The organism is Bradyrhizobium iriomotense (assembly GCF_018130765.1).
Lineage (GTDB): Bacteria > Pseudomonadota > Alphaproteobacteria > Rhizobiales > Xanthobacteraceae > Bradyrhizobium > Bradyrhizobium iriomotense_A.
Genome location: NZ_JAFCJZ010000020.1, coordinates 1 through 115343, shown reverse-complemented (window position 1 = coordinate 115343; position 115343 = coordinate 1). Strand labels below are relative to the sequence as shown.

Here is a 115343-nt window from a genome sequence, read left to right as displayed (position 1 = left end):
GGCGACCACCATCAGCCCTGTCGTGTCCTTGTCCAGACGGTGCACGATGCCGGGCCGGCGCACCCCGCCGATGCCTGACAGCGAAGCTCCGCAATGGGCGATCAGCGCGTTGACCAGCGTGCCGGTCTCGTGGCCGGCCGCGGGGTGGACGACGAGGCCCTTGGGCTTGTTGATGACGATGATGTCGTCGTCCTCGAACACGATATCGAGGGCGATATCCTCGCCTTTCGGCTCGGCCGGGGCGGCCTCCGGCACGTCGATTATGATCGTATCGCCGGATGCGACGTGATAAGCGGGGTCGCGGACAGCGGAAGCCTTCAGGCTCACCGCGCCCGCCAAAATCAGGGCTTTCAGCCGCGATCGCGACAGGTCGGTGAGGTGCGCCGCCAGCACGCGGTCGAGCCGGGGCGAGCCCTCGTCGCCGGCGACGACAACCTCCAACCTTTGCGCTGACCCAGAGTTTTCCATGACGACGTCTGATACCGCTGTTCCCGAACCGACCCCCGAGCAGGCCGCGCTGTTCGCGCGGGTGCGGCGGATGATGCTGATCGCGGGGTTGACCACGGCGCTGGCGATCTGCGCCGTTCTGATCGCGGTGGGCTACCGCCTTTTCAAGTCGGAGGGAAGGGCGGTCGAAACCGCCGGCGACGTCACCGCCACCCTGCCGAAGGGCGCCAAGATCGTCTCGACCGGCGTCGCCGGCGACCGCCTCGTGGTCACGCTCGATGTGGGCGGGGTCATAGAGATCCGCACTTTTGATGCCCACACGTTGAAGCCGGCAGGAAAGCTGAAATTTGCCAATGAGCCGTGAGGCGGCCCGGGAAACTCACCCCCGCCGTCGTCCTGGCGAAAGCCAGGACCCATAACCACAGGCGGGTATGATTACGGGGACTCGGCGTTAACTCTGCACGCAACAATTGCGACTTGGGGCAATGGGTCCTGGCCTTCGCCAGGACGACAGCTGAGAGAAACCCCGATCGAGGCTTGCCGCCGGCAAAATTCGCGGCTATGTCGTACGCCTCACGCTCCCTTCGTCTAGCGGTTAGGACGCGGCCCTCTCAAGGCTGAAACAGGGGTTCGATTCCCCTAGGGAGCGCCAGACAAATCCTAAGCCATTGAAAAGCTGCACACTCTAGGCAACCATGTGAGCCTGGAGAGACCGCTCTGCTACGCACGTAGCCTCACAAGGTGGTCTGCAATGGCGCTCGCGGTCGTAACATGGCCATACTGATCCCCAGTCTCGGCTTCGCACGCTTTGACAGTCGTGGGGAGCTACGACTGGCGGAACGGCTCAAGGACTTCCTCGAAGAGAACGCTGTCGTTTGGCACAATCTCCCTGTCGGCCCTCACAACCGGCATCCGGATTTCATTATCGTTCACCCCGCGAACGGCCTGCTCGTGCTCGAGGTGAAAGACTGGCGCCTGGAGACGATTGTTTCGGCGGACAAGACAAAGGTCGAGTTGCTTACCAATCGTGGTGTCGTACGGGAGAGCAATCCCCTCGAGCAGGCTCGCAGGTACACGCTCGAGGTCGTGCGCACGCTGGAGCGCGATGGACAATTGTTGTTTCCGCCTGGTCATCGCTTTGTGGGCCGGTCCATTGTCCCGTTCGGCTTCGGGGCCGTCTTCACGAACATCACGCTCAAGCAGTTCGATCAGACCAATCTCAAGGAGGTGCTGGCCGGGCATCTGTGTCTTTTCAAGGATGAAATGACGGAGACCGCGGATCCCGAAGAATTCCGCACCAGATTGTGGAACATGGTTCATCCGCGTCCCGAAGAGCCGCTGTCCATGCCGCAATTCGACCGCCTGCGGGCGCTGCTCTTTCCGGAAATCCGCATACGACAGATTGCCCTGCCCTTGGACGACGCCCCTGCCGCCGATCCTTCGGACCGGACGCTTGCAGTCATGGACCTGCATCAGGAGCAGTTCGCGCGCAGTCTGGGAGAGGGGCATCGAATTATTCGCGGCGTCGCCGGATCGGGCAAGACCCTGATCCTTGCCTTTCGAGCCGAGTATCTGGCGCGTGCGGCGGCCAAGCCGGTGCTCATCCTGTGCTACGCCAATGGCATCGCCGGGCGACTTGAGGATGCCATGCAGAGCAGAGGCGTGGAGAACCGCGTTCAGGTCCTCACCTTTCATTCCTGGTGTTACCGGATGCTGCGGACTTATGGGGTCCCCGCCCCATCCGAGCGAGATTATCCGGACTACGCAAAGCGGCTGGCTGCGAGCGTTTCAGAGGTGATGAAGGCGGTAGATCAAGGCCATATCCCGACGGAGCAGTACGACGCTGTCCTGATCGACGAGGCACACGACTTCGAGCCGCAATGGCTCGCGCTCGCGGCCAAGATGGTGAACCCGCACACGAAGGCGCTGATGGTCGTCTACGACGACATCCAGGCCATCTACAAGGGGCGTGAACGCCCGGTATGGAGCCAGCTCGGAATTGAGGCCAAGGGCAGAACGAGCGTATTGAAAGTCAACTACCGCAACACTGCGCAAATCGTTGCCTTCGCGAAACGCTTCGCTGCAGACGTCATTGGCGCTCCGGGCATCACGGCCGACGATGAGCACGCCATCCTGTTGCCCGAAGATGCGGGCCGGCAGGGCGTGGAGCCGGCCGTGCGGCGATGCGTGAGCATCGACGCAGAAGCTCACTGCGTCGCCGAGTGGTTTCTCGATAGGAAAAAGGCCGGGTACGAGTGGTCGCAGATGGCGTGTCTCTACCCCGAGCACTGGATCGGCGGGCGGGTCGAGCAGATACTCGCCAGGCATGATGTGCCGATCGATATGGCCAAGGACAATCGCAACAGAATTTCGATCAAGCGGGTGGCCGTGCGGTTCTTGAGCATGCACACCGCGAAAGGGCTGGAGTTTCCCTGCGTCGCGATTGCCGGCTTGGGCTTGCTCGGCCGCCACGGCGAGACCGTCGAGGAGTGTGTCCGGCTGACCTATGTTGGGATTACCCGGGCGACTCACGAGGCGCTCCTGACGTACTCGAGTGAGTCGGAATTGGTGCAGCGTTTGATCGCGTAGGCGCAAAATCAACCACATCGCGCGGTCGCTTCTGCGCGGCGTGATGGTTGCTGACGAGCGCATGGCTCGGGCTCCCCTCAACGCCTGTTCGAGTGGCGATCACGAGAGGAGCCCTGCCATATGTCCTGGCCGCAAGTTCAATGATGCGCCGAAACGCTCCTGACGGTCTCGGTCAGCATATCACCCGACGTGGAATGGCTGACGTCACCCAGGCTGATGATGCCGACCATCCGCTTGCTCTTGTTGATCACCGGCAGCCTGCGGACCTGCAGCTTCTCCATATGATGCATCGCCTTGGCGAGGTCATCGTCCTCGCGGCAGCAATGGATGCCCTCGGTCATCACGTCACGCGCCTTCGCGCGGCCGGCATCGAAGCTGTGGCTCGCAAGCCCTTTGCAGACGATATCGCGGTCGGTCACCATTCCGACCAGCTTGTCGTCCTCGCCAATCGGAATGCAGCCGATGTCATGCGCCCGCATCAGTTTGGCAAGCTCGGTGATTGGGGTGTCGGGGCTGACCCAGTCGACACCCTTGTGCATCACGTCTTTGACTTTCATGGCGAGCCTCCGTTCGTGGGTTTCAAGTGCGTTGATGCAATGCAGCGGCACCCCCATCTTCCGAACTCCGACCAGACAAATGCAGACACTCTCGCCGCCACCCTGCTGACCAGTATGACGGCGACCTCGCGGCCAGAGTTCCCGCCCAGGACCGCAAAGGCAATGGGCGGTATACAAGATCCTCAGTCATGCGCGCTGAAGCGCCCGTGCGGTGCGTCGGCCGTCAGGCGCGCAAACTGCGCGTGACCCATATGAAGCAGCGTCTCATGATCGCCGGCTTCCATATAGATGTCCGGCTGTGCCTCGATGCTGTCGTCGACGATGACATCCAATCCGTAGCATTTGCCGACGGCAGGAACTGCACCGTGTGCACAGTCGCTGAACAGCCGATTGATCTCGGTTTCATCGGCCATGTGGACATTGTCGCCGAGGCTTGTCCTCAGGTCCGACAGGCGGAGGTGATGCGATGCGGGCAAGACGGCCAGCATGTATCCGCCGTCGCGCCGCAACACGATGCCCTTGGCGAGGCGGTCGCCCGAGATATGGCATGCCTCGGCCGTTCGAGCGGACGTCATGCTGAGTTCGTGCGGGATCACCTCGTACTGGATGTTCTCAGCGGCTAGGTATTTCTGGAGCGTGGGAGCAATGGCCATGACATCACCTCCGATGCTGAATGGAAACCATCCACCGTGAGGTCGATCCTGCAGACACTCGCCATACGATGGGCGGCTGCCTGATTATAGACCCGGGATCGTCGGGATACGAGTGCTGTCGGCGGTAGAGTAGGCGAGCGCCGCCCGACCGTAAAATCGAGGGGCGGGCGTCCCTCATTTCCGCTATGATCAAGCCATGACGATCGGGATCACCGGACCCGAACGGAAGGTACCAAGGCAGAGTGCCGTGGTCGGGCTCATTGTTGCGGCCGCTGTCATTGGGATTTGCCTGATCCCGCTCTGGCTCGCGAGCGACTTCCTGGTCGACTGGCTGTGGTTTTCCTCGATCGGCTATCTGCAGGTTTTTTGGACGACAATCGGCGCCAAAGCCGTCGTCTTTCTTGCGGTCTGGACGGGAACCGCCGTCATCCTTTGGTTGAACGGATGGCTCGCACTGCGCTTTGCCCGGCGGCGGTCGACACAGCTAGTCCCCGCTTCGGTGTGGAGCGCCGCGGGCAACGCGCCGCCGGATCTGCTTGCCCTTGTGCGCGACCGGTTACCGTGGCCCCGGTTGATCGCAGGGGGCGCAGCTTTGCTCGCTCTGCTTGTCGCATCGGCCGAAGTCGGCAATTGGGGCGTCTTCCTGCGGTTTGTCTATCAGCTGCCATACGGCGCAGACGATCCGCTCTACAACAAGGACATCGGGTTCTATCTCTTTTCACTGCCCGCCTATATCCTCATCAAGAACTGGATGATGCTCGCGCTCGTTCTGAGCGCGCTTTTCGCCGCAGCGATCTACTGGGTGCACGGCGATATCGAATACGACATTCATCGCCGATCAATGTCGCCGACGGTGATTGCCCACGGCTCGGCACTGCTCGGTCTGCTCTTTGCGGTGAAGGCCTGGTCCCATTTTCTCGATCGCTATCTGCTGCTCTATGGCGATAACGGCGTGGTCGTCGGTGCAAGTTACACCGATGTTCACGTGGGGCTGCCGGCCTTGTGGCTGATGATCGGACTTTCGGTCATCGCGGCTCTCGCCGCGTGGGCAAACCTGCGGGTGCGCAACTACCGGCTTCCTGCCGCCGCGTTCCTGCTTGTCGTGATCGGGTCTTTCGTGCTGTCCGGCGTGGTTCCCGTGCTGTTCCGGCAGTTCTTCGTCAAGCCAAGCGAATTGGAGCTGGAAAGGCCCTATATCGAACGCAACATCGCGCTCACCCGGCAGGCATACAATCTCGATCGGATCGTAGCCAAGCCGTTTGCTGCCGAACAGAAGCTTAGCTTCAAGACGCTCGACGCCAACAAGGCGACAATCGACAATATAAGGCTGTGGGACTGGCAGCCCTTGTCGGACACCTACGCGCAACTCCAGGAGATCCGCACCTACTACAAATTCCATCACCTTGACGTTGATCGCTATTGGCTCGATGGCGCCTACCAAAGCGTCATGATCTCGGCCCGCGAACTGGGGGCCTCCCTGCTGCCGCCGAATGCCCAGACATGGGTCAACCGCCACGTGCTGTTCACTCACGGCAATGGCGCGGTGATGAGCCCGGTCACGCGCAAGAGCACCGAGGGACTGCCGCTACTCTATTTGCGGGATATCCCTCCGGTCGCGGATGGAGGCCCCAAGATCCACGAGCCGCGCATCTACTACGGCGAACGAAGCGACGACTACGTCATCGTCAAGGGGAGCACGCCGGAGTTCGACTATCCGAAGGGAAAGGACAATGTTTACGCGGCCTATGACGGTACCGGCGGCGTTCCGATAGGAGCGATGGTGTGGAGAGGCCTGTTCGCTTACTACTTCAACGACCCGAACCTGCTGCTCTCAAGCTACGTCACGGCCGACAGCCGGATCATGATCCGTCGCAATATCGGGGAAAGGGTGCAAACGATCGCTCCGTTCCTCAGGCTCGATCACGATCCATATCTGGTCGTCAGTAACGGGCGGATGTTCTGGATGCAGGACGCCTACACGGTGAGTTCCTACTTCCCCTCCGCGCAGCCGGCGCAAGACCAGGATCTCAACTACATCCGCAATTCGGTGAAGGTCACCGTCGATGCCTATAACGGAACCGTCGACTTCTATCTGATGGACACCGGCGATCCCATCGCCGCGACCTGGCGGCGGATCTTTCCGGACTTGTTCAAGCCATTCTCGGTCATGCCGGCCGATCTGCAGAGGCACATTCGCTATCCGGAGGACCTGTTCCTGATTCAGGCGCAGCTCTATCAGAGCTATCACATGGAGGCCGCCGACGTTTTCTATAACCGCGAGGATCTCTGGCAGTTTCCGCGCCAGCCGGGCGGCGGCGGCGTTGCAACGATGGCCCCATATTACATCATCATGCGGCTGCCCGGTGAGCCGCAGGCCGAGTTCTTCCTCATGCTTCCCATGGTGCCCAGCCGCCGCGACAATATGATCGCGTGGCTGGCCGCACGCTGCGACGAGCCCGACTACGGCAAGCTGATTGTCTACGAGTTTCCCAAGGAGAAGCTCGTCTACGGGCCGTTCCAGATCGAGGCGCGGATCAATCAGAGCACCGAGATATCGCAACAGATCACGCTCTGGAATCAGATGGGCTCGCGGGTGATTCGCGGTGCGAACCTGCTTGTGATCCCGATCGAGAACTCGATCCTCTATGTCACGCCACTCTATTTGCGAGCGGAGCACGGACACCTGCCGGAGCTGAAACGCGTGATCGCAGCCTACGGTGAACACGTGGTGATGAAGGAGACGCTCGACGAGGCCTTGTCAGCCCTGTTCACCGAGCCCGGCGCGGTGCAGCCGGTCGCGAGCACGAAGGAGGAAATGCCTGTCACACGCCCGTCGGAGAGTCAGGCACGGGAGGCGCTCGATCGTTACAATCAGGCGGTGGAGCGCTTGAAATCCGGCGACTGGAAGGGTTTTGGCACGCAGTTCGACGCAATGCGAGAGCTTTTGGAGGAGATGAACCGGCGCTCCACCGGCCATTAGCGCGCCGGCTCCTCAAGTCTGGCGCGGCCTCCGATCCGCACGAAGCACGACGTCACGATTGCGCAGGCGCTTCTGTATGGCTTGGCGCAGGGCGCTCTCTCACGCCGTCGTGCCGTCGATCGCGCGGCGGATCGCCCGCTGCACTTCCGCATTCGACAGAAACAGATCGTGGTTGATGATGCCCCAGCCTTCCTGGGAGGCATCGAGCACGCGCACACCGAGCCGCGCGATGGCGGCCTTCTCGGCGGCGCCGACCCTGGTCATGCCACCGGCGATCTGGCCCGACAGCGCGAGTGCACGATCGTTGGTCGCGGCGATCACGGTGATCTTGCCGGCGAGCGGACCGATGCGCTGGATTGCCGATGAGAACACGTCCATGTCGATATCGGGCGCGGCAAACACCACCGCGCCAATCTTGCTCGTAACCGTGTCGCCGTATCGCGCATAGAGCTGACGCAGGCTTTCGAGGGTCAGCATGGTTCCCATGCTGTGCGCAACGATGTGCACGCGGCCGCCGCTTGGCGCCGACACGAGCGCAGAGAGCACGCGCTCGAAATCGTCGCGAGACCACATCGCGCTGTCGCGGTCATAGGCATAGTCGAACAGTCCTGCCTTGGAGGGCCAGGAGAATACCATGGTCCGGCCGCGGAACTTGATTCCATCGGAGAGATGGGCGGCATCCAGCACCGCCGTCTCGAAGGTCTGCTTGAAGCCGTGCACGTAGACCAGCACGTCCCCTCCGCCGGCCTGCGCAGCGAGATCGCCGGCGTCGGCCGACACCGGTTCGATCCGATCAAGACGCCAATCGCCGAGTCCAACCGAAGCGAGAGAAAGACGACTCTCGTCCGGGGCCACCAGCCTGGCCCGCGTGACCGTCATGCTCGTCGCGCGCTCCGGCCCAAACCAGGGTTTGGTGCGGCCGCCGTTGACGGGTTTGCGCGTGGTGGTGACAAGCAGCGTGGGATCCCCGGAGAGGGACGACGCGTCGAAGCGCGCGCCGGTCGCGCCCAAGCCGGCACATCCGCCGAGCGCGAGGGCACTCCCTGCCGACACAAGTCCGCCGAGGAGAGCGCGGCGCGAAACAGAATGACGGCAGTCGCGTTGCAGAAGACGTCGGACGATCACACGGAACCCTCGGGAACTTGCCCACCGTAACGCCGCCCCGCTTGGCTCACTGAATGACAATGGGGGCGAGAAGACGGCGGAGCAGCTTCGCGGCCGGTTCCGTCGACATGGCGTCCGAAAAGGCACCAGATCAGTCGATGATTTCAATCGAATGTAGCGCGCACCGATCGCGCAATGCCTTCTCTTGGCTCATGCCGCGAAGGCAAGGCGGTTGCCTGGAGGCGAGTTCTGGGCCTCGAGAAGGTCGATATCGAGCGTGGGCACGCCGCTCAGCCCGACCGACGCCATTCATCCGCCGTCATGAGTTCCAGCTGGGCGAAATAAGCCTCATTCGGGTCCTGATTGGGCTTCGCATCGACGTTGTCATCGCCTGAATTGGTCTCGCGCATCAGCTCGTTCATGTGTCCTGCAAGCACCGAGCCGATCGCATGGATGGCTTCGTGACGATCGAGTCCTTCGGACATCAGCCGCTGCGCCGTGCTTCGCACCGGCAGCTTGGGATCGGCAATTTGGCTCTCGACGATCGCATGAAAGACAGCGTGCACTTTCTCCCGCGGAAGGCGGATTCCGGCGCGCCGATGGTACGCCATCACGAGATCGATCCGTTCCTCCTCGTCCAACGCAACCCACAGATCCGGGTCTGGCTCTATCAATGGATCATACGCCAGGGTCGCTTCTTGGTCCTGAAGCGCCGACCGGGCAACGTCCGGTGTCCGCATAATTTGGGACAAACCGGATGACGGCTTGTCCAGCCTTTGCGAGTCGAGGCAACACTTCTTGAACTTCTTGCCGCTGCCGCAGGGGCAGGGGTCGTTTCGTCCCACCTTGTGCGAATTTACCATTGCGAGCACCAGCGACAGAACTTGATTGGGGGCACAATACACCAAGAGCAGCTCGGCCTAACGAAGCGATGCCGCAATGTCGGCGATCGATCTGAAGAGAACGAGTGGATCGTCCTTTGACGGAAGGAATCCTCGTCGCTTCCAGAACGCGGCAGCTTCGTCATCGACTGCGTTGACGATCAGTGCGCGCCCTCCGATCAGGCCAGCGGCCGTGACGCAGCGCTGGAGTGCATGCTTGACCAGGCCTGTGCCAATTCCTTTGCCGCTCCAATTCTCATCGGTCGCGAGCTGTCCCAGCAGCAGACAGGGCACAGGGTCGGGCGGCTGCCCGGTCCGTATGGACCGCGGCAGAGACGAGGGGATGATTGCCGTCGGCGCGAGACCATAATAGCCGACCACCCGGTTCATCTCGTGAACCACCATGACGGCGGTAAAGCCCTTCTCTTGGTTGGACAGCGCTCGCGTCTTCAGCCATCGGTCGAGCGATGGCTTGCCGCAAGAGAACTCGTCGAGATGGTGAGCTGGCGTCAGCGGTTCAGGGGCGGAGATCGCCAAGTCTCAGCGCCTCTTGCCGGGGCGGATTTCTCGGTTTGACACGTCTTGCTTACGCGAGCCGGCGTCTACTTCGCTTGAGGACGCCTTGCTCTCCCATGGCGCCGCGCGCTGGAAGAGTTCGACTATTTCCGGCACCGGGGCAGCCGGTCCGGACAGCGTCGCCATGAAAGCCTTGAAGCCGGACGGACTCATGCGAATGGGCGCGGCCTCCATCAGCACGTCCTCAGCCGCACGCACTGCCGCGTCACGCACGAAGTCCGTGCGTGATCGCCCGCGCAGCGCCGCCGCCCGGTCGATGATGGCAATGTCGGTTTCCGGCAGCCGCATCGAGAGCGGATGCTCCTTGCGTTCAACGCTTCGCGGCATGGTGAACCTCCACAGCAACCAATGTAAAGGCTTGTAGCGCATTTTGCAATACAGTTTGGTCTGGAGATAATCGTGCCGCCGGGCAAAACAGCCCGTGTTTACTGTCAACCCCTTTTCCCAAAAATATTCCACTTTACCGAAATTCGGATTTATCGTATGTGTCGCCCATCCCAGCCCACCAAAGGGGCGGTCGTACGTCGTTTCGAGCGCGGGCTGGGTTGCGGTGGACGCGGGCGGCGTTAAAGGCGGAGCTTGCGCGTGCAGGGCGAGATGAACCTCGTGAGCATGGCGCGGATCGCGAAGACGGACGGCGCTCAAGTCTCGTGATGCCTCTGGCGAAGCGGGAGTGTCCGCGTACGGCGAAACCGTGTGGTCCTGGCCGTCGTTGCTACGGTCAAGCCTTGGCGAAGGCGTCATCGCGTCAACCGGCGCGGTGGCGTGACTTTCGCGGAGGCGAGGGAGGCCAGAAGGAACTCGGCTCCCGGGAGAGCGCGGCATAGGCCGTCAGACCATCGCGCAGGGAAGGCCTGGTTTCGGCTGCCCTGTGTCTCCCCTGTGCATTGCGCGTGCATTCGTTCAGCGCAGGGGTCTTATGGGTGCCAGCTGGCGCCCGGTCTTCCCTGCGCCCTTTTCCGAGAGAGGGTATGAAGCGGAGCATAGCTCGGGCAAATCCTGCCGCGAGAACGAGAGCGCGTGTGGGCTGCAATGGACTTCTGTTGGCACCATTTCAACTCACAGCGCTTCGAGCGCCTCGCGCGACGGCGTCATCGGCAGCCAGTCCGGGATGCGGCGCTTGGCGAGCCAGTACGGCCGCCACAGCGACAGCCAGCTTTCGCGGTCGAGCGGCGTCGCTCCCCAGTCGCGTTGCCTCATGTCGATTTGCGACAAATCGTGCTTGTGCAACCATTGACGTGCCGCCCACCACAGCTCGCGCGATGCCGTCGCATTACCGGGACCTTCGAGCTCGACGATGCTCGGCAGCGGATCGCGGTAGCGGCGTGCGATCCGCAACGTTGCGACCCGTTCACCGTCCTTTCGTATGCTCCAGAGCCGCGATCGATTGTGTGCGAGGGCGCCCCCATACGAATTGAGGCAATTCCGCATCGCCTTTGCCTCCGCGGTGATGGCGGAAATCGAATCCAGGGGCATGAATTCGTAGCCCGCCATCCGGCCGGGCCGCAGCCACATGTCGGCGATCGGCAGGCGGCCGAGATTCGCATGCAGGGCAACGACCGTTCGCCAATCGTTTGCGGCCGAACGTGCGGCATCGATCCGCATGTCGGGTGTCCACGGCCTCTCGATCAGATCGTGCCCCAAGGTCGCGGGCTGAGAGGAAAACCACGCCCAGAGGCCGATGAGCCGCAACCGCGCAGTCCTCACGCGCTGCGGCTCGCGGACGAGCTCACGCGCGATCCACGCGGCCATCGGCTCATGCGCGAGCTCGGCGGTGTCGGCCACGAGTTGAAGCCATGTCGGCGCCAGCTTGGGCGAGCGCGGAAGGTGGTTCGCGATCTGCCGGCGGAACATCTCACCGTCGGGCAATCGCGGCATCGGACGCACAAATGCCTCGGGTGGCAGCTTGCGCAGCCACAAGGGCAGGTCGGCAAGTGCGGCGACTTGCGCCAGGGCGGCGCCATCGATCACGTGCGCAATGGCGCGTGCGTGATCGAGCTCTGCCCGCGGAACAGCCAGCGCGAAGAGAAGCGCGGGAAAGCTCGCGGCGAGGTCGGCCAAGCGCGGGTGCCGCGCGGCCAGGGCGCGCACCGGTTCCTGGAAACGCGGATGATATCGCCGAAGCCTGCGTTCGAGCAGGTCGGAACGCCCGGTCACCCGACAAGGGGCCGGCAGGAGATTGGATGTCATGACAATAGATCAGCGATCGCGGCGAACAGGCCGCGGCAGATTCGATTTGATTGGAAGTGTTGTGATCTCACCCGGGACTCAATCCCGGGCGGGGCGCGTCAAATATCGCGCGTCGAACCCGGGAAGCGTGCAGTCGTAGACATGGTCGCCTCCAAAACAAGAAATTGCGCGCATCCAATAGCGTGAGCCTCGCCGGGATGCAACCCGAGACTGCATCCCGCTGTGCGATCCGGGCGAGAGCCGTGCGGCGATATGCATGCTGCGTCGGCATCAGTGGTGGTGGTCGTTCTCCCCAAAATCTGCACTATGCGCGCCGACGTGCCTCCGGAGCTGCTGCCGGATCTTTGGAGGTGTTGGCAATGGCTTTTCGGAGTGACGAGATGAGCGGTTTGGTGATCAGCGGCGGCCGGGTGGTGGATCCCGCGAGCGGGATGGATGCCGTCGGCGACGTGGCGGTGGTGGACGGCAAGATCGCGGCTGTCGGCACGGGCCTCGGCGGCGCCGAGCGGGTAATCGACGCCACCGGCCTCGTGGTCGCGCCCGGCTTCATCGATCTGCACGCGCATGGCCAGTCGCTCCCGGCCGACCGCATGCAGGCTTTTGACGGTGTCACGACGACGCTCGATCTCGAGGCCGGCGTGCTGCCGGTCGGGTCCTGGTATGAGCGCCAGGCGAGGAAAGGCCGCGTGCTGAACTACGGCGCCGCCACCAACTGGGCCTTTGCCCGCATCGGCGCGATGACGGGCTCCAATGCGGAGAGCTCGCTGGAGGCGTTCGGCAACGCCATGCGCGACCGCCGCTGGATCGACAATGTCGCAACCGATGCGGAGGTCGCCGGCATCCTCGAGCGTCTTTCGCGCGGCCTCAACGAAGGCGGCATCGGCATCGGCATCCTCAATGCCTATGCGCCGGGCGCCGGCGTGCAGGAGCTGACCGCAGTCTGCCAGCTCGCGGCGAAGCAGGACGTGCCGACCTTCACCCACGTCGCCTTCATGTCGCGCATCGACCCTGAGAGCGCGGTGGAAGCCTATATCCGCCTGATCGGCTATGCCGGCGCCACCGGCGCGCACATGCACATCTGCCATTTCAACTCGTCGAGCAAGACCGACATCGCGCGCTGCCGTGTGCTGGTCGAGAAGGCGCAGGCGCAGGGCCTGCCGATCACGGTCGAGGCCTATCCTTACGGCACCGGCTCGACCGTGCTGGCCGCCGCCTTCTTCAGCGATCCCCAATTCGTCGAGCGCAACGGCACCGGCTATGATTCCGTGCAGCGCGTGACCGACGGCTACCGCTTCCACGACCGCGAGGAACTGCTCAAGGCGCAGGCCGAGGAGCCGTCCTCGCTGGTGCTCTGGCACATCCTCGACACCGAGCACAATGCGCATCACCGCGACCTGCTCGACATGTCGGTGCTCTATCCCGGCGGCGCGATTGCCTCCGACGCGATGCCGTGGACGACGTCGGATGGCAAGACCTACACCGGCGACGCCTGGCCGTTGCCCGATGATGCGACCTCGCATCCGCGTTCGGCCGGCTGCTTCACGAAATTCATCCGCGAATGGGTGCGCGAGCGCAAAGCGGTGTCGCTGCTCGAAGGTGTGCGCAAATGCGCGCTGATCCCGGCGGAAATCCTGTCGCAGAGCACGCCCGCGATGCGCGCCAAGGGCCGGCTCACCAAGGACGCCGACGCCGACATCGTCGTGTTCGACTACGAGAAGCTGTCGGACCGCGCGACCTTCACGGCAATGAACCGTCCCTCTGAAGGCGTGCGGCATCTCGTCGTCAGCGGCCAGCCGCTGATCACCGACGGCATTCTGGACGTCACCGCACGGCCGGGAAAACCCGTGCGGCGCCCCGTCGTGGAGAGCTGACCCATGCCGGTCCCGGTTCTCCTGGTGACGGGTTTCCTCGGGGCCGGCAAGACCACGGTCGTGAACCATCTGCTGGCGCATGCGGACGGACGGCGTATCGCCGCCGTCGTCAACGATTTCGGCGCCATCAACATCGATGCCGAGCTGATCGCGGGCGCGAGCGACGGAGTGGTCAGCCTTGCCAATGGCTGCATCTGCTGCTCGCTCGAGGGCGATCTCCTGCGCACGCTCTCGACGCTGCTGCGGCGCGATCCGAAGCCTGAGTACATCGTCATCGAGACCAGCGGCATCGCCGATCCCGCCGACATCGTGCGCAATCTGATGGACCCGGTGATCCTGCGCGAGGCGCCGCTGGAAACGGTGCTCTGCGTGATCGACGCGGGGACACCGCCAGCGGCCCTGGATGACGCGCTGTTGCGCTCGCAGTTGCGCGTCGCCGATATCGTCGCGCTGAGCAAGCTGGATCTGGCGGACGAGGGCGCTGGCGTCCGGATGCGCGAAGCCATCCGCGCGCTGCGCGTCCCCGCCGTCGTGGTCGAGGCGAGCCACGGCGAGATTCCGTCCGCGCTCTTGTTTCCCGCGACCTCCGACCGCGCGCCCGCGCCGCGCGAGCCGGGACCGAAACGGCCGGCAGAGGAACGCTTCGAGACACTGAGCTGGACCTCTGACCGGCCGATCTCGCTGCCGCGCCTGCAGCAGGCCATCGGCCGGCTCGCACCAAAGCTAGCGCGCGCCAAGGGTCTGTTCGAGACCGTGGAGCAACCGGGACGCCAGATGGTGTTCCAGTTCGCCGGCGGCCGCGCCACGCTGGCGCCGGGCGAGGCGCCGCCGCCAGGCGTGCCGCGGACACGGATCGTCTTCATCGCCGAGCTCGGCGTGCTCTCGCAGGCCGAGCTCGACGGGATCATGGAGGGGTGTGTTGCGGGCGGCTGAGGCGAGGCGGTAGGGTCAGCCGCTTCCGCCGTCAGCCGCCGCCCTCCTCTTACCGAGTCGATCCGAGACCGAACAATGCCTTCAAATATCCCACCCGCTCCCGCTGATGCCGCCTCGCGCCGCGCTGCCAAGCCGGCCATCGTCTATCCGGCCGGGACGATGCCCGAGCCGGATATGGCCACGCTCGAAGCAGCCCGCCGTGCGCTGGTCAAGACGCACGAGCTCATCGTGCCGCCACGCGATGCCCGTGCCTTTCGCGTGGCGCGCGGCCAGTTCTTCCGCATCGTCAGCGTCGAAGGCCCTCAGGTCGGCGACCTCAATCTCTGGAACGCGGACGATCTCTCCGAGCGCTTCTTCAGCGGCAAGACGCGGGCGCTCCATGGCACGCATGTCGGCATCGGTGACCGGCTCTGGAGCAATATGCCCTATCTTCGGCCGATGGCGACCATCAGTCACGATACGCTCGGCTGGTACGGCTTCGACGCGGACGGCGCCGGCATTCACGATGTGATCGGCACGCGCTGCGACCCCTATACAAATCTCCTGCTGAACGGCACGACTTACGATTTTTGCTGCCACTCCAACCTGTCGCGTGCGCTGGCGACCGAGGTGAAGGCCGATCCGGCCGCAGTGGAGCATCATGTCCACGACGTGCTCAACGTCTTCATGTGCACCGGCTTCACCAAGGACACCCACCAGTATTTCATGAAGGCAAGTCCGGTCCGCCCCGGCGACTTCATCGAGTTTTTCGCGGAGATCGACCTGCTCGGCGCGTTGTCGGCCTGTCCCGGTGGAGACTGCAGCGCAACCCATTCCAGCGATGCCGCGGCGTGCCATCCGCTCAAGATCGAAATCTTCGAGCCGGATCGAACGGCACTGAAGGGCTGGACCTGGCCCTCGCCGAGTGCCTATCACCGTCGCCACGGGGCGCATGCGGGAAGCTGAATCTCAGTCCTCGACCGGCAATCCGTCGCCGTGCACATACCACGCCGCGCGCGATGCCCACTGCACGTGCCGGTCGGGTGTCGTCCCCAGCGGCTCGTCGAACGCGCCGGCATGGACAATCGCCTCGCGTCCGCTGCGCGTGAGGTGCGGCATCGGGCTGCCGCAAATCCTGCAGAATGCGGTCGCAAAGCTCCGCGCATTGGGCAGATCGAAGCGCGTGACGGATGTTTCCCCGCGCAGCCAGCGCAGAGCCTCTGCCTTCACGATCACCTCGCAGGCATGCGCGGTCCCGGTCGCCTTGCGGCAGCGCGAGCAGTGGCAGTTGAGGAAACGATCGAACGGACCCTCGACCTCGAAGGCGACGGCGCCGCACAGGCAGCTTCCGCGGAAGGTGGCCATCTCATTCTCCCTCCGGCTCGGCCGGTTTCTCGGCCGCCTCCTCGGTGTGCACCGGAGGCCCGCCATGCGCGCCGCGCAGCCGGATCATGGTGTCGATCACATCCACGTCGATCTTCAGCATGTCGAGATCGCGCGTCATCTCGCGCACCTCCTGGCCCTTGCGCGCCAGCTCCTCGGAGACGTCGACCGCCATCTTGCGCTCGGTCACGTTGCCCTGTGTGTTGACGAACAGCTTTGCGCGCATCCATTCCAGCCGCGCCCGCTGGGTGTCGCGCTCGAACTTCTTCTCGGCATAGCGGCGCCGCGCCTCGGCATAGGCGCCGATCAGCGCGGTCTCCGGCAGGCTCCACAATTGCTCGACCGACATGGTCATGCCGTTCAGGTCCCGGGTTCGGCTCGGCGGAGGCTTGCTCCGCACCCCATCAGACCCTTCCGGCCGGAAATTCTCAAGAGGGCGCCGGCGATTCCGCGCCCGGCAAGTTCACGCGAATTGCGCGATGCCGTGGCCGACGGACCAGTTCTCCGCGGGGGCATCGAGCACGTTCACGAACACGTCCTCGGGCCGGATGCCCGGACTCACGCCGAGCAGCTCCGCGATCCGCCGGTACAGCGCCTTCTTCTGCTCCGGGGTGCGCGAGGCGAACACGGTGATCTGGATCAGCACGGCGTCCTCGCTGCGGCTGACGCCGTAGGCATTGCCGCAGCGGAAGTTCGCGGGCGAAAGCTCGCTGATGGTCATGAACTCGTCGCCATCAGGGACGTTCAGCGCCTCGCGCATGGCGCGGTAGAGACTGTCGAGGATCGCGCGGCGATAGGCTTCCGGCTTTCCGGCGCGCATCGAGATGTGGAGGAGAGGCATCGTAGGTCCCTCTGCATGCGGGCCCGATCGGCCAGGCGCATCATCCGCGCCGGCCGTCGGCTTATTGACGAAACGGGATATCAATCCCACTTTGTTTTTGACACGATGTCGAGAAACCATGTTCTTGACGTTGTGTCAAATACTATTGGAGGAGCAGCATTTGAGGCCGCGCGAGTTCGACCATGACGATGTCCTGCGCATCGCGTTCGACCAGTTCTGGCGCAAGGGCGTCCGCGGCACCTCGCTGTCGGACATCGCGCGCGACGCCGGTGTCCAGCGCGGCAGCCTCTATAACGCCTTCGGCAGCAAGGAAGCGCTGTTCCTGCAGGCCTATGAGCGTTACGCGGGCGACTATCTGCTCGGCCTGCAAAAGGCGCTCGGGACGGGGTCTTTGCGCAAACGCCTCACCACGTTCTTCGAGCTGACGATCGCCAATTTCCGTTCCGGCTCGCCGCCGCGGGGATGTCCGACCACGCGCGGCTTGATGGAGCTCGGCGCGGCGGAAGGCGAAGGGCTGGATGAAGAGGCGCGCCAAGTCTTTGCGAGCCTCGTCTCCCGCATCACCGCGCTGGTTCAGGACACGTTGTCGGCGGGCGCCAGGCGCGGCGAGTTCAACGGCAATCCCGCAGTCGCAGCGCTGCATATCATTACGGTGACGCGCGGCCTTGCCGTGCTCGAACGCGCCTACGGCGACGAAGCCCAGCTGCGCAAGATCGCCGCGCACACGATCGATCTCGTGCTCGACAAGAAGGGTGGTTAGGTGTCAGCAGATTGCAAGCGCGTTGACTGCTCGCGTTGTCGCAATCTCGTTCTCGTTGCCGACGAACTGGCTGACGACCGATTCAAGTTCGCCAGGCTGCTTGCTGCGGGCGATCGCCAGCAGTCGCATCAACTCTGCCTCGTCCTTCGACAGGCGCTTGCAGGATGGCGGCATGAGGCACAGCTCGCACGGCCGGCCGCTGCGCAGGATCCTGACCAGCGCAGCCGCGCGTGCGACCAGCAGCGGGCTGTCGGCAATGCCGGGCGCCTCGTCCGCAAAGCGATAGGCCGCTTCCCAGCAATCTGATGCGCCGGTCGCATAGGCAGCTCCAATGAAGCGGAACAGCGACAGCGCGACGCGGGAAAACTGGTCGTAGCTTTCGACGTTCGGACGGTTCGCAAGCGCGGCTTGAAGTGGACAGAGCCGCGGCTGGTCCGCGTCCGGATCCGGCGCAGAATCGCAAATGGCCTGCATCATGAACGATCTCGTCAATGCAATGTGGGGCTGCCCACGAACCAGCTCTTCATCGCCATCATGCGGTCATGGCCGCGTGAGGCGACGTGCCGGTCAGGCAGGATGAGGCCGGCCATGCGGAAGATCGTCGCGAGGCCCCGCACCGGCGCCAGCGCCCAATCCGCGCCCACCGGCGGCAGCCAGTACTCGAACTGCTCACGCGCGACATCGTCGCGCTCTTTCTGCGCGGCGGCGATTGCCCGCAGGATGCCGCACTCGCTCTCCGACATGCGCGGACAGGTGGGGCAGTGCACCTCGATCGCGGTATGCGCCGTGCAGGCGAAGATCTCGATGATGGATTCCAGCGACGGCACGGCGTCGCCGACGCGAAAATGGTCGTACACCTGCTGGATGTCGGCCGCCGTCGGAACGGCGCTGCCGCTTCGCGCCTTGGCACGAAATCCCCAGACGAAGAGCCGCTCCGCCGCGGTCAGTGCGGGCAGCTCGAGGGGCCTTGCGTATGTCGATTGATGCATTGAGTTCTGGCCTTTGGCGGCGCGCAGCGCTTTCTGCTGGCGCTGATGATCTGTGCCGATCGTTCGGCCAGAGGCTTCGCCAAGTCAACGCACGGAGGGCCGATATCGAGGTCTTCTAGATTTGAAAAGCTTGGATTTCCGCACGGCCAGCCTGGCAAGCCCGCAGCATGCCGCCGGCCGTCCCACGCAATCCTGCGGGCGTTCGGGACCCGAATGCTTAAAGCTTTGCTAAGGAGAGCAGGATAATCTCGCATATCACCATTGCCAATTCTTGCGAGCCCTGATGATTTTCTCCCGTATCAGTTTCAAGCTGGTCCTCATTGTCGGCATCAGCCTTCTCGGCATGATCGCGCTGGCGCCGATCGCGCTTTCGACCTTGCGCGCGCAGATGATCGCCGATCGCGAGGCCAAGACGCAGCACATGGTCGACGTCGGCTACGGCATCCTGGCCCATTTCCAGAAGCTCGAGAGCGACGGAAAACTGTCGCGCGAGCAGGCGCAGGCCGCCGCGATCGCGCAAATCAAGAGCCTGCGTTACGACAAGGTCGAGTATTTCTGGATCAACGACATGACCCCCAAGATGGTCATGCACCCGATCAAGCCCGAGCTCGACGGCAAGGATCTCTCCGGGATGAAGGATCCCGCGGGCAACGCGCTGTTCATGGGTTTCGTTGACGTCGTCAACAAGCAGGGCGCGGGCTTCTATGGTTACCTCTGGCCGAAGCCCGGCTTCGACCAGCCGGTCGGAAAAATCTCCTATGTGAAGGGCTTTGCGCCCTGGGGCTGGATCATCGGCACCGGCATCTATCTCGACGACGTCGACGCCGTGTTCCGTCAGAACGCGATGACGTTTGCGCTGGTGTGTCTTATCGTGCTCGTGGTTGTGCTCGGCGCCTCGTTCGTGATCGGCCGCAGTGTCACGAAGCCGCTCGCGAAGATCACCGCGCTGACTGAACGCCTTGCCGCCGGCGACAGTGCGTTCGAGGTGCCCTACACCGATCGTCGCGACGAGGTCGGCGGGCTCGCCAAGGCGCTCGCCGTGTTCAAGGACAATGCGTCGGCGGTGCAGCAGATGCATGCCGAGCAGAACGAGCTGAAGCGCAAGGCGGATGACGAGAAGCGTCGGACGATGGCCGATCTCGCCGGAAAGTTCGAGGCGAGCGTGCAGGCCGTGGTCCGCGACGTCTTCAACGAAGCGCGCGAGATGCAGCAGGCCGCGCAGGGCATGTCGGAGACCGCGAACAAGGCGACCGACCGTGCGAGCTTCGTCGCGACCGCCTGCCAGCAGGCCTCGGCCAACGTGCAGACGGTGGCGTCCGCCGCTGGCCAGCTGTCGTCCTCGATCACCGAGATCAGCCAGCGCGTCGCGCAGGCCGCATCAGTGGCCGACAAGGCCGCCGCCGACGGCCAGCGCACCAACGATACCGTGCAGGGGCTGGCTGCTGCCGCGCACAAGATCGGCGAGGTCATCGACCTCATCAACCAGATCGCCTCGCAGACCAATTTGCTCGCACTCAACGCCACCATCGAGGCGGCGCGTGCGGGCGAAGCCGGCAAGGGCTTTGCGGTGGTCGCCAGCGAAGTCAAATCGCTGGCGAGCCAGACCGCGAAGGCGACCGACGAGATCGGTGCGCAGATCACCGCGATCCAGGCCGAGACCAACCAGGTTGTCGGCAACATCGACAGCATCCGCAAGACCATCATGGAGGTCAACGAGATCTCCTCGTCGATCGCGGCTGCAGTCGAGGAGCAGGGCGCCGCGACGCAGGCGATCGCGCACAGCGTGCAGGAGGCGGCCTCCGGCACCGACCAGGTCTCGCAAAACATCTCCGGCGTTACTGATGCGACCGCCGAGACCGGCCAGGCCGCCGGCCTCGTGCTGCAATCGAGCGGCAGGCTGTCGCAGAAGCTGCAATCGCTCCAGGACGAGGTCAGCACCTTCGTTGCGGGCGTGCGGGCGGCCTAGTATAGCGGGAGGATGGGCCAAAACTCCGATCGGCGCGCGCGCATCCTCCTGATCAATCCGAACAGCAATGAGGCGACCACCGCGATGATGGTGGCGATCGCCAGGTCCGCTGCCGCCGATGGTTTCGACATCGTCGGCGCCACGGCAACGCGTGCGCCCAGGATGATCGTCTCGGCGGCTGCGCTGGAGGCGGCTGCGTCAGAGGTCGAGGAAATCGCGCGTGCCAACAGCTCTGCGTGCGACGGCATCATCGTGTCGGCATTCGGCGATCCCGGTCTCGCCGGGATCAGGGCGGCGATGACGCTGCCTGCCGTGGGCATCGGCGAGTCCGCGATGCTGGAAGCCGGAGAGAACGGTCGCCGGTTTGGCGTGGCGACCACGACGCCGCTGCTGAAAGCGAAGATCGACGCATTGCCTGATACGCTGGGCTTGCGTGCGCTCTACACCGGCACGCGCTTTGCCGACGGCGATCCCGAGGCGCTGATGCGCGATCCGGCGCGGCTGCGGGCGGCGCTGGCCGGCGAGGTCGAGGCCTGCATCGCGCAGGACGGGGCTGAAGCGGTCATCATCGGCGGCGGGCCGCTGGGTGAAGCGGCGCGCGAGCTTCAGCCGATGTTCGCCGTGCCGGTCATCGCGCCGATCCCGTCTGCCGTGCGGCGGATCATTGGTCTCGTCACCGCGTAACGTCTGGTTTTTCCGCGACGCGGCATCGGCCGTACCACGGAAAACTGTTTTCCTTGACATGAACTCTGCCGTGCTCGACCTGTAACGAGGTCGAGCGATGGCGCGTTGCGTCCCTCGCGATAAGAAAAGCAGCACGGGAAAAGACGCCATGAGTGCAGGCCTCAACGAGAAGGATTACCTCGCCACCTTGCGGGGCCTGTGGGACAAGGCCTGGCCGAAGGGCATGCCGCGTTCGCCGAACTATCTGCACGGCGAAGTTCCTCTGACGGAATATCTGCGCGCCTGGGCGAAGCGCAGTCCGGCGCGACCTGCCGTGATCTTCTACGGGCATGTCACCACCTATGCCGATCTGGATCAGCAGAGCGATCGCTTTGCAGCGCTGCTGCAGGCGAAGGGCGTGCGCAAGGGCGACCGCGTCGCCGTCTTCCTGCCGAACTGCCCGCAATTCCATATCGTGTTCTTCGGCATCTTGAAGCTCGGTGCGGTCCACGTCCCCGTCAGCCCGCTGTCGCGCGCGTTCGAATTGTCCTACGAGCTCAACGACACCCAGGCCGAGGTGATTGTGGCGCTGGACCAGCTCATCCCCGTGGTCGAACAGGTGAGGGGCGAGGTGCGGCTGCGCGAGATCATCGTCACCAGCTTCGCCGATGTGGTGCCGGCCGCGCCGGCTTTTCCTGCACCGGATTCGATCCGCACGCCACGCGTCGCCGTCCCAGGCGCAACCGATCTGCTGCCGGCGCTCGCCACGATGTCAGCGCCCACGCCGCTGCCGCCGACCGGCCTCGATGACGTCGCTGCGCTCAACTACACCGGCGGCACCACCGGCATGCCCAAGGGCTGCGTCCATACCCATCGCGACATGGTCTATACGGCGGCCGCCAATTCCGGCATCTCGGTGCTGTCGGATGAGAGCAGCGTGTTCCTGTCGTTCTTCCCCGAATTCTGGATTGCCGGTGAAAACTTCGGCCTGATCTTCCCGCTGTTCTCCGGCGCGACACTGGTCCTGCTCGCGCGCTGGGATGCCGTCGGCGCGATGGCCGCCATCGACAAGTACAAGGTCACGATCACGGCGATGCCGGTCGACGGCGCGGTCGAGCTGATGGACCATCCGCGTTGGCGCGAGTTCGACCTCTCGTCGTTGAAGCAGGTGCGCGTCGTCTCCTTCGTCAAGAAACTCAACGCCGACTACCGCAGGCGCTGGAAGGATCTCACCGGCACGATCCTGATGGAGGCGGCCTGGGGCATGACCGAGACCCACACCTCCAACACCTTCACATCAGGCTTCCAGGACGACGATTTCGATCTCAACAACCAGCCGATCTTCGTTGGCCTGCCGGTCCCCGGCGCCGAGTTCAAGATTACCGATTTCGAGACCGGCGCGCTGTTGCCGCTCGGCGCCGAAGGCGAGATCCGCGTGCGCACGCCGTCGCTGCTCAAGAGCTACTGGAACAAGCCGGAGGCGACCGCGGAATCGCTGATCGACGGCTGGCTGCGTACCGGCGATATCGGCACCATCGACAAGGACGGTTTTCTGCATTTCCTCGGCCGCCGCAAGGAAATGCTCAAGGTCAAGGGTATGAGCGTATTCCCGCCGGAGATCGAGGCGCTGCTCGGGCAGCATCCCAAGGTGCTGGGCTCGGGTGTGGTCGGGCGCGACGATCCTGATAAGGGCCAGGTGCCGGTCGCCTATATCCAGCTCAAGCCGGAGGCGGTCGGCACCATCTCCGCAGAGGACCTGCGCGCCTGGTGTGCCGAGCGCATGGCCGTCTACAAGGTCCCGGAAGTGCGTATTATCGAAGCCCTGCCGCTCACGGCGACGGGCAAGGTGAAGAAGCAGGACCTCGATCCGAATCTTCCTGCTGCTGTCTGAATGAGAGATACGATGTCGTTCAAGAAGCTCCTGATCGCCAACCGCGGCGAGATCGCCATCCGCATCGCACGCGCAGCGGCCGATGCCGGCATCGCGACGGTCGCGATCCATCCGGCTGACGATGCGCTGTCGCTGCACGTGCGCGTTGCCGACGAGGCGGTCGAAATTCCCGGCCGCGGCGCGCGGGCCTATCTCGATATCGAGGCCGTGGTGAAGGTCGCAAAGGCCGCCGGCTGCGATGCCGTGCATCCCGGCTACGGCTTCCTCAGCGAGAACGCGGCGTTCGCAAAGGCCTGCGCGGATGCAGGCATTACTTTTGTTGGGCCGAAGGCGACAGCGCTCGAACTGTTCGGCGACAAGGTCGCGGCCCGGCAACTAGCAAAGCGCTGCGGCGTGCCGATCATCGCCGGCACCAGCGGTCCCTCGAGCCTCGAGGAAATCACTGCGTTCTTCACCTCGCTCGGCAGCAATGCTGCGATCGTGATCAAGGCGATGGCCGGCGGCGGCGGCCGCGGCATGCGGGTGGTGGAGAATGCGTCCGATCTTGCGGAGGCCTATGCACGCTGCCAGTCCGAGGCCAAGGCTGCGTTCGGCTATGACGGCGTCTATGCCGAGCGGCTGATCCGGCAGGCCCGTCATATCGAGGTGCAGATCATCGGCGACCGCCATGGCGCCATCTCCCATCTCTGGGAGCGCGAATGCACCATCCAGCGCCGGCACCAGAAGCTGGTCGAGGTTGCGCCGAGCCCGTCGCTGAGCGATCCCCTGCGCGGCCGCATCATCGAGGCGGCGAAGCAGCTTGCGACAACGGCGGCTTACGACAATCTTGGCACCTTCGAATTCCTGGTCGACGGCACCGCCGAGGACAGCTTTGCCTTCATCGAGGCCAATCCGCGGCTCCAGGTCGAGCACACCGTGACGGAAGAGGTGCTCGGCCTCGATCTTGTCCGCGCCCAGCTCGCGGTTGCCGCGGGCGCTTCGCTGGCGTCCCTCGATCTCGCGCAAGGATCGATCCCGAAGCCGCGTGGCTATGCCATGCAGCTTCGCGTCAACATGGAGACGCTGGACGAGACGGGCGCGACGCATCCCACCGGCGGTGTGCTGGCCGTGTTCGAGCCGCCGTCGGGGCCGGGCGTGCGTGTCGATAGCTTTGGCTATGCCGGCTACAAGACCAGCGCCGCCTTCGACTCGCTGCTGGCCAAGGTGATCGTGCATACGCCGGGTGAAGCCTGGCACGACGTGGTCGCAAAAGCCTCGCGTGCCCTGCGCGAATTCCGGATTGACGGCGTCGTCACCAACATCGCCTTCCTGCAGGCTGTGCTGGCGCATCCCGATTTCAGGACCAACCGCATCGCGACCGATTTCATCGACCGCAACATTGCAAAGCTCGTCGAGGCGGCCGATGGCGCGGCCAAGCCGCTCTACTTTGCGGCGACGGAACACGTCGGTGCCCACGGTTCGGAGACGCACGTTGCCCAAGCGGTGCCCGAAGGCGCGGTGATGGTCGCGGCACCCCTGCAGGGCACCATCGTCACGATCCAGGTGAAGCAAGGCGAGATCGTCCGCCCCGGCCAGCAACTCGCCGTGATCGAGTCCATGAAGATGGAGCATCTGGTCATGGCCGAGCAGGGCGGCCGCGTCATGAATCTCATCGCCGGTGACGGCGTCACGCTGATGCATGGCGAGCCGATCATGTATCTGGAGCCGCTCGACGTCGCGGCCGATAGCACGGCGGCGGAAGCCGATGTCGATCTCGACCACATCCGCCCCGACCTCGCCGAGCTGATTGCGCGCCAGGCCAACACGCTCGACGAAAATCGCCCCGCCTCGGTCGAGCGCCGGCGCAACACCAATCAGCGCACCGCGCGCGAGAACGTCGCCCAGCTCGTCGACGACGGCTCGTTCATGGAATACGGGAGCCTCGCCATCGCGGCGCAGCGGCGCCGGCGCAAGCTCGACGACCTCATCAAGAACACGCCGGCCGATGGCCTCGTCATGGGCGTCGCCACGGTCAACGCCGAGAAGTTCGGCGGAGAAGCTGCGCGCTGCATCGTCGTGGCCTATGACTACACCGTGCTTGCGGGCACGCAGGGCCACATGAACCACAAGAAGATCGACCGCATGCTGACCTTGGCGGAAGACTGGCGCGTGCCGCTGGTGTTTTACGCCGAAGGCGGCGGCGGCCGGCCCGGCGACACCGACCGGCTCGGCATGACCGGCCTTGACGGCCCGTCCTTCGTGCAATTCGCGAGGCTCTCCGGCCTCGTGCCCGTGATCGGCGTCGTCTCCGGCTATTGCTTTGCCGGCAATGCCGCGATGCTCGGCTGCTGCGACGTCATCATCGCCACCAAGAACGCCTCGATTGGCATGGGCGGCCCCGCCATGATCGAGGGCGGTGGGCTCGGCGTCTATCATCCGGCCGAGGTCGGTCCTGTTACGTTCCAGTCGCCGAACGGCGTCATCGACATCCTCGTCGAGGACGAGGAGGAGGCGACATCCGTCGCGCAGAAGTACCTGTCCTATTTCCAGGGCGCAGTGACGGATTGGGAGGCGGCCGACCAGCGCCTGCTCCGCCGCGCCATCCCCGAGAACCGCCTGCGCGTCTACGACATCCGCAGCGTGATCGACCTCGTCGCAGACAAGGATTCGGTGCTGGAGCTGCGCCGCGACTATGGCGTCGGCATGATCACCGCGCTGATCCGCATCGAAGGAAAACCGTTCGGTCTGATCGCCAACAATCCGCGCCATCTCGGCGGCGCGATCGACGCCGATGCCGGCGACAAGGCCGCGCGCTTCCTCCAGCTCTGCGACGCCTTCGATCTGCCGATCGTCTCGCTGTGCGACACGCCCGGTTTCATGGTCGGCCCCGAAGCCGAAAAGACCGCGATCGTGCGGCACGTCTCGCGCATGTTCGTAACAGGCGCGAGCCTCACCGTGCCGCTGTTCGGCATCGTGCTGCGCAAGGGCTATGGCTTGGGCGCCCAGTCGATGATCGGCGGCGGCTTCCACGCCTCGTTCTTCACCGCGGCCTGGCCGACCGGCGAGTTTGGCGGCATGGGCCTGGAGGGCTATGTCCGCCTCGGCTTCCGCAAGGAGATGGAGGCGATCGCCGACGCTGGGGAGCGCGAGACCTATTACCGCAACAAGGTCGCCGAGCTCTACGCCAACGGTAAGGCGGTCTCGATCGCCTCGGTGTTCGAGATCGACAACGTCATCGACCCCGCCGAGACGCGGCGCTGGATCATGGCGGGGCTGCGGTCCGTGCCGAAGCCGCCGGCAAGGACGGCGAAGAAGCGGCCGTGCATCGACACTTGGTGAGGGCGGTGCAGCAATAGTTGCGTTCCCGGTTCCCGATTGACATCCCCGCCTGTGGTGCCAGACTTTGCACAATAATACAGGGTGGAGACGTCCGCGATGGCCAGCCTTTCGGCCTCGAACCATGTCGCCCGTGTCTTGTCCGTCGCCAATCATGTGGCCGACGTCGATGCCTCTTCGCGGATCGCCAATTCCTGGCGGCGCTGCCTGATCGGCCACAAGCTCGATCCCGCCCGCCAGGGCCCGCCGCAGACGCTGACCGAGGCCGAGATCCGGCACGTCGCCGAACCCATGGAGGAGACGATCAGGCTCGCGACGCCCGAGCTCGACGACCTCGCACGCGTGCTGCGCGACGCCGGTTATTGCGTCAATCTCGCGGATGCGAACGCGACCATGCTGTTCAGCCGCCTGCCGGGCGAAGCCGATGCAAGGATGTTTCTGGACTGGAAGATCTACACCGGCTCCAACTTCGCCGAGACGTTCGAGGGCACCAACGGGCTCGGCACCGCGCTCGCCGAGGAGAAGCCGATCCTGGTGCATCGCGACGAGCATTTTCGCGCGCAGTGGCACATGTTCTCCTGCGCCGTGGCGCCGCTGTTCGACCAGGCCGGGCGGCTCGCCGGTGCCATCAACATCACGTCCTGCCGCGAGGACCTTGAGCGCGCCGCGCATCAGCTCGCGCTGGCGGTGACGATGGAGGCGACGCGGCGAATGGAGGGCGCGATCTTCCGCGGCCATTTCCGCAACGCCTGGATCGCGACCCTGCCCGGAGACGGCGGCAGCGGCCTCATCGCCTATGACGACGATCGCCGTATCGTCGGCGCCTGCCGCTCGGCGCGTGCGCTGCTCGGCCTCACCGATGGCCTGATCGCCTCCGGCATCGACCTGTCGCGCTACATCAGGTTCGATCACCACGGCGCGCGTGGCACGGACGAGGCCGTCGAGCTGCGCCGCCCCGATGGCAGTCCGCTGGGTCAGGGACATGTCGCGCCGCCGCTGCGTGCGAGATCGCATGCGCCGCGCCGCGATGCGCCCGCGGACCGCTTCGATGCCCTGCATCGGCTCGCCGGCCGCGATCCGGGTTTGGTCAAAAGCGTGAAGCGGCTCCGAAGCATCGGCGATCACAACCTGCCGGTGCTGCTGCATGGCGAGACCGGCGTCGGCAAGGACGTGTTCGCGCGGGCCATCCACGCTGCCAGCAACCGCGCGCGCAACAACTATGTCGCGCTGAACTGCGCGGCGATGCCGGAAAGCCTGATCGATGCCGAGCTGTTCGGCTACGAGGCCGGCGCCTTCACCGGCGCGCGGCGTGACGGCTCCAAGGGCCTGATCGTGCAGGCCGACGGCGGCACGCTGTTCCTCGACGAGATCGGCGACATGCCGATCGCGCTGCAGACGCGCCTGCTGCGCGTCCTGGAAAATCGTGAAGTCTGGCCCCTCGGCGCGCTGAAGCCCGTGCCGGTCGACATCCGCCTGATCAGCGCGACCCACCGCGATCTCAGTCGCATGGCGGAAGAGGGGGCCTTCCGCGCCGACCTCTATTTCCGCCTGCGCGGCATGGAGGTGCACCTGCCGGCGTTGCGGGAGCGTGCCGACCGCGACGACATCATCCGCCAGATCGCGCGCGAGGAGGCGCCGAATTGCCGGCTCTCGGACGAAGCCTGGGCGCTGCTGGCGGCCTATTCGTATCCCGGCAACATGCGCCAGCTCCGCCATGTGCTGCGGCTCGCCGGCTGCACGGCGGAGAACGGCGTCATCACGGATGCCGATCTCGATCTGCCGCCGTTTGGTGGAAGGACGGAGCCGGATCTCGCGGCGGCCGAGCGTGCGACGATCGTCGAGGCCTTGCGCCAGCATGGCGGCCGCGTGACTGAGGCAGCGCGTGCGCTGAAGCTGAGCCGGGCGACGCTGTATCGCAAGATCAAGCAGCTGAAGATCGAGACGGCGCAGTGACGCTCTTTCTTCCCCTCTCCCCTTGTGGGAGAGGGTGGCTCGCCGCGCAGCGGCGAGACGGGTGAGGGGTTCTCTCCGCGAGCACATCTTTCATCGGAATTCGCGGAGAGAACCCCTCATCCGGCGCTTCGCGCCACCTTCTCCCACAAGGGGAGAAGGAAGGACACCGCGCTTGGAGCGCCGCAATCTTACGAAAAATCCGTCCAGCTCAAATGCCGTGCATCGAGGTCGCCGAGGCCGACCGTCTCGCGCATCTCCTGCGGCGTGTGAAAATGGCCGCGCAGATAGACCAGGGGCTTGGCGGCATCCGCATGCGAGACGCCGCGCACTTCGCCGACGAAGATCGAATGCGTTGTCGTCTCGAACTCCTGCGCCAGCACGCAGTCGAATGCTGCCACCGCATCGGTCAGCACCGGTGCGCCGGTTGCGCCGCGCGTCCATTGCCCGAACGCGAACCGATCGTCGCCATTGACGCCTTTCTGGCCGCTGAAGGTGAGCGCCAGCATCGCGTGATCCTCGTGCAGGAAGTTGATCGCGAAGGCGCCTTCCTCGCGGATGCGCGCGTGCGCACTGGCGTTGCGGTTGACGCAGACGATCAGCGAGGGCGGTGAGTCCGACAGCGAGCAGGCCGACGTCACCGTCAGGCCCGTGCGCTTGCCGTGCTCGGCGCCGACCGTGACCAGCGCCACGGCGCCGGTGCATTGGCGCATCGCCTGCTTGAAATCCTTTGCGTCGATCGTCACGCCATGATCTCCGAAATGGATGCGGGTGCGGCACGATCGCGCCGCACCCGTATCGGGTCAAGCCGCCTTCTTCGCGGAGCCGAGATGCGTCAGGCGCGGCATCACCTCGTTCTTCAGCAGCGAGAGCGAGTGGTGCCAGGCTTCGGCCTTATGCTTGTAGTCGAAGCCGAACACCAGCAGCACGCCGAAGCCGCCGACCTCGTCGTAGATCTTCTCGATCTTCTCGGCGACCGTCGCGGGCGAGCCAACGATCCAGTTCCGCTTGGCGCAATATTCGACGGTGACGTCGCTGTCAGGCACATCAGGGGCGTGCTTCAGATAATCCTTGAAGCCGAAATGGCCGAGCAGCGGCAGGAAGTACTCATGCATCATCCGGCCCATCATGTCGCCGGTCGAGAGCCTCCAGGCCTCCTCGTCGGTGTCGGCGACGAACACCTCGCGCACCAGCCGCCAGTCCTGCCGGTTCGGCTTGCGCCCGGTCTTGGCCGCGCCAATCTCGACCGAGTCCCAATGGCTGCCGACATAGGCCGGATTAAGGTTGAGGCTCATCGGGATGAAGCCGCGCTCGCCGGCGAGCTTCAGGGTGTCCGAGTTCTTCGAGAGGCCCGCAACGCCGATCGGCGGATGCGGCGCCTGCAGTGGCTTGATATGGGGTTTCAGGAAGTCGAACATCGTGTCCGGCTTGGTCACCGTCCAGAACTTGCCCTTGTAGGTGAAGGGCGCGGGATCGGACCAGAGCTTCAGGATGATCTCCAGCGCCTCGCGGGTCATGTCGCGGTTCTGCCCGCTCATGCCGTCGACGTTGAACATGGCCCAGTCGCTCGGCAGCCCCGACGCGGCGACGCCGAAATTGAGCCGGCCCTCGGACATGTGGTCGAGCATCGCGACGCGGTTGGCGAGCTCGGCCGGGTGGTGATAGGGCAAGAGGAAGCCGCCCGGCCCGATGCGAAGCTTTTTGGTCTGCATCAGCGCCTGAGCGATCAGGAGGTCGGGCGTGGGATTGGGTTCCCAGGGCGCGGTGTGGTGCTCGCCGACCCAGGCCTCCTGATAGCCGAGCTCGTCGAGCCAGCGCATCACCTGCAGGTCCCAGTCGTTTCCTTCCTTCAGGCCGCACTCCGGCGGATGCGAAGGCATCGTGAAATAGCCGATCTCCATGGGTTTCCTCTCCATAATTGACGCGTCTTGCTGCGCGGTTCACGGATGTGAGTGGAGACGCTTCAGCAAGCGGTGTGCCACCGCGGTTGCGCCTCAGACCTGCGAGAAAAGGCTGGTTTGCGGCCGCAATAGCCGATATCCCGGGGCGAATTTGCGGGACCCGTCTCATTGTCGCGAGACGGCGTCTTGCCCGTGAGACGAGGATGAGATGACCGAACCCGCTTATGTCGCGGTGGACTGGGGCACCAGCAGTTTTCGCCTGTGGCTGGTCGATCGCGCCGGCCAGGTTCTGGCGGAGCGCCGCAGCGGCGAGGGCATGCTGGTTGCGGCCAAGACCGGCTTCGCTGCCGTGCTGCAATCGCATCTTGCCGCGGTCGAGGCGCCCGCGCATCTGCCGGTTCTCGTCTGCGGCATGGCCGGCGCCAAGACTGGCTGGGTCGAGGCCGGTTATGTCGACACGCCGGCGCCGCTCGCTTCCATCTTGAAGCAAGCTGCGCGCGTGCCGGGCGAGGCGCGCGACATCCGCATCCTGCCCGGCATCGCGCAGCGCGACGCCAGCGCGCCGGACGTGATGCGTGGCGAGGAGACGCAACTGCTCGGCGCGCTTGGCCTCAGTGCTGCCGGCGAGGCGCTGGTCTGCATGCCCGGCACGCATTCGAAATGGGTGCGGGTGAAGGACGGCACCGTCGCGAACTTTTCCACTTTCATGACCGGCGAGCTCTTCAGCGTCGTCTCGCGCGAGACGATCCTCTCGCTCGCGGTCGCCGGCGCAGACGACGCCGAGGATCTTTCGAGCTTCAAGACGGCAGTGAAAGCTGCGTATGAAGCACCGGCCTTCGCCGCCAATCTCCTCTTCGGCGCGCGGGCGCGGCAGCTGCTGTTCGGTGGCACGCCGGCTGCGGCACGCGAAACGCTGTCGGGCACGTTGATCGGTGCCGAGTTGGCGGCGGGGCTCTCCGGCGCTGTGCCGAAAGCCGGTATCACGCTGATTGCCTCGGGTCGCCTGGCAACGCTGTACCGGCACGCCTTCGACGCCCTGTCGGTCACCGTGCAGCCGATCGATGCGGATGAAGCGGTCCGCCGTGGCCTGTCGATGGCGGCTGCGGCGATCTGGACGAAATAGAAGGACTTTTGAGATGAGCATTCCCTTTCCGTCGATGCAGCGCCCGCTGGTCGCGATCCTCCGCGGCGTCAAGCCCGAGGAGACCGAAGCGATCGTCGGCGTGCTGATCGAGGCCGGCATGACCGCGATCGAGATCCCCTTGAATTCGCCCGATCCGTTCCGCTCCATCGCAACCGCCGTGAAGCTCGCGCCCGCCGGCGTGCTGATCGGCGCCGGCACGGTGCTGACCGCCGAAGATGTCGATCGTCTCAACGATGTCGGCGGCAGGCTGATGGTCTCGCCCAATGTCGACACCGAGGTGCTGGCGCTAGCGCATCACCACGGCATGGTGACGTTGCCGGGCGTATTCTCGCCGACCGAGGCGCTGCTCGCGGTGCGCTCCGGCGCATCGGGCCTGAAATTCTTTCCGGCGAGTGTGCTCGGCGCGTCCGGCATCGCCGCGATCCGCGCCGTGCTGCCGGCCGGCGTGATGATCGCCGCCGTCGGCGGCGTCTCCGACCAGAATTTTGCCGAGTACATCAAGGGTGGCGTGACGGCGTTCGGTCTCGGCTCCAGCCTCTACAAGCCCGGCATGGGTGCAGCCGATGTCGCAGCGCGCGCCAAGGCGACGGTCACCGCCTACGATCGGGCGATTGCGAAAGGCTGAAGCCGCAATGAACTAGCCGTGATCCTGCCATAGCTTATTGTGCCGCATTGTGTCGCGATGCTGATGTTCTGGCATCGCAGACATCCGACCGGCGCAGCAGGAGACCGACATGGCGATCAACAACGTGGCCGATCTGTTCGTGGCAACGCTCGAACAGGCCGGTGTCAAGCGCATCTATGGCATTGTCGGAGACAGCCTGAACGCCCTCACCGAGGCGCTGCGTCGCCGCGGCACCATTGAATGGGTCCATGTTCGCCACGAGGAGGTCGCAGCCTTCGCGGCCGCCGGCGAAGCCGAGATGACCGGGAGCCTTGCGGTGTGCGCGGGCTCCTGCGGCCCCGGCAATCTGCATCTGATCAATGGCCTGTTCGACGCGCATCGCAGTCGTGTTCCCGTGCTTGCGATCGCGGCCCAGATTCCCACCGCCGAGATCGGGGGCGGCTATTTCCAGGAAACCCATCCGCAGAACCTGTTCCGCGAATGCAGCCATTATTGCGAGCTGGTCTCGGACCCGAGCCAGCTGCCTTACGTGCTGGAGAACGCCATCCGCGCGGCCGTGGGCCTGCGTGGCGTCGCCGTCGTCGCCATGCCCGGCGACGTCGCGTTCCGCAGCCCGCCCAAGCGCGCGCTGTCGACGGCGCGCGGGCTTGCGCTGGCGGCACCGAAAGTCGTGCCACCGGCAGATGAGCTGAAGGCGCTGGCGGATCTCCTGAACGGCGCCGAGCGCATCACCCTGTTCTGCGGCCGCGGCTGTGCCGGCGCACATGCGCCGCTGATGCAGTTGGCCGAAGCGTTGAAGAGCCCGATCGTGCATGCGCTCGGCGGCAAGGAGCATGTCGAATACGACAACCCCTACGACGTCGGCATGACCGGCTTCATCGGCTTCTCCTCGGGCTACGCCGCCATGCATGCCTGCGACGCGCTGGTGATGCTCGGCACCGATTTCCCCTACAAGCAGTTCTTCCCGACCGATGCGCAGATCGCGCAGATTGACATCCGTCCGGAGAATCTCGGGCGGCGCTGCAAGATCGATCTCGGCCTCGTCGGCGACATCAAGCTGACCATCGAGGCGCTGCTGCCGCTGCTCAAGACCAAGACGCAGCGCAGGCATCTCGACGATGCCATCGCCCATTACAGGAAGGCGCGCGAAGGCCTCGATTCGCTCGCCAAGGGCACGCCGGGCAGCAAGCCGATCCATCCGCAATATCTGGCAAAAATCATCAGCGACCACGCGTCCGACGATGCCGTGTTCACCGCCGATGTCGGCACGCCGACGGTGTGGGCGGCGCGCTATCTCGACATGAACGGGCGGCGGCGGCTGATCGGCTCCTTCGTGCACGGCTCGATGGCCAATGCGATGCCGCAGGCGATCGGCGCGCAAGCCGCCCAGCCCGGCCGTCAGGTGATCTCGCTCTCCGGCGACGGCGGCTTCACCATGCTGATGGGCGACCTCATCACGCTGACGCAGATGAAGCTGCCGGTGAAGGTGGTCGTCTTCAACAACGGCGTGCTCGGCTTCGTCGCGCTGGAGATGAAGGCGGCCGGCTTCGTCGACACTAATGTCGATCTGGAGAACCCCGACTTCGCGGCGATGGCGCGCGCGATGGGCATCTTTGCCAAGCGCGTTGAGGATCCCGGCGAGCTGCCGGGCGCGATGAAGGAGATGCTCGCGCACAACGGCCCGGCGCTGCTCGACGTCGTCACGGCCAAGCAGGAGCTGTCGATGCCGCCGACCATCACGCCTGAGCAGATCAAGGGCTTCAGCCTCTGGGTGCTGCGCGCGGTGATGAACGGCCGCGGCGACGAGGTGCTTGACCTCGCGAAGACGAATTTGCTGCCGCGCTAAGGCATGATCCGGAAAAGTGCGAAGCGGTTTTCCGAAAAGATCATGCGTGAACAACAACCTAAAGCGCGATGACGAAGCATCCAGATTTCATCGCGCTTTAGCCCCGCTTCGCCGACGGCACCGGCAACCGCTCGTGGCGGCGCTGGAAGCGCTGCCAGTGCAGCACGATGCCGATCAGCAGGGCCGGCACGAAGCCGAGCGCGATCAGGAAATGCGGCAGCTCCTTCGGCGAGATGAAGGCGATGGCGATGTCCGAGATCAGCCAGAGTGCCGCGAACATCACTGCGAAATCCGTGCGCGGGCAGCGCAGATAGTAAAACACGGCGGTGATGACGATGGCGGGCCCGATCGCGATGGCGATCATGATCGCCGTCAGCTCCTTCGGCGTCAGCGCGTCGAGCACCATCGAGGCGAGCAGCCAGATCGCAGCGAACATGGCGACGATGTCGATCGGATGCCGCAACCCAATACCTCTCGCAGGAACCGCACTATCGTTGTGGCCCGGCGCCCCCTCCGTCAAGGGAAAATACGGCTATTCCTCGTCACTTCCGGGCGTTGGCCGCAGCATGAAATGACCGAAGGCGGTGGCGATCGGCTTGTCCGCATCGTCCTGCCAGGCGCGCGCCTCGAAGGCGACGATGCGGCGGCCCTGCTTCACGATCGAGACGTTGGCAAACGTATCGAGCGCGCGGCCGGAGCGTAGGTAGTTGACAGTGAGTCCGATCGGCTTGGGCAGCGCGGCTGCGCCGAGCTCGCGGCCCACCCCGATGACGGCGGTGGTCTCGAGGAACGCACCGGTCATGCCGCCATGGATCGCGGGCAGGATCGGATTGCCGATGATCTTTGGCGAGAACGGCATGGTCAGCGTGCCGTCGTCGTTGACGCGGATGCCGAGAGCGCGCGCGAACGGGCTGCGCGCGAACGGACCATCGGGATCCTCAGGCGCCTCCAGCGTCGGGATGCTGCGCGTATCCATCCGGTGGTCGGCGAGCATGTTGGTGCGATTGGCGCCGATCATGAAGCAGGCGGTCGCGGTCGCGACCGGATCGTCCTCGGACTCCTGGTAGGCGGTGGAGCGCACGAAGGCGATCGAGCGCGTGGTGCGGTAGCAGACCGAATGCGCCTTGATGTCGAGGCCGGGCGTCGCCGGCTTCTGGTAGTCGATCCGCAGGTCGAGGGTTGCGATCGCGCGCGTGCCGTCGAGCGCAAGCTGGACCGCCATGCCGCAGCTCTCGTCCAACATCGCGGTGACGACGCCGCCATGCAGCACACCGGTCTCGGTGTCGCCGACGAAGACGGGACGGTAGGGCAGGCTGGACCAGGCCTCGCCTGGTGCGAAGCGGTCGAGCTGGAGCCCGCTGATATGGCCGTAGTCGGAGCGGCGCCCCTGGATGGCCTCGGCGAGTTCCTCGAACGGGAGTGTGACAGGTACAGTGGACATGGCGATGTTCTAGACCAGTGCCGGCTGTCGCGCAAAACCTGAGAATGCGCCTTGCCCAGGGACGCCTGCCGGGGTCGGTTTGGCCTCGACAGGGCGAGCCAAAGCAACGATGGTGGGCGCTTCGTTCGTCCAATGCCCGCAAGGAGCGCCCATGACCGACCCCGAAACACCCGGCACCACCCAGGGGCCCGTCACCATTTCGACCTCGAGCTCGGAGCGGGCGCCGATCATCTATTTCGACGGCGCGTCCTGCTTCGGCCATCACAACGGCGCGATCCAGATCGAGCTCGCCGCGAACCTGTTGATGCCGGTCGGCGCCGCCGTCAGGGTCGACGTGGTTCAGACCGCGCACTTACGTTGCAGCGTGGCCGCGGCATTGGCCTTACGCGAAGCACTCGACAAGGCATTGGCGATGTACAAGCAGGGCCAGCAGCAGCCGGCCGAGGTGATCCCGGCGGTGAAGAATTGAGGCGGCAATTGACTCGGCGCTCTCTTTACGCCAATTTTCGCGCAGGTTGATACGACCTGCCGGTTGCCCCCTCCGTGGAATGGTGAACGTATCGAGCCCTTGATCGGCCCCCTTTGCCCGAGCGACCGGGTCAGCAACGCAACCACCTGACAGATCTGGTTCGCTCCTGCAGAGGATCTACCGATGCGCGATTTTCGCGATGCCAAGGCTATGGCGCAGACGCTGCGCCAATCTCTGACCACCACCAAGGATGTCACCATCAGCCACAGCGAGAGCCTGGAGCTGGTGTCGAAAATGCTGGGCGTGGCCGACTGGAACACGTTGTCGGCGATGCTTCAGGCCGATCGCCGCAACATCATCGCGCCAGCGCGGCTCAAGACGACGACGGCGCTCTATCCGGCTATTCCGTTGCGCGATCTCGTTCCATTTCCGAACGCGACCTATCCGCTGTTCGTCGGGCGCGACAGTACAGTCAAGGCCTTGAACCAGGCGTTCGACGGCGGACGGGAGGTGGTGGTGGCGATCCAGCGAGAGGCGGGCGTCGATGAGCCGCGACTTGCGGATGTCTACGAGATCGGCATCCTGGCCCAACTGCTCGAATTCGAACCGCTCGCCGATGGCACGTTCAGGGTGCTCACGCGGGGACTGAAGCGTGTCGCGTTACGTAGCTTCGCCGTTGAATCGGCCGCGTACCGGGCTGAGGTGGCCGACGTCAGCGAGGGAGCGGCCCGCGACGCGAGGGATTTAATTCGGAGAATCTATCAGCGCTTCCAGGATTACACGACGGCTCACGGAATTCTTGTGCCGGACATCTGGCTGTTCTTCGATCAAACCCGTGATCCCGGACAGATCGCCGATACCGTCGCGACGCACCGGCGGAAGACGTAATCCGCGACAGGACTCGAGGAGAAGAGGTGGGTTAGGCTTCGCTAACCCACCCTACGAGCTGGCGTTGCTTCAGCTGGCGAGATTCGCGTTCAGGCAGCACTTCTTGAATTTCTTGCCACTGCCGCAAGGGCAGGGGTCGTTGCGGCCCACCTTCGCAAATGGATTGGCTCGTGCGTCGGATAACGATGGGGTTAGGAGACGCTTTTGCCGTGCCCGATATTCTGGATCGAACGCGGCCCATGTTGATAGTTCTCGAATCGTATCCTCGAACAAGGTCAGTTTGTCACCCGGGTGAGGCGGAGCCTCGCCTGGATGATCGATCGCATAGCGAAGGTCTTTCTCGAAATCACTGAATGAAAGCCAGGTCGTGTCGATCAATCCCCGAGCGAAGGCCTCCTGCACCAGTGGCTTCAAGTCGATCAATCCGAGCCACGCGATCGATTGCTGCCAGCCGCACCAGGCGTAGCAGTCCGCCTGTGGTTCGATCAGGTCATAGCACTCGCGAAGAAATTGCGCGGTCCATGTGCGCGGGAGCAGGCCGCTCAGGGTGAGGAGCGCGGTCGCCTCGATCATGCGTGAACGGATGTACTCGTCGGCTGCCGGCGTGTAGACGATCTCTCGCAGAGGTTCGGGGTCACCGTCGAACACCGCCGCCATGACCCGATGGGTCGTTGCAGTGACTGCGTCGCCCAATATCCGATCCACAGCGTTGCCGGGCATCCGCAGGAATTGCGCGAGGATGCGGTAAGCACTTTTCGCGCGCCATTCTCCGAGCAGGTGGAATGCGAAGAAGAGACCGGGATCAGTTGGTGCTGGGCCTGACGACACAAAATGGTCGAAGGCCTTGATGAACACCGGGATCATCTCCTCCTGGTTGGCGCGCGCCGCCAGGATCGCCTCGGTGGGAAGTCCCTCCGAAGCGCTCAATCGTTCGAGAATCTCATGGGCATCCATTCGCGTGCTCGCCGTCGGGGAACCGGAAGCCTCCAGAATGACGCGACACGGGTCTCAGGTCGAGCGATATCGATTGCTAGCTCACATGCACCTTCGGCTTCTTGCCGCCGTTCCACTTGCCGTCGAGTGCGCGCTCGATCTGGGCGGCGAGCTGCAGCAGGAGGCCGTCATTGGCCTGCTTGGCGATCGCCTGGATGCCGAGCGGCAGGCCGTGATCCTGCGCTGCCATCGGCATCGAGATCGCGGGCATGCCGCAGAGATTGGCGAGCGGCGTGAAGGCGAAGAAGCGCCAGAGATTGCCGAACCAGTCGAGGACATCAGGGTTGTCGGAGATGGTGAGATATTCCCTGGTGCCGACCTTCGGCGTCGGCAGCGCGGTGATCGGCGTCAGGATCACGTCCCACTGCTCGAAGAACGCGCCGAAGCCGCGTGACGTCGTGTTGAACACGGCTTGCATCTTCGCCCGCTCGGCGAAGCTGGTGTGGCGCCCGGCTTCCCAGATCCGGATGTTCATGGGCTCGATCAGATCTTCCGGCGGCTTCTCCAGCCCGCGCGCGGCGAGCATGTTGGAGATCACCACGGCGAAATTCGAGATGTAGCAGGTCGTCTGCGCCGCGAAGGCCGCGCGGAAGTCGAGCTCCGGCAGTGCATAATCGACGTGATGGCCGAGGCCCTCGAGGAAGCGGCCGGTCTTCTCCAGCTCGGCTGCGATCTCGGGCGTCGCCGTGTAATCGCCCCATGTATGCGACAGCGCGATGCGAAGTTTTGTCGGATCGCGCTTGATCATTTCCGAATATGGCTGCGCCGTGGTCCAGAACGGCATGAACTCGCCGGGCGCAGGCCCGCGGGCGTGATCGACGAAGGCGGCGGTATCGCGCACCGAGCGCGACTGGCAGCCCTGGATCGAGACGAGACCGGTGAGGTCGGACATGTGCGGGGCCAGCGAGAAGACGCCGCGCGAGACCTTCAATCCGATATTGCCGTTGACGCCGGCGGGAATGCGGATCGAGCCGCCGCCGTCGGTCGCATGCGCGATCGGCACCACGCCGGCCGCCACCATCGCCGCGCTGCCGGCCGACGAGCCGCAGGTGGTGTAGTCGGTATTCCAGGGATTGCGGGTGACATAGACAGCCGGATTGTCGGCCGAAGAGCACACGCCGAATTCCGGCGTCGTGGTGCGCCCGATCAGGTTGAGCCCCGCCTGGCGGAATTTACCGGTCAGGAACGTGTCGGCGGTCGCGCGATTGCCGCGCATCAGCAACGAGCCCATCTCCTGGAGCCGGCCCTTCATGGTCGGTCCCAGATCCTTCATCAGGAAGGGCAGGCCGGCGAAGGGACCTGCGAGATTGGCGCCGTCCTTGGCGGGATCGGCGATCACGTCCTCGAACAGCTCGACCACGCCCGACAGGGCCGGATTGACCTTGGCGACGCCTGCGGCGGCCTGGCGCGCCAATTCCTTCGCCGTCAGCTCGCCCTTGCGGACGCGGGCCGCCAGCGCCACGCCATCGTGCTGCGCCCATTCATTCCAGCTCATCGGCAACGTCATGCAGTCAAAATCCCCTTAAGGTGCGGCGCCACCTTTTTCGCAATGGCCCGCGTGAATCAACTGAGCCGGCGCGAGGGGCAGGGTTGCGCCGGGCGGAGAGGTCGGATGATGCCGGCTCTATCAATCCGACAGTCGTGCGATCGCTGCAACCGGGCCGCCGCCAGCCGGCCCCTGATGCTCGGCACCGCCTGAGACGTAGACCGCGCCGGTGCCGGCAAGGCCCGCGATCAGGCCGCCGACCGCAGCGCGGGCGTGGCGTGTCGAGCTGATGTCGGTATCCTCGAGCATGGTGTGGCGAAAGCCGCGCACACTGCCGTCAGGCGAGGCTTCCGCCTTGGCGAAGATGTTGACGAGCGCGCGGCCCGCGGTGCTCTGCGGCGCCACGCCAAGCCCGACGCTGTTCAACGCCGATACCACCGCCGGTGCGTCGATGGCATCCTCCATCACGGCGTGCCCGATCTCGAACGCGCTCGCTGACGACGCCGAATTGCCGAGCACGATGACGACATTGTGCATCAGCTCGATCCCGGACGAGGTGGACGCGACGTTCGAGAACAGATCGTAGCGCCGCAGCACGTCCTCATCCCGGACCTCGGGGCCGATCTCGCCGAGCGCGACGGCAACCCCGAGCCCCGAGGCACCGCGCGAATAGGCCATCGAGCTGTAGGAGCTTGTCGTCACCACCTTGTTGCCGCGTGCAGCTGCCGCCGCGACACGCTCGCTGGTGAGCAGCGGGCACTTGATCTGCACGAAATGCACGTCGGCGGGCTCAACGATGCCGGCGTCCGCCATCGCGGCCTTCACAGCCTTGGCCGTCTCCGTGATCTGCGCGGAGCGTCCAAGCTCTTCGGGCAGGAAATCCCGCGTATGCGCCATGCCGATGCTCAGGCGCTTGCCTGACAGGCCCGCCGTCCGCTCGGCCTCGCGGCGCGTGAACACCGTGATATGCGGGCTCAGCACGCCCTCGGTGCCGCCGGACATCACGAAGGCGATGCGCTGCTCGACCTCGTGCGCGGTGAGACCGAGTTGCGGCGCCAGCGCCGTGCACAGCGCAGCGACGGCGTACTCCCGGGTAAAGTCGTTGACGCCGCCATTGCCCTCGGTCTTGCCGAGAATGGCAAGGATCGATTTCGGATCGATCGCGCCGGAGCCGATCATGGCCATCAGGCCGGAAACGTCGCCGGGGCCCGTGGTGGCGATTTTGAAGACGCCGACCGATGTGGTGCGCATGAATGGTCCTTGGAGTTCGGTGGCCCGGCAGTGCAAACAGCCTGGGTAATGGGGCGGCTGTCAAGATATCCAGGCCATGTGCGCCATTCTCGGTGTCGTCCTGGCGAAAGCCAGGACCCATTACCCCAGGGAGTGGTTTGGCGAAGGCTCACTGTCGGTACTCAGATCGTCAGCAATCGATGGATTCCGCGGTGGGTCCTGGCTTTCGCCAGGACGACAGCGAAGTATGCGCGCCGCCCTCGCCATCCCCACGATTGTGGCGAGATCGCATCGGTTCAACAAAAAAATCCTCTGTCGACGGTTGCGCGCCGCACCTTGATGAATCAACCTTGGTTGGTCCATAAGCGGCGTCCCGCGGCCGGATTTCGGTTTGCGTCGCGTGCTTGGATAGAGGGATTCTCGCGTGGCAAATATCAACCAGAAAATTGCGCAGGAGCTTGGGGTTCGGGCGGAGCAGGTCGAGGCGGCGGTGACGCTGCTCGACGGCGGCGCAACGGTTCCCTTCATCGCCCGCTACCGCAAGGAAGCGACCGGTGCGCTCGACGACGCGCAACTGCGCACCCTGGAGGAGCGCCTGGTCTATCTGCGCGAGCTCGAAGACCGCCGCAAGGCCATCCTCGAATCGGTCCGTGAGCAGGGCAAGCTCGACGCCGCGCTGGAAGCCTCCATCATGGCCGCCGACAGCAAGGCGCGCCTCGAAGACATCTATCTGCCGTTCAAGCCGAAGCGCCGCACCAAGGCCGAGATCGCCAAGGAAGCCGGCCTCGAGCCGCTCGCCAATCGGCTCATCGCCGAGTCCGGCAACGATCCGAAGGTCGTGGCCGAAGGCTTCATCAACGCCGAGAAGGGCGTTGCCGACGCCGCGGCCGCGCTCGACGGCGCCCGCGCCATCCTGGTCGAGCGCTTCGACGAGGACGCCGATTTGATCGGTGCGTTGCGCGAGGACGTGTGGACCAATGCGCGCATGGCCTCCAAGGTGCGCGACGGCAAGAAGACCGAGGGCGAAAAGTTCGCCGACTATTTCGATTTCTCCGAGCCGCTGACCAGGCTGCCCTCGCATCGCATCCTCGCGATGTTCCGCGGCGAAAAGGAAGAAATCCTCGACCTCCAGATCCAGGCCGAGGAAGCGCCGCTGGCTGGCGTGCCGGGCGCCTATGAGCTGAAGATCATGAAGCGCTTCGGCATCGCCGACCTCAAGCGTGCCGGCGACCGCTGGCTGATCGACACCGTGCGCTGGGCCTGGCGCACCAAGATCCAGGTGCATCTCAACATCGACCTGCGGATGCGGCTGTGGAATGCGGCCGAGACCGAAGCCGTGCGCGTGTTCGCCTCCAATCTGCGCGACCTGCTGCTGGCGGCACCGGCCGGCACCCGCGCCACCATGGGTCTCGATCCCGGCTACCGTACCGGCGTCAAGGTCGCTGTTACCGATGCGACCGGCAAGGTGGTCGATACTGCCGTGATCTATCCGCACGAGCCGCAGCGGCAGTGGAACGAGTCGCTCGCGATCCTCGGCAAGCTTGCGCTGAAGCATCGCGTCGAGCTGATCGCGATCGGCAACGGCACCGCCTCCCGCGAAACCGACAAGCTCGCAGGCGATCTCGTCAAGGGCCTGGCTGAGCTGAAGATGAACAAGATCGTCGTATCGGAAGCCGGCGCGTCGGTCTATTCGGCCTCGGCTTTCGCCTCGGAGGAGCTGCCCGGCCTCGACGTCACCCTGCGTGGCGCGGTTTCGATCGCGCGACGCCTGCAGGATCCGCTCGCCGAGCTCGTCAAGATCGAGCCGAAGGCGATCGGCGTCGGACAGTACCAGCACGACCTCGGCCAGGCCAAGCTCGCCAAATCGCTCGATGCCGTGGTCGAGGACTGCGTGAATGCCGTCGGCGTCGACGTCAATACCGCCTCCGCGCCGCTGCTCGCGCGCGTGTCGGGCGTCGGCTCCGGCCTTGCCGCGAGCATCGTCGCGCATCGCGACGCCAACGGCCCGTTCAAGTCGCGCAAGGCGCTCAAGGACGTGCCGCGGCTTGGGCCCAAGGCGTTCGAGCAGTGCGCGGGCTTCCTGCGCATCCTTGGCGGCGAGGACCCGCTCGACGCCTCCGGCGTGCATCCGGAAGCCTATCCGGTGGTGCGGCGGATTCTCGAAGCGACCAAGAGCGACATCAAGGCGCTGATCGGCAGCAGCGAGATCGTGCGCACCCTGAAGCCGAAGGATTTTGTCGACGAGACCTTCGGTCTGCCGACCGTCACCGACATCCTGCGCGAATTGGAAAAGCCCGGCCGCGACCCGCGTCCGGCGTTCAAGGCCGCGGTGTTCAAGGAAGGCGTCGAGGAGATCAAGGATCTCAAGAAGGGCATGATCCTCGAGGGCACGGTGACCAACGTCGCCGCGTTCGGCGCTTTCGTCGACATCGGCGTGCACCAGGATGGCCTCGTCCACATCTCGGCGATGTCGAAGAACTTTATCAAGGATCCGCGCGAGGTGGTGAAGCCCGGCGACATCGTCAAGGTGAAGGTGCTGGACTTCGAGGTCGCCCGCAAGCGCATCTCGCTGACGCTGCGGCTCGACGACGAGGTCGGCGCCAAGAAGGATGCTCCCGGCATGCAGCGCGACAACGGCCAGCGCAACGCCAGCCGCATGACCTCGTCCGCGCCGCGCAAGCAGGAATCCTCCGGCGGCGGCGCCCTCGCGGAAGCCATGCGCCGCGCCGCCGAGAAGAGCGGCAAGCGGGCGTGATGCCTTTAACCTCTCCCCGCCCTTTGCGGGGAGAGGTCGGATCGCGTCAGCGATCCGGGTGAGGGGTAGGGCACCGTGCGGGCCAGACCACAGATGCTGCCGACTCCTAAGCTGCGCGTCCTCAACTCAAATCACATTCGCGGAAGCGCCCCTCACCCCACCCTCTCCCCGTAAGAACGGGGAGAGGGAGTGAGAGAGCGTGCCCTCCCTAACACCGGCGTCAGAATCTGGCGCATTTGTAAGTTGAACGCACCTGTCCATTCTCCTCATCTGATCGTCCTCGTGCGGCGCGCTGATCGCCGCACTGCAAGGAGGATGCTTCGATGGACAACAGGCTTCTCAAAGGCATCACTGCGGTGACGGTCGCCGCGGTGATGGCGCTCGCTTCACCAGTGCTCGCCCGTGGCGGCATGGGTGGCGGAGGTCACGGCGGCTTCGGCGGTGGTGGCCATGGCGGCTTTGGCGGCGGTGGCCACTTCGGTGGTGGCGGCATGCATGTCGGTGGTGGCGGCATGGGTGGCGGGGCCATGCGATCTGGCGGGATGGGCGGCCCTCATTTCGGTGGTGCCCGCTTCGTCGGTTCGCCAATGGCCGCCCACGCCGCCATCGGACCCCGCTTTGCCGCTGCTCCGCTGGCGACCCGCGCCGCCTTTGGACCGCGGTTTGCCGGCACGGGCTGGCACGGCAGGCCCTTCATCGGCCGCCATGCCTTCTTCCACCGTCATCACTTCCACCGGTTCGCCTTCGTCGGCGCGCCGTTCATCTATGCCAACTACTACGACGATGGCTGCTGGCGCAGGAGCTGGACGCCGTATGGCTGGCAATGGGTCAATGTGTGCGGAGACTATTGGTAGTCGCATCGCCGTACCGCACCATTGTCGCGATCGCCATCGGGCAGTTCCGCTCAGCCCCGGAACGGGATAGTCTGGTGGCGATCGTCGCGCGGAGTTTTGCATGATCGGAGGTCACCGCCGCATCCTGGTCGTCGAGGACGATCCGGAAACCGCAGGCCAGCTCGTCGAGGAGCTGACGACCTCGGGCTATGACGTTGATCTCGCCGCCACCGGGCGCGAGGCCCTCAGCCACGGCGTCGCGCGCGACTATGCCGTGATCACCATCGATCGCATGCTGCCCGACATCGACGGCATCACCGTGATGCGCCAATTGCGCGACGACGGCATCGCTGCGCCCTTCCTGATTATCTCGGCGCTCGGCGAGGTCGACGATCGCGTCCGGGGCTTGCGCGCCGGCGGCGACGACTATCTGGTCAAGCCGTTCTCCTTCGTCGAGCTGTTGGCGCGCCTGGAAGCGCTCGGACGCCGCAGCGACACCGTCGCCAAGGAGACGGTCTTGCGAGTCGGCGACCTCGCCATCGACCTGATCGCGCGCAGTGCCAGCCGCCGCGGCCGCAAGATTCCGCTGCTGCCGCGTGAATTCCAGCTGCTCGAATATCTGGTCCGCAATGAGGGCCGCGTCGTCTCCCGCGCGATGCTGCTCCAGCACGTCTGGGACCTGCATTTCGATCCCTCGACCAACATCATCGACGTCTATGTCGGCCGCGTCCGCCGCAAGGTCGACGACGCCCAGGCCTATCCGCTGATCCATACCATTCGCGGCATCGGATATTGCCTCCGTGCTCCTGGCTAAGACGCTCCGCTCCTCGACCTTCCGCCTGGCGCTGATGGCGATCGCGGCATTCGGGCTGATCGTCGCGGCGATCATGGCCTACGTCTATGTCGGAACGCTCGCTTATGTGGAGCGCCGGCTAGGCGCTGCCGTCGATCACGATGGCTTCACCACTATGATCGAGCTCGCGATGGTCGCGGTCGCCGTGCTGCTCCTCGTCCTCGCCGGACTTGCGGCGGTGCTGGTGACGCGGCGCACGGTCGGCCGGATCGAGGAGATCAACGCGACCAGCCGCGCCATCATGCTGTCCGGCCTCGACCGGCGCATCCCCTTGCGCGGCAGTCACGACGAGTGGGACCGCGTCGCCGAAAACCTCAACCAGATGCTCGACCGCATCGAGACGCTGATGGGCGAGGTCAAGCAGGTCAGCGACAATGTCGCCCACGATCTGCGCACGCCGCTGACGCGCATGCGCGGCCGGCTGGAGAAGGCCTATCATACCCCGCGCAACAGCGAGGCCGATGCGGCGCTGATCGGCGACACCATCGCCGATCTCGACGCCGTGCTCGGCATGTTCGCCTCCATCACGCGGATTTCGGAGATCGAGACCCGCGCGCGCCGGAGTGCCTTTCGCACGCTGAACCTGACCGAAATCGCCGGTGAGGTCGTCGAGCTCTACGACGCCGCCGCCGAAGAGGTCACAACCCGCCTCAGTCTCGATGGCGACCGCGAGGTGCCGATCACCGGCGACCGCGACCTGCTGTTCGACGCCGTCGCCAATCTCGTCGATAACGCGATCAAGCACGGCCGCAAAGGCGGACAGGTGACGGTGACCTGCCGCAGCGCCGGTGGCGGCGCAGTGATTGCGATCACCGACGACGGACCGGGCATTCCCACCGAGGCGCGCGATCACGTCTTCAAGCGCTTCTACCGGCTCGAGCAGAGCCGCTACACGCCGGGCAACGGCCTCGGCCTCAGCCTCGTCGCCGCGGTCGCGCGCCTTCATGGCGCCGAGATTGCGCTGCATGACAATGCGCCGGGCCTGACGGTCCAGCTCCGGTTTCCGCATACCGGCACCCAACTTGCATGATCGCCCTGGTATCGAGTGGAAGTCCTGCAATGTCCCGCCTGCCAGACCTCGTCATCACCAACGCCCGCACGCGCAGCCGCGAGATCGTGGACATCGGGATCACCGATGGCGTGATCACCGCAATCGGCAGCCGGCTGGAGACCGGCGCAAAATCCTTCATCGATGCCAAAGGCGGTCTGGTGACGGCCGCTTTCGTCAATCCGCATTTGCATCTCTGCAAGGTCTGGACCCTGCCGATGATGTCGGAGGCGGCACTGGAGGCCTATCAAGGCGGCGGCATGAGCGAGGCGGCGAAGGCGGTCGAGCTCGCCGCGGTGGTCAAGAACAATTACGACGCATCCTGGATCGTCCCGAACGCGCGGCGCGCGGTGGCGCTCGCCGCGCTCCACGGCAATCTCCACATCCGCGCCTTCGCCGATGTCGACACCAAGGCCAGGCTCGAAGGTGTCAAGGCACTGCTCGCCATCCGCGAGGAGTTTCGCGGCATCGTCGAGATCCAGGTCGTGGCGTTCCCGCAGGACGGCCTGTTTCGCGAGCCCGGCGCAGACGACCTGATGCGCAAGGCGATGGCGCTCGGGGCCGATGTCGTCGGCGGCATTCCCTGGATCGAGGCCGATGAAGAGGACATGCGCCGCCATGTCGCGTTCTGCTTCGATCTCGCGGCCGAGCACGGGGCCGACGTTTCGATGCTGCTGGACGATGTCGGCGACGCCAATATGCGCACGCTCGACATAATGGCGCGCGCGGTGATCGCCCGCGGCGTGGAGGGCCGGGCGCTGGCGCATCACTGCCGGGCGATGGCGCTCTATCCCGACAACTATTTCCGTGAATTGACGGCGCTGCTCGGGAGCGCCCGCGTCAGTGTCGTCAGCAACCCGCACACCGGCCCGCTACATGCGCGCGTGAAGGAGCTCCTGGCCGCCGACATCAATGTCTGCCTCGGCCAGGACGATATCTCCGACGCCTATTATCCGCTCGGCCGCAACAACATGCTGGAGGTGGCGTTCCTCGCCTCGCATCTGCTCTGGATGACCGGCAAGAGCGAGTTCGAAACGCTCTACGACATGATCACCACGCGCGCAGCGACGGCGATGAATCTGGAGCGTTACGGTCTCGGGCTCGGCTGCGTGGCCAATCTCGTCATCCTCGAGCAGGGCGACATCACCGAGGCCCTGCGTTTCCACAGCCCCCCGCGCGTCGTCATCAGCCACGGCCGCGTCGTCGACACCGGCCGCATGCGCGCGCTGGCGCAGCTTGCCGGCGGCGATTGATCCACACCGCTCAGAGCTCGATCACGCCGCGGCGCGCCGCATGCGCCACCGCGTCGGTGCGGCCGGTGGCATCCAGCTTGTCGAGCAGCGAGCCGACATGGAACTTCACGGTGTGCACGGAGATGCCGAGTTGACGCGCGATCATCTTGTTGGAAGCGCCCTCGGCCATCAGCGCCAGCACGTCGAGCTCGCGCTGCGTCAGCGCGATGTCCTCAGGCATGCCGCGCGGATCACGGGCGACGACCGTCGCGGCAGCCCGCTCGCCGGGTGCGGCGAGGCGAATCCCGCTGACATTGCAGAGCAGTGCCGTCAGCCGATCGGCCAGCCCGGGATCGTCGATCTCCAGCGACAATACAATCTCGGCCGACTTGTCCGCGCTCACGTCTCCGGCCTCTCGCCAACCGTGACCTTGAAGCTGACCGGCTCGCCGCCGCGGCGCACCGCGACATCGACCACGGCGCCGACGCTGGTAGGACCGAGCGTCCGCGACAGCGCGCGCACGCCTGACAGTTTCTGGTCGTTGACCGCGACGATCACATCGCCCTGTCGGATGCCGGCCGCGGCCGAAGGACCGGCCTTGTCGACATTCATCACCATCGCGCCGATGCCGTCGTCGAGCCGCACCGGCTGGAGCCCGAGGCCGAGATATCCGCGCGCGATGCGGCCGCGTGCCTCGAGCTGCGGCGCGATGCGCTCGATCGTCGCCGCCGGTATCACCAGCACCCGCCGCGGCCCGAGCACGGCCATGCCGAAGGCTACGCCCGATGCATCGAGCGCCAGGCCGCCCTGTTGGCTTTCGCGCAGACGAACGTCGAGCTCGATCCGGGCATCGATGTCGCCGCCGCGCAGGGAACGCCAGCTCTTGCCGGACGCCGATACCATTGCGAGCGCGGCGCTCGGCGTCTCGCGATGGGTGGCGACCACGATCGCCAACGCGCCGAGCGGCGGGACTGTGGCAGCGAGCTTGACCGGCGCGAGCGCGGTGTCGGCGCGCAGCAGCGCGATGTCGGTGGTGTGGTCGCGGCCGGCGATCGTGGCGGCGACCCGGCTGCCGTCGGCGAGGCCGATCTCGACCTCACCCTCGTCGGCCAGTGCCTCGTCGGCGGTGACGATCAGGCCGGTCTTCCAGACGAAGCCGGTTGAGCGGGAGCGATGCGAATGCACGGAGACGACGGAAGGCGCGGTGCGCGCCACCAATTCCGCGAGCGCGGAGGACAGTGAAGACAGGGGGCTGGAATCGGTCATGGCGGGCTCCTGTAAGTTGTCCTCAATCTGGGATGCCGCGGGCGATTGCGAAACTGGCCGGGTGGCCAGGACAAGAACAGGCGGCAGGGCGGACCTCCGTAGGACCACGGCCGACGAACATGTGATTGGGAGCGCCTCACGGGAACGTGTAGCAATCCGACAATTGCGCCCTATGGCCTCACGGATTTCCAGCGAGCCCTGACTGATGACCATCGATCTCACCCGCCGCACCCTGCTTCAACTCGCCGGCGCCACCTCGCTTGCGATGGCGGCCGCAGCTGCGGCACGTGCCGAGGGCAACCCGCAGGGCGGCGGGCCGACCTATGCCAGCCGCACGCCGATGCGGGTCGGCATGGTCACGCTCCGGGTCAAGAATCTCGACAAGGTCGCCGACTACTACCGCGACGTGATCGGGCTCACCGTGATGGAGCGCTCGGCGACTGGCGCAAGGCTGGGCACGGGCGGCATCACGCTGCTGGTGCTGGAGGCCCGTCCCGATGCCGCGATTGAATCGCGCAGCGCCGCCGGCCTCTACCACACCGCCTTCCTGATGCCGACCCGCAAGGACCTCGCGCGCTGGCTGGTAGCAGCGGCCTCGCATCGCGTTCCGCTGTCGGGCTTTGCCGATCATCTCGTCAGCGAATCCGTCTATCTCGACGATCCCGAAGGCAACGGCATCGAGGTCTATGCCGACCGCGATCCCTCGCAATGGCAGTGGAGCGAGGGCAGCGTGAAGATGGCAACCGACGAGCTCAACATCCCCGACCTGCTGTCGCTGACCAACACGCGCGTTCCTGATTATGCCAAGGCGCCGGACGGAATGCGCGTCGGCCACATGCATCTGCGTGTCGGCGACCTCGCGCAGGCCGAGAGCTTCTATCACGGCACGGTCGGCCTCGACCCGACCCGCAAGCGCAACGGGGCCGCGTTCCTGTCGTCCGGCCGCTACCACCACCACCTCGGCATGAATGTCTGGCAGAGCCAGGGCGCCGGCCAGCGCGATGATTCGACAACCGGCCTCGCCTGGTTCTCGCTGGTGACGGCGAAGCAGGAGCTGCTCGCCGCCCAGGAGGAGCGTCTGCGCAAGGGCGGCGTGAACGTCACGACGATAAGCAACGGTGTGGAGGCCATCGATCCCTGGGGCACGCGGGTACGCCTGCTCAAGGTTTGATCGCCGGGACGGGCATTGCTAATACCTCTGGGGTGCCAGCTTCCGGAGCCCCCGACATGTCCGAATTCCACGGCGTCTTCCCCTATCTCGTCTCCCCCGTTGATGCCGACGGCACGGTGCGGACGAACGTGCTCGCAAAGCTCTGCGACGATTTGATTGGCGCGGGCGTGCATGGGCTGACGCCGCTGGGTTCGACCGGCGAGTTCGCCTATCTCAATGCCGCCCAGCGCACCGCGGTCGTGCAGACCACGATCGAGGCCGCGAGGGGCCGCGTGCCGGTCGTGGCTGGCGTCGCCTCCACCTCGACCGCGGATGCGGTGGCGCAGGCACGGGCGTATCAGAAGCTCGGCGCCGACGGCATCCTCGCGATCCTGGAAGCCTATTTCCCGCTCGCTGATGCCCAGGTCGAATCCTATTTTCGCGCCATCGCGGATGCCGTGGACATTCCCGTCGTCATCTACACCAATCCGCAATTCCAGCGCTCCGATCTGACCCTCGACACCATCGCGCGCCTCGCCGAGCATCCGCGCATCGGCTACATCAAGGACGCCTCGACCAACACCGGCCGGCTGCTCTCGATCATGAACCGCTGCGGCAATGGCCTGCGCGTGTTCTCGGCCTCGGCCCATATCCCGGCCGCGGTGATGCTGATCGGGGGGCTCGGCTGGATGGCGGGCCCGGCCTGCATCATCCCGCGCCAGAGCGTTATGCTCTACGACCTCTGCAAGGCCGGCCGCTGGGACGAGGCCATGGCGCTCCAGCGCCGGCTGTGGCGCATCAACGAGGCCTTTGCCCGCTTCAACCTCGCCGCCTGCATCAAGGCCGGCCTTGCGATCCAGGGCTACGACGTCGGCGATCCCGTCCCGCCACAGGCCCCGCTGACGGCCGATGCGCGCAAGATCGTGGAAGCGGCGCTGCGGGAGCTGGCGTAGCGAGCAGTCATCCCCACGATCAGTGCCGTAGGGTGGGCAAAGCGTAGCGTGCCCACCGTTTGCCGTTGTTGAGAGTGGTGGGCACGGCGCGCGAAGAGCGCGCCTTTGCCCACCCTACGGAATCGCAGATTTACGGGACGACATGCCGAAATCGTGGATATCCCGCCCAAAACCGCGGCTGGCATGCCCGTGATCGATCCGCTAAAAGGCAGCCCGCAATTTCGAAAAGACCCTGAGGACCCCACGGAATGAACATTCTTCCCGGCAATTTGCGTTTCGGAGCGGGCCAGCCCGTCAAGCGTTTGGAAGACCAGCGGCTGCTGACCGGGAAGGGGCAATTCATCGACGACAAGCCGGAAGACGGCGCGCTGTGGTTGCACGTGCTGCGCTCGCCGCATGCGCACGCGAAGATCGTCTCGATCGACACCAGCGCCGCCGCTGCGATGCCCGGTGTCACCGCGGTCTACACTGGTGCCGATCTGGTCAAGGACGACATCGGCGCCATTCCGACCTTGAGCATCTTCAAGCGCCCCGACGGCAAGCCGATGACGGTGCCGCCGCGCCGCCTGCTCGCCCATGAGATCGTGCGCTATGCCGGCGAAGCGGTGGCGGCCGTGGTTGCCTCCTCGCGTACCGAGGCGCAGAGCGCGGCCGAAGCGATCATCGTCGAATACGATGTGCAGCCCGCGGTGGTCGATCCGGTCGAAGCCGTAAAACCCGGCGCGCCCGTGGTGTGGCCGGAGGCGCCCGACAACATCGTCGGCGCGATGGCCTACGGCGATGCCGCCAAGGTCGACGAGGCTTTTGCCAGGGCCGCGCACACCGTCGAGCTCGATCTCGCCAGCCAGCGCCTCGTGCCCTCCGCGATGGAGCCGCGCTCGACCATTGCCGAGATCGACAAGAAGACCGGTCGTCTCCTCCTGCACGTGCAGTCGCAGACCCCAGCCTCGACCCGCGACGTGCTCGCGGAAGCCGTGCTCAAGCGTCCGAAGGAAAGCGTGCGGGTGCTGGTCGGCGACATTGGCGGCGGCTTCGGCCAGAAGACCAACCTCTATCCGGAGGACGGCATCGTCGCCTATGCCGCGACCAAGCTGAGCAAGAAGATCCGCTGGCGCGGCGATCGCACCGACGAGTTCGTCGGCGGTACCCACGGCCGCGATCTGACCTCGACGGCATCCTTCGCGCTGGATGAGAAGGGCAAGGTGCTGGCCTATCGCGTCAAGTCGATCGGCTGCACCGGCGCGTACTCATCGGGTGCGGCCAACATCATTCCTCTGGTGCTTGGCCCGTTCGTGCAGACCGGTGTCTACGACCTGCCGCTGGTGCATTTCGAGGTGCAGTCGGTGATGACCCACACCGCGCCCGTCGGCGCCTATCGCGGTGCCGGCCGTCCCGAGGCGGTCTTCATCGTCGAGCGTCTGTTCGACGCCGCCGCCCGAAAGATCGGCATGGATCCGCGCGCGATCCGCAAAGCCAACTACATCAAGCCGGCGCAGCTGCCCTACACCAACGCGGCCGGCCAGGTTTACGATTCGGGCGCCTTCGCCCACATGCTCGACCGCGCCGTGAAGCTCGCCGACTGGGACGGCTTTGCCGCGCGCAAGAAGGCGGCCAAGAAGAAGGGTCTGCTCTACGGCCGCGGGCTCACCTCCTACATCGAATGGACCGGCGGCCGCGCCCACACCGAGAAGGTCAGCCTGCACGCGACCTCGCAAGGGCGCGTCGTGCTGCATTCCGGCACCATGGCGATGGGGCAGGGGCTGCAGACTACCTACACCCAGATGATCTCCGACTCGCTCGGCATTCCCCTCGACAAGATCGACGTCGTTCAGGGCGACACTGATCTCGCCATGGGCTTTGGCAGCGTCGGCTCGCGCTCGCTGTTCGTCGGCGGCACGGCGGTCGCGGTCTCCTCCAGTGATCTGATCCGGAAGGCGCGCGAGAAGGCGGCCAGCGTGCTGGAGACCTCGGTCGAGGACATCGAGTATCAGGGCGGCATGCTGACCGTGGTCGGCACCGACCGCCGCATCAGCCTGTTCGATCTCGCCGAGAAGGAAAGCGGCGCCAAGCTCAGCGTCGATTCCGAAGGCGAGGTGGACGGTCCGAGCTGGCCGAACGGCACCCATATCTGCGAGGTCGAGATCGACCCCGAGACCGGCGTGTCCAAGGTCGTGCGCTACACCACCGTCGACGACGTCGGCGTTGCCGTCAACCCGATGCTGGTGACAGGTCAGATCCATGGCGGCGTCGCGCAAGGAATCGGCCAGGCGCTGTATGAGGGCGTTTCCTACGATCCCGACGGCCAGCTCCTCACCGCGAGCTACCAGGACTACTGCATCCCGCGCGCCGATGACGTGCCGCCGATCGTGGTGACGCTCGACGACGCCGCGCCCTGCCGCACCAATCCGCTCGGCGCCAAGGGCTGCGGCGAATCCGGCGCCATCGGCGGCCCTCCTTGCGTCACCAACGGCGTGATGGACGCGCTCGCCGAGCTCGGCATCACGCAGCTGAATACGCCGCTGACGCCGCAGAAGATCTGGCAGGCGATCAGGGACGCGAAGGTGGGTTAACTCTCCCCGTCGTCCCAAACTCCGCTGTCGTCCCGGACAAGCGCGCCATAAGCGCGCGCCGATCCGGGACCCATAACCACAGGGAGTGGTTGTTGTGCAAAGCCTGTAGCTCCGAGTCCCCGTAACCACATCTTCCTGTGGTTATGGGTCCCGGATCTGCGCTTGCGCTTGTCCGGGACGACGGCGGAGAATGCCGCGCTCGCTCGCCCGTCAAATCCCCAGCATCATCTTCGCAATAATGTCGCGCTGGATCTCCGACGTCCCGCCGAAGATCGTATAGGCGCGGCCGTTGAGATATTCCGGCACCACCGTCAGCATATCCTCCGGGATCGCCGGCTCGTGGTTGAGCCTGTAGAGCGGGCGCATCGGCTCGACGGCGAGCGCGTCATGGCCGATCACGTCGACGCCGAGCCGCGTCACGGCCTGGCGGATCTCGCTGTTGCGCAGCTTCAGGATCGACGACACCGCGCCGGGATTCTGTCCGGTCTGCAGCGCCGAGAGCACGCGCAGCTCCGTCATCTCCAGCGCGTCGATGTCGACTTCGACCTCCGAGATGCGGGTGGCGATGTCAGGGCTATCGATCGCGCGCCCGGTCAAATCAGATGCAGCAAGATCCGCAATCGCCTTCAGCCCCTCGCGCAGCTTGGCCGAGGCGATGCCGGAGCCGCGCTCGAACTCCAGCAGATATTTGCCGTAGGTCCAGCCCTTGCCCTCCTCGCCGACGCGGTTGACCACGGGCACGCGGACGTCGTCGAAGAACACCTGGTTCACTTCGTGATCGCCGCCGATGGTGAGGATCGGGCGCGTCGTGATGCCCGGCGTCTTCATGTCGATCAGGATGAAGCTGATGCCGTCCTGCTGGCGCGGCCCGTCGCTGGTGCGCACCAGCGCGAACATGCGGTTGGCGTGATGGGCATGCGTGGTCCAGATCTTGGTGCCGTTGATGATGTAGTCGTCGCCGTCGCGCACCGCGCGCGTCTTCAGCGAGGAGAGGTCGGAGCCGGAGCCAGGCTCTGAGTAACCCTGGCACCAATAGTCTTCACCTGAAAGGATTCGCGGCAGGTAGAAATTCTTCTGCTCCGGCGAGCCGAAGCCGATGATGACGGGCCCGACCATCTTCACGCCCATCACATTGACATTGGGCACGCCGGCGCGTGCGGATTCGGTCTCGAAAATCCAGCGCTGCGCCGGCGTCCAGTTCGGCCCGCCATATTCGACCGGCCAGCCCGGGGCGCCCCAGCCTTGCCTGTGCAGCGCGCGCTGCCAGGCTATGCCGATGTCGGGGTCGGAGAACACTGACGGCGTCAGCGCGGTGGCGCGCTTCATCTCGTCGGTGAGATTCTTGGCGATGAAGCCGCGCACCTCGCTCTGGAAGGCGCGCTCCTCGGCATTGAACGTGAGGTCCATGATGCGCTCCTTGTGTCAGGCCGAGCGGCCGAGCTGCGCGTGGCGGCTATAATGATGCGCGCTGCCGCCGAACAGCGTGTCGAAGGCGACCAGCCGCTTGAAATAGGCGCCGACCTCGAGCTCCTCGGTGACGCCCATGCCGCCGTGAAGCTGGATCGACTGCTCGCCGACGAAGCGCGCACATTTGCCGATCTTCGCCTTCGCACCCGAGGCGGCTCGCGCCCGTTCGACCGGCGGGCTATCTGCCTTCAACGAAGCCCGCAGTGCCATCGAGCGCGACTCGTCGACCTGCATCGCCATGTCGGCGAGGCGATGGCGGATCACCTGATTGGCCGAGAGCGGCCGACCGAATTGTTTGCGGATCTTGGTGTATTCCAGCGTGGTGTCGAGCAGCGTCTGCATGATGCCAACGGCTTCCGCCCCTAACGCGGCCATGGCGCGATCGACGGCCCATTCGATCGCAGGCAGTGCGTCGTGTCCATCGCCGAGCAGGGCGTCCTCTGGCAGATGCACGTCCGATAGTTCGATGTTGCAGGCGCGCCCGCCGCCAAGGCGGGGATAGTCGGAGATGACAAGGCCTGGCTCCGTTGCTCGCACCAGGAACAGCCCGATCCGTCCCGAAGGGCCGTGATGATCATGGATCAGCGCGGAGACGATGATCTCGTCGGCGGCGTGGCCGTCGAGCACGGCAATCTTGCTGCCGGCAAGGCGCCAGCCTTGCGACGTCTTGTTGGCGGTGGCCGTGACCTTGGCGAGATCGAACCGTGCCGCGCGTTCGGAATGCGCAAACGCGAGCTTCAGTGAGCCGTCCGCAATCTTGGGCAGGCTCGCCTGCTTCTGCGCGGCGTTGCCGCATCGATCGATCAGCGCCGCGCCCAACACGACCGTTGCGACATAGGGCTCGGACACCAGCCCGCGGCCGAAGGTTTCCATCAAAATGCCGATCTCGACCGCGCCGCCGCCGAGCCCGCCGAATTCCTCGGGAATCGGCAGCGCCAGCCAGCCGAGCTCGGCGAACTGCTTCCAGACATCGGGGCTGTAGCCGAGCGGATCGTTCGTCATCTTGCGGCGGTGATCGGCATCGTAGCTTTCGGCCACAAAGCGTTCCGCGCTTTCGCGCAGCAGCCGCTGCTCGTCACTGAGGTTCAGGTCCATCGCATCTACTCCGCGGCCGTCGGCGGCTTGCGCACGGAGGGATGCAGGCCGGATGGATCGACGATCATGCCGAACTCATGGAGGTTATGGGCGTGACAGAGCTGATGCAGCGCAAAGGCCTGGTCGATCGCGGCGGGCTGGCCCATCACGTCGACTGAGCGGTTCACGGCTTCCTTGGTCAGCTTCAATGCGAAGGACGGCTTTGCTGCGATCCGCCGCGCCAGCTCCAGCACGCGCGATGACAGTTCGGCACGCGGCACCACCTGGTTGACCATACCGAGCTGGTGCGCCTCCTCGGCGCTCCAGCTGTCGGCGGTGAACAGGAATTCCTTGGCCTTGCGCGGCCCGAGCTCCCAGGGATGCACGAACCATTCGACGCCGCAGACGCCCATGGTGACCACGGGATCGCAGAACTGCGCATCGTCGCTGGCGACGATGAGGTCGCAGGCCCAGGCCAGCATCAAGCCGCCGGCGATGCATTTGCCGTGCACCTCGGCAATGGTCGGTTTGGCCAGATTGCGCCAGCGCCGCGTGATCTGGAGATAGATTTCCTGCTCGCGCGCGAAGCGGCCATGGGCATTGGACTCGGCGAAGCCGCCCCAATTTCCGATCGGCGGGAAATCGATGCCCGCGGTGTTCTTGCCGCCGGGACGTAGATCGTGGCCGGACGAGAAGTGCGGGCCGCTGCCAGCGAGAATGATGACCTTGACTGCATCGTCCTGCACCGCCGCATCGAAGGCGGCGTTGAGCTCGTAGGTCATCTGTAGGTTCTGTGCGTTGCGCGCCTCGGGCCGGTTCATCACGACCCGGGTGATCGCCGGCTCCGGCCGTTCCACGAGGATGGTCTCGAACGAGGACATCGTGTTTCCCCTGGCGTTTTTCGTTTTGTTGCCGAGAGTTGACTATGTCGTCCGGGGATAGGCAAGAGGCTTGCGTCAGTCGGCTGCTTTTCGCGTCTCCAAGAGGTCTGGCGTCTCGCGCGCTCAATCTGGTAGTTTGCGCCAGATTCCACCGGGAGAAATTTAATGCGCAAGATCCTGACCGTGCTGGCGGCGCTGGCTTCGCTGAGCCTGACCGATTGCGGCTACAACGCGATCCAGAGCGAGGACGAGCAGATCAAGGCCAACTGGTCCGAGGTCGTGAACCAGTATCAGCGCCGCGCCGATCTCGTGCCCAACCTCGTCAACTCGGTGAAGGGCTTTGCCCAGCAGGAGAAGGACGTGCTGCTCGGGGTCACCAATGCCCGCGCCAAGGTCGGCAGCATCCAGGCAACGCCGGAGGTGCTGAACGACCCCGCCGCGTTCCAGAAATTCCAGGCCGCCCAGGGCGAGCTCTCCAGCGCGCTCTCGCGCCTCCTGGTCGTTACCGAGAACTACCCGCAGCTGAAGTCGGATGCCCTGTTCAAGGATCTGATGTCCCAGCTCGAGGGCACCGAGAACCGCATCACGGTGGCGCGCAATCGCTACATCAAGGCGGTGCAGGACTATAACGTCACCATCCGCTCGTTCCCGAGCAACCTCACCGCGATGGCGTTCGGCTACAAGGAGAAGCCGAATTTTTCGGTCGAGAACGAGAAGGAGATCTCAACCGCGCCGAAGGTGGATTTCAACCCGGCGCCTGCGCCGTCGAAGTAAGCACGCGTCGTTTTGCGAATGCGCTTCGCCCCACCCACCGCCGTCATTCCCCGCGAAAGCGGGGAATCCAGTACGCCGCGGCCTCTCGGTTTAAACACTGCGACCTCTGGAATACTGGATCGCCCGCCTACGCGGGCGATGACAGCGAGGTTGTGGCGGGCTTGTTCGGCCGCATCGTCGCGTATCGTCCTCGTCGTCGCCCTCGTCCTGGCCTTAGCCGTCCCCGCCTCCGCCGACGTCGCCGTCCCCCAGCTCACGGGGCGCGTCGTCGACCAGACCGGCACGCTCTCCAGCGGCGACATCGCCAAGCTCACGCAAAAGCTGCGCGACTTCGAGACGCGCAAGGGTAGCCAGGTTGCCGTGCTGATCGTGCCGACCACGCAGCCCGAGACGATCGAGCAGTTCTCGATCCGTGTCGCCGAGGCCTGGAAGATCGGCCGCAAGAAGATCGACGACGGTGCGATCCTCATCGTCGCCAAGAACGACCGGCATCTGCGCATCGAGGTCGGCTACGGCCTCGAAGGTGCGCTCACCGACGTCACTGCGCGGCGGATCATCGACGAGATCATCACGCCGAAATTCAGGACCGGCGATTTCGCCAGCGGCATCTCCGACGGTGTCGACCGCATGACCCGCGTCATCGACGGCGAGCCGCTGCCGGTGCCTTCGCCTACCGTGAATTTCGGCAATCTGGACGATCTCGCACCGCTGTTCATCGTGACGCTGTTCGTCTCGATCGGGATCGGCGGGGTTTTTCGGGCCATGCTGGGGCGGCTGGTCGGATCATTGGCGACCGGCGGCATCATCGCCGTGCTGACCTGGCTCATTCTCGGCTCCGTTGCGCTGGCCATGGGTCTCGGTGCGCTCGGCTTCATCATTGGCTTCATCGCTGATCTGTTTTCGGCGATCACGCCGGGCACGGGCCGCTCGCGCGGCGGCTCCTGGTCGAGCGGCTCCTCGTCCGGCGGCTGGAGCAGCGGATCATCGTCAAGCGACAGCGGGAGCTTCAGCGGCGGGGGCGGCAGCTTTGGCGGCGGCGGCGCCTCGGGGAGCTGGTAGCGGTCATGAGCATCAAGCGCATTGCCAGGCATCTCGTGCAGCACCATTGGCGGGCAAGGCAGATCTTCCCGCCAGCCACGCTCGACCGCATCGAACAGGCCATCCGGCGCGGCGAGAGCACCCATTCCGGCCAGGTCCGCTTCGTGGTCGAAGGTGCGCTCGATGGTCGTCCCCTGTTCCGCAACCAGCCGGCACGCGAGCGCGCGCTCGACCTGTTCTCGCACCTGCGCATCTGGGACACCGCACACAACAACGGCGTCCTCATCTATCTGCTGCTCGCCGACCGCGACGTCGAGATCATCGCCGACCGCGGCATCGACGCGAAGGTGGGCGCGGCGGGCTGGGAGACCATTTGCCGCGCCATGGAGTCCGACTTCAGGTCCGGTCAGTTCGAGCGCGGCGTGATCGCCGGCATCGCGGCGGTGTCGCGCGAGCTGGCAAGGCACTTCCCGCCGGGCGGCCCGCATGCGAACGAACTGCCGGATGCGCCGGTGGTGATGTGAACGCCGGCTGTCGCTCCGTACGCCGTCATTGCGAGCGCAGCGAAGCAATCCAGACTGTCCCCGCGGAGGGATACTGGATTGCTTCGCTGCGCTCGCAATGATGATGTGGAGGCAGCCGTTGCGCCGCCGTTCATCTTGCCGGTTACAAACTGTTTCACGCCCGCCACACCGGTTCCACTTTCCCGGCCCAATTCGGCCCCGGATGAGTTCCTAAAATTTCGGTAAGCGGGTCCGAAGGTAAGGATTTCGCAAGCAATGAAAGTTACCAAAAGGTCAATCCAGACTGGAGTATTTGAGCCGTGAGCGAACCAATGCCCGAGCAGGCTGCCCAGGAAAACGGCGTCGTTGAAGCGACCGCGCCGCAGGCCGTCGAGGCTGCCGGGATCGAGGCCCCCTCGATCGCCCCCGACCACGAGGCGCCGCCCAAGCCCGACCTGATCAAGGTCGAACCGCCGAAGATCGAGGTGCCGAAGGTCGAGGCCAAGGCGGAGCCGAAGGCTGAAGCCAAGCCCGAACCGAAGCTCGGCAAGCTCATCGTCATGCCGCCTGCCGACCGGGCCTGGGAACGCGAGGAGTTTGCCCCGCATGTGAAGGCGGATGAGCCGCGCGAGACCGGCAGCAAGCGTCGCCTCTCGGCCATGGCCGCCGTGGTGGCGATCGCCGCCAGCGTCGGCGCGATCAGCGGCGCGTTGGCAACGGCCGGCATGATGCATTTCGCCGCCCCGGCCCAGGCGCCGGCGCAGGTCGTCGACACCAGTGCGCTGGATGCGTCCGTCGCGCGGATCGATGCCGATCTCGTCGCGCTCAAGGCGAATGTCGAGCACAGCTCCAAGACCGGCCTCAGCCAGTTCAACCGGGCCAATGACCGTCTCGACAAGCTCGAGAAGGCACAGGCCGAGCCGATGGCCAAGCTCGCAAAACTGTCCGAGACCGTCGACAAGCTCCGCGCCACGCCGCTTGCCGCTCCCGCGCAGGCCGCTGCTGCCCCCGCCAAGGAGACCACCGGTTCGATCGCTCCGGCCCAGGTTGCGACCGCGGCTGCCGCACCCGCCGCGCCCAAGACCGAGGTCGGCCGCCTGCCGACGCTCGAAGGCTGGAGGCTGCGCGACGTCGCCAATGGCGGCGCGCTGATCGAGGGCCGCGACGGCCTCTACGAGGTCTATGCCGGCGATCCCATCCCCGGCGTCGGCCGCGTCGACGCGATCCGCCGCCAGGACGGTCGCTGGGTGGTCGTCACCAGCAAGGGCCTGATCGTCGCACGCTAAGCGTTCGATATCCGACTTTCGAAAAGGCGCTTCACCTCCATGTGAAGCGCCTTTTTGCTTGAATAGGCCCGCCCGCGCGGTGTTACTGAAGGCATGAGCCGCGCGTTGCGAATTCTCGTTGCTGTCGTCGTGTTGTTCGGCGGCGTTATGTCGCTCTCAGCGGCTGAGAACGCGCAGCTCACGCGCGGCACGGCGGTCACCGATCCCGATCTCCTGCGCAAGCTCGATCAGGACGACGTGCTGACGATCTCGCGGCTGCTATGGCCGGAGCGCAATGCGAATTTTCCGCTGACGAACGATCTGCTGTTCTCGTGGCTGCCGCAGCTGAAGGACATTCCGCCCGCGATCGACGCGGAGTTCGACCGCTACATCGCGCAGCAGAAAGCGACCTGGCCGACCGAGACCATCGGCGTCGGCGAAGGCTTTGACGTGCAGCTGTTCGACCGGGCGGTGCTGAAATCTCCCAACATGCGTTTCGTGCTGGCCGGTATCGTCAACCGCATGGACCGCGCCTATGTGTCGGAGGAGTCCTGCGGCGAGATCCGCCTGATCTATCGGCTGGCGCGCTTCGACGCCGGGCCTGACGGGGCCAAGACGGCGACGCGCCTGCCGATGACGTTCAATCTGGTAATGAAGGCGCGCGATGCGCGCCAGACGGATGGGAGCGGCAAGCCGGTCAGTTGCGCCGAGGTCGCGCGGCGCTGGCTCGACAATGGCGACTGGCGGGGTCTGATCGGCGGCGGCTTCCATCCTCATGATGCGATGCTCGACCGCATCGAGACCAACATCCAGATCTCGATCGCACCGAAATCGGCGCTGCACGATTTCCGCTCGGACTATCTGCTGAAGGTGTTCAAGTACAACGCCGCAACGAAGACGTTCGAGGAATCGACGCTGGAGAACCAGATCGACCGCGACAGGATTCTTGCCGACAATGATCTCCGGCGCGAATTCAAGTCCTGGCTGCTCGCGCCCGAGAATCTTCGCGAGTTCGATCGCGGCACGGTGCTGATCCCCGAGAGATTCCTGGCCAGGGCTGCGGTCGTGCCGACGCCGGCGGGTCTCGATGCGTCCGCGCTGCAGCCGGAATTCGGCATGATGCAAGGGGAGGGAAAAGGGGAGGGCAAGGAGGCGCCGGTATTCAGTGACAACGACGTGGTCGGCGCGCTGAAGCAGGCTGCTGCGCGCGGTGACCTGCAGAACATCCGCTCGGTCGCGGGCTTCCAGCGCCGCCTCAACGACGTCACCTGCGCCGGCTGCCACCAGACCCGCGGCATCGGCGGCTTCCACTTTCCGGGTGTCGACTGGCTCGCCGACAAGCCGTCCAACTCCACCATCGTGCCGGCCTCGCCGCATTTTGTCGGCGACCAGGTACGCCGCCGCGACATCCTGACTGCGTTTGCCGCGGACAGACGTCCTGATTTCTCACGCGGATTTGCCAGCCGGCCGCAAACCCGCGGCAGCGCCGAGCTCGCCGGCACCGAATATCAGGACGGCTGGGGCGCGCATTGTTCCCTGCAAGATGCGGGATCGGGAACGCGGGACAAGAGTTTTACGTCATGGAGCTGTGCTACAGGCTTGACCTGTCAGGCTGCCGCGGCCTCGCGCCGCATCGGCATGTGCTTCATCAAGACGCGTTAGCGCGAGAGGGAGAAGAAAGAATCCTCACTTCGCGTAATTCGTCATTCGTTTGCCCGGCAGCAACTCATAGGCCGACTTCCAGCCGGGTAGCGCCGCCATGCGGCCGAGCCAGGCGTGGATCGCGGGATGGCTCTGCGCGAAGTCGAAGCCGTGCTCGTCGCTGGGATAATGCAGATAGGCCATCATCGAGATGTCGGCGACCGTCGGCTTCGCCCCGATCGCGAAGGCGTTGTGCTGGAGATGCCCGTCGAGTATGCCGAGGAAATCGTCGAGCCGCCGGCGAAAATGCTTCAGCACCTGCGGATCGTTCTTCTCGGTGAAGGCGCGCATGAAGCGATAGGTCGCCATGTAGCCGGTGAGCTTGTGGTTGTCCCAGAACAGCCAGCGCAGCAGCTCGAACTTTTCCTCCTCGGTCTCGGCGCCGAAGCGGCCGTATTGTTCAGCAAGCTTCAAGAGGAGCGGTGCGGTCTGCGTCATCTTCACGCCGTCGATTTCGAGCACGGGAATCTCGCCCATCTCGTTCACGCTCCGGCGCCACTCCGCCGTGCGCGTGACGCCGCCACCAAAGTCGGTCCACACCGGCTCGAACGTCTCGCCGCAAAGCGTCAGCATCAACGCCAGCTTGTAGCTGTTGCCGGATTCGGGGAAGTAGTGCAGGCGGTAGCTAGGCATGGGACCTCGCCAGGCAGATGTTGGCGGCGAAGCTACATTGTCCCATGCCGGGATAGCGAGCGCAGCGAAGCAATCCAGCAATGCATCTGCGCGTGCGACCTATCTCCCCATCGTCGTCCCGGACAAGCGGAGCGCAGATCCGGGACCCATAACCACAGGGAGACGTTTGGCGAAGGCTCGGAGTGACCAGTCGTACGCGACAACCACTCCCTGTGGTTATGGGTCCCGGGTTCGCGCGATGCGCGCCCCGGGACGACGGCGGAGTTTGAGGCGCGCAGCCTTACCCCACCGCCCCCGACCCCCGCAGCTGCTTGATCGCCGCCTCGTCGTATCCCGCGTCACGCAAAATCTCGTCACTGTGCTCGCCCACAGCGGGCGGCTTGCGCGGCTGAACTTTTTTGGCGCCGTCGATCCAGATCGGGCTGTTGATGGTGAGCATGGTGTCGTTCTCGAACGGCACCAGCACCTCGTTATCGAGCATCTGCTTGTCGTTCGGGATGTCGTCCAAAATGGCGACGACGCCGAAGACGAGGCCATTGCCGTCGAGGATCTTGCGCCATTCGGCGAGATCCCTGGTGGCGAAGGTCTCGTCCAAAATCCTGATCAGCTCGACCGAACGGGCGTGGCGGTCGGCCTTGGTGGCGAAGCGTGGATCATTGATCAGGTCTTCGCGCCCGAGGCACTTGGCCAGCGTCGGAAACTGCTTTTCCTCGTTCAGCAGCGACAGGATCAGCCAGCGGCCGTCCTTGCACTGGTAGTGGTTGGCGACCGCATTCAGCGCACGTTCGCGCGGGCGCCGCTCGCCGAACTTGGCGCCGCAGAGCTTTGCCTGCGCCAACACGCTCGCGGCCCATATCCCGTTCGCCATCAAATTGGAGGCGACATGCGAGCCCTTGCCGGTCTTCTCGCGCTGATAGAGCGCGGTGACGATCGCGCCGTAGAACGCCATGGCGCAGGGGTGGTCGCCCATGCCGGCGACCGAGCGCGCCGGCGTGGTATCGATGTCGGCGCGGACGAGGTCCATCAGGCCGGAGCGCGCCCAATAGGCGTTGCTGTCGAAGCCGGGCTTGTTGGCCTCCTCGCCCTTCTCGCCATAGCCGGTGAAGGAGGCGTAGATCAGCCGGTCGTTGAGATGGGCGAGATGGTCATAGGTGATGCCGAGCTTGGTGCGCACCGGCGGCGGCATGTTGGTGATGAAGACGTCGGCCTCTTCCACCAGCTTGTAGAGCACGGCCTGCGCCTCGGGCTTTGCGAGGTCGAGCGCGATGCTCTTCTTGTTGCGGGCCTCCAGCAGCCAGGCGAAATTGTGCTCGCCGGTCGGATAGCCCGGCAGATTGGGCAGATTGCGGTAGGGATCGCCAGCGCCGGGCGGCTCGATCTTGATGACGTCCGCGCCGAAATCCGACAGCACGGTCGCGGCCGCGGGCGCTGCGATGAAGCTCGCGCAGTCCAGAACCTTCAGCCCCGCAAAAATGCCCTTGTCCATCGCGGCGTTGCTCCCTCGCTCTTGTTGTTTCCGTTGGCTGGAACTCATAATCCCTGACGGCACAACCATTTGACCGATGTTTTGGCGGGATGCAACGCCTCCGGCCCGGCGCTTTCCCGGGGGCGGCATGCCAGACGGTTATGGCAATCCACTCGTCCCGGTTGTACAGCTTCTCTGTTTGCTTGCGCGTCCCCGAGCCGGCGCGTCTTCGTTCTCGAAGGATCAACCATGTCGATCCCGTTCGTCCACCTGACCGCAGCAGCCGCATTCATGATCGTTTGTGGCGTGCCCGGTTCCGTTTGGGCGGGCGACGTCGAAGATTGCAACGGCCCGCTGCCTGCGAAGATCGAGCCGGCCTGCACCGCCATCATCAACGACCAGTCGCGTCCCGCCGATGAGCGGCTGCGCGCCTATGTGAGCAGGTCGCGCCTGCTCATGAGCCGGTCCAATCTCGACGCCGGTCTGGCGGATGCGGATGCGGCCGTGCAGTTCGACCCAAAATCCGTGCCGGCCCTGGTGGCGCGCGGCTTTGCGCGGCAGCGCAAGGGAAACTTCGATGGCGCGCAGGCCGACCTGAATCTGGCGATCGAGCTCGATCCCAGGAGCCCGAACGCCTATGCGGCGCGAGGTGGGCTGAAGCTCGATCAGAAGCAATGGAGCGATGCGGCCGCGGATTTCAACCAGGCGATCAGCCTGCGGCAGGACTACGCGATGGCCTATGTCGGGCGCGCGCGAGCCTCCCTCGAGACCTCGCAGCTCGAGCCGGCCATGACCGACCTCAACACCGCGATCTCATTGAATGCGAGCCTGCCCGGCGCCTTCTTCTGGCGTGGCCAGGTCTACCGCCGCAAGGGTGACGTCGACCACGCCATCGAGGACTTTTCGCGCGCGATCGCGCAGTCGCCGCAACCCAATCGTGGCGCCTATTTCTCGCGCGGGCAGAGCTTCAGCGCCAAGGGCGATTATGCGCGCGCGATCGCGGATTTCGACAAGGTGCTGTCGATCGCCCCGAACGACCAGATGGCCCAGCAGCAACGGCAGGCTGCGGTTGCGATGCAGGCTGAGCTTGCGAAGATGCAGGGCGAAGCGACGCCCGCGCCGGCCGCGCCCAAGCAGGCGGCCGTCGCTGCCCTGCCGCCCGCGGTCGCGCCGTCGCCTTCGGTCCCGCCGCCCGCGGTGCCGATGGCGATCATACCGCAGGGGACCTTCCCGAGACCGACAAGTTCGGTCCTCCCGGCCCTGAACGAGGCGTCGCAGCTGCTGCAGCAGAAGAAATATGCTGACGCCGTTTCGCGCCTCAACACCGTGCTCGCGCTCGATCCTCGCAACGAGACTGCGCTCAGGCTGCGCATGTCCGCGTACCTGTCATCGTCCCGCTTCGCCGATGCGCGGACCGATATCGACGCCCTGCTCAAGCTGAAGCCGAACGACTCGCAATTGCTGGCCTCGCGTTCGGTGGCGTCGATCGGCATGAAGCAACTCGACCAGGGCATGATCGACGCCAATCAGGCGCTCAAGGCCAATCCGAACAATGCGGTGGCTTACGTGTGCCGCGGCATGGCCAATCGGCTGGCCGGAAAATTCCAGGACGCCATTGCCGATTTCGACCGCGCGATCTCGCTCAACGACAAGGATTACATGGCCTATTCCGAACGCGGCCAGGCCCATATGGGACTGAACCAGAACGACAAGGCCGTCGTCGATTTCGACCGTTCGCTGGTGCTCAACCCCGACAATGACACGGCGCGCGCTTCGCGTGGCCTGGTGCTGCTGCTGAAGGGGAATAGCGCGGAAGGCCTCGTCGACGTCAAGAACGCGCTCGACCGCAATCCCAACAACCAGGCCGCCGAGCTCGGCCAGGGATTGGCGATGCTGATTTCCGGGCAATACGACCGTGCGATCGTGGCGCTGGACCAGCTCGTCGGCAAGACGCCCGCCTCCGATGCCTTCGTGCGCACGCTCCGCGCACGCGCCTATCTCGGCAAGAAGGATGTCGCCGGTGCCATGACCGACCTCAACCTGGTTCTGGGGACGCAGCCGAACGATCCGGATGCGCTCGGCCTGCGCGGCATCGCCTTCACCTCGATGAAGCAATACGACAAGGCGCTGGATGATCTCGGCAAGGCGATCGCGCAGCAGCCGACGATCGAGCGCTATGTTGCGCGTGCCAGTGCCTTTGAGGCCAAGGGCAATCTGGATCGGGCCACGAGCGATTATCGTAGCGCGACGCAAATGGCGCCGCAGAGCGTGTTCGACATCGTCGCCCAGGCCCAGTCGAGAGCGAAGATCCAGCAGCTCTCGAAGCGCATCCCCTGTGGCGATTCCGGACGCGGCGGCGGGGACGACACCTGTCTGTAGACTATTCCTCGCCCGCGAGCAGCGCGGCATTGCCGCCGGCCGCCGCGGTGTTGATCGTCACCGTCTGCTCGGTCGCAAAGCGCGCAAGGTAATGCGGGCCGCCGGCTTTCGGGCCGGTTCCGGACAGGCCGTTGCCGCCGAACGGCTGCACGCCGACCACGGCGCCGATCATGTTGCGGTTGACATAGATGTTGCCGACCTGGACGCGGTCGATGATCGCCTCGACCGTGTCGTCGATGCGGGAATGGACGCCGAGCGTGAGCCCGTAGCCGGTGCGTTCGATGGCCTGCAGCACGCGTTCGAGGTTTTCGGCGCGATAGCGCACGACATGCAGGATCGGGCCGAACACCTCCTCGGTCAGTTGCCCGGCCTCCCTGAGCTCGAAGATGTGCGGCGCGACGAAGCAGCCTTTTGGCGCGGCGCCGGCAAAGTGCAGCCGTGCATCGGTCGTCATCCGCGCAATATGCGCATCGAGACGCTGCTTGGCTTCAGTATCGATCACCGGACCGACATGGGTCGCGACATCGGCGGGATCGCCGATTCTGAGCTCGCGCGCCGCGCCCGCGATCATCTCGATCATGCGATCGGCGACGTCCTCCTGCACGAACAGCAGGCGCAGCGCCGAGCAGCGCTGGCCGGCGGAACGGAATGCGGAGGTGACGACGTCGTCGGCGACCTGCTCGGGCAGCGCGGTCGCATCCGCGATCATGGCATTGATGCCGCCGGTCTCCGCGATCAGCGGCACGATCGGCCCGTCCTTGGCGGCCAGCGTCCGGTTGATGCTGCGCGCGACCTCGGTCGAGCCGGTGAAAACGACACCGGCGATATCCTGGTGCGCGGTGAGCAGCGCGCCGATGCGGCCGTCGCCGGTGACGAGATGCAGCGCGCTCTCGGGAATGCCGGCCTCATGCAGCAGGGCGACCGCCTCGCGTGCGATGCGCGGTGTCTGCTCGGCGGGTTTTGCGACGACGCTGTTGCCGGCCATCAGCGCGGCCGTGACTTGACCGAGGAAAATGGCCAGCGGAAAATTCCAGGGCGAGATCGCCACGAACACGCCGCGGCCGCGCAGGCCAAGCGCATTGCTCTCGCCGGTCGGGCCCGGCATGGCGGCATCGACGCCGAACAGCTTGCGGCCCTGCGCGGCATAATAGCGGCAGAAGTCGGCGGCCTCGCGTAGCTCCGACAGCGCGTCGTCGAGCGTCTTGCCGCCCTCGCTCTGCAACAGCGCGATGAAATGCGCGCTGCGACTCTCGAGGAGATGCGCGGCCTGCTCCAGGGCAGCCGCACGTGTGCCCGCAGGGGTCCGGCTCCAGGCGGCAAAGCCGGCGCGGCTTGCTGCGACCGCTGCATTGGCCTGCTCCGGCGTGGTGTCAGCGATCGGCTTGAGGTCGGCGGCCTCGGCCTTCACGTCCGCCAGCAACTGAGCGAGCGCGGCACGCGCGCCGAACTCGACGCCGCGTGAATTGCGCCGCTCCGGCGCGAACAGATCACCCGGCAACGGAATCCTGGGATGCGCGGCTGCTTGCGGCCGGATGATGGCATCCGCCGGCCGCTGCAACAGCGCCGGGACCGGCACGCGATAATCTGCGGCCTGCGCCACGAAGGATGAGTTCGCGCCGTTCTCCAAAAGCCGCCGCACCAGATAGGCGAGCAGGTCGCGATGGCTGCCGACCGGCGCATAGGTGCGGTAGGCGATATCAGGGTGGTCCTTGGCAAGCTGCTCGTAGAGCGCTTCGCCCATGCCGTGCAGGCGCTGGAATTCGAAGTCGCCGCTGCCAGCGGCGAGCTCCAGCACGGTCGCGACCGTCAGTGCGTTGTGGGTGGCAAATTGCGGGAAGATGCGCGGCCGCAAGGCCAGAAGCTTCGTCGCGCAGGCGACGTAGTTCAGATCCGTCATCGCCTTGCGCGTGAACACGGGATAGCCGTCGAGCCCGCGCTCCTGCGCGCGCTTGATCTCGGTGTCCCAATAGGCGCCCTTGACGAGGCGCACCATCAGCTTGCGGTCATGCGCGCGGGCGAGCGCATCGACATAGTCGATCACGGCGCTGGCGCGCTTCTGATAGGCCTGGATCGCGAGGCCAAATCCGTCCCAGCCTCTCAGCGAGGGATCGGCGAGCGTCGCCGCGATCACGTCGAGCGACAGCTCCAGCCGGTCGGCTTCCTCGGCATCGACGGTGAAGTTCAGATCATGCGCCTTGGCGCGCTGCGCGAGATCCAGCAATTGCGGCACCAACTCGCGCATCACGCGGTCGCGGCTGATCGCCTCGAAGCGCGGATGCAGCGCCGAGAGCTTGACGGAGATACCGGGTCGGTCGGGCAGGGGATGGGGGCCGGCAGCCTTGCCGATGGTCTCGATCGCGCTGGCATAGGCGTCGAAATAGCGCCTGGCGTCGGCGGCGGTGCGTGCGCCTTCGCCGAGCATGTCGAAGGAATAGCGCGGCTTCTGGCCGGAGCGCGGCTTCCCCCGCTCCAGCGCCTGCTCGATGGTCTCGCCCAGCACGAAATGATTGCCCATCAGCCGCATCGCCTGGCGCGTCGCGGTGCGCACCGCCGGCGCGCCGAGCCGCTTCACGAGACGGCCGATGGTGCCGTCGGGCGTTTCGCCGGGCTGGATCACCCGCGCCGACAGGCCGAGCGCCCAGGCCGAGGCGTTGACCAGGAACGCCGTGGACTTGGTCTCGTGGTGGATGAAGTCGCCCTCGCCGAGCTTGTCCTCGATGAACTGGTCGGCGGTGCGCGCGTCGGGCACGCGCAGCAGCGCCTCGGCCAGCACCATCAGCGCGAGGCCCTCCTTGGTCGACAGCGCGAACTCCCGCAGCATGTCCTCGACGCCGCCGAGCCGGTCGTCGCGCTTGCGGATCGCCTCGATCAGCCGCGTCGCGGTGCGGTCGATCCGCGCCTCCTGCGGCGGGGCCAGATGCGAGGCCGGCAACAGGCGCGCGGCGATCTCGGCATCGTCGGGGGCGTAGACGGCGGTGAAGGGCGGCGGAATGTTCGGCATGGCGTGTCCTGTGGCTGAAACTCAGGATAAAGCCCGCATGACCGTAGTTCGATAGACAATCTAGCCAATTTGCCTTAGAAAATGAAGATTAGATGCAAGTTGGCCTTATAAGATATGGAACTCGATCGAATCGACCGGAAAATCCTCTCGATTTTGCAGGAAGACGGGCGGATCGCCAATGTCGAGCTCGCCGAACGCATCGGCCTGTCGCCGACCTCGATCGGCGAGCGGCTGAAGCGCCTGCAGCGGGAGGGTTTTGTCGAGGGCTACGGCGCCAGGCTCAATCCGCACCGGCTCGGCCTTGGGCTCCTGGTCTTCGTCGAGGTGCTGCTCGACAAGACCACGCCGGACAATTTCGAGCGCTTTGCGCGCGCGGTGAAGCTCGCGCCTGAAGTGCTGGAGTGTCACATGGTTGCCGGCGGCTTCGACTATCTGGTGAAGGCGCGGCTTGCGGACATGACCGCCTATCGACGCTTCCTCGGCGAGACCCTGCTGTCGATGCCGGGCGTGCGCGAGACGCGGACTTATGCGGTGATGGAGGAGATCAAGCGCGACGCACCGTTGCCGGTGGGTTAGCGAAGTGCCGCCGCGATTGTCGTTGCCGTGGCGTTGAACGGGCGGTCTGCCCGGGAAAAATAGCTATCCTCGTGCAATCGCAACGCCTGTCGTCGAATGCACTGACCGTCTTCTGAAATTTTCTTGGCCTCGCTCCCGGAGGTGATCCGGGAGGCAGCAAATGCTGGCGGGCTTATACTTTGAGGTTTTCTGCGGAGGTCTTGCCCCGGTTTGCGATCTCTTCGTATTCCACCGTCTGTCCCTCGTTGAGGGTGGACAGACCGGCTTTCTGGACTGCCGAGATATGCACGAACACATCCTTGCCCCCCGACGCAGGCTGGATAAATCCATAACCCTTCGTCGGGTTGAACCACTTGACCGTACCTTTAGCCATCACGACTTCTCCGCGGGTCTTCCTCCAAGATCGCGAACCGCCAGTCCCCGCCAACCGGCCGGTTCGGTCCTAACAGGATACGCGGAATGTGGCAGGCTTGGTAGCTCAAACCACATCAGCCTTTTGCCGAATTCCGCTCAACTTCGCGGCGTTTTTGCCGGTTTTGCCCGTTTCGCGGTCAATCGGCCCGTGCGCCGCGTGACGTCCGTCAATAAGTCGCGGACAGATAATCGACGATCTTGCCGACGTCGGCGTCGTCGATCGGGGCGCCATAGACCTTGATCATCTTGGTCACCTCGGCCTGCCAGAAGGCCTTCTTGTCCTTCATCGGCGGCTGGGTGTTGATGTAGTCGGACGAGTGGCAGGCGGTGCAATTGCCCTGCACCACTTCGAGATTTGGCCCGGGCTTGAACGCGGCGACCTCGTCGGGGGTCTTGTAGTTGACCGGCGCTGCAAGCGCCGAACCCACCACGGCGGCGAGGGCGAGCGTGACGGAGATGAGAACGGTGCGCTGCATGATCATTCTCCCCCTCAGGCCACGCTGACGCGGACGGTTTCGACGACGTTGCGCAAATAACCCGCCGGGTTCCAGCGCGGCGTATCCGGCTGGATCTCGCCGCCATTGCCGGTGGCGCGGACCTTGAGCTCAACGGTGCCGGCCGCGAGCTTCACCGGCAGCTTCCATTCGCGGAACGCGTATTTGCCGAGATCCTTGCCGAGCTTCGTGCTCGCCCAGGTCTTGCCGCCGTCGGTGGAGACCTGGACCTCCTTGATGCCCTTGCCGCCGTCGAAGGCGATGCCGCGCAGGGTTGTCGCTCCCGCCTTCAGCTTGGCGCCATCAGGCACGCTGGTGATGAAGGAGCGGATGGTGAAGCGGTTGATCGGGATCGTCGCCTTCGGCGTGGTGCCCGGCTCGATGGCGTTGTTCGGCGTATCGGGAATGCGATAGGCCGACTTCATCCAGAAGCCGTCATAGACGCTGTCGATGACGGTGATCTCGTTGAGGTGCTTGACCCAGTAGGTGCCGTAATAGCCGGGCACGACCAGGCGCAGCGGAAAGCCGTTGAGGAACGGCAGATCTTCGCCGTTCATGCCGTAAGCCAGCATCACCTCGCCGTCGGTGGCGTGATCGAGATCGAGCGCCTTGATGAAGTCAGGCGTCTTGTCGCTGACTGGGCCATCCATGCCGTTGAAGGTGACCTGCTTGGCGCCGCTCTGCACGCCCGCCATCTCCAGCACGGCCTTCAGCGGCACGCCGCGCCAGCGTGCGCAGCCCATCGCGCCATTGGCGAGCTGGCCGCCGGCGACGCGCGGCTCGAAGAAGCCGCGGCTGTTGCCGGAGCACTGATTGACGGCGACGATCTCGGTCGCCTTCATCTTCCGGATGTCTTTCAGCGACAGTTTCAGCGGCTTGTCGACCTTGCCCTTGACCTCCAGCGTGAACTTGTCGGGGTCGAGATTGTAGGGCAGGTCGGAGAGGTGATAGCGCACGAAGAAGGCGTTGTTCGGCGTCAGCGGGCCGTCGTTGAACACAGCGAACGGCGTCTCGAGCTGCGGCGGCCGACTGGTGAGCCCGATCATCGGCCGCTTCTGCGGATATTTCACCAGCGGCCGTTCGCCATTGGCGAAGGGCAGGGTGACGGTGTCGAGGGCCAGCGCCTTGGTGGCGCCAAATCCTGCCGCCAACGCGGCAAGGCCTGCTCCCTTGAGCAGGTCGCGTCTGTCGATCATGTGTCTCCTCCCGGAGCTTTTTCGTTGGGTCGCGGTCATCACCGCGAAACCTGCGCTCATCTGTTGCACCGATTTGCATGAAGTCAATTCGTGCTTTCGCAGCAGGTCCATGCCGCTGCGTCGCAGCAAGCCGGTGTTACGTTTGTAAGCAAGCGGGAGAGGGAGCGCACCTTCCGCGTAGCTCGCGCCTTACGCCGCCACGCGTGCGCTGCGATCGACCAGCCCCGCCAGCTCCCTCGCATCCGCGACCACGCGCACGGCCATCGGCTCGTCGCGGCCGCGGATCGCGACCTCCTGCTGCGGTAGGGCGTCGTCCGCAAGGCCGGCGGTGCGGCGCACTTCCTCGGAGACGATCGCCTCGCAGGCGAGCGTCTTGGTCATGTCCTGGAGGCGGGCGGCGACGTTGACGGCATCGCCGAGGGCCGTGAAGACGATGTGATCGCGATAGCCGATGTCGCCGATGATGACCTCGCCGCCGTGTATGCCGATGCCGAAGCGGATCGGCTGGCGCAGATCGTGGCTGAGGAGCTGATTCAACTCGTCGATATTCGCAGCGAGGCTGCTGGCAGCTTTCAGCGCCTGCCGGCAGGCCTCTTGCGGATCCGCCGACAGCCCGAACAGCGCCAACATACCGTCGCCGACGAACTGGTTGGGCTGGCCGCCATTCGCGATCACGGCCTGCGACACCGCGCCGAGGAAACGGTTGACGATGAAGACGGTGTCGAACGGCAGCCGCTTCTCGGCGAGCTGCGTCGAGCCGCGCATGTCCACGAACAGGCTGACGAGATAGCGCTCCTGGCCGATGCGCGCTGGCGTCGTGGCCTGCCCGTCCGTCGCATGGGTGTGGGGCGTGAAGAGCTGGAAGAAGGAGAGGTCGCAGTCCGGACGCAGCTGGCACGCCAGCCGGATCGAGGGATCGGCGGTGCCGACACGGGCCAGCACGAAGGCCTCGCGCTGCGACGGCTGGGGCAGGGCGCCATGGTCGCCGATGATGCGGATGCGGCAGGTCGAGCAGCGGGCGCGGCCGCCGCAGACGCTGGCATGCGGGACGTTGTGGCGCAGGCTCGCTTCCAGCACGGAGAGGCCCTTTGGCACGCGCACCGTCTTGCCGTTGCCGTAGGACAGCGCGATCATGCCGCCGCGCCGCTCGCGCCAGGCCCGCACGCCGCGCGCCGCCAGCGCCAGTCCCAGCAACCCGAAATAGCCGGCGGTGAGGCCGCCGGTGATGCGGTCGAGCGTATTGGCTTCGGCGATCGAGCCAAGCTGACGGCGCGTGAGGTTGTGCGTACGCCATTCCCCGTCGTCGGCGTCGATCTCAACACTGCGGCCGCCCTGGTAGATTCCGAGCAGCGACAGGGTCGGCACCAGCACGGCAGCCGCGAGCAGATAGGGCGCCGCGCGCGTGAAGAACGGCTTCAGGCGAAGCCAGAAATAGATGCCGATGCAGCCGTGCACCCAGGCGATCAGCAGCAGGATCGTCATCTGCCAGAGCCGGCCGGGCGCGCCGATGAAGAACAGATAGAGCTCCTGCGGATAGAGTTTTTGGTGTCCGTACAGCGTCTGGCCCAGTCGCACGCCGATCACATGCGCCATGACGAGGGCCGGGATGCTCAGCCCCAGCACGAGCTGCAGCGGCTCGATGGTCTTCCAGCGGAACTGCCGGCGCTGATACAGCGCGTAGATGCCGAGCCCCATATGGGTCAGCGCCGCGGTGTAGAACACGATCGCGACGGGCAGGAACTGCCAGAACAGCATGTGGTAGTGGACACCGGCCTCCATGGCGTCGACCGAGATGTTGCCGAGCGCATGGTTGAGGAAATGGCTGACCACATAAGAGAACAGGATGATGCCGCAGACGAGCCGCACCTGCCGCACGCTGGTCGCGCGGACGAGTTCGGGCATGTGGACGGGAGCGGTGGCCATGATTCGGTTGTATCAGTTCATGGAGGAGAACAGCCAGCCTAGCGTTTAATTCCCGCCGCGGACAGCTGGGCGGATCACATGCGCGGCAAGGTTACGAAATCGTAGGGTAGGCAAAGGCGCGCTGCCGCGGTCACACTCCGCTGTCGTCCCGGACAAGCGCGCCCAAAGCGCGCGCTGATCCGGGACCCATAACCACAGGGAGTAGTTCTGGCGCGGGATGGCAACTCCGAATCTTCGTCAAACCTCTGCCTGGGAGTATGGGTCCCGGATCTGCGCTCCGCTTTGCTGCGCTTGTCCGGGACGACGGGGAGAGGGCCTACCCTACATTGACTCCCCCTCCCAAGTCGGGGAAAAGCGCGGCCGTGACGATCGCTCCCGACATCTCCGAGAAGCCAGACGGCGCCGAGCGCCGTCTCATCCTTGTTGCCGTGCTGATCATCGCGGCGATGACGCTGCTCCGCATCATCTATGCCTCCGTGATCGAGCTGCGCACGGATGAGGCCTATTACTGGACCTGGTCGAAGGAGGCCGCGCTCAGCTTCCTCGATCATCCCCCCGGCATCGCCTGGCTGATCCGTTTCGGAACCGCGATCTTCGGCGACACTCCGCTCGGGGTGCGCTTCGGCGGCATCGTCGCGATGCTGGTGACGCAGCTGCTGCTCGCCGACATCGTCCGGCGCCTCACGCATGACGCGCGGGCGGTCGTGTTCGCCGTGCTGATGCCGGAGGCCGCGCTCTATTACGGCCTGCTAGTGGCCAAGGTCGCGCCTGATGTCGCCATGATCCCGCTCGCGGTGGCGATGATATGGTCCCTGGTGCGGCTCGCGCAGGGCGGCGACGGCCGCTGGTGGCTGGCGGCCGGCCTGTTCGCTGGCCTCGCGATGCTGTCGAAATTCACCGTGGTCCTGTTCGCGCCGGCGGTCGCCGCCTTTCTGTTGGTGCCGGACTGGCGCTGGCGCTGGTTGCGCAGCCCTTTCCCTTATCTCGCCGTGCTGGTTGCGCTCGTGGTGTTCTCGCCGGTCTTGATCTGGAACGTGCAGCACGACTGGGCGTCGATTCGCTTCCAGGGCGTGCGCGCCACCACCAATTACGGCATCTCGCTGCGGACGGTCGGCGACTACATCGGTCTGCAATTCGGCCTCGTCGGTTTCGTCATGCTGCCGGTGGTGCTGTCGGCCCTGGTGACGACCGCATGGCGCGGCTATCGCACGCGCGAGCCGGTCGCGATCCTGCTGTCGACTGCGGTGCTGGTGCCGTTTCTCTATTTCCTGGTGAAATCGCTGACGCTCCGGGTCGGCGACACCTGGCCGATGTTCATGTGGCCGGTCGGTTTTGCCGCTGCGGCGGTGAACCTCGTCATGCTGCCGCGGGAAAAATGGTCCGCGCGGATGATCCGGTCGAGCCTGTTCTGGATGAAGACGGCGATCGTCTCGGGCATCGCCTTCGTCGTGATCGTGTTCCTCTATTACGTCGCGGCGCCCTGGAATCTGCTCGGCAAGATCGATCCGATCGGCGCCGAGGCCGGCTATGAGCAGGTCGCGGCGCGCGCGCAGGCCGCACTGGATGAAACAGGCGCGACCTGGATCGCGACCACGGACTACCGCACCTACGCCATGATGCGCTGGCTGTTCCGGGGCCGCGTGCCCGTCATCGAGATCAACGAGCGCGGCCGCTTCCAGGATTTCCGCGATCCCGGCATGGATAAGATCAAGGGACACGCCGGTATCTATGTCGGCCGTGTGCCGGACAATCGTTCGTCGCAGTGGGAGAATATCCCGGCGAAGCGCGAGCAGCTCGGCGAAGTCGAGCGCCGCTGGCGCGGTGTTGTGACGGATACCTACGTGATCGAAAAGCTCTCCGGCTGGACCCCGGAGCTCTCGCCGCCAAAGGACTCGCCGCTGTTCCAATGGCGCGTGCTGGCGGGGGAATTCGAAAAACGTTCGGTCGGATAGAGCGGCAAGCTCGGACCTCTTCCCTTCTCCCCTTGTGGGAGAAGGTGGCGCGAAGCGCCGGATGAGGGGTATCTATCCACACGGCAGAGGCTGCCTGCGCGGATAGAGACCCCTCACCCGTCTCGCCGCTACGCGGCGAGCCACCCTCTCCCACAAGGGGAGAGGGGAAGAGGCCGCTACTCCTCGTCATCCTTCTTCCGCAACAGATCCGTCGCCAGGTCCGACAGCTTCGGCTGCGGCAGCGCCGCGAACGGCAGCGGCCTCGTCACGTCGATCGCAGCCAATCCCAGCCGCGCCGTCAGCAGGCCGTTCAGCACGCCTTCGCCCAGCCGCTGCGACAGCTTTGCCGCGATGCCGTGGCCGAGCATTTGCTGCACCAGGCTGTCGCTCGCGGCCATGCCGCCGGTGATGGCGAGATGGGCGATGACATGGCGGAGCAGGCGGATCATGCCGAGTGCGCCGGGACGGCCGCCATAGAGATAGGCGAGCTGGCGGATCAGGCGCAGCGCGGCGACGAACACGAACAGCACGTCGATCGCGGCGCGGGGCGAGACCGCGGTGACGATCGAGACCTTTTGCGCGGCCGACGACACCAGCCGGCGCGCCTCGGCATCCAGCGGCGACATCAACTCGCGCTCGGCAAGTCGGATCATGTCCGCGCCGTCGATGATCTCACCGGCGTGGCTTTCCAGCGTGGCGCGTGCGCGCGCGAGCTGCGGGTTCTGGTGAGCGATTTTGAGCAGGTCCTGCACGATGACGCGGCTTTCCTTGCGGTCGTCGCTTGCAAGGACGGCAGCAGCGCGCGCATGCAGCTTCTCGATGGTTGCGAGGCGCGCGAGGCCAAAGGCCTCGCGCCCGATCACGACGGCGAGCGCCAACGCGGTGACGAAAGCGAAGCCGAGCCCGACGAAGCCGAGGCTCTCGCTGCGCGCAAACAGGTCCTCGATCAGGCGGACCACGCCGAGCCCGGTGCCGAGCAGCGTCAATCCCGCAAGCCCCGACCAGAACAGCGTGCCCCAGGGGAAACCGCGCCGCGCCGGCAGCGCGGCTTGAACCGGTACCGGCAATGTCGATGGATCGGGCTCCGGCGTGATCTGGATCGTCGCGCGGGCGAGGCGGCTGGTCTCGTCGGCTTCGGTAACGACGACGCCGGGATCGTCGAGCCGGAACGTTGCCGGCCGCCGTGGCTTCGATCGATCGTTCATGCGAGCTTGTCTCCGATCAGGAACTGCAAGGCACGGTCGAGGCGGATATGTGGCAGCGCGGGCTCGTCCGTTCCCTCGCGTTCGAGCTTTGGCGGGCGGAAGCGCAGGAAACGGAAGTCGCTCTTCTCGGCGGCTTGCGTGGAAAGGCCTTGGAACGCGTCTTTGCCGTTGAACAGCGGCTCGGGATCCAGCGGCAAATCGCCCGGGAAGGTCGCGACCTCCGTGCTGCCGTCGAAGAATTCGCCGCCGGCGCTCTCGCCCGCGGTCGGCGTTCCCAGGATCGACGGCAATTTGTCGCGGCCATGGGCGACCTGCGCCTCGCGCGTGGCGCGTACCGCGGCGAGCGCCACGACGTCGATCGCCGCGCCGGTATTTTCCGCGCGCGCGACGGCGCGGGTGACCGCGCGGCGCAGCACGGCCTCGAGCCGGTCGTGACTGGAATGATGCAGATGGTCCGCCTTGGTCGCCGCGAACAGGATGCGATCGATGCGCGGCCGGAACAGGCTGGAGAGGATCGTGCTGCGGCCGATGTTGAAGCAATCGAGAATGCCGGCAAGCGCGGCCTCGAGATCGTGCAGCGCCTCCGGGCCGGAGTTGAACGCAGCGAGCGCATCGGCCAGCACGATCTGGCGATCGAGCCGCGCAAAATGATCCCGGAAGAACGGTCGCACCACGACGTCCTTGTAGGCCTCGTAGCGTCGCACCATCATGGCCCATAGCGATCCCTCGGGCGCCTGTCCGCCCGCGGGCACGTCGAGCGGCGCAAAGGTCAGCGCGGGGGAGCCTGCGAGATTGCCGGGCATCAGGAAGCGGCCGGGCGGCAGCAGGCTCATGGCGAAACGTTCGTCGCGGCAGGCGCGCAAATAATCCGTGAAGAGCCTTGCGGCCGCGAGCGTCGCCTGCTCGTCCTCGCGCGCATCGGGTTTGAGTGTTGCGAGATGCACGTGCCATTCGCTGGCAAGATGCGCGCGCGGCGCCTCGCGCGACAGCGCCAGGCTCTCCATGGACCATTGCTCGTAGCTTTTCTGCAGCAGCGGCAGGTCGAGCAGCCATTCGCCGGGATAGTCAACGATGTCGAGCGTCAAGGTGCGGTCGGCGCCGTTCGGGCGCTGGTAGTCGATGACGAGCCTGAGCTCGCTGATGTCGACGGTGGAGTTCGGCCAGCGCCGCTCCTCGACCAGCGAGCGCAGATGGTTCTCATAGGCAAAGCGCGGCACGGCATCATCAGGCTGCGGCGCCAGATGCGCCCGCGCGATCCGGCCCGAGGCATAGGCCTCGAACACCGGAAACCGGCCGCCACGCGTCAGTCCATGGATCAGCGCGGTGATGAATACGGTCTTACCGGCGCGCGACAGACCGGTGACACCAAGCCGCACCGTCGGGTTGAAGAAATGCTCGCCATAGTCGATCAGCGCCCGGGCTGACAGCCGCGCCTCCTCGACCATATCCTGGAAACTGAATGCCATATGAACGTGAGGGGGCTCGGGCGAGGGGTACGCAAAATGGATTAGTCACAAAAGTGGCAACTGGTTGAGGAAAATCAAGCTTTCATACTTCCACCGCCTTTGTCGGTAATTCAGCCGTTTGAACGACGCGCCGGTCCCGAAACACCCATAGAAGAGGGCATTGCCTTAGCCTTTCCCGGATTGCCATGACCGTCTTCCAGCTGAAACAGTTTGCATCCTCCTCCGTCCACGCCGCGGCCGACGTGATCGGCTGGGACTACGATCGTGCCGAGCTGATCGCCGATGGCGTCATCCACGCGATCGGCGTTCTCGCCGGCCTCATCGCCGCGACCGTGCTGGTGGTGCTGACGGCGGTCTATGCGACGGCGACCGACATCGTCGGGGTCTCGATCTACGTCGCCGGCCTGCTCTCGATGCTGGTGCTGTCGGCGACCTATAATCTCTGGCCGGTGTCGCCGGCGAAATGGCTGCTGCGGCGGTTCGATCATTCCGCGATCTATCTGCTGATCGCGGCGACCTACACGCCGTTCATCCTGGAGCTGAAGAACAGCGTGTTCGCGCTGGTGCTGCTCGCCGGCGTCTGGTGCGTCGCCATTCTCGGCATCGTGCTGAAGCTCTTCTACCCCGGCCGGTTCGACCGCGTCTCGGTCGGCATCTATCTCGCCATGGGCTGGAGCGGGGTGATGCTCTATGGTCCCGTGGTTGAGGCGCTGCCTGCGCTGGTGCTTGGCTTCATCCTTGCGGGCGGCCTGCTCTACAGCTTTGGCGTGATCTTCCACGCCTGGCGGCGGCTGCGCTTCCAGAATGCGATCTGGCACGGCTTTGTCTTGGCCGGCGCGGCATGCCATTATACCGCGGTGCTCGACCTCGTGTTGAGCTGAGCAGGACCCGCGACGCGGAATAAGCGGCGCGGTATAAAGCGGTACAAGACAATAAGACAATACAAGACAAGAGGAGACGTCGCATGCAGGTGACCGGCAAGGTTGTGGTCGTCACGGGCGGCGCAAACGGCATCGGCAGGGCGCTGTGCGAGGCCTTTCACAGGGCGGGCGCCGCCAAGGTCGTCGTCGCGGACATGGACGCCGCCAATGCGCGGGCGGTCGCCGCCATGGTCGATGGCGCGGCGTTCAAATGCGATGTCGCGCAGGAAAAGGATATCGCCCACGTCATCGAGGAGACCGAACGGCAGTTCGGCCCGATCGAATTGTTCTGCTCCAATGCCGGCATCGGCGGTGGCTTCGATCCGATGTCGGTCAATGCCGGTGGCGCCTCCGACGAGCCCTGGCAGCGCAGCTGGGCGATCCACGTCATGGCCCATGTCTATGCCGCGCGGCATCTCATCCCCCGCATGAAGGCGCGCGGCGGCGGCTATTTCCTCAACACCATCTCGGCCGCGGGCCTGTTGTCGCAGGTCGGCAGCCCCGCTTATTCGACCACGAAGCATGCCGCCGTGGGTTTTGCCGAGAACCTCGCGATCTCGCACAAGGCCCACAACATCAAGGTCTCGATCCTCTGCCCCCAGGGCGTCGACACCAACATGCTGCGCTCGATCCCGAAGGGCCCGCAATCCGGCGACGGCGACCTGACGCCCGAGCAGGTCGCCAACGACGTGATCGCCGGCCTCGAGCAGGAGACGTTCCTGATCCTGCCGCACCCCCAGGTGCTCGGCTACATGCGCAAGAAGACCGAGAACTACGACCGCTGGATCGGCGGCATGGCCAAGATCCAGGCGAAGATGCGGGAAGAGTTCGGGAAGTGACCGTCAGGACATCCCGGGGCGATGCGAGGCATTGAACCCGGGATCTCGAGATTCCGGGCCTCGCATTGCGAGCCACCGCTCGCGCCAAACAATTGGTGTCGTCCCGGCGAAGGCCGGGACCCATACCGCGAGGTCCATCGACCTTGCCGTGGTCGCAATACCGGACGACAAGTCTTCGCCAAACTACTCCCTGGGGTAATGGGTCCTGGCTTTCGCCAGGACGACACCTTTGATTAGGCGGTCGATTGCGTTTCCTCCACCCGGCTCTGCCTGAGCGCCCGCGCATAGAGCATCATCCCCTCGCGCACCGTGCGCTGCTCGTCCGCCGTCAATGCCGCCAGCGCGCCGCGTACCTGCTGGCGGCCGAACGCATGCAGCGCCTCCAGCGTGCGCCGTCCCTTCGCCGTCAGCGACAACAGCTTGCTGCGCGCGTCAAGTTCGTCCGGCGTCTCCCGCAGCTCGCCGCAATCGATCAGCTTGCGCACCAGGCGGCTGACGCTGGATTTCTCCAGTCGCAGGAAATCGCCGAGCTCGCCCGACGTCATGGGACCGCGGATGCCGATCTCCAGGATCGTGTGCACGGCCGAGGGCGGATAGTCCGACGCCGCCACCGTCGCATCCATGAAGCCGAGCTCGCGCACCATCAGCCGCGAGGCGGCGCGGATGTCGTCGATCAGCGCAAGCTCGGCCATCTTGACTCCCGGCATATAGTTGTACGATACAACTATATGCGCAAAGTGGCGCATGCAAGCGTTTTGGAGTGGGCCATGACCGGAACTTTGCCAACCGGGATGCGGATGACGGGCAAGGTCTGCCTCGTCACTGGTGGCGGCAGCGGCATCGGACGCGCCACGGCCTTGCGGATGGCGTCCGAGGGCGCGGAAGCGGTCATCATTGCCGGCCGGCGCGAAGCCGAGATCGAGGCGACCGCCTTAGGCTGCCGCGAGCTCGGTGCGGAAGCAATTGCGCTCAAGACCGACATCACGCACGAGGACGAGGTCGCGCGCCTCGTCGGCACCGCCGTCAAGCGTTGCGGCCGGCTCGACGTCGCCTTCAACAATGCCGGCTTTCAGGAGCGCCGCGCGCCGCTGGAGGAGCAGGGCACTGACATCTACGATAGCGTGTTCGACACCAATGTCCGCGCGCTGTTCCTCTGCCTGCGGCATCAATTGCCGGCGATGCTCGCGCAGGGGCGCGGCAGCATCGTCGTCAATGCCTCCGTCAGCGGCATGCGCAATCCCAATCCCGGCTTCTCGCTGTATTCGGCCTCCAAGGCTGCCGCGATCTCGCTGACGCGTTCGGCTGCGATGGAGAACGCCCCGCGCGGAATCCGCATCAATGCGATTGCGCCCGGCCGCGTCGTCACCGACATGATGCTGCGCGCCGGCGTTGGCGATGTCGCAACGGTGAGCGCCGGCCTGCCGCTGCGGCGGATGGGCAGCCCGGAGGAGGTGGCGGAAGCCGTGGTGTGGCTGTCGTCGGATGCGTCGTCGTATGTGGTCGGCCACGTGCTCGCGGCGGATGGGGGATTTCTCGCTTCGTAGGCCGGATGAGCGAAGCGACATCCGGGATCTTTATTGCAGCACCCCGGATATCGCTGCGCTCATCCGGGCTACGGTACTGCGCGCCCCTAATGCTTCTGCCCGTACAGCACCGGCACGGCCGAATCCACGACGACCTCAACGAGGCTGGTGCCTTCATGCGCCATCCCGCGCTTCAACGCCTCGCCGAGCTCCGCCGCCTTGCTCACCCGTACGGCATGACAGCCCATGCCCTCGGCGAGCCGGACGAAGTCGATCCCCGGCAGCTCCAGCCCGGGCACGTTCCGCACCTGCATCACCTGGCTGAACGAGCGCATCGCGCCGTAGCCGGAGTTGTTGATGACGACCACGGTCAGCGGCAGCTTGCGTTGCGCAGCCGTCCACAGCGCCTGGATCGAATACATCGCCGAGCCGTCGCCGATCAGGCACACGGTACGCTGCTTCGGCTTGCCCAGCGACATGCCGACGGCGGCGGGCAGGGAATAGCCGAGGCCGCCGCTCGCCATGGTGTAAAAGCTGTCCTGGCCGCGCATCGGCAGGAATTTTTGCATCGCCGGCCGATGTGACGGGACTTCCTCGACCAGCGAGGCGCCATCGGGCATCGCCTGCGACAGCGAATGGAGCAGGAATTCGACCGGCAGCGGATCGGCGGCCTGCGGCGCCGGCGGCAGCGTGCGGCCTTTTGGCGTGGCGCGCTTGCTGTCGGGCAGCATGTCTAGCAATAGGCTCAACGCCGGCTTCATCGTCGCGACGATGCTGGTGCCGACCGGCGTCACCGCGGCCGCATCTGCATCATCCGTGATCTGGAAGATCGTCGCGCCGCCATCAAAAATCGCGGCATGGCCCTCGACGTGGAAGGTGAACACGGGCGCGCCGATGACGACGACGAGATCGTGCTCGCGCAGCGCGTCGGAGAGTTGGGCCGGCGAAGCGTGCAAAAAGCCTGCGAATTGCGGATGACGTTCCGGAAACGAGCAGCGTGCCGAGAACGGGCTGACCCAGACGCTGGCCTTGGCCTTCTCGGCCACACGCACCATCAGGTCCACCGCGCCAGCGCGGTCAACGCCGGGACCGACGACGAGGGCGGGGTGCTTTGCCGAGCCGAGCGCTTCGACCAGCGCTTTCATCGCTTCCGGCTCTGGCCCGATCTCGCGGCTGACCTTGCGCGCTTCGATCGGCGCTGTCGCGTGCGTCCAGTCGTCGATCGGGATCGATACGAAGGTCGGACCGCACGGCGGCTGCATCGCGGTGTAGTAGGCCCGCGCGATGGCGGCGGGCACGTCCTCGGGCCGCGCCGGCTCGACGCTGTATTTGACGTAGGGCCGCGGAAACTCCGACGCACGCTCGGCATAGAGGAACGCTTGCAAGGGCAGGATCGAGCGCGCTTGCTGGCCCGCGGTGATCACCAGCGGGGTCTGGTTGCGATGCGCAGTGTAGATGTTGCCGAGCGCGTTGCCGACGCCGGCCGCCGAATGCAGATTGACGAAGCCGGCATTGCGCGTCGCCTGCGCATAGCCGTCGGCCATGCCGACGGCGCTCGCCTCCTGCAGCGCCAGCACATAGTCGATGTCGCCGGGCCAGTCGCTCAGGAACGGCAGCTCGGTTGAACCAGGGTTGCCGAATACCCTGTCGATGCCGAAGGCGCGCAGCAGGTCGAGCGTCGCCTGCTTGACGGTGACGGACTTGCTGCCGGTCTTGCCGTTCTTGGCCATGGTTTCCGTCCCCGCGTGCTTATTGTTATGGTGTCATTCCGGGGCGCGAAGCGAACCCGGAATCTCGAGATTCCGGGTCCGGTCCTGCGGACCGTCCCGGAATGACGGGAAGTCTATCACCACACCGCCGTCCCCTTCATCGTCGGCTGTCCCTCCGCGTTCGCGGTCCACAGCTCCATGCTCTCGCCGCTGTCATTGGCATTGACGGAGAACTCGGTGCCCTCGAACAGCGGCTGAAGCCCGCGATAGGTGAACTTCTTCGGCGCCTTGCCGCCGCGCAGCTTCGCCGCCATCTCCACGATCAGCGCCGCCTGCAACGGGCCGTGGAAGATCAGGCCCGGATAGCCTTCGACCTTGGTCACGTAGTCGCGGTCGTAATGGATGCGGTGGCCGTTGAAGGTCAGCGCGGAATAACGGAACAACAGCACGGGATCGGAGACGTGGGTCTCGCGGTGCTGCGCGTTCGGCGGCGGAGGCGGCGCCTTGCCGCCAGCCGGCGCACTGCTCGTCATCTCGCGATAGACGATGTCCTGCCGCTCGCGGATCGCGACGCCGCGTGGGCAAGAGATGCTGTGCTCGACCGAGACGAAGCACAGCGTGCCGGTCGATCCTGTCTTCACCTGCACATCGGCAATGCGCGACGTCCGGGTCGACTCATCGCCGACGCAAAGCGGCTGCAAAAACTCGATCTCGCCGCCGGCCCACATCCGGCGCGGCAGCGGCACCGGCGGCAGGAAGCCACCGCGGGTCGGGTGGCCGTCGGGTCCGAGCATCGACATCGGAAACACCGGCTGCGCCAGGCACCAATGCACCGTGAACGGTGCGGCATCGCCCTTTTTGGGCTCGCCGACTTCCTGGAACAGCGTCGCGCGCAGGCCCATGACGAGCTGTGCGGTAACGATGTCGGTCGCCTCCGTGCTGCGGCCGATCCACTGCCGCAAGTGATCGATGTCGAGCTTCTCGGTCATGACGCCTCGCTCTGTTACTTCTTGGATTGGGGCTTTTCGCCGATCGCGGGCACGGCACCATAGCTGCGCGTCTCGCCGACGATGATCGGCGCCGGCGCGGGATAGCTGACGCGTCCGTTCGGCGTGTCGACCTCGATGCGGCGCAGATGCGGATGGTTGGTGAGGTCGGCCATGGTATTGACCTCGGCAAAGGCGATGTCGGCATCCGACAGCCGCTTCAAGAGCTCGTCGCGCGTCATCTTGCCGAAGATGTCGGCGACGGTCTTGTCGGTGAAGTCGCGGTTGCGCACGCGCTCGACCATGTTGGCGACGCGCGGATCGCTGGGCAGATCGGGCTGATCCAGCACCTTCGCGCACAGCGTCTTCCACTCCCGCTCGCTCTGGATCGAGATCAGGATGTCCTTGCCGTCCTTCGAGGTGAACACGCCATAGGGCGCGATCGAGGGATGGCGCAGGCCCATGCGCTTGGGCGGATTGCCGGCTTCGGAATTGAGCAGCGGCACGGTGCACCAGTCCGCCATCACGTCGAACATCGAGATGCGGATGTCGGCACCCTTGCCGGTGCGGCTACGCCCGATCAGCGCCTCCAGGATCGCCGCATGCGCGGTGGCCCCGGTCGCAACATCCACGATCGACATGCCGACGCGCGAGGCGCCATCAGGGTTGCCGGTGATCGAGGCAAGCCCGCTCTCGGCCTGGATCAGGAGGTCATAGGCCTTGCGATGCGCGTAGGGGCCCTCGTCGCCATAGCCGGTGATGGTGCACGAGATCAGCTTTGGATAGTCTCTCAGTAAGCGCTCGCGGGAGAAGCCGAGCTTGTCCATCGAGCCCGGCTTGAGGTTTTGAATGAGCACGTCGGCGCTGGCGATCAGCTTCTCCAGCTCGGCGCAACCTTCTTTCGTCGCGAGATCGACGATCGCCGATTGCTTGCCGCGGTTGAGCCACACAAAATAGCTGCTCTGGCCCTTGGCCGCTGCGTCATAGCCGCGGGCGAAATCGCCTTCGGGCCGCTCGATCTTGATCACCTCTGCGCCGGCATCCGCCAGGCGCGAGGAGCAGAACGGCGCCGCCACCGCCTGCTCAACCGCAATCACCCTGATCCCGTCAAGTGCTCCCATGGCGTAACCTCAGTACGAGCGCGGCATGCCGAGCACATGCTCGGCGACGTAGGACAGCACGAGGTTGGTGGAGATCGGTGCCACCTGGTAGAGCCGCGTCTCGCGGAATTTGCGCTCGACGTCGTATTCCTCGGCAAAGCCGAAGCCGCCATGGGTCTGGATGCAGGCATTGGCCGCCTCCCACGACGCATCCGCCGCGAGCATCTTGGCCATGTTGGCCTCCGCGCCGCAGTCGAGGCCGGCCTCGTATTTGCGCGTGGCCTCCTTCACCATCAGCTCGGCCGCGCGCATCGAGGCGTAGGCCTTGGCGATCGGGAACTGGATGCCCTGGTTCTGGCCAATGGGACGGCCGAAAACGCTGCGCTCCTTGGCGTAGTTCGTCGCCTTGGCGATGAACCATTTTGCGTCGCCGACGCATTCGGCCGCGATCAAAATGCGCTCGGCATTCATGCCGGAGAGGATGTAGCGAAAACCCTTGCCTTCCTCGCCGATCAAATTCTCCGCCGGTACCTTCATGTCGGTAAAGAACACTTCGGTGGTGGCGTGGTTCATCATGGTGCGGATCGGGCGGATCTCGAGGCCATTGTTCTTGGCCTCGCGCATGTCGACGATGAACACCGAAAGGCCGTCAGTGCGCTTCTTGGCCTGCTCCTTCGGCGTGGTGCGCGCCAGCAGCACCATCAAATCGGAATGCTCGGCGCGGCTGGTCCAGATCTTCTGGCCGTTGACGATGTAGCTGTCGTTGCCTTCCTTGCGCGCAAAGGTCTTCAGCGACGAGGTGTCGGTGCCGCTGGTCGGCTCGGTGACGCCGAAGGCCTGCAGGCGCAATTCGCCGCTCGCGATCTTCGGCAGGTATTTTGCCTTCTGCTCGGCATTGCCGTGCCGCAGCACCGTGCCCATCGTGTACATCTGGGCGTGGCAGCCGCCGCCGTTACAGCCGGCGCGCTGAATCTCTTCGAGGATCGCAGCGGCAGCCGAAAGCTTCAGCCCCGCGCCGCCATACTCTTCCGGGATCAGCACCGAGAGGTAACCCGCCTGCGTCAGCGCATCGACGAAGGCCTTCGGGTAGGCCATCTCGCGATCGAGCTTGCGCCAGTATTCGCCGGGAAACTGCGCGCAGAGCTTTGCGACGGCCTCGCGGATGTCGGCGTGATCTTCGGTGTGGTGTTCTTCACTCATGGCGTTTCCCAATTGTAGCGGCAGTTAAGATAACGCCGGCCCATCCTCTGGCGTTGTGAAAACGACGCCAGCCCCCTATGCTCATTTGTTATAGCGTATGAAGTAGCCTTCCAGGATTGGCAAGCATGGATTTCCGGCAGCTCAGAACCTTCAGTTGCGTGGCGGAGCTTGGCAGCCTGTCCAAGGCCTCCGACACGCTGCGCGTGGCGCAGCCGGCGCTCTCCAGGCAGATCAAGCTGCTGGAACACGAGCTGCGCACCGAGCTGTTCACGCGCAACGGCCGCGGCATGGTGCTGACCGACGCCGGGCGCCTCCTGCTCGCGCGCACCTCCGGCATCGTGCGGCAGATCGACCAGATCCGCGACGACATCCAGTCGGCCAAGGGGCCGCCGTCGGGGCAGGTCGTGCTCGGCCTGGTTCCGACCGTGAGCTGCGTGTTGTCGGCGCGCTTTGCGCGGCGCTGCGTCGAAAAATTTCCCGGCATTTCGCTGCGCATCGTCGAGAGCTACAGCGGCCATCTGGTCGAATGGCTGCATCGCGGCGAGATGGATCTCGCCATCCTCTACGGCCGCTCCGCCGATCTGCACCTCAATGTGCAGAGCCTCGGCCGCGACAACATCGTTGCGGTCGGCCCGCGCGGCTGCGGCCTTGCGCGCAAGAAGAGCGTCGATGTCGGCTGGCTGCTGCGGCAACGGCTGGTGCTGCCCAGTCATTCCCATGGCCTCCGCGCGCTGATCGAGCACGCCGCCGCCCAGCGCAAGATCAAGCTCGACGTCCAGTTAGAGGCGGATTCGTTCCGCGTGCTGACCAGCCTCGTCGAGGAAGGGCTCGGTTTCGCGCTGCTGCCGCCGTCGTCGGTCCATGGCGAGGTCGCGGAGGGGCGGCTGGAAACCACCGCCGTGTCCAAGCCGATGACGCGCGAGCTCATTTTCGCTTCTCCGATCGACCGCCCGGCCTCGACGGCCTCGCTGGCCATCACCGCGCTCCTGCGCGAGGAAGTCGCCGCCTGCCGCAAGGAAGGCGTGTGGGACATCAAATTGAGTTAGATGCTGTGTCGTAGAACAGTCAGGCGCCGACTTGCCTTCGCATCTGGCGTGAGCTGTCATGCCGAAATTTTATAGCTGGGCTAGGGGCACTGCGAATGAGACGGCATGTGCATCCCGGAACTCGTCATTGCGAGCGCAGCGAAGCAATCCAGAATCCCCTCCGCGGAAAGACTCTGGATTGCTTCGCTGCGCTCGCAATGACGGAGGATAGAGCCTACCCCGGAATCCTCACCGGCAGCGACTCGTACCCCTTGATGAAGCTGGAATAGATCCGCTTGGGCTCGCCGACCACCTCGATCCGGTCGAACCGCTTCAGCATCTCCTCCCAGACGATCCGCAGCTGCAATTCGGCCAGCCGCATGCCGACGCAGCGGTGGATGCCGAAGCCGAAGGAGAGGTGGGTGCGCGGGCGCGGGCGGTCGATGATGAAATCGTTCGGTCTGTCGAACATCTCGTCGTCGCGATTGCCGGAGACGTACCACATCACGACGCGGTCGCCCTTCTTGATCTGCTTGCCGCCGATCTCCGTATCGGCAAGCGCGGTGCGCCGCATATGCGCGAGCGGCGTCTGCCAGCGGATCACCTCCGGCACCATGGAATCGATCATTTCAGGGTTGGCGCGCAGCTTGTCGTACTGGTCCGGGTTCTCGTTCAGCGCCAGCACCGAGCCGGTCATGGTGTTCCGTGTGGTGTCGTTGCCGCCGACGATGAGCAGGATGATGTTGCCCATGAGGTTGTCGGGGTCCATGTGGCGCGTGGCGTCGTTGTGGGCCATCAGCGACAACAAATCGTTGCGCGGCGCGGAGTTGACGCGCTCGTTCCAGAGCCTGGACATGTAGGCGTAGCATTCGTCCATCTCGCGGCGGCGCTCCTCGGCCGAGGCGACGATGCCGCTCTTGGGCAGTGCGGTGGAGACGTCGGACCAGCGCGTCAGCTTGCGCCGCTCCTCCCAGGGGAAGTCGAACAAAGTCGCCAGCATCTGCGTCGTCAGCTCGATCGAGACGCGCTCGACGAAATTGAAGGTCTCGTTGCGCGGCAGATTGTCCAGCACGGTCTGCGAACGCTGGCGGATCAGTTTTGCCAGCTCGTCCAGGTGTGTCGGCGTGAACATCGGCGACACCGTCTTGCGCTGCGCCGAATGCCGGGGCTGGTCCATCGCGATGAAGCTCGGATAGTCGTAGCCTTCCGGCACGTCGCGGATCGAGATGCCGCCGAGCGTCGAGTCCGAGGAGAAGATGCCGTGGTTGGTGTCGACATGCATGATGTCGTTGTATTTCACCACCGACCAGTACGGCTCGATCGGCGCATTGGTGCAGTAATGCACCGGCTCTTCCTTGCGCAGCCGCTCGAACCACGGCCACAGCGTGTCGTCCTGGAACAGCCGTGGCGCGCCGGGGTGAAACTGCGCGAGCGGGGTCGCATAGGCCTCCTCGCGCGCCTTGCGCATGCGTTCGGCCTTGTCCACTTTAACCGGCGCTTGGATGTTCATGGTCGTGGCTCCAGGTTGGTTTCCAACCTCTCCCGCTTGCGGGAGAGGTCGGCGCGTAGCGCCGGGTGAGGGTTTTCTCCTCTTGGGGATTATCCCGTTGTGGAGATACCCTCTCCCCAACCCTCTCCCGCAAGCGGGAGAGGGGGCGCACCTTTCTTGTAGGCGTCGTCGAACTCATCGTTACTGCTTACTGCGATCTACGCCGCGATCTTCACCGGCAACGTCTCAAGTCCCTTCACGAAACTCGAATAGACCCGCTTCGGTTCGCCGACCACGTCAATATGGTCGAAGCGCTTGAGAATCTCTTCCCAAATAATCTTGAGCTGGAGTTCAGCAAGCCTGAGGCCCACGCAGCGGTGGATGCCGAAGCCGAAGGAGAGATGCGTGCGCGGCCGCGCGCGGTCGATGATGAAATCGTAGGGCTTTTCGATCGCCTCTTCGTCGCGGTTGCCCGAGACGTACCACATCACGACCTTGTCACCTTTCTTGATCTGCTTGCCGCGGAACTCGAAATCGGCGAGCGCGGTGCGGCGCATATGCGCCAGCGGCGTCTGCCAGCGGATCACCTCCGGCACGAAGCTGTCGAGCAAAGCAGGATTCTCGCGCAGCTTGCGATACTGCTCCGGATGCTGGCTCAGTGCGAGAAGCGAGCCCGACATGGTGTTGCGGGTGGTGTCGTTGCCGCCAACGATCAACAGGACGAGATTGCCGAGGAAGTTCTTCGCATCCATGTCGCGCGTCGCGGCGCCATGCGCCATCATGGAGAGCAGGTCGCTCTTCGGCGGCTGTTCGATGCGCTCCTTCCACAGCCTCGCGAAGTAGCCCGCGCATTCCGTCAGCTCGGCCTGCCGTTCGTCCTCGGTGGCGACGAGGCCGTCGGGGCCGGGAATGGTGGTGGCGACATCCGACCAGCGCGTCAGCTTGCGGCGGTCCTCCCACGGGAAGTCGAACAGCACCGCGAGCATCTGCGTGGTGAGCTCGATCGAGACCTGGTCGACCCAGTCGAACACCTCGCCGCGGGGAAGATTGTCCAGGCACTCGGCCGAGCGCTTGCGAATGTTGAGCGCGAGATTGTCCAGATGCGTCGGCGTGAACATCGGCGCCACGGTCTTGCGCTGCGCCGCGTGGCGCGGCGGGTCCATCGAGATGAAGCTCTCGCGCCGCAGATCCGGATCGATATCGCGGATGGTGATGCCGCCGAGCGCGGAAGCGGAGGAGAACACCGAATGGTTGGTCTCGATCTCCATGATGTCGTTGTAGCGCGTCACCGACCAGTACGGGCCGAACATCGAGTCCTTGCAATAGTGCACGGGATCTTCCCGGCGCAGGCGATCGAAATAGGGCCAGAACGTATCGGTCCTGAACAGTTCCGGATCGCCCGGATCGAATTGCTCCAGCGGCAATGTCGACGCGCGCTCGCGAAGTGCGTCGAGCTTGGACGCGCTCTCGATGGTCCCATGCATGACCGTTCTCCCTGGCGTTGCTCCGCGCGTCTTTGAATTCTGCGCTGCGGTATTTGATTTGCAATTACAGCCGGTTGTCTGCGCCGGAGCAAGGGAGAGTTTTGCCACATCCAACCTTTGGGGGAGGTCGGGTGCGTAGCCCGGATGGCGTCGATCCGTAGCCCGGATGGAGCGAAGCGCAATCCGGGATTGGCGCCGCCATTGACGCTGCCCCGGATTACGCTTGCGCTCCATCCGGGCTACGGGACATCGCCAGCGTGATCCTCCGCACGCCGTTCGTCATGAAATCATGCAAGAAATCGACCTGAAACGGGGTAAATCGAACCCGCCCATCTTGGGGATCGACTAATCTCTGATCTATAGTTTGACCGCAGCAGATGCGCACCCCGAGGTTGCCGCCGTGAACGACATGCAATGGACCCCCATCGGCTCCGAACCGGTCCCGCCGCCATTGCCGCCGACGCGGGTGGATTTCAGCGGCAGTCGGTCCGGGTTCCTGAACATGGTCACCAAGGGTGCCATGCTTGAGCTCGTCACCTTCGGTTTCTACCGGTTCTGGCTCGTCACCGACATCCGGCGGCATCTGTGGACGCACACCGCGATCGACGGCGACGCCGCCGAATATACCGGCCGCGGCAAGGAGCTCCTGGTCGGCTTCCTGTTCGCGCTCGCGATCCTGGTGCCGATCTATCTCGCCTACTTCCTCATCGGCATCGAGTTCGAGCGCTGGCAGGGCTTTGCCTCGACGCCGCTGTTCATCAGCTTCTACGCTTTCGGCCAGTTCGCGATCTTTCGTGCGCGGCGCTATCGCCTGACGCGCACGGTCTGGCGTGGCGTGCGGTTCTGGATGGACGGGTCGGGCTGGGCCTATGCGTTCCGCGCCATGGCGTGGGGCCTCCTGGTGTTCCTGACCGTCGGCCTGGCGCTGCCCTGGCGCGAGGCGTCGCTCGAACGTTACAAGATGCAGCACACCCATTACGGCGATTTGCGCGGCGATTTCGAAGGCAACGGCTGGACCTTCTTCAAGCGCGGCTGGTGGCTGTGGCTGCTGAGCCCGATCGCGTTCTTCATCTTCCCGCTCGCACCGTTCTTCTATGCCGAGTTCAAGGCGCGCGAGTGGCGCTGGTGGCTGGACGGCATCCGCATCGGCGGCGTCAGCCTGTCCTCGGAGCTTCCGCACAATGCGTTCTACGGCCTGTACTGGAAGGTGATCGGCTGGTGGGTGCTGCTCTCGATGATCTTCGGCGCCTATCTCGGCGGCGCCACCGCGCTCGTCGTCCAGCTGAGCGGCCTCTCGGCCGAGCAACTGTTCGGGCCCGGCGATCCCACCAAGAGCATCCCGATGCTGGTGATCATGGTCATCGGTTACTTCGCGCTCGCCCTTGCCCTCAACATCGTGATGCGCGTCTATCTTCAGCGCGATCTCTGGGCCAAGGTGCTGGAGACCGTCGAGGTGCACAACATCGCGGCCGCGGCGGACGTGCGCGGCAGCGGCGAGCTTGCCAGCGCGCTCGGCGAAGGTTTTGCCGACGGGCTCGATGTCGCAGGATTCTGAGCTGTGAGTGATGTGTCCACCGAGGCCCCGGCGCAGCCGGCCAAGCCGACCATCTTCTTCGACGGCGTGTCGAGCCGCAGGCGGCAGGTTTCCCTGACGCTCGGCGATGCGCTCGAGATCGTTGAGGAGGGCGGAACGCCCGTTCGCTGGGCCTATGCCGATATCCGCCGCGCCGACAGTCCGGCCGGTCTGCTGCGTCTCGCCTGTACTGCTGCCGCGCCCCTGGCGCGGCTCGAGATTCGCGACGCCGCGCTTGCGGCGGAATTGATTGCCCGCTGCTCCCGTCTCGACGAGCACCAGACCTCGCGCCGCGGTATTGCAAAGATTGTCGGCTGGTCGGTGGCGGCCGCCGTCTCCATCGTCTGCGTCGTCTTGTTCGGCGTGCCGCTCGCCGCAGACCGTCTTGCGCCGCTGGTGCCGAAGCCAATCGAGCGGCGCATCGGCGATGCGTCGGAAGTCCAGGTGAAAACCATCTTCGGCCGCAACGTCTGCGAAGACCCCGCGGGCAAGGCCGCGTTCACCAAGCTCGTCAACCGCCTGCGCGATGCGGCAGGTCTCGACGACGATTCCATGACCGCCGGCGTGCTGCCGACGTCCGTGCCGAACGCCTTCGCACTGCCGGGCGGCAAGGTGTACCTGCTGAAGGGCCTGCTCGACAAGGCGGAGAACCCCGACGAGATCGCCGGCATCCTCGCCCATGAGCTTGGCCATCTCAAGCACTACGACAACATGCGCGGGCTGATCTACAACGGCGGCACGTCGTTCCTGATCGGCCTCTTGTTCGGCGACGTTACCGGCTCATCCGCCGTGATCTTCGCTTCGCGCAGCGTGGTCGAGGCCTCATATTCGCGCGAGGCCGAGACCGCTGCGGATACGTTCGCGATCGAGATCATGCACAAGCTCGGCCGCTCGCCGAAACCCGCGGCCGAGCTGATGTTCCGCATCACCGGCAAGGAAGGCGGCTCTGGTCTGACAAATATCCTCGCCAGCCATCCGCTGACCGAGGACCGGCTCGCTCGCATGACGAAAGAAGATCGCCCCGCCAGTGGCCCGCCGCTGCTGACGGACAAGGAGTGGCAGGCGCTGAAGCTGATTTGCGGCAGCGGGAAGGTTTAAGTCGAATGGCTTTAGGTTGAAGCTATTGGTCGCGGGCTCGCTCCAGCCTCTCCCGCTTGCGGGAGAGGTCGCCGCGTAGCGGCGGGTGAGGGTTCTCTCCTCTCAGGGGTTCTCGCTTGCGGAGCTACCCCCACCCCAGCCCTCCCCCGCAAGCGGGAGAGGGAGCGCACCTTCCTCGTTGCTGCACTTTAGTCTTCGCCAACTACCGCGTTCCGTAGGCGCGATCGCCGGCGTCGCCGAGGCCGGGCAGAATGAAACCATTCTCGTCGAGGCCTTCGTCGACCGCGGCGGTCCAGATCGGCACATCCGGATGCAATCCACGCAGCCGTTCGAGTCCTTCCGGCGCTGCGATCAGGCAGGCGAGGCGAATGTCCCTGGCGCCGCGCTCCTTCAGCCGGTCGATGGCGGCGACGGCCGTGTTGGCGGTGGCGACGACAGGCGTCACCACGACCGCGAGGCGCTCGTGGAGGTCTGATGGCGACTTGAAGAAATACTCGACCGCGGCAAAACTCTCCGGCTCGCGGTAGAGGCCGATATGCGCGACGCGCGCAGTCGGCACCAGGTCCATCATGCCGTCGACGAAGGTGGTGCCGGCGCGCAGCATCGGCACGAACACCAGCTTCTTGCCGGCGATCTTGGCCGAGTGCATCGTCGCCAGCGGCGTCTCGATGACGGTGTCGGCGAGCGGCAGGTCGCGCGTCACCTCGTAGCACAAGAGCATGCCGATCTCCTTGATCAACTCGCGGAACGACTTGGTGGAGATGGATTTGTCCCGCACCAGCGTCAGCTTGTGCTGCACCAGCGGATGATCGACGATCGTGACGCCTTCCATGAAACTCTCCTAACGAAATGCACTTTGGGTGCAACGCGACGGGCCGATGCTTCTTCCCTTCTCCCCTTGTGGGAGAAGGTGGCGCGAAGCGCCGGATGAGGGGTCCCTCTCCGCGAACTCCGGTGAGAGATAACCCCGCAGAGACATACCCCTCACCCGGCTTCGCTTTCGCGAAGCCACCCTCTCCCACAAGGGGAGAGGGTTTAGAAAACCGTGCCGTCGCTGATCACCTTGAGCGGCGGCGAACCATCGGGACGGCGCGCAAAGGCAATGGCGCGGCCGGCGGCCCAGGTGCCGCCTTCCAGAATGCTGGCGAGCGGCAAGGTCTCGGGCGTGCGGCCGAGTTTTGTGCGAACCAGTTCGGCAAGACGATCCAGCAGCGCCACCGTCAGCGCGCGCCACTCCACGACGAGCAGGGAATCCACCGCATGCGCACGCTCGGCGTCGGCGGCATCGCGCAGGCGCAGCACCTCGTGATCGACGAACAGGCCGCCATTGCGGTACTCGGCAAGCCCCGTGAGACCGTCGATGTCGGTGACAGCAAATCCAGCGCGCTGCAGCGGCTCGATCAGCGAGTAGCTCAGCCATTGCGACAGCTTGTGCAGGGGCACGAGGCCTGCCGTGCCGTCATCCGCCTTGATCGCCGGATGCCGCCAGCAATCGCCGAGCGGGACGCCCGCGAGCTCAAGCCGCGACGGCCAGATCGGCCCGAGCTGGTTCAGCACCGCCGACAGAATGGTGGGCGCGGCGACAGCACCGCCGACGGCTTGCGCCGCGATATGATCGAACAGTCCGCCCGGGCGCGGCGTGTCGTGCAGGCCGAACACGTCCGCGCGCTCCGAGACCTGCTTGCCCAGTCGCCGCAGCAGGTCGGTGCGTCCTTCGAGGCCGAGCAGCGGATTGGCATCGCTCGCCTGAAAGGCGGATGTGAGGGCGGCGAGGGGCAGCTTTGCCAGCACATCCGCATCGGCTCTGAACGGCGTGCGGGCATCGTGCGAAAACAGCCCGCTCGCGAACATGTCGAGGCTCGCAATCGCAAGCCCCTCCGACCGGCCGATGGCTTCGCCGGTCACGGCATCGCGGTATCGCCACGTAGCGCCGGCGCCGGCATCGAGCAGCACGGAGACGATCGCAAGATCGAACTCGGCGCGTGCCCGCGCCGCGCGATCCGGCCATGATGCGGTGTCGGCAAGCCGCGCCCAGCGATCGACGCCGCCAAGCACAAAGTGTCGCCACCGCGCATGGAAGGGGACGTCCAGCGTCGGATAGGCTTTTCGCGTGACCGCGAGAACGGCATCCGCAACCGCATCCATACGGCCGAGATCAACAGTGAAATGTGTAAGCCCGCCGGCAAGGCCGAGCTCAAGCATCTGCCCGGCGCGCGCGCGAACCGCCTTTGCGGTGAGCAGCGAACGGGCCTGCAATTCCAAAGCTTCCGCCATCGCGCGATCAGTATTTTTCCAGCGAGCGCCCGACCACGCCGTCCACGTCCTTCTCGGGCGCGATGTCGGTCGAGTAGTAGCCGGCGGCCTTCTTCGCGGCGATCTCGACATAGGCGTCGGCCGGGATCAGCTCCGGCGGGATCGGCACCCGCTCGACGATGTCGATGCCTTGCGAGGTCAGCGCGTCGTATTTCATGTCGCTCATCGACAGGAAACGGTCGATGCGCTTCAGGCCCAGCCAGTGGATCGTGTCCGGCATCAACTGCTGGAAGCGCGCGTCCTGGACGCCGGCGACGCATTCGGTGCGCTCGAAATAGGCCGCGGCCGCGTCGCCGTCCTCCTGGCGCTTGCGCGCATTGTAGACCAGGAATTTGGTGACCTCGCCGAGCGCGCGGCCCTCCTTCCGGTTATAGACCACGAGCCCGAGCCCGCCCTCCTGCGCACCGCGCGCGGATTCCTCGATGCCGTGGATGAGATAGGGACGGCAGGTGCAGATGTCGGAGCCGAACACGTCGGAGCCGTTGCACTCGTCATGCACGCGGCAGGTGATCTTAGTGCGATGGTCCGGCAGTTTTGTCACATCGCCGAACAGATAGACAGTGGTGCCGCCGATCGGCGGCAGGAACACCTTCATGTCCGGGCGCGTCACGAGCTCCGGGAACATGCCGGCGGTTTGCTCGAACAGCGTGCGCCGCAGCTCGGTCTCGTTGGTGCCGAAGCGCTCGGCAAGGCCTGGCAGGTACCAAACCGGATCGATCGCGATCTTCACCACGGAGACGCTGCCATTGGCATGCACGACCTCGCCGTCGGCGCGCAGCCGCTTTGCGGCGAGCGCCTCGCGGATCTCCGGCAGGTCCAGCCGCGCCCGCGTCACCGCGATGCTCGGGCGGATGTCGGCGCCTTCGGCGATCTCCTGGCGGAAGTTTTCCGCGACGAGATGCCCCCAGGGATCGAGCGCGACGATCTTTGCGGGATCGCGCCACTGTTCGAACGGGCCGATGGTCGCGGCCGGAAAGGTGTTGGTGAGATCGGGCCGCCGGATCGGATCGAGCGCGCCGGCGGAGACCGCGAGCGCCCGGTACATCGCATAGGAGCCGCCATGGCTGCCGATCACGTTGCGATCCCCGGCGCGCGACACCGTGCCGATGATCGGCCCGCGGGCGCGCGCGTCAGCGGCGCCCCAATGGATCGGAAAGGCGGCCTTCCGGCCCGGCTCCGGATGGGAGGTCAGGCGGATGTGGTCGGTACGGTTCGCGCGGCTCATGTCCAGGCTCCCAAAAAGCCAACGGCCCGCCGCTCGGACGGGCCTGGCTCGCTTGCCTTGCCGGTGCGGACCACCGGCGACGCAAGCTCAATCCAACATATTGTAGCGCCAACCCGCGACAGACAAGTTAATCGTGGAGCGCGGGCAGGGCCCTTCGCGGCGAAATTCCCGTCATCAGCGAACCGGCAGGGCTTGCCTGAACGCGGCGCGCCCCGCGCGCTGGCCGGCCTCGTCGCCGTGCCTGCCTGGCCGATTTAAGAGATTGAAATAGTTCTATTTTTCATGTTTTCAAGGGGCGCTTATGATTTGTGCGGCGCGCGTCGAATCCTGGACAAAACCTGCGTCCGGACCAATCGTACAGATCGCCTTTGCCCTGGAGACCGCCAATGCCCACCGCCGCCTATATCGACCCCCGCAACGGAAAGCTCTATCCGCTCGACCAGCCGCGCTGGTGCTCGGACGAGCGGTCGCCGCTGCTGGTGACGCCGGGGGCGGGGATCTCGCTCGAGGATATCGACAGCCGGACGCGCTCGCTCTGGCGCTACCGGGCGGCGCTGCCGGTCGAGATCGCAAAGCCGATCTCACTCGGCGAAGGCTGCACGCCACTGGTCCAGCAGGCCTGGGGTGACCTGCGTCCGTTGTTCAAGCTCGAATGGTTCAACCCGACCGGCAGCTTCAAGGACCGCGGCTCGGCGGTGATGCTGTCCTTCCTGCGGCAGATCGGCGTCGACGCCATCCTGGAAGACTCCTCCGGCAATGGCGGCTCGTCCATGGCGGGGTTGGGGGCCGCCGGCGGCATGCGCGTGAAGATCCTGGCGCCGGCCTCGACCTCGCCGGCGAAGATCGCGCAGGTGCGCGCTTACGGTGCGACGGTGCAGCTGGTCGAAGGCCCGCGCGAGGAATCGGAAGCCGAGGCCATCCGCCAGTCGAGCCAGACCTTCTACGCCAGTCACAACTGGCAGCCGTTCTTCCTCGAAGGTACCAAATCGCTCGCCTATGAAATCTGGGAGGACCTCGGCTTCCGCGCGCCCGACAACGTCATCGTCCCCGTCGGTGCCGGCAGCAGTCTCTTGGGGTGCGCCTTCGGCTTCCGCGAGCTCTTGAGAGCCGGGCAGATTTCGAAGCTGCCGCGCCTGTTCGCGGCGCAGCCGCAAAACTGCTCGCCGATCGATGCGAGCTTTCAGGCCGGCGTCGACACGCCCGTCGCGCGCGAGGTGCACAAGACCATCGCCGAAGGCACCGCGATCAAGAACCCCCTGCGCCTGCGCGAAATCATCGCCGCCTTGCGCGAGAGCGGCGGCGGCACCGTCGCGCTCACCGAGGACGAGATCATCGCCGCGCTGCGCCGCCTTGCGCGGCAGGGCCTGTTCGCCGAGCCGACCAGCGCGAGCGCAGCGGCGGCGCTGGAAAAGCTCTCCGCCGCTGGAGCCATCAAGGCGAATGAGACCACGGTCGTGGTCCTCACCGGCACGGGTCTGAAGGCGGCAACGACCGTAGCCGATCTCGTGCAATAAGGCCGATCTGTTGAGCTTGTGGTTCGGCCCCGCGTGGGACTGGGCCGTTGCGGATACGGGAAGCGTCATGCCCGGGCTTGTCCCGCCTGCGCGGCCGAAGCCGCTTCGGCGAGGCGAAGGCCCGGGCATCGACGCTCTTTGTGCCGCGCAGCCATGCGCGCGCGTTGAACCTTGGGCCTTCCTCGCCAGCCTCATGAAGATCGACCTCGAGCAAAGGGAGAGTTCCATGACCGCGCAGGATCCGTTTGCAGGTTTCAAGGCCATCCAGAAGGAAGCCTGGTCGCTGTTCACGCCGATGGAGGTTTTCACGACTCCGGCCGCGGCCAAGCTGGTCGGTTTTGCCGGCGTTGCCGCCGGCCAAAAGCTGCTCGATGTCGGATGCGGCACCGGCGTTGTCGCGATCACAGCCGCGCGCCGCGGTGCGAAGGTCAGGGGTCTCGACCTCTCGCCGGTTCTGATCGAGCGCGCCCGCGAGCACGCAAGGCTGGCGAATCTCGATGTCGACTTCGTCGACGGCGACGCCGAAAGCCTGCCCTATGGCGACGGCGAGTTCGACGTGGTGCTCAGCCAGTTCGGCCACATGTTCGCGCCGCGTCCGGACGTCGCCATCGGCGAGATGCTGCGCGTGCTGAAGCCCGGCGGCGCTATCGCCTTCTCCACCTGGCCGCCGCATCTCTACGTCGGCCGCATGTTCGCGCTGGTCGGCCGCCATCTGCCGCCGCCCGAGGGCGTCGCATCACCGGCGTTGTGGGGCGATCCGAAAATCGTCGCCGAGCGTCTCGCGGGGAAGGCGAAGGAAATCTCGTTCGAGATGGACATGATGACGCCGTCCACACTCAGCCCGCAGCATTTCCGCTGCACCATGGAAGCGACGATCGGGCCTTTGATCAAGCTCGTCGCCCAGTACAAGGACGAGCCGGACAAGCTCAGCAGCTTCCGTGCCGAGTTCGAGGCGTTGATCTCGGAGTATTTCGACGCCGGCAACAACGTGATGCGCCAGCAGTTTCTGATGACGAAAGCAAGGAAGGCGTGAGGGCGCGCTCGAAGGCGAATGTGCTGCGAGACAGGACGCCTTGCTGACCCTCCCGTCCAGGGGAGGGCCATCGCATGTGGCATTTTGCGCAGCCCGAGCGTGTCAGTGGCGTCTCACTCCTTCAGATCATTCACTCGCTTCACCCACGTACGTACATCTGCGAGCACCGCGGGCAGCACGGCCTTGACCTCCGGCACGGTCATGCCGGGCTTGATGCGGGGGTCGTAGAGCAGATTGAGGATGTACTGGTCGTAGACGTCGAAATAGCCCATCGAGACGTTGTCGTTGAACATGGTCCAGGGCACGCTCGTGGTGTCGTTGATGGGCCCGAGCGATTGCAGCAGCTCCTCATAGGCGCAGTCGAGGAAGGTGAAGTCGCCGTTGTCGACGGTGAGGATGACGTCGGAGTGCTCGATCTCGAAACTGTCGTTCTTGCGGAAGCCGGACAGGCATTGCGGATCGAGCGAGGAGCGGATCTCGCGCGCTTTCTCGAGACCGTAGAAGCTGGTGAGCGTGCGGAACAGGTCGCGGTCGCGCACCAGCTTCACGCGCAGATTCGCCGCCTCGCTGCTGTCGATCATGGCGATGTCGAGATGCTGCACGCGCTTGCCGATGTCGGCGACGACTCTTGCCAGCTGCGCCTTGCGGTCGGCGCGGTCGCTCTCGGCGAACACGCGCACCGGCCCGTCGAACTTGCGGATGCGGTCGACGCGGCCGGCGAGGTGGTATTCGGCGCCGAACGCGGTCTTGAGAAAACCCTCGACGATCTCGTTGTCGGTAAAGCTCTTCTTCTCGGCGCGCTGGCGCGAGGCGATCGCGGGCAGTTCGCCCGCGGCGGCCATGGTAGCGGTGTCAGGCACGCAGGTGAGCGTGGCGAGCGCCAGCAGGGCGATGCGAAGGGCAGCCGAGGGCAGGTCCAATGCGCTCATCGTTGCACAACGCTGCCGTATTCGCGCCGCGCACACAAGACCGCAAATTCACGCGCCCTGCGGGTTCCTGCTGTGGCCGTTCGGTCAGTTGTTGAGCACCACCACGGTGGTGCCGACCGAGACGCGGCTGTAGAGGTCGGTGACGTCGTCATTGGTCATGCGGAAGCAGCCCGAGGACACCGCCTGGCCGATCGTCTCCGGCTCGTTGGAGCCGTGGATGCGGTAGAGCGTCGATCCCAGATACATGGCGCGGGCGCCGAGCGGATTCTCGATGCCGCCCTTCATGTGGCGCGGCAGATCGGGCCGGCGGGCCAGCATCTGCGACGGCGGCGTCCAGTCCGGCCATTCCTTCTTGGCGGTGATCCTGTGCACCCCGCCCCAGCGGAAGCCGTCACGGCCGACGCCGATACCGTAGCGCAGCGCCTGGCCGTTCTGCAGCACCAGGTAGAGCCGCCGCTCGGACGTGTTCACCACGATCGTGCCGGGGGCGTAATTGCCGTTGTACATGACGGTGGAGCGGGGGATCGGGCTGGAGCCGCCGCGGAAGAAGTTCGGGCCGCCGCCCATGATGTCGCGGGAGTCGAACTCCTCGGCGAGTGCGCCGCCGGTCGTGGCGGTCAAAAGTGCGATGGCGGCAATCGGCGCGGCAAAAAACCGGATCATTGTCTCCCCCGGAAAAAATCGATTCAACTGAGGTCACAGGCCATATTTGCGGGCTTTCCGCAAGCCACGGCCCCGTGAGGCAGGCCATGCTTAATGAATGACGTTACCAAATCCGCAACCCCGCCAGCTTGCCCGAAAGCGTTAGCCAAACCAGCGCATCCTCACGCGGGGCAGGGCCGCGATGCCCCCTATTGCTTTGACGAGACGAGCGAACAATGATTGATCGAACGGATCACTCGAAATCGTCGGTTGCGGGAGCAAAAAGAATGAATGGTGCGGAAAGCCTGGTGCGGACGATGGTCAAGGGTGGGGTCGACGTCTGCTTCACCAACCCCGGCACCTCCGAGATGCATTTTGTCGCGGCGCTCGACCGCGTACCCGGCATGCGCTGCGTGCTCGGCCTGTTCGAAGGCGTGGTGACCGGCGCGGCCGACGGCTATTACCGCATGAAGGGCACGCCGGCCTCGACCCTGCTGCATCTCGGTCCCGGCCTCGCCAACGGTCTTGCCAATCTGCACAACGCCAAGAAGGCCAATTCCGGCATCGTCAACATCGTCGGCCAGCATGCGGTCTACCACATCGACTACAACGCGCCGTTGACCTCCGACATCGAGGGTCTGGCCCGGCCGATGTCGTCCTGGGTCCGGACCTCGCCGAATTCCAAATCGGTCGCCGCCGACGGCGCCGCCGCGATTGCCGCCGCTAGAAGCGCACCGGGGCAGATCGCGACCCTGATCCTGCCCGCCGACACCGCCTGGAACGAGGCCGACGGCATTGCCGAGGTGCCGGCCGAGCAGCAGCGCGCCAGCTATTCGCCGCAGGCGGTCGAGAAGGCCGCGAAGATCCTGCACGGCGACGGCGAGGGCACGCTGCTGCTGATGACCGGCAGCGCCCTGAGCGAGCAGGGCTTGGCGCTGGCCGAGCGCATCGCGAACAAGACCGGCTGCACGGTGATGGGGCCGACCTTCCGCCCGAAGATGGCGCGCGGCCGCGGTCGCTACTCGATCGATCGCATCCACTACGTGATCGAGAACGCGCTGCCGATGCTGGCAAAATTCCGTCACATCGTGCTGGTCGAGTCCGACGATCCCGTGGCGTTCTTCGCCTATCCGAACAAGCCGAGCATGCTCAAGCCCGAGGGCTGCGAGGTGCATCGCATGACCTCCTGGGGCGAGAACTCGGTCGCAGCCCTCGAGGCGCTGGCCGGCGCCGTGAAGGCCAGCGCCAAGGACGTCAAGCCGCAGGCTTTGCATGAACTGGCCAAGCCGACCGGCGCGCTGAATTTCGCCTCGATCGCGCAGGCGATTGCCTGTGCGATCCCCGAGAACGCGATCATGGTCGACGAATCCCTGACCACCGGCCGCGGCTTCTTCCCGCCGACGGCGGCGGCCGCGCCGCACGACTGGCTGCAGAACATGGGCGGCTCGATCGGCTTCTCCACGCCGCTCTCGATTGGCGCGGCGATCGCCTGCCCGGACCGCAAGGTCATCACCATGGTCGGCGACGGCAGCGCGATGTACACGATCCAGTCGCTGTGGACCCAGGCCCGCGAGAACCTCAACATCGTCACCATCGTGTTCGCCAACCGCATCTACCAGATCCTGCGCGGCGAGTTCGACAATGTCGGCGCCGGCGAGCCCGGCCAGCGCGCCAACGACATGCTCCGGCTCGACCGGCCGACGCTGGACTTCGTGGCGCTGGCCAAGGGAATGGGCGTGCCCGGCCGTGCCGTCACCAATGCCGACGAGTTCAACAAGGCGCTGGCTGAGGCCGTCGCCGAGCCGGGGCCGCGGCTGATCGAAGTCCAGATGTAGGGCGTTGGTTGGCCAAGCTCTCTCCCGATGTCGTCCCGGCGAAAGCCGGGACCCATAACCCCAGGGAGAGGTTTGGCGAAGACTCGGAGTCCGGTACGTGCACCGTGTACACTCGATAGACCTCGCGGTATGGGTCCCGGCTTTCGCCGGGACGACACCGAACTAGGTAAGCGTGATGGGCCCGGAGGCACGATGCAGACCGAGCTGAACAAGGTGATCGCGGCGCTCCGGGACTTCTACGCCCACGAAGGATTTTTGTTCGAGAAGGACATCGGCGAGCGGGCGGTGACCCACCGCTTCGCCGTCTATCTGGAGCGCCAGTTTTCAGGCTGGGCGGTCGACTGCAATTACGACCGGCTCGGCGAGCGCACGCTGCATCTGCCGCACGGCACCATCATCTCGACGGACGATCATCTGGGCAAGTCGATCTACCCCGACGTCGCCGTGCACCAGCGCGAGATCCCGAACAACCTGCTCACCGTGGAGATCCGCAAGGCGAACAATCACACGCCGCTGGAGCACGACCAGCACAAGCTGCGGGCGCTCACCGACGTGCATGTCTGGTTTCCCTACTGGATCGGCGTGCTGCTGGTGCTGGACAAGCAGCATGTGACCATGTCGGAAGTCTATGTCAGCGGCCTCGTCGAAGAATCGCTGTCGCGCTGGTTCGCGACGCGGCTTGCGGAGAGCGGTCTCGGGGCTGCGCATTAGGGTGTGTGCTCATCAACGTCAGCGGTAGTCGCCCAGCTTCGCCAACATCGACTGCTTATGACTCGGAACGGACCTTTGACCCAGCGGATGTCTCCGACCAAATTAGTTCCTGCGTGCTAAACCGCCGCGCCCGCTTTGACCAGCCTTTGGACCCAGAGCAGACACGTCAACAGTATCTCAACTCCGCTTGACCCTACGCCGTGACCGCCTCTTTCTGCTCGTGAGTGCGAGTGGTTCGATTGTTAGGAACGGTGTCAGCAAGATTCGGAAATCAATTTTTCACCAATAATAGTAATTGCACCAGGAATTAGATGCAACCGGTCTGTGTAGGCGCTAAACTTCTGGGAGAGCCGCCGGAAATTGCACGTGCGGTGGAATGGGAACTGGAATGTTCAGTGCGCCGCTGTTTGAGAGAGCGAATTGTGCTGTCAAGGAGGAGCGGCGTTCGGTCGGTCACAAGGAACGAAGGATTGCGAACAGGCTGCAACTGATCAACTGGTGTCTGGTGGCTGGAGGTGCGCTGGCACTTTGCGCCGGTCTTGCCGTAACGACCTTCACGCTGGAAGGTTTGATGACTAGGGAAGTCCTCACAGCGCCGGCACTGGCGATTGCCGGGTTGTGGCTCATGCGGCAGTGCTGGGGCGAGCGGCCGGCGTTCGCCATGATCGCATTTTCGCAAATGGGTTGTTTCGTGATCTTCGCGGCGCCGATGTCGTATATCGGTTTGGGGGCCGGGATGCCGCTGCAGGACACGAGGTTTGCCGACCTTGACCGATTGCTCGGTCTGGATTGGCCTGCATATTTCCATTTTGCGATGGCCCGCCCGGAATTGCTGCTCTACGCCAAGTTCTTTTACGCAATGATCCTCGTGCCGGGCGTTGGCGTGCCGGTCGTACTGGGGTTGACGCGGCAATATATCCGTCTGCAGCAGTTCGTGATGGCGTCTACATTGGCGTTGTGCGTGGTGATTGTCGTCTCCTCCTTGCTTCCGGCGATCGGTACCTATTTCGAGTTTGGACTGCCCTCCGAGACCGAATTATTCACGGCGAATGGATATGGAGGACAGGCGCGCGACATACCGATGCTGCGCGATGGCACGTTGCGAGCTCTCAACCTCGCGAAGCTCGGCGGCATCCTCACCTTTCCTAGCTTTCACGCTGCCATGGCAGTTCTCAGCATCTGGAGCTTATGGAGCATCTGGTGGCTGCGTCCTGCCCTGCTGATGCTGAATGCTGGAATGCTCGTCTCGACTCCGCTGGTTGGGGGGCATTACTTCGTGGATGTGATCGCAGGCGTTTCGGTGGCTGCGCTGACGATCCAGGCGTCTAAAGGCCTGACGGCGGTCGTCGTTGCAAGTCCGCTGGCGGTCTCGACGCAGCCGAAATCGGAGGTCACCGGGTCGGCTGCTCGTTATTCCCTTGGCCGCCATGTTTGAGCGGACGTGCCGTCGGAATATGTCCCGGCGTGCGATACGCCCATGAAAAGAGCAAACCGGACGCGACTAGCGAGTACAGGGCCGCCCGCGTGACGCGAGCGGCCCTGTATCATCTTCCGTCACGCGCTCAGTGCAGCGGATCGCCCTGGCCGAGCGCGTAGGCGACGAGGTCCTTCAGCGCGAAGCCTGGGCCCGTCACCGGCGTCCATTGCGGGTCGAGTGACAGCACCGAGGAATTGTCGCCGAACAGCATGCCGAGGAAGACCTCGGCGACGATGCGGCCGCCGACGGGGCCGAGCTGCGGCGTGTTGACTCCGCCTGCCGGTGCGCCGGTGGCGGGAATGGCCACGGATGTCTGGAATTGCCGCGCCTCTGCCAGGATGTAGGTCCACAGCGGGCAATTGCCGGCGAACACGCCGTTCGCGATGGTCGCGATCGGCACCTGCGGATCGTCAGGTCCGGGCTCGTCGACGGCCTTGCCGATGATGATCTGATCGTCGGTCAGCGGCGTCAGGTTCATCGCCCTGGCGACGGCCTGGCCCGAGGGCAGGCCGAGCCGCCAGCCGCGCTCGAGATTGCGCAGCGCCAGCGACGCCGGATTGGACGCGACCTCCGGCGGCAGCTTGCGCAGCGGATCGACCAGCGAGGCGTCGATGCGATAGGCGAACTGCAGCCGCCGCTTGTTGTCGGGATTGGTGTCGTCGTCCTCGACGCCGTAAGCGCGGGTGTCGAGATCGATGAAGCGGCCCCAGTCGATGGCACGTCCCGGGCCCATGGCACGGAAGCCGGTCAGTGCGTTGTGATCGGGGTTGTTCGGATCGGGGAAGATCTGCAGCAGCATGTTGTCCGCATCGTTCAGCCGATAGCCGGGGCGGATCACGGAGTGGCCGAGCCGGTAGGCCGCGACCGAGAACTCGACCGGCATGAACGGATAGGTCTTCCAGTGGTAGTGGGCGAGCTTGCTGCGGTCGTAGCGGCCCGCGGTCTTCAATTCGTCCAGCACGCTGGCATGGACGATGCGCGGCAGGAAGTCGTTCAGCACGACGTATTGATAATGGAAGCGGACGCGCTGCTGCACGTCCTCGAACGACAGGCTGTCATTGTCGTCGACCATGCGGTTGTGGAAGCGCAGCATCAAGGCCTGGAACTGCGAGACGATGCTGTTCTCGTCGTTGCGGGGATCGCCGATCAGCGCGCGGCCCTTGAAGCGCGGCAGGTCGTTGGTGTCGGCGACGCCCGTGCCGCTCAGCTTCTCGCCGAGGCGGAACTTGTTGCCGTCATACATGTAGGGCTGGTCGTTCGGCCCGCGGCCGTAGACGTTGTCCAGGTCGAATGACGGCGTGCGGAAGTCGACGAGCCCGTCGGGATCCTGCTGCTTGGTCAGCGAGCTGACCGGATCGAAGGTGATGTCGTGATCGACGAACTGGCCGAAATAGGTGTAGAGCGAGGGAATGCCGCTCTCCTCCGCGTCCGGTCCATCCTTCGGTGCGTCGAACTTGCCGACCATCTTGTCGGCCAGCGCCGACAGGTTGGCGACATTGTCGGCGTCGTTCGCGCCGAATTTTGCCGGAGTGAGCTTGCGGAACATGCGGCCGAAGCGGCCTTGCGAAAGCGGCGAACGCGTTGCGTTCAGACCGCGCGGAACAATTGCGTGGCGGCTGCTCATTGAAAACACCTCCATGAAAAGTCACGACGGAACGAATAAAGCTAAAGTTGTTCGCAACAGAATATGCAGGCGAAGCTAGATCAGGGAATCCGGCGCGTCACAAGCCGCAGCTTCACACTGTGCGCGATGTCGATGCTGTTCCGAAGCGGAGGGGGGCGAGCAAGCTGCGGCCGCGCTTTGCAAATCTTTCCCGAAGCGATGAGGGATAACATTCTCGTCATCGACGCGTGCGAGCAGCTTCGTGCGATATCGATTCGCCAGGCTGTCGGCGCGGCGGATCATCTTCACGCAAAAATTGTGGCGGCGCGCGCGTGACAGCGCGCACGCCGCAACCACGTCAGTAATAGCGCTGCTGCGCGAACGCGTAGCGCGGATTGATGCCGCAATAGGCCGACGTGCCGGAGGCGGAGGCCTGACACTGCTGATAGGTCGCGAACTGGCAATTGCCGGGATAGCCCCAGATGCGGCCCTGCAGGCAATATCTGTCGGGTGCGGGCTGGGCCTGGGCCGTCGGGGCCATCGCGGCCATCAGGGCCGCGAACGATGCAAGGGTGAGGATGGTGCGACGCATTTCAGTTTCCTTCGAGAACGGTGGGATGAGGAACACCAGCTCATTCTGCGTGTTCCGGGACTTGTCCGACACTTTGTCGTGCTCGTCTTGGTGTCCGCAGTGGGCACCGCGTTCAACATGCGCGTATGATGCGGCAAGCTGCGGCGAGCAATGTGATCTCGGCCACAGTTCGCTATCCGCTTCCGACCTATCGTGAGCGGACGTGGTCTGCATTGCTCCCCGAGCCTTGCGCTTTTTCTCATTCGGGTCAGGTCACTTTTTGGAGGTTCTGATGCAAAGGTCATATTTGCTGGCTGCGACAGCAGCGCTGGCGCTTCTTGCGCAATCATCGCTCGCGCTGGCGCAGAGCGCACCGGCCGCCGGCGGGACCGCGGCGCCTGCGGCGACAACCACTGCGCCGGCCGCGACGACAGCGCCGGCCGCGACCACCGACACCAGCCAGCCATCCGACCCCAAGAAGAGCGCATCGAAGAAGCCGGCGAAGAAGAAGATGACGCGGCAGCAGGAGATCGATCATTCGATCGACAGCGGCACCGTGCCGGCCCGCTATCGCAGCTCGGTGCCGAAGCAGTACCAGCAATATATTCCGTTCGAGAAGCAGTGACGGATGGCATGGCCTGCATGGTTCGAGACGCCCGCTTTGGCGGGCTCCTCACCATGAGGGGCTCGCCGCAAGACCTGACCTCATCCTGAGGGCCCGCCGCAGGCGGGCGTCTCGAAGGATGGGCCGCAGGCGAGCTCGCCTGGTCAAGCAAAGGCGGATTGCATAACCGTTGTGGCGGTCTGCCGGAGCGGTGCTAAGGTAGGCCCAGGGCCGAAGGGAGTGCCGGGGGACGTAATGAGCGACGACGTGAAGGATGCTGGCCTCGTGGCCATGATCAGCAGCATCCTCGGAGGCAACAAGCGCGCAGACAGTGTTGCTCCGCCGCCGCTCACTGAGGTTCCCCCGACGGCCCCGACGCATGGATTCGAGCCCGTTGCAGCGTCCGTCCCCGATGCGGCACCGGCCAAGCCCGACCCCGCTTCCGATGCCGCGCTCGCGGCAACCAGGCCAACCGAACCGCCCGCGAAGATCGCCACGACGCCGGACGGCAGGCAATTGCTGCCCGCGGAAGCCATTGCCGATCTCGTGCTCGGCGAGCTCCGCAAGATCGAGGATTTTCCCGCGACCGGTGCCTCCGTGACGGTCTATGGCTACCGGCACTGGAACGCGATGATCACCTTCGCGCCGTTCTCCACCAGCTTCCAGAACGCGACGCGGTTCCGCCAGGCCATGCCGGATCTCGTCGTCAAGCTCCGCCGTTTCGTCGCACTTGAGATATAGTCTTAGGTTATCGGCGCCGCGCGGCGTCGCTGCCTAGACAGGATTCTTGCATTGAGTGTCGCCTTTACCAAGGAAGAAAGCGCCGAGACCGCGTCCGAGACGCTGTTGCCGGATCGCCCGATCTCGCCCCATCCGAACCTCGTGACGGAGGCCGGCCTCAAGGCCCTGCAGACGCAGCTTCAGCACGCGCGCGAGGCCTATGAGGTCGCGCAAGCCATCGACGACGTCAACGAGAAGCGCCGCCAGTCGGCGGTGCCCTTGCGCGACGCCCGCTATCTGACCGAACGGCTGCGCACGGCGCAGCTCATGCCCGATCCTGTCACGACCGACATCGTTGCCTTCGGCAGCACGGTGACCTTCAGCCATACCGACGGCCGCGTGCAGACCTACCGCATCGTCGGCGAGGACGAAGCCGACCCGAAGGCCGGCTCGATCTCGTTCGTCTCGCCGGTGGCGAGGTCGCTGATGGGGAAGGCGGCGGGGGATGTCGTGGGAGCAGGCGCGCAGGAGATCGAGATTGTATCGATTGCGTAAGATGGCTCCCGCCGTGTCCGTGAAACGAAGCCCGATAGTTGAATGAAACGGTTTTTGTCGGGAGCGTTGCCGTTCTACGCACTGGCGGGCCTCGCCATGTGCATGTACCTCGTCCTGTACAGGACGAACCTGTTCGACTTGAACGCCATTGTGCAGGGGGCGACCGACTCATGGTGGTTTCCGGTCTTCATGTTCGTCTGCGTGCTGCTGGAGTCGGTCTTCCCATATTTTGGCTATTTTCCCGGAACCGCTCTCATCCTGATGTCGGTGGCGCTCAGTCCGAAGTCCGCGGACGTGCCCGTTTTCATCATGGCGTGGCTGGCCATCATCGTCGGCGCCGTCTTGAGTTACGGACAGGCGCGTTTCTTCAGACCGCTCCTGCAGCGGGTCGCTTCAAAAGCGGCACTGAGCCGATGCGAGTCCCTCCTCGACACCTACGGTCCTTACGCGCGCGTTGCCTTGTTCGTTCACCCCAACGCTTGCGCGATGTATTTTACGGCACTCGGACTTCTCGGCGGCAACCTGACGCGAGAGCTCGCGCATCTGTGCGTCGGCGCAGCGGCCTCCGTGGGCATTCTGTTCGTCGTCGTGACCAGACTCGTGTCGTCCGTCGGCCCCACCGATGATGGGCAATTGCAGGTGCTGCTGGCGGCGGCTCTGGTCGCCATCGGGACCCTCGTCGGTCTCTACACGGCCTTAAGGCCGCAGCGGGCTGCTTGAGGCTTGCTCCGTCATCGCGCGCGGCTTGTCCGCCGTACGCGTCGATGATTTTCACAATCGTCATGGTTCAGGAGGAGGATTGGGGGGCGCGCAAGGGATCAAACCTCGAGCTCCCGAGATCCAGCGCGATCAAGGACCACAGCCGGGAGAAAGCTGAGGCATTCCCGAGCTCGGGCTGACGCGTAGTTGATTGAAAATCAACTCACGATACGTCTGGTCGGAAGGACCCGAGAGTGGAATAATTCCTGACGCTTTCCTTGATCAGATTTTAAGTCGGCCCGAACCGGCTGGCGACGTGGATTTTCATCATGGCCGCGCTTCCTCAGGACGTGGTGGTGGATTTGCAGCAAGAGAACGCGCGGCTCCTGGCCGAATTGCGCGCCGCACAAGATCGCGAGAGCGCCACCGCGGACATTCTCAAGATCATCGCCAGTTCGCCATCAGAGGTGAAGCCGGTCTTCGATGCCATTGCGAGGCAGGCCAATGCCTTGCTCGGCGGCTTTTCGACGACCGTATTCCGTTTCATCGACGGCACGGCCCATTTGGCGGCATTCACGCCGACGAATTCTGCCGCCGACGAGACCTTGAAGAACATGTTTCCAAGGCCGATCACCCAGTTTGAGAGCTTTGCAGAAGTCCAGGCAGGTAAGGTGGTACCGACTCCCGACACGGAAGCGCTGACGAATGAAATCAAATTTGTCGCTCGCGCGCGCGGCTTTCGCAGCATGTTGTTCGTTCCGCTCGCGACCGGCGGCGTGGTGATCGGCATGATCAGCGTAACGCGCGCCGAGCCCGGTACCTTCGCTCCGCATCATGTGCAACTTCTGCAGACCTTCGCCGACCAGGCCGTCATCGCCATTGAGAATACGCGGCTGTTCAACGAGGTGCAGGCGCGTACTGACGACTTGCGGGAATCGCTGCAGCAGCAGACCGCGACCGCCGATGTCTTGAAGGTCATCAGCCGCTCCGCGTTCGATCTGCAACCGGTTCTCGATACGCTGACGGAATCGGCGGCGGGCTTGTGTGGTGCCGACATGGCGGCCATCGTCAGGCAGGACGCCGACGGCGCCTATTGTCATGCAACGCGATACAATTTCTCGCCCGAGTGGGCCAAGGTCTCGGCGGGCATTCGGCTCAGTGCCGGGCGCGGCAGCGTCGTCGGGCGCGTCCTGCTGTGCGGCAAGGCCGTCCAGATTCAGGATGTCCTGCTCGATCCCGAATACGCCTATCCCGAGCAGCAGAGGGCCGGCGGCTATCGCACCCTCCTGGGCGTGCCCTTGCTTCGGTCCGGCGAAACGATCGGCGTGCTGTTCCTGGGCCGCAAGATCGTGAACTCGTTCACGGACAAGCAGATCGACCTGGTCTCCACCTTCGCCGATCAGGCCGTGATCGCGATCGAGAATGTCCGGCTGTTCGATGAGGTCCAGGCGAAGACGCGCGATCTCGCCGAATCGCTGCAGCAGCAGACCGCGACCGCCGATGTGCTGAAGGTGATCAGCCGCTCGACCTTCGACCTGCAAACCGTGCTCAACACGCTGGTCGATTCGGCGGCGCGGCTGTGCGAAGCGGAGATGGCGTTCATCATGCGCCGCGAAGGCGATGAATATCAGGCCGGAGCAGCGGTCGGGTTTTCCGAGGAATACATCGAGTTTCTGCGGGTTCACCCGATCACCCCCGGACGGAGCACGGTCACGGGCCGGGCCGTGCAGGAGCGCCGACCGGTGCAGATCCTCGATGTTGCTGCGGATCCCGAATACGACCTGCGCGAGTCCACGACCATGGCCGGTCAGCGCACGGCGCTCGGTGTTCCGCTCCTGCGCGAGAACGAGCCGATCGGCGCGATTGTGATCGCTCGCAGGCGTGTGCAGCCCTTCACGGAAAAGCAGATCGAGCTCGTCACCACATTTGCCGACCAGGCCGTGATCGCCATCGAGAATGTACGGCTCCTGGAGCAATTGCAGACCAGGACGCGAGATCTGTCCGAGGCGCTGATGTACCAGACCGGCAGCGCCGATATCCTGCGCGTCATCGCGTCCTCGCCGACCGAGGTCGGTCCCGTGCTCAAGGCCATCGTGGAAAGTGCATGCGGACTTTGCGAGGCCTACGATGCGCTGGTGGTTCTGAGAGATGGCGACGATCTCGTCATCCAGGCGCACCATGGACAAGTCCCCGTGGTGTGGAGCCGACGATCGGTCAGTGCGGAATCGCCCACCGGCCGGGCCGTTATCGATCGCCGCACAGTTCATGTGCACGACCTGCTCGGGCCCGAAGGGGAGGAATTCCCGACGGGACGGGAGTATGCGCTTCGCTCCAATGTTCGGACCGTTCTGAGCGTGCCGCTTTTACGAGAAGGCGAGAGCATGGGTGCGATCGTGCTCCGCCGTACGGAGGTGCGCCCATTCGGCGAGAAGCAGATCAACCTCCTGCAGACCTTTGCAGATCAGGCTGTCATCGCCATCGGCAACGTGCGTCTGTTCGAGCAATTGAACGAATCATTGGAGCGACAGACGGCAACGTCGGAGGTGTTGGAAATCATAAGCGCTTCGTCGGGCACCTTGACTCCGGTCTTCAACAAGATGCTGGAGAATGCGACGCGAATTTGCGGCGCCGGCTTCGGCACCATGAATCTCTACGAGGACGGCGGCTTTCGCACGGTCGCGCTTCACAACGCGCCGCAAGCCTATGTTGATACCCGGCTACACCAGAGCATTCGCCCACATCCGGCGAGCGGGCTCGGCACCGTCGAGAAAACTCATCAGACGGTTCATATCGACGATATCAGGACTCAGCCGCCCTACGTCGAAGGCAACCCGAACGTTCGCGCGCTTGCCGACCTTGCCGGCGCCAGGACCCTCGTCATTGTGCCGATGCTCAAGGAAGACGAGCTGATCGGCACCATCACGATCTTCCGCCAGGAAGTTAAACCCTTCACAGACAAGCAGATCGAGCTCGTGTCCAATTTCGCGCACCAGGGCGTGATCGCGATCGAGAATGCGCGCCTGCTGAATGAACTGCGCGAGCGCACCATGGAATTGTCGCAATCGCTCGAGGAATTGCGAAATGCGCAGGATCGGTTGATCCAGACCGAGAAGCTTGCCTCGCTCGGGCAACTTACCGCCGGCATCGCACATGAAATCAAGAACCCGCTCAATTTCATCAATAATTTTGCGGCGGTTTCCTCCGAACTGATCGACGAGCTCGGCGACGGGCTGCGCGCAGTCGCACTCGACGAGGCAGCAAGGCGGGACATCGACGCGCTGATAGAAATGCTGCAAGGCAATCTGGAAAAGATCGTGCAGCACGGAACGCGCGCCGATTCCATTGTCAAGAATATGCTTCTGCACTCTCGCGAGGGGTCCGGCGAACGCCGCTCCGCCGATATCAACGCCATCATCGAGGAAAGTCTCAATCTCGCTTATCACGGCGCGCGCGCTGAAAAAGCAGGTTTCAATATCACGCTTGAAAGGAGTCTCGATCCGTCTGCAGGGGCGCTCGAGCTTTATCCGCAGGAGATCACGCGGGTGTTCCTCAATCTCATTTCAAATGGATTCTACGCGGCGAGCAAACAAAAGGACGCCGTCGGCGACGGCTTCGAGCCAAGGCTGCGCGCGACGACCACAAGTCTCGGCGGCGCCGTCGAAATCCGGATTCGCGACAATGGCGCCGGCATCCCAGCCGACGTGAGAGAGAAAATATTCAACCCATTCTTCACAACCAAGCCCGCGGGCGAAGGAACCGGACTCGGCCTGTCAATCTGCCACGATATCGTTGTGAAGCAGCACGGCGGCCGCATCGAAGTCGATACCGCGCCTGGCGATTATACCGAGTTCATCATTACGCTGCCGCGTACGCTGGCGGCACCATTGCAGACCGGAGGCAGAAGTTGAGCGTCTATATATTGGTCGTCGACGACGAGCCGGACGTCGAGGCGTTGTTCCGCCAGCAGTTTCGGCGTGATTTGCGCGCCGGCCGCTTTCTGCTGGAGTTCGCATCGTCCGCACCCGCGGCCCTGGCGCGTGCGGTCGAGATAGAGGATGCCACCCTGATTCTGATCCTGTCCGACATCAACATGCCCGGAATGAGCGGGCTGGAGATGCTGCCTATCGTGCGCTCGGCCCGCCCCGATGTACCGGTCATCATGATCACGGCCTATGGCGATGCCGAGACCAGGCGCAAGGCGCTGGCGAGCGGCGCAGCCGACCTGTTGACCAAACCAATCGACTTTGCGGCGCTGCGCCAGGAGATCGATACGAGGCTCGAGCAGGCCGCATGACCGCGGGCCATTCTCGTGGTCGATGACAAGCCGGAACGGCTCGCAAGGTGAAATTATCGCAGGGCATCTGACCTCAATATTCACCGAAAACACCGGGAGGTTGAAAATGAAGACGCTCTTGGTCCCGCTGCAGAATATTCCGATGATGACATCCACGCTCGACGTCGTCGCAGGCCTCGCGCGCCGTACTGGCGCCTATATCGAAGGCTTTCCACTTCGGTTCGGCATCCCGCCCTATGTGGCCTCCGAATTGGCCACCGGCATCCTCCTGGAGTCCTATGAGGCGAAGAGCGAGGCCGAATTGAACGACATGCGCAACTTCTTCGAAGCATTCATGCTGAAGCACGACATTCCTCGGGCCACTGCACCCTCGAGTCGGCCGTGCTTCGGCTGGCTGGCGAACGCGCCCGAGGGCGAAGAGTTTGTCGGAAATTATGGGCGCGCTTTCGATCTGGTCGTGATGGCACGGTCCGACGTCGATGCTGCGGGACCTCACCGTCGTGCGATTGAATCCGCGCTGTTTGAGAGCGGCAGGCCCGTCCTGCTGGCGCCGTTGACGGCACCGAGAAGCGTCGCGACAAACATCATGATCCACTGGAACGGTAGTACCGAGCAAGCGCGGGCAAACGCATTTGCGATGCCGTTGCTTCGCTTGGCGAAAAGGGTATCGGTTCTCACCGTCATTGGCGGCCAGGAGGTACCAGGACCATCTGCCGATCGGATCGTCCAGCAACTGCGGTACAACGACATTGCAGCCGAAGCGATAAGGGTTGAGCTGGGCAATCGCGAAACCGGAGAGGCGGTCCTCGATGCCGCCAGAGCTCAAGGCTGCGATCTCCTGGTCAAGGGCGCCTTCACCCGCACGCGGCTGCGGCAAATGATATTCGGCGGGGCGACCAGCCACATCATGGAACACGCGGACTTGCCTGTCCTGATGGCTCATTAGAGCCGCACGCTGGCCTGTCGCGGGATCATGCCATCATGCCCCTGTTTTGCCCGACGAGGCTGGGCAAGAATGTTGCTTTTTGGGAGTTGATGTAGGATTCGTCTTATGGCGAATCGCA

Annotated in this window: 100 protein-coding genes and 1 tRNA gene (1 of these 101 running past the window's edge); 53 read left to right on the top strand and 48 right to left on the bottom strand. The window is 64.9% G+C overall.

Going from position 1 to position 115343, the window contains the following annotated elements:
- Positions 1-468 carry the 5' end (the start) of an RluA family pseudouridine synthase gene (locus JQ635_RS29030; RefSeq protein ID WP_211413193.1) on the bottom strand. Its footprint begins 540 nt before the window's first position, so the window shows 468 of its 1008 coding nt (coding positions 1-468); its start codon is at positions 466-468; its stop codon lies off the left edge, out of view.
- On the opposite strand from JQ635_RS29030, the gene JQ635_RS29025 reads away from it, so the two are divergent.
- The 3 genes from JQ635_RS29025 to JQ635_RS29015 all read left to right on the top strand — a co-directional run bounded on the left by JQ635_RS29025 (position 467) and on the right by JQ635_RS29015 (position 3036).
- Positions 467-811, top strand: a complete 345-nt coding sequence (locus JQ635_RS29025; protein WP_211413192.1) for a hypothetical protein — start codon at positions 467-469, stop codon at positions 809-811. The genes JQ635_RS29030 and JQ635_RS29025 overlap by 2 nt on opposite strands.
- 213 nt (positions 812-1024) lie before the next feature.
- Positions 1025-1099, top strand: a tRNA-Glu gene (locus JQ635_RS29020).
- 119 nt (positions 1100-1218) lie between these two features.
- Complete coding sequence (locus JQ635_RS29015) at positions 1219-3036, top strand: UvrD-helicase domain-containing protein (protein WP_211413191.1); 1818 nt, start codon at positions 1219-1221, stop codon at positions 3034-3036.
- Between the two features lie 137 nt (positions 3037-3173).
- Here the strand turns inward: JQ635_RS29015 and JQ635_RS29010 are convergent, their stop codons facing one another.
- Positions 3174-3593 (bottom strand): CBS domain-containing protein, encoded by a 420-nt coding sequence (locus tag JQ635_RS29010; protein WP_211413190.1) that lies wholly within the window; start codon positions 3591-3593, stop codon positions 3174-3176.
- A 182-nt stretch (positions 3594-3775) separates the two neighbouring features.
- Complete coding sequence (locus JQ635_RS29005; RefSeq protein WP_211413189.1) at positions 3776-4246, bottom strand: aminoacyl-tRNA deacylase; 471 nt, start codon at positions 4244-4246, stop codon at positions 3776-3778.
- A 196-nt stretch (positions 4247-4442) separates the two neighbouring features.
- Between JQ635_RS29005 and JQ635_RS29000 the strand changes: the two genes are divergently transcribed.
- Complete coding sequence (locus tag JQ635_RS29000) at positions 4443-7226, top strand: UPF0182 family membrane protein (protein WP_211413188.1); 2784 nt, start codon at positions 4443-4445, stop codon at positions 7224-7226.
- Positions 7227-7325: 99 nt separating this feature from the next.
- Here the strand turns inward: JQ635_RS29000 and JQ635_RS28995 are convergent, their stop codons facing one another.
- From JQ635_RS28995 to JQ635_RS28975, 5 genes are all read right to left on the bottom strand, one after another.
- Positions 7326-8351 (bottom strand): alpha/beta hydrolase, encoded by a 1026-nt coding sequence (locus JQ635_RS28995; protein ID WP_211413187.1) that lies wholly within the window; start codon positions 8349-8351, stop codon positions 7326-7328.
- Between the two features lie 269 nt (positions 8352-8620).
- Positions 8621-9193, bottom strand: coding sequence for an SEC-C metal-binding domain-containing protein (locus tag JQ635_RS39425; RefSeq protein WP_246583840.1), 573 nt, complete (start codon positions 9191-9193; stop codon positions 8621-8623).
- Between the two features lie 57 nt (positions 9194-9250).
- Positions 9251-9748, bottom strand: coding sequence for a GNAT family N-acetyltransferase (locus JQ635_RS28985; protein ID WP_211413186.1), 498 nt, complete (start codon positions 9746-9748; stop codon positions 9251-9253).
- Between the two features lie 3 nt (positions 9749-9751).
- Positions 9752-10432 carry a DUF1778 domain-containing protein gene (locus tag JQ635_RS39420; protein ID WP_433996579.1) on the bottom strand — a complete coding sequence of 227 codons (681 nt, stop codon included), beginning with the start codon at positions 10430-10432 and terminating at the stop codon, positions 9752-9754.
- 414 nt (positions 10433-10846) lie between these two features.
- Entirely contained in the window at positions 10847-11878 is a 1032-nt protein-coding gene (locus JQ635_RS28975; protein WP_349631889.1) for a hypothetical protein, read from the bottom strand.
- Positions 11879-12357: 479 nt separating this feature from the next.
- Between JQ635_RS28975 and JQ635_RS28970 the strand changes: the two genes are divergently transcribed.
- The 3 genes from JQ635_RS28970 (at position 12358) to JQ635_RS28960 (ending at position 15726) form a co-directional block, all read left to right on the top strand.
- Entirely contained in the window at positions 12358-13848 is a 1491-nt protein-coding gene (locus JQ635_RS28970) for an amidohydrolase family protein (RefSeq protein ID WP_246583839.1), read from the top strand.
- A gap of 3 nt (positions 13849-13851) precedes the next feature.
- The gene (locus JQ635_RS28965; RefSeq protein WP_211413183.1) at positions 13852-14781 is read left to right on the top strand and encodes a CobW family GTP-binding protein; all 930 of its coding nucleotides are present in this window, start codon (positions 13852-13854) and stop codon (positions 14779-14781) included.
- 75 nt (positions 14782-14856) lie between these two features.
- Positions 14857-15726 carry an urea carboxylase-associated family protein gene (locus tag JQ635_RS28960; RefSeq protein WP_211413182.1) on the top strand — a complete coding sequence of 290 codons (870 nt, stop codon included), beginning with the start codon at positions 14857-14859 and terminating at the stop codon, positions 15724-15726.
- Positions 15727-15729: 3 nt separating this feature from the next.
- On the opposite strand, the gene JQ635_RS28955 is transcribed toward JQ635_RS28960, so the two are convergent.
- From JQ635_RS28955 to JQ635_RS28945, 3 genes are all read right to left on the bottom strand, one after another.
- On the bottom strand, positions 15730-16125 hold the full coding sequence (locus JQ635_RS28955) for a GFA family protein (RefSeq protein WP_211413181.1): 396 nt from the start codon (positions 16123-16125) through the stop codon (positions 15730-15732).
- A gap of 1 nt (position 16126) precedes the next feature.
- Positions 16127-16498, bottom strand: coding sequence for a hypothetical protein (locus JQ635_RS28950; RefSeq protein WP_183246485.1), 372 nt, complete (start codon positions 16496-16498; stop codon positions 16127-16129).
- A gap of 108 nt (positions 16499-16606) precedes the next feature.
- Positions 16607-16984 carry a tautomerase family protein gene (locus JQ635_RS28945; RefSeq protein WP_211413180.1) on the bottom strand — a complete coding sequence of 126 codons (378 nt, stop codon included), beginning with the start codon at positions 16982-16984 and terminating at the stop codon, positions 16607-16609.
- A gap of 160 nt (positions 16985-17144) precedes the next feature.
- Between JQ635_RS28945 and JQ635_RS28940 the strand changes: the two genes are divergently transcribed.
- Complete coding sequence (locus JQ635_RS28940) at positions 17145-17744, top strand: TetR/AcrR family transcriptional regulator (RefSeq protein WP_211413241.1); 600 nt, start codon at positions 17145-17147, stop codon at positions 17742-17744.
- A 3-nt stretch (positions 17745-17747) separates the two neighbouring features.
- Here the strand turns inward: JQ635_RS28940 and JQ635_RS28935 are convergent, their stop codons facing one another.
- Both JQ635_RS28935 and JQ635_RS28930 read right to left on the bottom strand, forming a co-directional pair.
- Positions 17748-18221 (bottom strand): hypothetical protein, encoded by a 474-nt coding sequence (locus JQ635_RS28935; protein WP_211413179.1) that lies wholly within the window; start codon positions 18219-18221, stop codon positions 17748-17750.
- An 11-nt stretch (positions 18222-18232) separates the two neighbouring features.
- On the bottom strand, positions 18233-18733 hold the full coding sequence (locus tag JQ635_RS28930) for a hypothetical protein (protein ID WP_211413178.1): 501 nt from the start codon (positions 18731-18733) through the stop codon (positions 18233-18235).
- Between the two features lie 283 nt (positions 18734-19016).
- Between JQ635_RS28930 and JQ635_RS28925 the strand changes: the two genes are divergently transcribed.
- The 5 genes from JQ635_RS28925 (at position 19017) to JQ635_RS28905 (ending at position 28521) form a co-directional block, all read left to right on the top strand.
- Entirely contained in the window at positions 19017-20699 is a 1683-nt protein-coding gene (locus JQ635_RS28925) for a methyl-accepting chemotaxis protein (RefSeq protein ID WP_211413177.1), read from the top strand.
- A gap of 12 nt (positions 20700-20711) precedes the next feature.
- Positions 20712-21383 carry an aspartate/glutamate racemase family protein gene (locus JQ635_RS28920; RefSeq protein WP_211413176.1) on the top strand — a complete coding sequence of 224 codons (672 nt, stop codon included), beginning with the start codon at positions 20712-20714 and terminating at the stop codon, positions 21381-21383.
- A gap of 148 nt (positions 21384-21531) precedes the next feature.
- Positions 21532-23253, top strand: coding sequence for an AMP-binding protein (locus JQ635_RS28915; RefSeq protein WP_211413175.1), 1722 nt, complete (start codon positions 21532-21534; stop codon positions 23251-23253).
- Between the two features lie 12 nt (positions 23254-23265).
- The gene (locus JQ635_RS28910) at positions 23266-26571 is read left to right on the top strand and encodes an acetyl-CoA carboxylase family protein (protein ID WP_211413174.1); all 3306 of its coding nucleotides are present in this window, start codon (positions 23266-23268) and stop codon (positions 26569-26571) included.
- Positions 26572-26667: 96 nt separating this feature from the next.
- Entirely contained in the window at positions 26668-28521 is a 1854-nt protein-coding gene (locus JQ635_RS28905) for a sigma-54-dependent Fis family transcriptional regulator (protein ID WP_211413173.1), read from the top strand.
- 188 nt (positions 28522-28709) lie between these two features.
- Here JQ635_RS28905 and JQ635_RS28900 read toward each other — a convergent pair whose 3' ends face one another.
- Positions 28710-29264: a flavin reductase family protein gene (locus tag JQ635_RS28900; protein WP_211413172.1), complete on the bottom strand. Its 555-nt coding sequence runs from the start codon at positions 29262-29264 to the stop codon at positions 28710-28712.
- A 57-nt stretch (positions 29265-29321) separates the two neighbouring features.
- Positions 29322-30419, bottom strand: coding sequence for an LLM class flavin-dependent oxidoreductase (locus tag JQ635_RS28895; RefSeq protein WP_211413171.1), 1098 nt, complete (start codon positions 30417-30419; stop codon positions 29322-29324).
- A gap of 208 nt (positions 30420-30627) precedes the next feature.
- Between JQ635_RS28895 and JQ635_RS28890 the strand changes: the two genes are divergently transcribed.
- From JQ635_RS28890 to poxB, 3 genes are all read left to right on the top strand, one after another.
- The gene (locus JQ635_RS28890) at positions 30628-31542 is read left to right on the top strand and encodes a 2-dehydro-3-deoxygalactonokinase (RefSeq protein ID WP_211413170.1); all 915 of its coding nucleotides are present in this window, start codon (positions 30628-30630) and stop codon (positions 31540-31542) included.
- A 13-nt stretch (positions 31543-31555) separates the two neighbouring features.
- Positions 31556-32188, top strand: coding sequence for a 2-dehydro-3-deoxy-6-phosphogalactonate aldolase (locus JQ635_RS28885; protein WP_211413169.1), 633 nt, complete (start codon positions 31556-31558; stop codon positions 32186-32188).
- 109 nt (positions 32189-32297) lie between these two features.
- A complete protein-coding gene (gene poxB, locus JQ635_RS28880) occupies positions 32298-34034 on the top strand; it encodes a ubiquinone-dependent pyruvate dehydrogenase (RefSeq protein WP_211413168.1) in 1737 nt (578 codons plus the stop codon).
- A gap of 97 nt (positions 34035-34131) precedes the next feature.
- Here the strand turns inward: poxB and JQ635_RS28875 are convergent, their stop codons facing one another.
- On the bottom strand, positions 34132-34497 hold the full coding sequence (locus JQ635_RS28875) for a hypothetical protein (protein WP_211413167.1): 366 nt from the start codon (positions 34495-34497) through the stop codon (positions 34132-34134).
- 69 nt (positions 34498-34566) lie between these two features.
- On the bottom strand, positions 34567-35475 hold the full coding sequence (locus tag JQ635_RS28870) for a PaaI family thioesterase (RefSeq protein WP_211413166.1): 909 nt from the start codon (positions 35473-35475) through the stop codon (positions 34567-34569).
- 151 nt (positions 35476-35626) lie between these two features.
- On the opposite strand from JQ635_RS28870, the gene JQ635_RS28865 reads away from it, so the two are divergent.
- The gene (locus JQ635_RS28865) at positions 35627-35944 is read left to right on the top strand and encodes a hypothetical protein (RefSeq protein WP_211413165.1); all 318 of its coding nucleotides are present in this window, start codon (positions 35627-35629) and stop codon (positions 35942-35944) included.
- Positions 35945-36127: 183 nt separating this feature from the next.
- Entirely contained in the window at positions 36128-36832 is a 705-nt protein-coding gene (locus JQ635_RS28860) for an LON peptidase substrate-binding domain-containing protein (protein WP_246583837.1), read from the top strand.
- Between the two features lie 69 nt (positions 36833-36901).
- Here JQ635_RS28860 and JQ635_RS39070 read toward each other — a convergent pair whose 3' ends face one another.
- The 3 genes from JQ635_RS39070 to JQ635_RS28845 all read right to left on the bottom strand — a co-directional run bounded on the left by JQ635_RS39070 (position 36902) and on the right by JQ635_RS28845 (position 40562).
- Entirely contained in the window at positions 36902-37786 is an 885-nt protein-coding gene (locus JQ635_RS39070; protein ID WP_246583836.1) for a DUF1186 domain-containing protein, read from the bottom strand.
- Between the two features lie 76 nt (positions 37787-37862).
- Positions 37863-39332 carry an amidase gene (locus JQ635_RS28850; protein ID WP_211413164.1) on the bottom strand — a complete coding sequence of 490 codons (1470 nt, stop codon included), beginning with the start codon at positions 39330-39332 and terminating at the stop codon, positions 37863-37865.
- A gap of 120 nt (positions 39333-39452) precedes the next feature.
- Entirely contained in the window at positions 39453-40562 is a 1110-nt protein-coding gene (locus tag JQ635_RS28845; protein ID WP_211413163.1) for a ring-opening amidohydrolase, read from the bottom strand.
- A gap of 403 nt (positions 40563-40965) precedes the next feature.
- Here JQ635_RS28845 and JQ635_RS28840 point away from each other — a divergent pair, with 403 nt between their 5' ends.
- The 5 genes from JQ635_RS28840 (at position 40966) to JQ635_RS28820 (ending at position 47283) form a co-directional block, all read left to right on the top strand.
- Positions 40966-43296 (top strand): Tex family protein, encoded by a 2331-nt coding sequence (locus JQ635_RS28840; protein WP_211413162.1) that lies wholly within the window; start codon positions 40966-40968, stop codon positions 43294-43296.
- Positions 43297-43619: 323 nt separating this feature from the next.
- Positions 43620-44150, top strand: coding sequence for a hypothetical protein (locus JQ635_RS28835; protein ID WP_211413161.1), 531 nt, complete (start codon positions 43620-43622; stop codon positions 44148-44150).
- 100 nt (positions 44151-44250) lie between these two features.
- The gene (locus tag JQ635_RS28830; protein WP_211413160.1) at positions 44251-44943 is read left to right on the top strand and encodes a response regulator transcription factor; all 693 of its coding nucleotides are present in this window, start codon (positions 44251-44253) and stop codon (positions 44941-44943) included.
- Positions 44930-46012, top strand: a complete 1083-nt coding sequence (locus JQ635_RS28825) for a sensor histidine kinase (RefSeq protein ID WP_211413159.1) — start codon at positions 44930-44932, stop codon at positions 46010-46012. The genes JQ635_RS28830 and JQ635_RS28825 overlap by 14 nt, the downstream gene beginning before the upstream one ends.
- Positions 46013-46041: 29 nt before the next feature.
- The gene (locus JQ635_RS28820) at positions 46042-47283 is read left to right on the top strand and encodes an amidohydrolase family protein (protein ID WP_246583835.1); all 1242 of its coding nucleotides are present in this window, start codon (positions 46042-46044) and stop codon (positions 47281-47283) included.
- 10 nt (positions 47284-47293) lie between these two features.
- On the opposite strand, the gene JQ635_RS28815 is transcribed toward JQ635_RS28820, so the two are convergent.
- Positions 47294-47665 (bottom strand): response regulator transcription factor, encoded by a 372-nt coding sequence (locus JQ635_RS28815; RefSeq protein WP_211413157.1) that lies wholly within the window; start codon positions 47663-47665, stop codon positions 47294-47296.
- Positions 47662-48528 (bottom strand): S1C family serine protease, encoded by an 867-nt coding sequence (locus tag JQ635_RS28810; protein ID WP_211413156.1) that lies wholly within the window; start codon positions 48526-48528, stop codon positions 47662-47664. Before JQ635_RS28810 ends, JQ635_RS28815 begins: the two co-directional genes overlap by 4 nt.
- Before the next feature lie 205 nt (positions 48529-48733).
- Between JQ635_RS28810 and JQ635_RS28805 the strand changes: the two genes are divergently transcribed.
- The 3 genes from JQ635_RS28805 to JQ635_RS28795 all read left to right on the top strand — a co-directional run bounded on the left by JQ635_RS28805 (position 48734) and on the right by JQ635_RS28795 (position 53201).
- Positions 48734-49699 (top strand): VOC family protein, encoded by a 966-nt coding sequence (locus JQ635_RS28805; RefSeq protein WP_211413155.1) that lies wholly within the window; start codon positions 48734-48736, stop codon positions 49697-49699.
- A gap of 56 nt (positions 49700-49755) precedes the next feature.
- On the top strand, positions 49756-50631 hold the full coding sequence (locus JQ635_RS28800; protein ID WP_211413154.1) for a dihydrodipicolinate synthase family protein: 876 nt from the start codon (positions 49756-49758) through the stop codon (positions 50629-50631).
- A gap of 248 nt (positions 50632-50879) precedes the next feature.
- Positions 50880-53201 (top strand): xanthine dehydrogenase family protein molybdopterin-binding subunit, encoded by a 2322-nt coding sequence (locus JQ635_RS28795; RefSeq protein WP_211413153.1) that lies wholly within the window; start codon positions 50880-50882, stop codon positions 53199-53201.
- 210 nt (positions 53202-53411) lie between these two features.
- Here the strand turns inward: JQ635_RS28795 and JQ635_RS28790 are convergent, their stop codons facing one another.
- From JQ635_RS28790 to JQ635_RS28780, 3 genes are read right to left on the bottom strand one after another with little or no spacing between them, the layout of a single operon-like run.
- A complete protein-coding gene (locus JQ635_RS28790) occupies positions 53412-54608 on the bottom strand; it encodes an acyl-CoA dehydrogenase family protein (RefSeq protein WP_211413152.1) in 1197 nt (398 codons plus the stop codon).
- Between the two features lie 15 nt (positions 54609-54623).
- Entirely contained in the window at positions 54624-55763 is a 1140-nt protein-coding gene (locus JQ635_RS28785) for an acyl-CoA dehydrogenase family protein (protein ID WP_211413151.1), read from the bottom strand.
- Positions 55764-55768: 5 nt separating this feature from the next.
- The gene (locus tag JQ635_RS28780) at positions 55769-56623 is read right to left on the bottom strand and encodes an enoyl-CoA hydratase (RefSeq protein WP_211413150.1); all 855 of its coding nucleotides are present in this window, start codon (positions 56621-56623) and stop codon (positions 55769-55771) included.
- Between the two features lie 165 nt (positions 56624-56788).
- Here JQ635_RS28780 and JQ635_RS28775 point away from each other — a divergent pair, with 165 nt between their 5' ends.
- The 5 genes from JQ635_RS28775 (at position 56789) to JQ635_RS28755 (ending at position 61865) form a co-directional block, all read left to right on the top strand.
- Positions 56789-57397: a LemA family protein gene (locus JQ635_RS28775; RefSeq protein ID WP_211413149.1), complete on the top strand. Its 609-nt coding sequence runs from the start codon at positions 56789-56791 to the stop codon at positions 57395-57397.
- Positions 57398-57535: 138 nt separating this feature from the next.
- Positions 57536-58456: a TPM domain-containing protein gene (locus JQ635_RS28770; protein WP_211413148.1), complete on the top strand. Its 921-nt coding sequence runs from the start codon at positions 57536-57538 to the stop codon at positions 58454-58456.
- Positions 58457-58461: 5 nt separating this feature from the next.
- Positions 58462-58959 (top strand): TPM domain-containing protein, encoded by a 498-nt coding sequence (locus JQ635_RS28765; RefSeq protein WP_211413147.1) that lies wholly within the window; start codon positions 58462-58464, stop codon positions 58957-58959.
- 311 nt (positions 58960-59270) lie between these two features.
- Complete coding sequence (locus tag JQ635_RS28760) at positions 59271-60224, top strand: hypothetical protein (RefSeq protein ID WP_211413240.1); 954 nt, start codon at positions 59271-59273, stop codon at positions 60222-60224.
- A gap of 93 nt (positions 60225-60317) precedes the next feature.
- Positions 60318-61865 (top strand): hypothetical protein, encoded by a 1548-nt coding sequence (locus tag JQ635_RS28755; RefSeq protein WP_211413146.1) that lies wholly within the window; start codon positions 60318-60320, stop codon positions 61863-61865.
- Between the two features lie 24 nt (positions 61866-61889).
- Here the strand turns inward: JQ635_RS28755 and JQ635_RS28750 are convergent, their stop codons facing one another.
- Both JQ635_RS28750 and JQ635_RS28745 read right to left on the bottom strand, forming a co-directional pair.
- Positions 61890-62537: a glutathione S-transferase family protein gene (locus JQ635_RS28750; protein WP_211413145.1), complete on the bottom strand. Its 648-nt coding sequence runs from the start codon at positions 62535-62537 to the stop codon at positions 61890-61892.
- 280 nt (positions 62538-62817) lie between these two features.
- Entirely contained in the window at positions 62818-64023 is a 1206-nt protein-coding gene (locus JQ635_RS28745; RefSeq protein ID WP_211413144.1) for a CaiB/BaiF CoA transferase family protein, read from the bottom strand.
- Positions 64024-64251: 228 nt separating this feature from the next.
- Between JQ635_RS28745 and JQ635_RS28740 the strand changes: the two genes are divergently transcribed.
- Positions 64252-66381, top strand: coding sequence for a tetratricopeptide repeat protein (locus JQ635_RS28740; protein WP_211413143.1), 2130 nt, complete (start codon positions 64252-64254; stop codon positions 66379-66381).
- A 1-nt stretch (position 66382) separates the two neighbouring features.
- On the opposite strand, the gene putA is transcribed toward JQ635_RS28740, so the two are convergent.
- Positions 66383-69382: a bifunctional proline dehydrogenase/L-glutamate gamma-semialdehyde dehydrogenase PutA gene (putA, locus tag JQ635_RS28735; RefSeq protein WP_211413142.1), complete on the bottom strand. Its 3000-nt coding sequence runs from the start codon at positions 69380-69382 to the stop codon at positions 66383-66385.
- 114 nt (positions 69383-69496) lie between these two features.
- Between putA and JQ635_RS28730 the strand changes: the two genes are divergently transcribed.
- The gene (locus JQ635_RS28730; RefSeq protein ID WP_018643717.1) at positions 69497-69958 is read left to right on the top strand and encodes an Lrp/AsnC ligand binding domain-containing protein; all 462 of its coding nucleotides are present in this window, start codon (positions 69497-69499) and stop codon (positions 69956-69958) included.
- A gap of 172 nt (positions 69959-70130) precedes the next feature.
- On the opposite strand, the gene JQ635_RS28725 is transcribed toward JQ635_RS28730, so the two are convergent.
- From JQ635_RS28725 to JQ635_RS28710, 4 genes are all read right to left on the bottom strand, one after another.
- On the bottom strand, positions 70131-70331 hold the full coding sequence (locus JQ635_RS28725) for a cold-shock protein (protein WP_008563500.1): 201 nt from the start codon (positions 70329-70331) through the stop codon (positions 70131-70133).
- 208 nt (positions 70332-70539) lie between these two features.
- Positions 70540-70848, bottom strand: coding sequence for a cytochrome c (locus JQ635_RS28720; RefSeq protein WP_211413141.1), 309 nt, complete (start codon positions 70846-70848; stop codon positions 70540-70542).
- Between the two features lie 14 nt (positions 70849-70862).
- Positions 70863-72062: a molybdopterin-dependent oxidoreductase gene (locus JQ635_RS28715; RefSeq protein ID WP_211413140.1), complete on the bottom strand. Its 1200-nt coding sequence runs from the start codon at positions 72060-72062 to the stop codon at positions 70863-70865.
- A 189-nt stretch (positions 72063-72251) separates the two neighbouring features.
- Entirely contained in the window at positions 72252-73985 is a 1734-nt protein-coding gene (locus tag JQ635_RS28710) for an adenylate/guanylate cyclase domain-containing protein (protein WP_211413139.1), read from the bottom strand.
- A 446-nt stretch (positions 73986-74431) separates the two neighbouring features.
- Here JQ635_RS28710 and JQ635_RS28705 point away from each other — a divergent pair, with 446 nt between their 5' ends.
- The gene (locus tag JQ635_RS28705; protein ID WP_211413239.1) at positions 74432-75937 is read left to right on the top strand and encodes a glycosyltransferase family 39 protein; all 1506 of its coding nucleotides are present in this window, start codon (positions 74432-74434) and stop codon (positions 75935-75937) included.
- Positions 75938-76113: 176 nt separating this feature from the next.
- Here JQ635_RS28705 and JQ635_RS28700 read toward each other — a convergent pair whose 3' ends face one another.
- Both JQ635_RS28700 and JQ635_RS28695 read right to left on the bottom strand, forming a co-directional pair.
- On the bottom strand, positions 76114-77142 hold the full coding sequence (locus JQ635_RS28700; RefSeq protein WP_211413138.1) for a YcjF family protein: 1029 nt from the start codon (positions 77140-77142) through the stop codon (positions 76114-76116).
- Positions 77139-78608 (bottom strand): YcjX family protein, encoded by a 1470-nt coding sequence (locus JQ635_RS28695; RefSeq protein ID WP_211413137.1) that lies wholly within the window; start codon positions 78606-78608, stop codon positions 77139-77141. The genes JQ635_RS28700 and JQ635_RS28695 overlap by 4 nt, the downstream gene beginning before the upstream one ends.
- Before the next feature lie 185 nt (positions 78609-78793).
- Here JQ635_RS28695 and trhA point away from each other — a divergent pair, with 185 nt between their 5' ends.
- Entirely contained in the window at positions 78794-79489 is a 696-nt protein-coding gene (trhA, locus tag JQ635_RS28690) for a PAQR family membrane homeostasis protein TrhA (RefSeq protein ID WP_211413136.1), read from the top strand.
- Between the two features lie 83 nt (positions 79490-79572).
- The gene (locus JQ635_RS28685; protein ID WP_211413135.1) at positions 79573-80367 is read left to right on the top strand and encodes an SDR family oxidoreductase; all 795 of its coding nucleotides are present in this window, start codon (positions 79573-79575) and stop codon (positions 80365-80367) included.
- 233 nt (positions 80368-80600) lie between these two features.
- Here the strand turns inward: JQ635_RS28685 and JQ635_RS28680 are convergent, their stop codons facing one another.
- The gene (locus JQ635_RS28680) at positions 80601-81059 is read right to left on the bottom strand and encodes a MarR family winged helix-turn-helix transcriptional regulator (protein ID WP_211413134.1); all 459 of its coding nucleotides are present in this window, start codon (positions 81057-81059) and stop codon (positions 80601-80603) included.
- Positions 81060-81134: 75 nt separating this feature from the next.
- On the opposite strand from JQ635_RS28680, the gene JQ635_RS28675 reads away from it, so the two are divergent.
- Positions 81135-81911: an SDR family NAD(P)-dependent oxidoreductase gene (locus JQ635_RS28675; protein ID WP_211413133.1), complete on the top strand. Its 777-nt coding sequence runs from the start codon at positions 81135-81137 to the stop codon at positions 81909-81911.
- A gap of 86 nt (positions 81912-81997) precedes the next feature.
- Here the strand turns inward: JQ635_RS28675 and mdlC are convergent, their stop codons facing one another.
- The 4 genes from mdlC to JQ635_RS28655 all read right to left on the bottom strand — a co-directional run bounded on the left by mdlC (position 81998) and on the right by JQ635_RS28655 (position 86885).
- Positions 81998-83620 carry a benzoylformate decarboxylase gene (mdlC, locus tag JQ635_RS28670; protein ID WP_211413132.1) on the bottom strand — a complete coding sequence of 541 codons (1623 nt, stop codon included), beginning with the start codon at positions 83618-83620 and terminating at the stop codon, positions 81998-82000.
- Between the two features lie 116 nt (positions 83621-83736).
- Positions 83737-84588, bottom strand: a complete 852-nt coding sequence (locus JQ635_RS28665) for an FAS1-like dehydratase domain-containing protein (protein WP_211413131.1) — start codon at positions 84586-84588, stop codon at positions 83737-83739.
- Positions 84589-84602: 14 nt separating this feature from the next.
- Positions 84603-85706, bottom strand: a complete 1104-nt coding sequence (locus JQ635_RS28660; protein ID WP_211413130.1) for a CaiB/BaiF CoA transferase family protein — start codon at positions 85704-85706, stop codon at positions 84603-84605.
- Between the two features lie 9 nt (positions 85707-85715).
- A complete protein-coding gene (locus JQ635_RS28655; RefSeq protein WP_211413129.1) occupies positions 85716-86885 on the bottom strand; it encodes an acyl-CoA dehydrogenase family protein in 1170 nt (389 codons plus the stop codon).
- A 125-nt stretch (positions 86886-87010) separates the two neighbouring features.
- Between JQ635_RS28655 and JQ635_RS28650 the strand changes: the two genes are divergently transcribed.
- Positions 87011-87931 carry a LysR substrate-binding domain-containing protein gene (locus tag JQ635_RS28650; protein WP_211413128.1) on the top strand — a complete coding sequence of 307 codons (921 nt, stop codon included), beginning with the start codon at positions 87011-87013 and terminating at the stop codon, positions 87929-87931.
- Between the two features lie 214 nt (positions 87932-88145).
- Here the strand turns inward: JQ635_RS28650 and JQ635_RS28645 are convergent, their stop codons facing one another.
- Complete coding sequence (locus tag JQ635_RS28645; protein ID WP_211413127.1) at positions 88146-89420, bottom strand: cytochrome P450; 1275 nt, start codon at positions 89418-89420, stop codon at positions 88146-88148.
- Between the two features lie 197 nt (positions 89421-89617).
- Positions 89618-90883: a cytochrome P450 gene (locus tag JQ635_RS28640; RefSeq protein WP_211413126.1), complete on the bottom strand. Its 1266-nt coding sequence runs from the start codon at positions 90881-90883 to the stop codon at positions 89618-89620.
- A 409-nt stretch (positions 90884-91292) separates the two neighbouring features.
- On the opposite strand from JQ635_RS28640, the gene JQ635_RS28635 reads away from it, so the two are divergent.
- Positions 91293-92438: a YjgN family protein gene (locus tag JQ635_RS28635; protein ID WP_211413238.1), complete on the top strand. Its 1146-nt coding sequence runs from the start codon at positions 91293-91295 to the stop codon at positions 92436-92438.
- 3 nt (positions 92439-92441) lie between these two features.
- On the top strand, positions 92442-93554 hold the full coding sequence (locus JQ635_RS28630; protein WP_211413125.1) for a M48 family metallopeptidase: 1113 nt from the start codon (positions 92442-92444) through the stop codon (positions 93552-93554).
- A 202-nt stretch (positions 93555-93756) separates the two neighbouring features.
- On the opposite strand, the gene upp is transcribed toward JQ635_RS28630, so the two are convergent.
- The 3 genes from upp to JQ635_RS28615 all read right to left on the bottom strand — a co-directional run bounded on the left by upp (position 93757) and on the right by JQ635_RS28615 (position 97092).
- Positions 93757-94386, bottom strand: a complete 630-nt coding sequence (gene upp / locus JQ635_RS28625; RefSeq protein ID WP_211413124.1) for a uracil phosphoribosyltransferase — start codon at positions 94384-94386, stop codon at positions 93757-93759.
- A 203-nt stretch (positions 94387-94589) separates the two neighbouring features.
- On the bottom strand, positions 94590-95828 hold the full coding sequence (locus tag JQ635_RS28620) for a URC4/urg3 family protein (protein ID WP_211413123.1): 1239 nt from the start codon (positions 95826-95828) through the stop codon (positions 94590-94592).
- A 7-nt stretch (positions 95829-95835) separates the two neighbouring features.
- Positions 95836-97092, bottom strand: coding sequence for a GTP cyclohydrolase II (locus tag JQ635_RS28615; RefSeq protein ID WP_211413122.1), 1257 nt, complete (start codon positions 97090-97092; stop codon positions 95836-95838).
- A 386-nt stretch (positions 97093-97478) separates the two neighbouring features.
- On the opposite strand from JQ635_RS28615, the gene JQ635_RS28610 reads away from it, so the two are divergent.
- Both JQ635_RS28610 and JQ635_RS28605 read left to right on the top strand, forming a co-directional pair.
- A complete protein-coding gene (locus JQ635_RS28610) occupies positions 97479-98606 on the top strand; it encodes a threonine synthase (protein WP_211413121.1) in 1128 nt (375 codons plus the stop codon).
- Between the two features lie 226 nt (positions 98607-98832).
- Positions 98833-99639, top strand: a complete 807-nt coding sequence (locus JQ635_RS28605; protein WP_211413120.1) for a class I SAM-dependent methyltransferase — start codon at positions 98833-98835, stop codon at positions 99637-99639.
- A 113-nt stretch (positions 99640-99752) separates the two neighbouring features.
- Here JQ635_RS28605 and JQ635_RS28600 read toward each other — a convergent pair whose 3' ends face one another.
- Positions 99753-100568 carry a DUF2927 domain-containing protein gene (locus JQ635_RS28600; RefSeq protein ID WP_211413119.1) on the bottom strand — a complete coding sequence of 272 codons (816 nt, stop codon included), beginning with the start codon at positions 100566-100568 and terminating at the stop codon, positions 99753-99755.
- Positions 100569-100652: 84 nt separating this feature from the next.
- Positions 100653-101231, bottom strand: a complete 579-nt coding sequence (locus JQ635_RS28595; protein ID WP_211413118.1) for a L,D-transpeptidase — start codon at positions 101229-101231, stop codon at positions 100653-100655.
- 266 nt (positions 101232-101497) lie between these two features.
- On the opposite strand from JQ635_RS28595, the gene JQ635_RS28590 reads away from it, so the two are divergent.
- The 3 genes from JQ635_RS28590 (at position 101498) to JQ635_RS28580 (ending at position 105191) form a co-directional block, all read left to right on the top strand.
- Positions 101498-103045: an acetolactate synthase large subunit gene (locus JQ635_RS28590; RefSeq protein WP_211413117.1), complete on the top strand. Its 1548-nt coding sequence runs from the start codon at positions 101498-101500 to the stop codon at positions 103043-103045.
- Between the two features lie 192 nt (positions 103046-103237).
- A complete protein-coding gene (locus JQ635_RS28585; protein ID WP_211413116.1) occupies positions 103238-103756 on the top strand; it encodes a hypothetical protein in 519 nt (172 codons plus the stop codon).
- A gap of 388 nt (positions 103757-104144) precedes the next feature.
- Positions 104145-105191, top strand: coding sequence for a phosphatase PAP2 family protein (locus JQ635_RS28580; protein ID WP_211413115.1), 1047 nt, complete (start codon positions 104145-104147; stop codon positions 105189-105191).
- 127 nt (positions 105192-105318) lie between these two features.
- Here the strand turns inward: JQ635_RS28580 and JQ635_RS28575 are convergent, their stop codons facing one another.
- Positions 105319-106857, bottom strand: a complete 1539-nt coding sequence (locus tag JQ635_RS28575; RefSeq protein WP_211413114.1) for a peroxidase family protein — start codon at positions 106855-106857, stop codon at positions 105319-105321.
- Positions 106858-106920: 63 nt separating this feature from the next.
- Here JQ635_RS28575 and JQ635_RS28570 point away from each other — a divergent pair, with 63 nt between their 5' ends.
- A complete protein-coding gene (locus tag JQ635_RS28570) occupies positions 106921-107172 on the top strand; it encodes a hypothetical protein (RefSeq protein WP_211413113.1) in 252 nt (83 codons plus the stop codon).
- Between the two features lie 22 nt (positions 107173-107194).
- Here the strand turns inward: JQ635_RS28570 and JQ635_RS28565 are convergent, their stop codons facing one another.
- A complete protein-coding gene (locus JQ635_RS28565; protein WP_211413112.1) occupies positions 107195-107428 on the bottom strand; it encodes a DUF3551 domain-containing protein in 234 nt (77 codons plus the stop codon).
- A 271-nt stretch (positions 107429-107699) separates the two neighbouring features.
- Between JQ635_RS28565 and JQ635_RS28560 the strand changes: the two genes are divergently transcribed.
- The 7 genes from JQ635_RS28560 (at position 107700) to JQ635_RS28530 (ending at position 115225) form a co-directional block, all read left to right on the top strand.
- Positions 107700-108032, top strand: a complete 333-nt coding sequence (locus JQ635_RS28560) for a hypothetical protein (RefSeq protein WP_211413111.1) — start codon at positions 107700-107702, stop codon at positions 108030-108032.
- Between the two features lie 234 nt (positions 108033-108266).
- Positions 108267-108752 (top strand): hypothetical protein, encoded by a 486-nt coding sequence (locus JQ635_RS28555; protein WP_211413110.1) that lies wholly within the window; start codon positions 108267-108269, stop codon positions 108750-108752.
- A gap of 51 nt (positions 108753-108803) precedes the next feature.
- Positions 108804-109286: a transcription elongation factor GreA gene (gene greA / locus JQ635_RS28550; protein ID WP_211413109.1), complete on the top strand. Its 483-nt coding sequence runs from the start codon at positions 108804-108806 to the stop codon at positions 109284-109286.
- A gap of 42 nt (positions 109287-109328) precedes the next feature.
- A complete protein-coding gene (locus JQ635_RS28545) occupies positions 109329-110006 on the top strand; it encodes a hypothetical protein (RefSeq protein ID WP_211413108.1) in 678 nt (225 codons plus the stop codon).
- Between the two features lie 308 nt (positions 110007-110314).
- A complete protein-coding gene (locus tag JQ635_RS28540) occupies positions 110315-113893 on the top strand; it encodes a GAF domain-containing protein (protein WP_211413107.1) in 3579 nt (1192 codons plus the stop codon).
- Positions 113890-114279 (top strand): response regulator, encoded by a 390-nt coding sequence (locus JQ635_RS28535; protein WP_211413106.1) that lies wholly within the window; start codon positions 113890-113892, stop codon positions 114277-114279. The genes JQ635_RS28540 and JQ635_RS28535 overlap by 4 nt, the downstream gene beginning before the upstream one ends.
- Positions 114280-114385: 106 nt before the next feature.
- Complete coding sequence (locus JQ635_RS28530; RefSeq protein WP_211413105.1) at positions 114386-115225, top strand: universal stress protein; 840 nt, start codon at positions 114386-114388, stop codon at positions 115223-115225.
- Positions 115226-115343 lie beyond the last annotated feature (118 nt).

Excerpts from the sequence above, each read along its gene's own strand:
- JQ635_RS29025 (WP_211413192.1), top strand. The coding sequence starts at position 467 with ATGACGACGTCTGATACCGCTGTTCCCGAACCGACCCCCGAGCAGGCC.
- JQ635_RS29015 (WP_211413191.1), top strand. The coding sequence starts at position 1,219 with ATGGCCATACTGATCCCCAGTCTCGGCTTCGCACGCTTTGACAGTCGT.
- JQ635_RS29010 (WP_211413190.1), bottom strand. The coding sequence starts at position 3,593 with ATGAAAGTCAAAGACGTGATGCACAAGGGTGTCGACTGGGTCAGCCCC.
- JQ635_RS29005 (WP_211413189.1), bottom strand. The coding sequence starts at position 4,246 with ATGGCCATTGCTCCCACGCTCCAGAAATACCTAGCCGCTGAGAACATC.
- JQ635_RS29000 (WP_211413188.1), top strand. The coding sequence starts at position 4,443 with ATGACGATCGGGATCACCGGACCCGAACGGAAGGTACCAAGGCAGAGT.
- JQ635_RS39425 (WP_246583840.1), bottom strand. The coding sequence starts at position 9,193 with ATGGTAAATTCGCACAAGGTGGGACGAAACGACCCCTGCCCCTGCGGC.
- JQ635_RS28970 (WP_246583839.1), top strand. The coding sequence starts at position 12,358 with ATGAGCGGTTTGGTGATCAGCGGCGGCCGGGTGGTGGATCCCGCGAGC.
- JQ635_RS28965 (WP_211413183.1), top strand. The coding sequence starts at position 13,852 with ATGCCGGTCCCGGTTCTCCTGGTGACGGGTTTCCTCGGGGCCGGCAAG.
- JQ635_RS28960 (WP_211413182.1), top strand. The coding sequence starts at position 14,857 with ATGCCTTCAAATATCCCACCCGCTCCCGCTGATGCCGCCTCGCGCCGC.
- JQ635_RS28955 (WP_211413181.1), bottom strand. The coding sequence starts at position 16,125 with ATGGCCACCTTCCGCGGAAGCTGCCTGTGCGGCGCCGTCGCCTTCGAG.
- JQ635_RS28950 (WP_183246485.1), bottom strand. The coding sequence starts at position 16,498 with ATGACCATGTCGGTCGAGCAATTGTGGAGCCTGCCGGAGACCGCGCTG.
- JQ635_RS28945 (WP_211413180.1), bottom strand. The coding sequence starts at position 16,984 with ATGCCTCTCCTCCACATCTCGATGCGCGCCGGAAAGCCGGAAGCCTAT.
- JQ635_RS28935 (WP_211413179.1), bottom strand. The coding sequence starts at position 18,221 with ATGATGCAGGCCATTTGCGATTCTGCGCCGGATCCGGACGCGGACCAG.
- JQ635_RS28930 (WP_211413178.1), bottom strand. The coding sequence starts at position 18,733 with ATGCATCAATCGACATACGCAAGGCCCCTCGAGCTGCCCGCACTGACC.
- JQ635_RS28925 (WP_211413177.1), top strand. The coding sequence starts at position 19,017 with ATGATTTTCTCCCGTATCAGTTTCAAGCTGGTCCTCATTGTCGGCATC.
- JQ635_RS28920 (WP_211413176.1), top strand. The coding sequence starts at position 20,712 with ATGGGCCAAAACTCCGATCGGCGCGCGCGCATCCTCCTGATCAATCCG.
- JQ635_RS28915 (WP_211413175.1), top strand. The coding sequence starts at position 21,532 with ATGAGTGCAGGCCTCAACGAGAAGGATTACCTCGCCACCTTGCGGGGC.
- JQ635_RS28910 (WP_211413174.1), top strand. The coding sequence starts at position 23,266 with ATGTCGTTCAAGAAGCTCCTGATCGCCAACCGCGGCGAGATCGCCATC.
- JQ635_RS28905 (WP_211413173.1), top strand. The coding sequence starts at position 26,668 with ATGGCCAGCCTTTCGGCCTCGAACCATGTCGCCCGTGTCTTGTCCGTC.
- JQ635_RS28895 (WP_211413171.1), bottom strand. The coding sequence starts at position 30,419 with ATGGAGATCGGCTATTTCACGATGCCTTCGCATCCGCCGGAGTGCGGC.
- JQ635_RS28890 (WP_211413170.1), top strand. The coding sequence starts at position 30,628 with ATGACCGAACCCGCTTATGTCGCGGTGGACTGGGGCACCAGCAGTTTT.
- JQ635_RS28885 (WP_211413169.1), top strand. The coding sequence starts at position 31,556 with ATGAGCATTCCCTTTCCGTCGATGCAGCGCCCGCTGGTCGCGATCCTC.
- poxB (WP_211413168.1), top strand. The coding sequence starts at position 32,298 with ATGGCGATCAACAACGTGGCCGATCTGTTCGTGGCAACGCTCGAACAG.
- JQ635_RS28870 (WP_211413166.1), bottom strand. The coding sequence starts at position 35,475 with ATGTCCACTGTACCTGTCACACTCCCGTTCGAGGAACTCGCCGAGGCC.
- JQ635_RS28865 (WP_211413165.1), top strand. The coding sequence starts at position 35,627 with ATGACCGACCCCGAAACACCCGGCACCACCCAGGGGCCCGTCACCATT.
- JQ635_RS28860 (WP_246583837.1), top strand. The coding sequence starts at position 36,128 with ATGCGCGATTTTCGCGATGCCAAGGCTATGGCGCAGACGCTGCGCCAA.
- JQ635_RS39070 (WP_246583836.1), bottom strand. The coding sequence starts at position 37,786 with ATGGATGCCCATGAGATTCTCGAACGATTGAGCGCTTCGGAGGGACTT.
- JQ635_RS28850 (WP_211413164.1), bottom strand. The coding sequence starts at position 39,332 with ATGACGTTGCCGATGAGCTGGAATGAATGGGCGCAGCACGATGGCGTG.
- JQ635_RS28845 (WP_211413163.1), bottom strand. The coding sequence starts at position 40,562 with ATGCGCACCACATCGGTCGGCGTCTTCAAAATCGCCACCACGGGCCCC.
- JQ635_RS28835 (WP_211413161.1), top strand. The coding sequence starts at position 43,620 with ATGGACAACAGGCTTCTCAAAGGCATCACTGCGGTGACGGTCGCCGCG.
- JQ635_RS28830 (WP_211413160.1), top strand. The coding sequence starts at position 44,251 with ATGATCGGAGGTCACCGCCGCATCCTGGTCGTCGAGGACGATCCGGAA.
- JQ635_RS28820 (WP_246583835.1), top strand. The coding sequence starts at position 46,042 with ATGTCCCGCCTGCCAGACCTCGTCATCACCAACGCCCGCACGCGCAGC.
- JQ635_RS28810 (WP_211413156.1), bottom strand. The coding sequence starts at position 48,528 with ATGACCGATTCCAGCCCCCTGTCTTCACTGTCCTCCGCGCTCGCGGAA.
- JQ635_RS28805 (WP_211413155.1), top strand. The coding sequence starts at position 48,734 with ATGACCATCGATCTCACCCGCCGCACCCTGCTTCAACTCGCCGGCGCC.
- JQ635_RS28800 (WP_211413154.1), top strand. The coding sequence starts at position 49,756 with ATGTCCGAATTCCACGGCGTCTTCCCCTATCTCGTCTCCCCCGTTGAT.
- JQ635_RS28795 (WP_211413153.1), top strand. The coding sequence starts at position 50,880 with ATGAACATTCTTCCCGGCAATTTGCGTTTCGGAGCGGGCCAGCCCGTC.
- JQ635_RS28790 (WP_211413152.1), bottom strand. The coding sequence starts at position 54,608 with ATGGACCTCACGTTCAATGCCGAGGAGCGCGCCTTCCAGAGCGAGGTG.
- JQ635_RS28785 (WP_211413151.1), bottom strand. The coding sequence starts at position 55,763 with ATGGACCTGAACCTCAGTGACGAGCAGCGGCTGCTGCGCGAAAGCGCG.
- JQ635_RS28780 (WP_211413150.1), bottom strand. The coding sequence starts at position 56,623 with ATGTCCTCGTTCGAGACCATCCTCGTGGAACGGCCGGAGCCGGCGATC.
- JQ635_RS28775 (WP_211413149.1), top strand. The coding sequence starts at position 56,789 with ATGCGCAAGATCCTGACCGTGCTGGCGGCGCTGGCTTCGCTGAGCCTG.
- JQ635_RS28770 (WP_211413148.1), top strand. The coding sequence starts at position 57,536 with ATGACAGCGAGGTTGTGGCGGGCTTGTTCGGCCGCATCGTCGCGTATC.
- JQ635_RS28765 (WP_211413147.1), top strand. The coding sequence starts at position 58,462 with ATGAGCATCAAGCGCATTGCCAGGCATCTCGTGCAGCACCATTGGCGG.
- JQ635_RS28760 (WP_211413240.1), top strand. The coding sequence starts at position 59,271 with ATGCCCGAGCAGGCTGCCCAGGAAAACGGCGTCGTTGAAGCGACCGCG.
- JQ635_RS28755 (WP_211413146.1), top strand. The coding sequence starts at position 60,318 with ATGAGCCGCGCGTTGCGAATTCTCGTTGCTGTCGTCGTGTTGTTCGGC.
- JQ635_RS28750 (WP_211413145.1), bottom strand. The coding sequence starts at position 62,537 with ATGCCTAGCTACCGCCTGCACTACTTCCCCGAATCCGGCAACAGCTAC.
- JQ635_RS28745 (WP_211413144.1), bottom strand. The coding sequence starts at position 64,023 with ATGGACAAGGGCATTTTTGCGGGGCTGAAGGTTCTGGACTGCGCGAGC.
- JQ635_RS28740 (WP_211413143.1), top strand. The coding sequence starts at position 64,252 with ATGTCGATCCCGTTCGTCCACCTGACCGCAGCAGCCGCATTCATGATC.
- putA (WP_211413142.1), bottom strand. The coding sequence starts at position 69,382 with ATGCCGAACATTCCGCCGCCCTTCACCGCCGTCTACGCCCCCGACGAT.
- JQ635_RS28730 (WP_018643717.1), top strand. The coding sequence starts at position 69,497 with ATGGAACTCGATCGAATCGACCGGAAAATCCTCTCGATTTTGCAGGAA.
- JQ635_RS28725 (WP_008563500.1), bottom strand. The coding sequence starts at position 70,331 with ATGGCTAAAGGTACGGTCAAGTGGTTCAACCCGACGAAGGGTTATGGA.
- JQ635_RS28720 (WP_211413141.1), bottom strand. The coding sequence starts at position 70,848 with ATGCAGCGCACCGTTCTCATCTCCGTCACGCTCGCCCTCGCCGCCGTG.
- JQ635_RS28715 (WP_211413140.1), bottom strand. The coding sequence starts at position 72,062 with ATGATCGACAGACGCGACCTGCTCAAGGGAGCAGGCCTTGCCGCGTTG.
- JQ635_RS28710 (WP_211413139.1), bottom strand. The coding sequence starts at position 73,985 with ATGGCCACCGCTCCCGTCCACATGCCCGAACTCGTCCGCGCGACCAGC.
- JQ635_RS28705 (WP_211413239.1), top strand. The coding sequence starts at position 74,432 with ATGACGCTGCTCCGCATCATCTATGCCTCCGTGATCGAGCTGCGCACG.
- JQ635_RS28700 (WP_211413138.1), bottom strand. The coding sequence starts at position 77,142 with ATGAACGATCGATCGAAGCCACGGCGGCCGGCAACGTTCCGGCTCGAC.
- JQ635_RS28695 (WP_211413137.1), bottom strand. The coding sequence starts at position 78,608 with ATGGCATTCAGTTTCCAGGATATGGTCGAGGAGGCGCGGCTGTCAGCC.
- trhA (WP_211413136.1), top strand. The coding sequence starts at position 78,794 with ATGACCGTCTTCCAGCTGAAACAGTTTGCATCCTCCTCCGTCCACGCC.
- JQ635_RS28685 (WP_211413135.1), top strand. The coding sequence starts at position 79,573 with ATGCAGGTGACCGGCAAGGTTGTGGTCGTCACGGGCGGCGCAAACGGC.
- JQ635_RS28680 (WP_211413134.1), bottom strand. The coding sequence starts at position 81,059 with ATGGCCGAGCTTGCGCTGATCGACGACATCCGCGCCGCCTCGCGGCTG.
- JQ635_RS28675 (WP_211413133.1), top strand. The coding sequence starts at position 81,135 with ATGACCGGAACTTTGCCAACCGGGATGCGGATGACGGGCAAGGTCTGC.
- mdlC (WP_211413132.1), bottom strand. The coding sequence starts at position 83,620 with ATGGCCAAGAACGGCAAGACCGGCAGCAAGTCCGTCACCGTCAAGCAG.
- JQ635_RS28665 (WP_211413131.1), bottom strand. The coding sequence starts at position 84,588 with ATGACCGAGAAGCTCGACATCGATCACTTGCGGCAGTGGATCGGCCGC.
- JQ635_RS28660 (WP_211413130.1), bottom strand. The coding sequence starts at position 85,706 with ATGGGAGCACTTGACGGGATCAGGGTGATTGCGGTTGAGCAGGCGGTG.
- JQ635_RS28655 (WP_211413129.1), bottom strand. The coding sequence starts at position 86,885 with ATGAGTGAAGAACACCACACCGAAGATCACGCCGACATCCGCGAGGCC.
- JQ635_RS28650 (WP_211413128.1), top strand. The coding sequence starts at position 87,011 with ATGGATTTCCGGCAGCTCAGAACCTTCAGTTGCGTGGCGGAGCTTGGC.
- JQ635_RS28645 (WP_211413127.1), bottom strand. The coding sequence starts at position 89,420 with ATGAACATCCAAGCGCCGGTTAAAGTGGACAAGGCCGAACGCATGCGC.
- JQ635_RS28640 (WP_211413126.1), bottom strand. The coding sequence starts at position 90,883 with ATGCATGGGACCATCGAGAGCGCGTCCAAGCTCGACGCACTTCGCGAG.
- JQ635_RS28635 (WP_211413238.1), top strand. The coding sequence starts at position 91,293 with ATGCAATGGACCCCCATCGGCTCCGAACCGGTCCCGCCGCCATTGCCG.
- upp (WP_211413124.1), bottom strand. The coding sequence starts at position 94,386 with ATGGAAGGCGTCACGATCGTCGATCATCCGCTGGTGCAGCACAAGCTG.
- JQ635_RS28620 (WP_211413123.1), bottom strand. The coding sequence starts at position 95,828 with ATGGCGGAAGCTTTGGAATTGCAGGCCCGTTCGCTGCTCACCGCAAAG.
- JQ635_RS28615 (WP_211413122.1), bottom strand. The coding sequence starts at position 97,092 with ATGAGCCGCGCGAACCGTACCGACCACATCCGCCTGACCTCCCATCCG.
- JQ635_RS28610 (WP_211413121.1), top strand. The coding sequence starts at position 97,479 with ATGCCCACCGCCGCCTATATCGACCCCCGCAACGGAAAGCTCTATCCG.
- JQ635_RS28605 (WP_211413120.1), top strand. The coding sequence starts at position 98,833 with ATGACCGCGCAGGATCCGTTTGCAGGTTTCAAGGCCATCCAGAAGGAA.
- JQ635_RS28600 (WP_211413119.1), bottom strand. The coding sequence starts at position 100,568 with ATGAGCGCATTGGACCTGCCCTCGGCTGCCCTTCGCATCGCCCTGCTG.
- JQ635_RS28595 (WP_211413118.1), bottom strand. The coding sequence starts at position 101,231 with ATGATCCGGTTTTTTGCCGCGCCGATTGCCGCCATCGCACTTTTGACC.
- JQ635_RS28590 (WP_211413117.1), top strand. The coding sequence starts at position 101,498 with ATGAATGGTGCGGAAAGCCTGGTGCGGACGATGGTCAAGGGTGGGGTC.
- JQ635_RS28585 (WP_211413116.1), top strand. The coding sequence starts at position 103,238 with ATGCAGACCGAGCTGAACAAGGTGATCGCGGCGCTCCGGGACTTCTAC.
- JQ635_RS28580 (WP_211413115.1), top strand. The coding sequence starts at position 104,145 with ATGTTCAGTGCGCCGCTGTTTGAGAGAGCGAATTGTGCTGTCAAGGAG.
- JQ635_RS28575 (WP_211413114.1), bottom strand. The coding sequence starts at position 106,857 with ATGAGCAGCCGCCACGCAATTGTTCCGCGCGGTCTGAACGCAACGCGT.
- JQ635_RS28570 (WP_211413113.1), top strand. The coding sequence starts at position 106,921 with ATGCAGGCGAAGCTAGATCAGGGAATCCGGCGCGTCACAAGCCGCAGC.
- JQ635_RS28565 (WP_211413112.1), bottom strand. The coding sequence starts at position 107,428 with ATGCGTCGCACCATCCTCACCCTTGCATCGTTCGCGGCCCTGATGGCC.
- JQ635_RS28560 (WP_211413111.1), top strand. The coding sequence starts at position 107,700 with ATGCAAAGGTCATATTTGCTGGCTGCGACAGCAGCGCTGGCGCTTCTT.
- JQ635_RS28555 (WP_211413110.1), top strand. The coding sequence starts at position 108,267 with ATGAGCGACGACGTGAAGGATGCTGGCCTCGTGGCCATGATCAGCAGC.
- JQ635_RS28545 (WP_211413108.1), top strand. The coding sequence starts at position 109,329 with ATGAAACGGTTTTTGTCGGGAGCGTTGCCGTTCTACGCACTGGCGGGC.
- JQ635_RS28540 (WP_211413107.1), top strand. The coding sequence starts at position 110,315 with ATGGCCGCGCTTCCTCAGGACGTGGTGGTGGATTTGCAGCAAGAGAAC.
- JQ635_RS28530 (WP_211413105.1), top strand. The coding sequence starts at position 114,386 with ATGAAGACGCTCTTGGTCCCGCTGCAGAATATTCCGATGATGACATCC.